General features: G+C 62.7%; 106 protein-coding genes, 4 tRNA genes, 1 pseudogene and 1 riboswitch (1 of these 112 only partly in view). Of the genes and pseudogenes, 42 read left to right on the forward strand and 69 right to left on the reverse strand.

The window, feature by feature from the left end:
* The 8 genes from IGS60_RS09840 to IGS60_RS09875 all read right to left on the reverse strand — a co-directional run.
* Positions 1-419 (reverse strand): GTP-binding protein (locus IGS60_RS09840; RefSeq protein ID WP_230504087.1); only part of this gene is annotated, 419 nt, incomplete at its 3' end.
* An 88-nt stretch (positions 420-507) separates the two neighbouring features.
* A tRNA-Thr gene (locus IGS60_RS09845) sits at positions 508-582 on the reverse strand.
* Positions 583-625: 43 nt separating this feature from the next.
* Positions 626-699 (reverse strand) — tRNA-Gly (locus IGS60_RS09850).
* 63 nt (positions 700-762) lie between these two features.
* Positions 763-847 (reverse strand) — tRNA-Tyr (locus IGS60_RS09855).
* Between the two features lie 232 nt (positions 848-1,079).
* Positions 1,080-2,726: a tetratricopeptide repeat-containing response regulator gene (locus IGS60_RS09860; RefSeq protein ID WP_230504090.1), complete on the reverse strand. Its 1,647-nt coding sequence runs from the start codon at positions 2,724-2,726 to the stop codon at positions 1,080-1,082.
* A gap of 133 nt (positions 2,727-2,859) precedes the next feature.
* Positions 2,860-4,455, reverse strand: coding sequence for a DUF3369 domain-containing protein (locus IGS60_RS09865; protein ID WP_070220797.1), 1,596 nt, complete (start codon positions 4,453-4,455; stop codon positions 2,860-2,862).
* A gap of 63 nt (positions 4,456-4,518) precedes the next feature.
* On the reverse strand, positions 4,519-5,604 hold the full coding sequence (locus IGS60_RS09870; protein WP_230504092.1) for a J domain-containing protein: 1,086 nt from the start codon (positions 5,602-5,604) through the stop codon (positions 4,519-4,521).
* A gap of 149 nt (positions 5,605-5,753) precedes the next feature.
* The gene (locus tag IGS60_RS09875) at positions 5,754-6,905 is read right to left on the reverse strand and encodes a class I SAM-dependent methyltransferase (RefSeq protein WP_230504094.1); all 1,152 of its coding nucleotides are present in this window, start codon (positions 6,903-6,905) and stop codon (positions 5,754-5,756) included.
* Between the two features lie 74 nt (positions 6,906-6,979).
* Between IGS60_RS09875 and IGS60_RS09880 the strand changes: the two genes are divergently transcribed.
* The 4 genes from IGS60_RS09880 to pepF all read left to right on the forward strand — a co-directional run bounded on the left by IGS60_RS09880 (position 6,980) and on the right by pepF (position 11,256).
* On the forward strand, positions 6,980-7,768 hold the full coding sequence (locus IGS60_RS09880) for an SDR family oxidoreductase (RefSeq protein WP_070220803.1): 789 nt from the start codon (positions 6,980-6,982) through the stop codon (positions 7,766-7,768).
* A 52-nt stretch (positions 7,769-7,820) separates the two neighbouring features.
* Positions 7,821-8,219 (forward strand): dihydroneopterin aldolase, encoded by a 399-nt coding sequence (locus tag IGS60_RS09885; protein WP_070220805.1) that lies wholly within the window; start codon positions 7,821-7,823, stop codon positions 8,217-8,219.
* Entirely contained in the window at positions 8,216-9,187 is a 972-nt protein-coding gene (gene ttcA, locus IGS60_RS09890) for a tRNA 2-thiocytidine(32) synthetase TtcA (protein WP_083287425.1), read from the forward strand. The genes IGS60_RS09885 and ttcA overlap by 4 nt, the downstream gene beginning before the upstream one ends.
* Before the next feature lie 179 nt (positions 9,188-9,366).
* On the forward strand, positions 9,367-11,256 hold the full coding sequence (gene pepF / locus IGS60_RS09895; protein ID WP_230504096.1) for an oligoendopeptidase F: 1,890 nt from the start codon (positions 9,367-9,369) through the stop codon (positions 11,254-11,256).
* A gap of 104 nt (positions 11,257-11,360) precedes the next feature.
* Here pepF and kefC read toward each other — a convergent pair whose 3' ends face one another.
* From kefC to hppD, 11 genes are all read right to left on the reverse strand, one after another.
* A complete protein-coding gene (kefC, locus tag IGS60_RS09900) occupies positions 11,361-13,175 on the reverse strand; it encodes a glutathione-regulated potassium-efflux system protein KefC (protein WP_230504098.1) in 1,815 nt (604 codons plus the stop codon).
* An 84-nt stretch (positions 13,176-13,259) separates the two neighbouring features.
* Positions 13,260-13,844, reverse strand: a complete 585-nt coding sequence (locus IGS60_RS09905; protein ID WP_230504100.1) for an SRPBCC family protein — start codon at positions 13,842-13,844, stop codon at positions 13,260-13,262.
* Complete coding sequence (locus IGS60_RS09910; protein WP_070220812.1) at positions 13,841-14,425, reverse strand: dual specificity protein phosphatase family protein; 585 nt, start codon at positions 14,423-14,425, stop codon at positions 13,841-13,843. Before IGS60_RS09910 ends, IGS60_RS09905 begins: the two co-directional genes overlap by 4 nt.
* The gene (locus IGS60_RS09915; protein ID WP_230504102.1) at positions 14,422-14,892 is read right to left on the reverse strand and encodes a hypothetical protein; all 471 of its coding nucleotides are present in this window, start codon (positions 14,890-14,892) and stop codon (positions 14,422-14,424) included. The genes IGS60_RS09910 and IGS60_RS09915 overlap by 4 nt, the downstream gene beginning before the upstream one ends.
* Before the next feature lie 8 nt (positions 14,893-14,900).
* Positions 14,901-16,052, reverse strand: a complete 1,152-nt coding sequence (locus IGS60_RS09920; RefSeq protein ID WP_230504104.1) for a glycosyltransferase — start codon at positions 16,050-16,052, stop codon at positions 14,901-14,903.
* A 109-nt stretch (positions 16,053-16,161) separates the two neighbouring features.
* Complete coding sequence (locus IGS60_RS09925) at positions 16,162-17,307, reverse strand: ankyrin repeat domain-containing protein (protein ID WP_230504106.1); 1,146 nt, start codon at positions 17,305-17,307, stop codon at positions 16,162-16,164.
* Between the two features lie 61 nt (positions 17,308-17,368).
* Positions 17,369-19,189: a M14 family metallopeptidase gene (locus tag IGS60_RS09930; protein ID WP_230504108.1), complete on the reverse strand. Its 1,821-nt coding sequence runs from the start codon at positions 19,187-19,189 to the stop codon at positions 17,369-17,371.
* A 194-nt stretch (positions 19,190-19,383) separates the two neighbouring features.
* Positions 19,384-22,107, reverse strand: a complete 2,724-nt coding sequence (locus IGS60_RS09935; protein ID WP_230504110.1) for a TonB-dependent siderophore receptor — start codon at positions 22,105-22,107, stop codon at positions 19,384-19,386.
* Positions 22,108-22,273: 166 nt separating this feature from the next.
* A complete protein-coding gene (locus IGS60_RS09940) occupies positions 22,274-23,773 on the reverse strand; it encodes a S41 family peptidase (protein WP_230504112.1) in 1,500 nt (499 codons plus the stop codon).
* 124 nt (positions 23,774-23,897) lie between these two features.
* On the reverse strand, positions 23,898-27,494 hold the full coding sequence (locus IGS60_RS09945) for an indolepyruvate ferredoxin oxidoreductase family protein (protein WP_230504114.1): 3,597 nt from the start codon (positions 27,492-27,494) through the stop codon (positions 23,898-23,900).
* A 361-nt stretch (positions 27,495-27,855) separates the two neighbouring features.
* Positions 27,856-28,983 carry a 4-hydroxyphenylpyruvate dioxygenase gene (hppD, locus tag IGS60_RS09950; protein WP_070220827.1) on the reverse strand — a complete coding sequence of 376 codons (1,128 nt, stop codon included), beginning with the start codon at positions 28,981-28,983 and terminating at the stop codon, positions 27,856-27,858.
* A gap of 125 nt (positions 28,984-29,108) precedes the next feature.
* Here hppD and IGS60_RS09955 point away from each other — a divergent pair, with 125 nt between their 5' ends.
* Entirely contained in the window at positions 29,109-29,633 is a 525-nt protein-coding gene (locus tag IGS60_RS09955) for an Lrp/AsnC family transcriptional regulator (protein WP_070220829.1), read from the forward strand.
* Here the strand turns inward: IGS60_RS09955 and IGS60_RS09960 are convergent.
* From IGS60_RS09960 to IGS60_RS09975, 4 genes are all read right to left on the reverse strand, one after another.
* Positions 29,625-30,329 carry a GNAT family N-acetyltransferase gene (locus tag IGS60_RS09960; RefSeq protein ID WP_070220830.1) on the reverse strand — a complete coding sequence of 235 codons (705 nt, stop codon included), beginning with the start codon at positions 30,327-30,329 and terminating at the stop codon, positions 29,625-29,627. The genes IGS60_RS09955 and IGS60_RS09960 overlap by 9 nt on opposite strands.
* A gap of 87 nt (positions 30,330-30,416) precedes the next feature.
* Positions 30,417-31,514, reverse strand: coding sequence for a multifunctional CCA addition/repair protein (locus IGS60_RS09965; RefSeq protein ID WP_230504116.1), 1,098 nt, complete (start codon positions 31,512-31,514; stop codon positions 30,417-30,419).
* Between the two features lie 12 nt (positions 31,515-31,526).
* Entirely contained in the window at positions 31,527-32,243 is a 717-nt protein-coding gene (locus IGS60_RS09970; protein ID WP_070220832.1) for a glutathione S-transferase family protein, read from the reverse strand.
* 12 nt (positions 32,244-32,255) lie between these two features.
* A complete protein-coding gene (locus tag IGS60_RS09975; protein WP_230504118.1) occupies positions 32,256-34,211 on the reverse strand; it encodes a lytic transglycosylase domain-containing protein in 1,956 nt (651 codons plus the stop codon).
* Between the two features lie 137 nt (positions 34,212-34,348).
* Here IGS60_RS09975 and IGS60_RS09980 point away from each other — a divergent pair, with 137 nt between their 5' ends.
* Positions 34,349-34,876, forward strand: coding sequence for a 5-formyltetrahydrofolate cyclo-ligase (locus IGS60_RS09980; RefSeq protein WP_230504120.1), 528 nt, complete (start codon positions 34,349-34,351; stop codon positions 34,874-34,876).
* Between the two features lie 14 nt (positions 34,877-34,890).
* Here IGS60_RS09980 and metF read toward each other — a convergent pair whose 3' ends face one another.
* The 4 genes from metF to metK all read right to left on the reverse strand — a co-directional run bounded on the left by metF (position 34,891) and on the right by metK (position 38,952).
* On the reverse strand, positions 34,891-35,721 hold the full coding sequence (gene metF / locus IGS60_RS09985) for a methylenetetrahydrofolate reductase [NAD(P)H] (RefSeq protein WP_070220836.1): 831 nt from the start codon (positions 35,719-35,721) through the stop codon (positions 34,891-34,893).
* Positions 35,708-36,064 (reverse strand): phage holin family protein, encoded by a 357-nt coding sequence (locus tag IGS60_RS09990; protein ID WP_034783534.1) that lies wholly within the window; start codon positions 36,062-36,064, stop codon positions 35,708-35,710. Before IGS60_RS09990 ends, metF begins: the two co-directional genes overlap by 14 nt.
* 81 nt (positions 36,065-36,145) lie before the next feature.
* Positions 36,146-37,570, reverse strand: a complete 1,425-nt coding sequence (gene ahcY, locus IGS60_RS09995) for an adenosylhomocysteinase (protein ID WP_070220838.1) — start codon at positions 37,568-37,570, stop codon at positions 36,146-36,148.
* A gap of 24 nt (positions 37,571-37,594) precedes the next feature.
* Positions 37,595-37,663, reverse strand: a riboswitch (S-adenosyl-L-homocysteine riboswitch).
* 122 nt (positions 37,664-37,785) lie between these two features.
* Complete coding sequence (metK, locus tag IGS60_RS10000) at positions 37,786-38,952, reverse strand: methionine adenosyltransferase (protein WP_099408029.1); 1,167 nt, start codon at positions 38,950-38,952, stop codon at positions 37,786-37,788.
* A gap of 188 nt (positions 38,953-39,140) precedes the next feature.
* Here metK and IGS60_RS10005 point away from each other — a divergent pair, with 188 nt between their 5' ends.
* The 3 genes from IGS60_RS10005 to dapF are packed head-to-tail and all read left to right on the forward strand — an operon-like array spanning position 39,141 to position 41,757.
* On the forward strand, positions 39,141-40,010 hold the full coding sequence (locus IGS60_RS10005; RefSeq protein ID WP_121670881.1) for a lysophospholipid acyltransferase family protein: 870 nt from the start codon (positions 39,141-39,143) through the stop codon (positions 40,008-40,010).
* Positions 40,007-40,882: a lipid A biosynthesis acyltransferase gene (locus IGS60_RS10010; RefSeq protein WP_070220844.1), complete on the forward strand. Its 876-nt coding sequence runs from the start codon at positions 40,007-40,009 to the stop codon at positions 40,880-40,882. Before IGS60_RS10005 ends, IGS60_RS10010 begins: the two co-directional genes overlap by 4 nt.
* A gap of 11 nt (positions 40,883-40,893) precedes the next feature.
* A complete protein-coding gene (dapF, locus tag IGS60_RS10015) occupies positions 40,894-41,757 on the forward strand; it encodes a diaminopimelate epimerase (protein ID WP_070289493.1) in 864 nt (287 codons plus the stop codon).
* Between the two features lie 24 nt (positions 41,758-41,781).
* Here dapF and IGS60_RS10020 read toward each other — a convergent pair whose 3' ends face one another.
* Positions 41,782-43,284 (reverse strand): hypothetical protein, encoded by a 1,503-nt coding sequence (locus IGS60_RS10020; RefSeq protein WP_230504123.1) that lies wholly within the window; start codon positions 43,282-43,284, stop codon positions 41,782-41,784.
* A gap of 416 nt (positions 43,285-43,700) precedes the next feature.
* Here IGS60_RS10020 and IGS60_RS10025 point away from each other — a divergent pair, with 416 nt between their 5' ends.
* The 8 genes from IGS60_RS10025 to IGS60_RS10060 all read left to right on the forward strand — a co-directional run bounded on the left by IGS60_RS10025 (position 43,701) and on the right by IGS60_RS10060 (position 51,119).
* Positions 43,701-44,789: a porin gene (locus tag IGS60_RS10025; RefSeq protein WP_070289491.1), complete on the forward strand. Its 1,089-nt coding sequence runs from the start codon at positions 43,701-43,703 to the stop codon at positions 44,787-44,789.
* Positions 44,790-44,952: 163 nt separating this feature from the next.
* Positions 44,953-45,630, forward strand: coding sequence for a DUF484 family protein (locus IGS60_RS10030; protein WP_070220852.1), 678 nt, complete (start codon positions 44,953-44,955; stop codon positions 45,628-45,630).
* A gap of 7 nt (positions 45,631-45,637) precedes the next feature.
* Positions 45,638-46,585 (forward strand): tyrosine recombinase XerC, encoded by a 948-nt coding sequence (locus IGS60_RS10035; RefSeq protein WP_230504125.1) that lies wholly within the window; start codon positions 45,638-45,640, stop codon positions 46,583-46,585.
* A gap of 136 nt (positions 46,586-46,721) precedes the next feature.
* On the forward strand, positions 46,722-47,828 hold the full coding sequence (locus IGS60_RS10040; protein WP_070220856.1) for a GTP-binding protein: 1,107 nt from the start codon (positions 46,722-46,724) through the stop codon (positions 47,826-47,828).
* A gap of 481 nt (positions 47,829-48,309) precedes the next feature.
* Entirely contained in the window at positions 48,310-48,762 is a 453-nt protein-coding gene (gene dksA / locus IGS60_RS10045; RefSeq protein WP_034753066.1) for an RNA polymerase-binding protein DksA, read from the forward strand.
* 221 nt (positions 48,763-48,983) lie between these two features.
* Positions 48,984-49,520: an ATP-dependent protease subunit HslV gene (hslV, locus tag IGS60_RS10050; protein WP_010394217.1), complete on the forward strand. Its 537-nt coding sequence runs from the start codon at positions 48,984-48,986 to the stop codon at positions 49,518-49,520.
* A 37-nt stretch (positions 49,521-49,557) separates the two neighbouring features.
* Positions 49,558-50,910, forward strand: coding sequence for an ATP-dependent protease ATPase subunit HslU (hslU, locus tag IGS60_RS10055; protein WP_070220905.1), 1,353 nt, complete (start codon positions 49,558-49,560; stop codon positions 50,908-50,910).
* Between the two features lie 14 nt (positions 50,911-50,924).
* Positions 50,925-51,119, forward strand: a complete 195-nt coding sequence (locus IGS60_RS10060) for a hypothetical protein (RefSeq protein ID WP_230504127.1) — start codon at positions 50,925-50,927, stop codon at positions 51,117-51,119.
* A gap of 63 nt (positions 51,120-51,182) precedes the next feature.
* On the opposite strand, the gene IGS60_RS10065 is transcribed toward IGS60_RS10060, so the two are convergent.
* Positions 51,183-51,797 (reverse strand): outer membrane protein, encoded by a 615-nt coding sequence (locus IGS60_RS10065; RefSeq protein ID WP_070220860.1) that lies wholly within the window; start codon positions 51,795-51,797, stop codon positions 51,183-51,185.
* A gap of 168 nt (positions 51,798-51,965) precedes the next feature.
* Between IGS60_RS10065 and IGS60_RS10070 the strand changes: the two genes are divergently transcribed.
* A complete protein-coding gene (locus IGS60_RS10070; RefSeq protein ID WP_070220862.1) occupies positions 51,966-52,751 on the forward strand; it encodes a helix-turn-helix transcriptional regulator in 786 nt (261 codons plus the stop codon).
* Here the strand turns inward: IGS60_RS10070 and IGS60_RS10075 are convergent.
* The 17 genes from IGS60_RS10075 to gpmA all read right to left on the reverse strand — a co-directional run bounded on the left by IGS60_RS10075 (position 52,724) and on the right by gpmA (position 70,710).
* Positions 52,724-54,979: a patatin-like phospholipase family protein gene (locus tag IGS60_RS10075; protein WP_230504129.1), complete on the reverse strand. Its 2,256-nt coding sequence runs from the start codon at positions 54,977-54,979 to the stop codon at positions 52,724-52,726. The genes IGS60_RS10070 and IGS60_RS10075 overlap by 28 nt on opposite strands.
* A 68-nt stretch (positions 54,980-55,047) precedes the next feature.
* Entirely contained in the window at positions 55,048-55,614 is a 567-nt protein-coding gene (locus IGS60_RS10080) for a type II secretion system protein N (RefSeq protein WP_099408037.1), read from the reverse strand.
* A gap of 16 nt (positions 55,615-55,630) precedes the next feature.
* Entirely contained in the window at positions 55,631-56,851 is a 1,221-nt protein-coding gene (gene gspF, locus IGS60_RS10085; RefSeq protein ID WP_070289485.1) for a type II secretion system inner membrane protein GspF, read from the reverse strand.
* A gap of 10 nt (positions 56,852-56,861) precedes the next feature.
* The gene (gene gspE / locus IGS60_RS10090; RefSeq protein ID WP_099408039.1) at positions 56,862-58,283 is read right to left on the reverse strand and encodes a type II secretion system ATPase GspE; all 1,422 of its coding nucleotides are present in this window, start codon (positions 58,281-58,283) and stop codon (positions 56,862-56,864) included.
* Between the two features lie 10 nt (positions 58,284-58,293).
* Positions 58,294-60,525 (reverse strand): type II secretion system secretin GspD, encoded by a 2,232-nt coding sequence (gspD, locus tag IGS60_RS10095; RefSeq protein WP_070289483.1) that lies wholly within the window; start codon positions 60,523-60,525, stop codon positions 58,294-58,296.
* A complete protein-coding gene (locus tag IGS60_RS10100) occupies positions 60,522-61,298 on the reverse strand; it encodes a type II secretion system protein N (protein ID WP_034753051.1) in 777 nt (258 codons plus the stop codon). Before IGS60_RS10100 ends, gspD begins: the two co-directional genes overlap by 4 nt.
* A complete protein-coding gene (gene gspM, locus IGS60_RS10105; RefSeq protein ID WP_230504131.1) occupies positions 61,295-61,843 on the reverse strand; it encodes a type II secretion system protein GspM in 549 nt (182 codons plus the stop codon). The genes IGS60_RS10100 and gspM overlap by 4 nt, the downstream gene beginning before the upstream one ends.
* Positions 61,840-63,069 (reverse strand): type II secretion system protein GspL, encoded by a 1,230-nt coding sequence (gene gspL / locus IGS60_RS10110; RefSeq protein ID WP_230504132.1) that lies wholly within the window; start codon positions 63,067-63,069, stop codon positions 61,840-61,842. The genes gspM and gspL overlap by 4 nt, the downstream gene beginning before the upstream one ends.
* Before the next feature lie 19 nt (positions 63,070-63,088).
* The gene (gene gspK, locus IGS60_RS10115; protein WP_230504134.1) at positions 63,089-64,063 is read right to left on the reverse strand and encodes a type II secretion system minor pseudopilin GspK; all 975 of its coding nucleotides are present in this window, start codon (positions 64,061-64,063) and stop codon (positions 63,089-63,091) included.
* Positions 64,060-64,683: a type II secretion system protein J gene (locus IGS60_RS10120; RefSeq protein ID WP_230504136.1), complete on the reverse strand. Its 624-nt coding sequence runs from the start codon at positions 64,681-64,683 to the stop codon at positions 64,060-64,062. Before IGS60_RS10120 ends, gspK begins: the two co-directional genes overlap by 4 nt.
* Positions 64,683-65,060, reverse strand: coding sequence for a type II secretion system minor pseudopilin GspI (gspI, locus tag IGS60_RS10125; protein ID WP_070220883.1), 378 nt, complete (start codon positions 65,058-65,060; stop codon positions 64,683-64,685). Before gspI ends, IGS60_RS10120 begins: the two co-directional genes overlap by 1 nt.
* On the reverse strand, positions 65,060-65,554 hold the full coding sequence (locus IGS60_RS10130) for a GspH/FimT family pseudopilin (protein ID WP_046681998.1): 495 nt from the start codon (positions 65,552-65,554) through the stop codon (positions 65,060-65,062). Before IGS60_RS10130 ends, gspI begins: the two co-directional genes overlap by 1 nt.
* A gap of 12 nt (positions 65,555-65,566) precedes the next feature.
* Complete coding sequence (gene gspG, locus IGS60_RS10135) at positions 65,567-66,019, reverse strand: type II secretion system major pseudopilin GspG (protein ID WP_070220887.1); 453 nt, start codon at positions 66,017-66,019, stop codon at positions 65,567-65,569.
* A 93-nt stretch (positions 66,020-66,112) separates the two neighbouring features.
* Positions 66,113-66,874, reverse strand: a complete 762-nt coding sequence (locus IGS60_RS10140) for a molybdopterin-synthase adenylyltransferase MoeB (protein WP_070289477.1) — start codon at positions 66,872-66,874, stop codon at positions 66,113-66,115.
* A gap of 8 nt (positions 66,875-66,882) precedes the next feature.
* Positions 66,883-68,376 (reverse strand): S41 family peptidase, encoded by a 1,494-nt coding sequence (locus IGS60_RS10145; protein WP_230504138.1) that lies wholly within the window; start codon positions 68,374-68,376, stop codon positions 66,883-66,885.
* 47 nt (positions 68,377-68,423) lie between these two features.
* Complete coding sequence (locus tag IGS60_RS10150) at positions 68,424-69,887, reverse strand: peptidoglycan DD-metalloendopeptidase family protein (protein ID WP_230504499.1); 1,464 nt, start codon at positions 69,885-69,887, stop codon at positions 68,424-68,426.
* Between the two features lie 76 nt (positions 69,888-69,963).
* Positions 69,964-70,710: a 2,3-diphosphoglycerate-dependent phosphoglycerate mutase gene (gpmA, locus tag IGS60_RS10155; RefSeq protein ID WP_070220895.1), complete on the reverse strand. Its 747-nt coding sequence runs from the start codon at positions 70,708-70,710 to the stop codon at positions 69,964-69,966.
* 106 nt (positions 70,711-70,816) lie between these two features.
* On the opposite strand from gpmA, the gene IGS60_RS10160 reads away from it, so the two are divergent.
* The 5 genes from IGS60_RS10160 (at position 70,817) to IGS60_RS10180 (ending at position 73,814) form a co-directional block, all read left to right on the forward strand.
* Positions 70,817-71,233, forward strand: a complete 417-nt coding sequence (locus tag IGS60_RS10160) for a rhodanese-like domain-containing protein (RefSeq protein ID WP_070220898.1) — start codon at positions 70,817-70,819, stop codon at positions 71,231-71,233.
* Between the two features lie 27 nt (positions 71,234-71,260).
* Positions 71,261-71,527, forward strand: a complete 267-nt coding sequence (grxC, locus tag IGS60_RS10165) for a glutaredoxin 3 (RefSeq protein WP_070220900.1) — start codon at positions 71,261-71,263, stop codon at positions 71,525-71,527.
* Between the two features lie 160 nt (positions 71,528-71,687).
* Positions 71,688-72,161 (forward strand): protein-export chaperone SecB, encoded by a 474-nt coding sequence (secB, locus tag IGS60_RS10170; RefSeq protein WP_010394167.1) that lies wholly within the window; start codon positions 71,688-71,690, stop codon positions 72,159-72,161.
* An 82-nt stretch (positions 72,162-72,243) separates the two neighbouring features.
* Entirely contained in the window at positions 72,244-72,705 is a 462-nt protein-coding gene (locus IGS60_RS10175) for an SH3 domain-containing protein (RefSeq protein ID WP_070289474.1), read from the forward strand.
* A 68-nt stretch (positions 72,706-72,773) separates the two neighbouring features.
* Positions 72,774-73,814, forward strand: coding sequence for an NAD(P)H-dependent glycerol-3-phosphate dehydrogenase (locus IGS60_RS10180; RefSeq protein WP_230504140.1), 1,041 nt, complete (start codon positions 72,774-72,776; stop codon positions 73,812-73,814).
* Positions 73,815-73,829: 15 nt separating this feature from the next.
* Here the strand turns inward: IGS60_RS10180 and IGS60_RS10185 are convergent, their stop codons facing one another.
* The 4 genes from IGS60_RS10185 to mscL are packed head-to-tail and all read right to left on the reverse strand — an operon-like array spanning position 73,830 to position 76,555.
* Entirely contained in the window at positions 73,830-74,174 is a 345-nt protein-coding gene (locus IGS60_RS10185) for a cupin domain-containing protein (protein ID WP_230504142.1), read from the reverse strand.
* Between the two features lie 15 nt (positions 74,175-74,189).
* Complete coding sequence (locus IGS60_RS10190) at positions 74,190-74,882, reverse strand: DUF2461 domain-containing protein (RefSeq protein WP_070223756.1); 693 nt, start codon at positions 74,880-74,882, stop codon at positions 74,190-74,192.
* Positions 74,883-74,903: 21 nt separating this feature from the next.
* Complete coding sequence (locus IGS60_RS10195) at positions 74,904-76,064, reverse strand: Do family serine endopeptidase (RefSeq protein WP_099408048.1); 1,161 nt, start codon at positions 76,062-76,064, stop codon at positions 74,904-74,906.
* 41 nt (positions 76,065-76,105) lie between these two features.
* Positions 76,106-76,555 (reverse strand): large conductance mechanosensitive channel protein MscL, encoded by a 450-nt coding sequence (gene mscL / locus IGS60_RS10200; RefSeq protein ID WP_070223752.1) that lies wholly within the window; start codon positions 76,553-76,555, stop codon positions 76,106-76,108.
* 413 nt (positions 76,556-76,968) lie between these two features.
* On the opposite strand from mscL, the gene petA reads away from it, so the two are divergent.
* The 9 genes from petA (at position 76,969) to IGS60_RS10245 (ending at position 83,090) form a co-directional block, all read left to right on the forward strand.
* A complete protein-coding gene (petA, locus tag IGS60_RS10205) occupies positions 76,969-77,577 on the forward strand; it encodes a ubiquinol-cytochrome c reductase iron-sulfur subunit (protein ID WP_070313043.1) in 609 nt (202 codons plus the stop codon).
* Between the two features lie 2 nt (positions 77,578-77,579).
* Positions 77,580-78,992: a cytochrome bc complex cytochrome b subunit gene (locus IGS60_RS10210; RefSeq protein ID WP_121671266.1), complete on the forward strand. Its 1,413-nt coding sequence runs from the start codon at positions 77,580-77,582 to the stop codon at positions 78,990-78,992.
* 36 nt (positions 78,993-79,028) lie between these two features.
* Positions 79,029-79,793: a cytochrome c1 gene (locus tag IGS60_RS10215; RefSeq protein ID WP_070223750.1), complete on the forward strand. Its 765-nt coding sequence runs from the start codon at positions 79,029-79,031 to the stop codon at positions 79,791-79,793.
* 120 nt (positions 79,794-79,913) lie between these two features.
* Positions 79,914-80,525 carry a glutathione S-transferase N-terminal domain-containing protein gene (locus tag IGS60_RS10220; RefSeq protein ID WP_010394154.1) on the forward strand — a complete coding sequence of 204 codons (612 nt, stop codon included), beginning with the start codon at positions 79,914-79,916 and terminating at the stop codon, positions 80,523-80,525.
* A gap of 225 nt (positions 80,526-80,750) precedes the next feature.
* The gene (locus tag IGS60_RS10225) at positions 80,751-81,263 is read left to right on the forward strand and encodes a ClpXP protease specificity-enhancing factor (protein ID WP_070223748.1); all 513 of its coding nucleotides are present in this window, start codon (positions 80,751-80,753) and stop codon (positions 81,261-81,263) included.
* A 26-nt stretch (positions 81,264-81,289) separates the two neighbouring features.
* Positions 81,290-81,365, forward strand: a tRNA-Thr gene (locus IGS60_RS10230).
* Positions 81,366-81,498: 133 nt separating this feature from the next.
* Entirely contained in the window at positions 81,499-81,804 is a 306-nt protein-coding gene (locus IGS60_RS10235; RefSeq protein ID WP_230504143.1) for a colicin E3/pyocin S6 family cytotoxin, read from the forward strand.
* Positions 81,797-82,123 carry a hypothetical protein gene (locus tag IGS60_RS10240; protein WP_230504145.1) on the forward strand — a complete coding sequence of 109 codons (327 nt, stop codon included), beginning with the start codon at positions 81,797-81,799 and terminating at the stop codon, positions 82,121-82,123. The genes IGS60_RS10235 and IGS60_RS10240 overlap by 8 nt, the downstream gene beginning before the upstream one ends.
* Complete coding sequence (locus tag IGS60_RS10245; protein WP_230504147.1) at positions 82,116-83,090, forward strand: ImmA/IrrE family metallo-endopeptidase; 975 nt, start codon at positions 82,116-82,118, stop codon at positions 83,088-83,090. The genes IGS60_RS10240 and IGS60_RS10245 overlap by 8 nt, the downstream gene beginning before the upstream one ends.
* Positions 83,091-83,104: 14 nt before the next feature.
* Here IGS60_RS10245 and IGS60_RS10250 read toward each other — a convergent pair.
* Positions 83,105-83,684, reverse strand: a pseudogene (locus tag IGS60_RS10250) (recombinase family protein).
* 327 nt (positions 83,685-84,011) lie between these two features.
* Between IGS60_RS10250 and IGS60_RS10255 the strand changes: the two are divergent.
* From IGS60_RS10255 to IGS60_RS10265, 3 genes are all read left to right on the forward strand, one after another.
* Complete coding sequence (locus IGS60_RS10255) at positions 84,012-84,782, forward strand: KilA-N domain-containing protein (protein WP_230504149.1); 771 nt, start codon at positions 84,012-84,014, stop codon at positions 84,780-84,782.
* Positions 84,783-85,293: 511 nt separating this feature from the next.
* Positions 85,294-85,920, forward strand: coding sequence for an NYN domain-containing protein (locus tag IGS60_RS10260; RefSeq protein WP_230504151.1), 627 nt, complete (start codon positions 85,294-85,296; stop codon positions 85,918-85,920).
* Between the two features lie 509 nt (positions 85,921-86,429).
* Positions 86,430-86,636: a dodecin gene (locus IGS60_RS10265; RefSeq protein ID WP_034753599.1), complete on the forward strand. Its 207-nt coding sequence runs from the start codon at positions 86,430-86,432 to the stop codon at positions 86,634-86,636.
* Between the two features lie 15 nt (positions 86,637-86,651).
* Here the strand turns inward: IGS60_RS10265 and IGS60_RS10270 are convergent, their stop codons facing one another.
* Complete coding sequence (locus tag IGS60_RS10270; protein ID WP_070289468.1) at positions 86,652-86,963, reverse strand: hypothetical protein; 312 nt, start codon at positions 86,961-86,963, stop codon at positions 86,652-86,654.
* Positions 86,964-87,113: 150 nt separating this feature from the next.
* Here IGS60_RS10270 and IGS60_RS10275 point away from each other — a divergent pair, with 150 nt between their 5' ends.
* Positions 87,114-87,488, forward strand: a complete 375-nt coding sequence (locus IGS60_RS10275; protein WP_070289467.1) for a hypothetical protein — start codon at positions 87,114-87,116, stop codon at positions 87,486-87,488.
* 199 nt (positions 87,489-87,687) lie between these two features.
* Positions 87,688-88,674, forward strand: coding sequence for an EDSAP-1 family PEP-CTERM protein (locus IGS60_RS10280; protein WP_230504154.1), 987 nt, complete (start codon positions 87,688-87,690; stop codon positions 88,672-88,674).
* Between the two features lie 70 nt (positions 88,675-88,744).
* Here IGS60_RS10280 and IGS60_RS10285 read toward each other — a convergent pair whose 3' ends face one another.
* From IGS60_RS10285 to IGS60_RS10350, 14 genes are all read right to left on the reverse strand, one after another.
* Complete coding sequence (locus IGS60_RS10285; RefSeq protein WP_070219075.1) at positions 88,745-89,815, reverse strand: LytR C-terminal domain-containing protein; 1,071 nt, start codon at positions 89,813-89,815, stop codon at positions 88,745-88,747.
* Positions 89,816-89,828: 13 nt separating this feature from the next.
* Positions 89,829-90,767 carry a type II secretion system F family protein gene (locus IGS60_RS10290; RefSeq protein WP_070289464.1) on the reverse strand — a complete coding sequence of 313 codons (939 nt, stop codon included), beginning with the start codon at positions 90,765-90,767 and terminating at the stop codon, positions 89,829-89,831.
* A gap of 120 nt (positions 90,768-90,887) precedes the next feature.
* Positions 90,888-91,865, reverse strand: a complete 978-nt coding sequence (locus tag IGS60_RS10295; protein WP_070219073.1) for a type II secretion system F family protein — start codon at positions 91,863-91,865, stop codon at positions 90,888-90,890.
* 12 nt (positions 91,866-91,877) lie between these two features.
* Positions 91,878-93,224 (reverse strand): CpaF family protein, encoded by a 1,347-nt coding sequence (locus IGS60_RS10300; protein ID WP_083287262.1) that lies wholly within the window; start codon positions 93,222-93,224, stop codon positions 91,878-91,880.
* A gap of 50 nt (positions 93,225-93,274) precedes the next feature.
* Positions 93,275-94,444 (reverse strand): AAA family ATPase, encoded by a 1,170-nt coding sequence (locus IGS60_RS10305; RefSeq protein ID WP_070219071.1) that lies wholly within the window; start codon positions 94,442-94,444, stop codon positions 93,275-93,277.
* Between the two features lie 55 nt (positions 94,445-94,499).
* Positions 94,500-95,108, reverse strand: a complete 609-nt coding sequence (locus IGS60_RS10310; protein ID WP_070219070.1) for a TadE/TadG family type IV pilus assembly protein — start codon at positions 95,106-95,108, stop codon at positions 94,500-94,502.
* Positions 95,098-95,580, reverse strand: coding sequence for a TadE/TadG family type IV pilus assembly protein (locus tag IGS60_RS10315; protein ID WP_070313047.1), 483 nt, complete (start codon positions 95,578-95,580; stop codon positions 95,098-95,100). Before IGS60_RS10315 ends, IGS60_RS10310 begins: the two co-directional genes overlap by 11 nt.
* The gene (locus IGS60_RS10320) at positions 95,577-97,004 is read right to left on the reverse strand and encodes a pilus assembly protein TadG-related protein (RefSeq protein WP_230504156.1); all 1,428 of its coding nucleotides are present in this window, start codon (positions 97,002-97,004) and stop codon (positions 95,577-95,579) included. Before IGS60_RS10320 ends, IGS60_RS10315 begins: the two co-directional genes overlap by 4 nt.
* Entirely contained in the window at positions 96,994-97,302 is a 309-nt protein-coding gene (locus IGS60_RS10325; protein WP_230504157.1) for a hypothetical protein, read from the reverse strand. Before IGS60_RS10325 ends, IGS60_RS10320 begins: the two co-directional genes overlap by 11 nt.
* 16 nt (positions 97,303-97,318) lie before the next feature.
* Positions 97,319-98,767: a type II and III secretion system protein family protein gene (locus tag IGS60_RS10330; RefSeq protein WP_230504158.1), complete on the reverse strand. Its 1,449-nt coding sequence runs from the start codon at positions 98,765-98,767 to the stop codon at positions 97,319-97,321.
* 20 nt (positions 98,768-98,787) lie between these two features.
* Positions 98,788-99,642, reverse strand: coding sequence for a Flp pilus assembly protein CpaB (gene cpaB / locus IGS60_RS10335; protein WP_070289459.1), 855 nt, complete (start codon positions 99,640-99,642; stop codon positions 98,788-98,790).
* Positions 99,639-101,012 (reverse strand): ATP-binding protein, encoded by a 1,374-nt coding sequence (locus IGS60_RS10340; protein WP_230504160.1) that lies wholly within the window; start codon positions 101,010-101,012, stop codon positions 99,639-99,641. The genes cpaB and IGS60_RS10340 overlap by 4 nt, the downstream gene beginning before the upstream one ends.
* A gap of 93 nt (positions 101,013-101,105) precedes the next feature.
* Positions 101,106-101,639, reverse strand: coding sequence for a prepilin peptidase (locus tag IGS60_RS10345; RefSeq protein WP_070219065.1), 534 nt, complete (start codon positions 101,637-101,639; stop codon positions 101,106-101,108).
* A 52-nt stretch (positions 101,640-101,691) separates the two neighbouring features.
* A complete protein-coding gene (locus IGS60_RS10350; protein WP_034752975.1) occupies positions 101,692-101,874 on the reverse strand; it encodes a Flp family type IVb pilin in 183 nt (60 codons plus the stop codon).
* A 481-nt stretch (positions 101,875-102,355) separates the two neighbouring features.
* On the opposite strand from IGS60_RS10350, the gene IGS60_RS10355 reads away from it, so the two are divergent.
* Positions 102,356-103,402: a GGDEF domain-containing protein gene (locus tag IGS60_RS10355; RefSeq protein ID WP_070219064.1), complete on the forward strand. Its 1,047-nt coding sequence runs from the start codon at positions 102,356-102,358 to the stop codon at positions 103,400-103,402.
* Positions 103,403-103,523: 121 nt separating this feature from the next.
* Here the strand turns inward: IGS60_RS10355 and IGS60_RS10360 are convergent, their stop codons facing one another.
* Entirely contained in the window at positions 103,524-104,750 is a 1,227-nt protein-coding gene (locus IGS60_RS10360) for an HD-GYP domain-containing protein (protein WP_268994017.1), read from the reverse strand.
* A 138-nt stretch (positions 104,751-104,888) separates the two neighbouring features.
* Between IGS60_RS10360 and IGS60_RS10365 the strand changes: the two genes are divergently transcribed.
* Complete coding sequence (locus IGS60_RS10365) at positions 104,889-105,830, forward strand: LysR substrate-binding domain-containing protein (protein WP_230504501.1); 942 nt, start codon at positions 104,889-104,891, stop codon at positions 105,828-105,830.
* A 194-nt stretch (positions 105,831-106,024) separates the two neighbouring features.
* Positions 106,025-109,621 (forward strand): indolepyruvate ferredoxin oxidoreductase family protein, encoded by a 3,597-nt coding sequence (locus IGS60_RS10370; RefSeq protein WP_230504164.1) that lies wholly within the window; start codon positions 106,025-106,027, stop codon positions 109,619-109,621.
* Positions 109,622-109,652: 31 nt separating this feature from the next.
* Here the strand turns inward: IGS60_RS10370 and IGS60_RS10375 are convergent, their stop codons facing one another.
* A complete protein-coding gene (locus IGS60_RS10375; protein WP_230504166.1) occupies positions 109,653-110,663 on the reverse strand; it encodes a substrate-binding domain-containing protein in 1,011 nt (336 codons plus the stop codon).
* 435 nt (positions 110,664-111,098) lie between these two features.
* Here IGS60_RS10375 and IGS60_RS10380 point away from each other — a divergent pair, with 435 nt between their 5' ends.
* Positions 111,099-111,431, forward strand: a complete 333-nt coding sequence (locus tag IGS60_RS10380) for a hypothetical protein (RefSeq protein ID WP_070219120.1) — start codon at positions 111,099-111,101, stop codon at positions 111,429-111,431.
* Positions 111,432-111,437: 6 nt separating this feature from the next.
* On the opposite strand, the gene IGS60_RS10385 is transcribed toward IGS60_RS10380, so the two are convergent.
* Complete coding sequence (locus IGS60_RS10385; protein ID WP_230504168.1) at positions 111,438-112,481, reverse strand: MBL fold metallo-hydrolase; 1,044 nt, start codon at positions 112,479-112,481, stop codon at positions 111,438-111,440.
* Between the two features lie 151 nt (positions 112,482-112,632).
* Between IGS60_RS10385 and IGS60_RS10390 the strand changes: the two genes are divergently transcribed.
* Positions 112,633-113,007, forward strand: the 5' portion of a protein-coding gene (locus IGS60_RS10390) for a TetR/AcrR family transcriptional regulator (protein ID WP_070219059.1). It continues 249 nt past the right edge of the window; only the first 375 of its 624 coding nucleotides appear in the window; its start codon is at positions 112,633-112,635; its stop codon lies off the right edge, out of view.

Consider the following 113,007-nt stretch of genomic DNA (forward strand, 5'->3'; position numbering starts at 1 on the left):
AGGTCGCACTTGTTCAGGAACACGATGATGTATGGAACGCCAACTTGGCGGGCCAGCAGGATGTGTTCGCGGGTCTGCGGCATTGGGCCGTCAGCTGCGGAGCACACCAGGATCGCGCCGTCCATCTGGGCTGCACCGGTAATCATGTTTTTGATGTAATCGGCGTGGCCTGGGCAGTCAACGTGCGCGTAGTGACGCGTTTCCGTTTCGTACTCGACGTGGGCGGTGTTAATCGTGATACCGCGCGCTTTTTCTTCTGGTGCTGCATCGATCTGGTCGTATGCTTTAGCTTCGCCGCCGAATTTCTTCGACAGAACCGTTGCGATTGCAGCGGTCAGCGTGGTTTTACCGTGGTCGACGTGGCCGATGGTGCCGACGTTGACGTGCGGCTTGGTCCGTTCGAATTTACCTTTTGCCATTTTGAACTCCTAATGATTTGATTAGATTGCTCAGGCACACGCCCGACGGTCTGGTTTGAATTGCTTCTGTGCTGCCTGCTGCGAATTCTGGTGCCCTTGACGTGGATCGAACACGTGGCCTCTCCCTTACCAAGGGAGTGCTCTACCACTGAGCTACAAGGGCTGTAATTTGTTGCATGCGATGCATCAAGCATCTGAACGGAAACTGGAGCGGGTGAAGGGAATCGAACCCTCGTCGTAAGCTTGGAAGGCTTCTGCTCTACCATTGAGCTACACCCGCGAGGTATCGTTCACTTTATCTTCACTTGCTTTTTGCTACTACCCAGTTTTCCTTGCAAAAACTTGGTGGAGGGGGCTGGATTCGAACCAGCGTACTCATAGAGAACAGATTTACAGTCTGTCGCCTTTAACCACTCGGCCACCCCTCCGCGGGAACCGCAGAGTATGAAGCATCTACTCACAACTGTCAACCTTATTTACTGATGCCTGACTGCTGCATTTGCGTATAAAGAAGAAGTTGGCTGCTTCGGGGCGTGATTATAAGCTCCCGATTTGAGAATGTGCAAGGGTTGGCGCGAAAAAGTCAGCTTTTTTCGTATTTTTTTTATCGCCCCTGCCGGCAAGCCGCATTTTTTCGTCATTTGCCCCGCATTTCCCCGCTTACCTTGCGTCAGGCGGATGCATCCAGGCATTGCCCAAGGGCTTGTATTTACGCAACAACTGCTGATGCAGGCCCGACAGCACGGGCAATTTGGGATTGCGCGGGTCCAGGCGGCGCACGCCGGCGATAAAAGTCAGCGCCTGCTGCCCCATGCGCTCATCCCAGCCCTCGTGCTCCAGGCATTTCAGCACGGCCACGGCCGCATTGAAGACCACCTGCGGATTGTCGGGCAGGCGCGTGACGGCCTCGCCCATCAGATCGACGGCGCCGCGGAAATCGCCCTCGCCCGCACGGGCTGCCCCGGCAGCCACCATGTCGGCCACTTCCTGGCGGCTTTGCCGCGCCAATGCCTTGGCCAGTTCCTCGCGCCCCGCCTGTTCGAACACGGCCATGGCGCGCGTCATGGCCGCGCTGTCGGGCGCATTGCGCATGACTTCGCGCATCACCTCGGCCGCGCCATCCTCGCGCCCGTGCGCCAGGCAGTGGCGCGCCAGCTCCGTTTTCAGCGTATTCGAGCTGCCCACGCTGTGACGGTTGGCGGCCAGGGCCGCGTCGAGCGATTGCTGCAGGCGCTCCTCGTTGCCCGTATGCGCATGCAGCATGGCGCTGCACAGGGCGCTGCACAGTTCCGCATTCTTTTGCCCGCCCATCGATTTGTCGAGGTCGCGGATCACGGCGCCCGCCTGCAAGGGATCTCCCTTGCGCACCAGGGTCTGCACCAGGCGCACATGGTCTTCCGGATCGCGGAATTCCGAATATTTGGCCTTGCTGACCACCAGTTTCAGGGATTTTTCCGCCATGTCGATATCGTCGGCCGCCAGGGCCGCCTCGCCCAGGCGGCGCAAGCGGCGCACGGCATGCGGCGACAGGGCCACCGCTTCGCTCAAGGCCGCCTGCGCCAGTTCCGGCTTGCCTTGCGCCATATGTGTGCGCGCCAGCCAGTCATAGGCGTCGAGAAAACGCTTGTTGTTTTCCAGCAGCCCTTCCAGGGTGCCCTGCGCCGCTTCGTACTCGCCCAGCAGGAACTGCGTCTTGGCCTGCCCCAGGCGCGCCCAGCCGATGGACTTGCTTTCGTATAAGGCTGTGTAGATCGGTTCGGCATCGGCCGCCTCGCCCAGCAGCAAATGCAGCTCCGCGCGCAGGCGCAGGAAATCCGTGGCGTAACGGGGGTACAGGCTGGCGCCCTCGGTGCAGGCGGCGATCGCCGCGCGCTCATTGCCCACGTCGATCAGTTCGTACACGGGCACGAAGGCATTGCGCTTGTCGAGCGCGCGGGCTATGCGCTCGAGCATGTTGTCAGCGGTAAATGGCTTGAGGATGTAATCGGTGGGCAACAGCTCGACGGCGCTGACCACCTTGGCGAAGCTGCCTTCGCCCGTGACCATGAAGAACATGGTCGACGCGTGCATCAATTTATGGTGGCGCAAGTCTTCCAGCATCTGCTGGCCATCCTGCCCGCCGCCGAGGTCGTATTCGCACAGGATCAGATCATACGATTTGCTGCCCAGCATGCGGATCGCCTGGCCCGAGCTGGCCGCGTCGTCGATCTTCGCCAGACCGCACAGGTTGAGCATATTGTGCAGGCTGGCGCGCATGCCCGGATGCGGCTCGATGATCAGTGCGCTAAGGCCCTTGAGTTCTTTCATGTCGTGATGTCCGAAAACTCCGCGGCGCGCCACACCGGTGCGTGGCGCCGGCCAGCATGAGGCTGCCGAGTATATGACGGCGCCGCGCGCAAGGGAATGGGGCCGTGCCGAAAAACGCCAACGAAGTTGCTGCTCAAGCGGTGGCGCGCTCCGGATGCCACAGTTGCGGCTCGTTGTCGATCAGATCCAGCAGCGCCGCCACCACTTCCGGATCGAACTGGCTGCCGCTGCGCTGTTCGATGTATTCGCGCACCTGCGGATACGGCCACGGCTCCTTGTACGGCCGCTCATGCAGCAAGGCATCGAAGACGTCGACCACGGCAACGATGCGCGCGGCCAAGGGAATGTCGCGTCCCTTCAGGCCGTTCGGATAGCCGGCGCCGTCGAAATGTTCATGGTGGCCGCCCGCAATCTGCGCGCCATACGTGAGGTAGCTGACGCCGTCGACCATGTTGGCGGCACGCTCGAGGATGGTGCGCCCGACGCTGGCGTGCAGCTGCATCTGCACCCGCTCCTCGTCCGTATGCCGGCCCGGCTTGAGCAGCACGGCGTCCGGCGTGGCCACCTTGCCCACGTCGTGCAGGATGCTGGCCAGGCCGATCATGTCGAGCAGCTGCGGCGTGAGCTCGTCGGCATACACCCCGCGCTGCTGGATGCGCAGGGCGATGGCGTCGGACAGCTGCTGCACGCGCCGCACGTGGCCGCCCGTGTCGCTGTCGCGGAACTCGGCCAGGTCGGCCAGCGCCACGACGGTCGCTTCCTGCGCCTTGCGCAGCTGGCCGAACATGTACAGGTTGTCGAAGGCGGCCGCGATACGCTGGCAAAACACTTCCAGCAGATCGCGCTGGATCTGCGCCAGCGGCCACGGCGGCGTGACGGAAATGGCCAGCTCGCGGTTGCCTTCCGTGTGGATGAACAGCACATTGGCCGGATGCTCGAACTGGCTGCGTTTTTCCGCGAACGCCTTGTCGATGGTGGGCGTGAGCGCGTGGTCGGCCGGCATGGCTTCCGCCTCGGCCAGCACGGCATAGGTGCCCGTGGCGGCGACCACCTCGGGCCGCCCCGCGCCGCCCTGCATCAGGCACAGCACGCCGTCGGCGCCCACGTCGAGGATGGCGCTAACCTGGTTGAGCACGCCGGAAGCGAATTCGCGCAAGGAATGGATCTGGTACAGATTGGTGGCGCCGGCGAGGATCTTGCCCAGGCCGATGCGACTGCGCTCGAGCATCATCAGGCTCTCGTAGGCGCGCAAGGCCGAGATAACGGTCGTAAACAGCTTTTGCGTCGTCAGCTCCGTCTTGGCCTTGTAATCGTTGATATCGTATTCGATGATGACGCGTTGCTCGGGCGCCTGGCCCGGCTGCCCCGTGCGCAGCACGACGCGCACGATGGAGTTGTTCAGGTCGGCGCGGATGCGCTTGGCGAGGATCAGGCCGGCGTCATCCGTTTCCATCACCACGTCGAGCAGCACCAGCGCGATATCGGGCGTGTCGCGCAGGATCTCGTACCCCTCGCGGCCGCTGTAGGCGGAAAACAGTTCCAGTTCGCGGCCCTTGAAGCTGACATTGCGCAGCGCCAGCCGCGTGACCGCATGCACATCGACGTCGTCATCGACGATCAGCACACGCCACAGGCGCTGGTCGGGCGCGGCCAACCCGGCTGGACTGGCCACCGGCTCATCTTCGTCGAGCAGCCAGTTATCATCTGCATCGGCTTTGAGGTCGGTCATGAATACTCCTAAGGGATAAGTTCGATGTGGACGCTGCGTTGACGCATATCAAGCATAATCAGATTAGATGCTGCTTACAACAGGATTCTGCGTACCACCCTCTCCCGCGGCAGGCGCCGGTATCGAGGCGCCGCTGCGCGTAGTACCGCCGCAATTGTCCTGGCCTGGCCCGACGGCCTGGTAGCGCACTTCGTATTTGCCCGCGCTGAGCTGCTCCACGGTCAGCTTGTCATTGGCCAGGATATACAGGTAGCGCACATTCGAGCGCCGCTCCTGGTCATACAGCTTGACGAAGACGGGCGCCGTATTGCTGCTGTTATCGATGGTTAAACTCAGTTCATCGCCCTTGTTGCCGATCGGGAAGCCATCGACATAGCCGGACCGCGCCGGCCAAGGCTCGCCATTCGGCGCCACCAGCCCCGCCGACTCGGCCTGGCTGGCGCCATCGCAGGCGGGCCGGCTGGCTTTCAGACTCAGCTGCGCCACGGCCAGCACGCGGATCTCGGGCGCCTTCGCTTGCGCGGGCTCGGCCGCATACGGCTTGCCCACGGCCCAGCTATCGATAGCCACCGCCTCGTTTTTTGCCGGCGGCGTAGCTGCGCTCTCCGCCGTTGCCGTGTCCGGGTGCACCCTGGCGCCATCGCGGGCCAGCCCGCTCCAGGCCGACGCCAGCGCGGCAGGCACGGGCGGCGAGGTATCGAGCATCAGCAAGGCGCCCAGCCAGCCCAGCAGCAGGCAGACAAGCAAACTCAGCCACCAGCGCCAGTTGCGCCAGATGGGCAGCGCCCCACTCCGCGGCTTGCCCTTCGGCGGCGGCACATCCTGCGCCCAGGTGTGCTCATGCGATTGGGCATGGCCTTTCGCGCGGCCATCGCGGCTCTTGCCTTCTTCGTGGTGGGTGCTTTCCAGCCATTCGATTTCCCACTCCTCGGCGGCGATCCATTCGTCGTGTTCCTTGCGGCGTTGCGGATCGGACAAGGTGCCATAGGCGCTGTTGAGGATGGCCATGATGCGGGCGGCCTTTTCGTCGCCGGGATTCTTGTCGGGGTGGTATTTCTGGCTGAGGGCTTTATACGCGGCACGTATGACTTCCTGCGGCGCCAGGCGCGCCACTTTCAGGTTGTCATAGTGTGTATGTATCTTTCCCATCGTTCTATCTTGAAATCGGTGCGCGGCGACGGGTTCTTGCAGGATGGAACCGTGCTGTGTCGGTCATCATATACGATATGACAAGATAATAACCACCGGCGGACCGGAAATTACAGGGCGGTACGGCCCTGCCTTGATATTGACCGCGCTTACAGGCGGTGACTGCGGTCACTGGACAACAGCGCTTCCGGCAACGCCACCTGGTGCCCCACCGCCAGCACCTTGAACAATTCGCCCATCTCGGCCGGCGACACCAGCTTTTGCACGGCGCTGGCCTGCGGCAGGTAGGTCTTGACCTGCTCGGGGTCGGTGCGCAGCAGCAAGTCGCCGATACCGGAGCCCAGCAGGAAGGACGCCTGGTTCATGTATGCGAGCACATCGAGGCCCGCATCCTGCGCCGCCACCGCCATGGCCGTAAAATCCACGTGAGCCGTGATGTCCTGCAAACCGGGCAGATAAAACGGTTCCGCGTGGGCATGGTGGCGGTAATGGCACATCAGGGTGCCCGTGGCGCGCAAGTCCAGATAATACTCGTGCGCAGGAAAACCGTAATCGAACAGCACGGCCGCGCCGCCCTTGCCATTGGTCAGCATGCGCGCCAGCGAGCGCATGAAGCCGCAGGCCACGCCATGAATTTCTGTGACATAGCCGACCGGCAAGTCATCGGCGTCCGGCACCTGGGCGGCGATCTGCGCGGCCACGTCGGCGCCGGCAGGGCGTTCGACAAACACGAACTGGCCGTCGGCAATGCTGACGTCGAGTTCGCACCAGCCGGCGGGTGTCTTGCTGATCAGGTTGACGGGCATGGCGTCGAGCACTTCATTGCCGAACACGGCGCCTTCAAAACTGTCGGGAAAGCCGTCGAGCCACACCACCTGCGGGAAGCCGGCCAGCGCCAGCTCCTGGCGCGCGCGCAATTCGCCGGACAATTCGACGATCGCATACTGTTCGATAGCGATGCCGGCATTCGCCGCTTCCGTCAGGATATCGAAAGCCAGCTTGCCCGTGCCGGCGCCGAATTCGAGGATGCGCGGGGCCGTTTGCGCCATAATAGCGGCTGCCACATGGGCCAGCGTGGCGCCGAACAGGGGCGAAATCTCCGGCGCGGTTGTAAAATCGCCATCTTTGCCCAGCTTGGCGGCGCCGCCGCTGTAATAGCCGAGGTCAGGCGCGTACAGCGCCAGCTCCATGAAGCGGACAAAAGGAATGGCGCCGTCATTGCGCGCGATTTCGGCGGCAATCTGGTGCTGCAAGGCATGGGACGCGGCCAGCGCGTCGCTATCGGGTGCGGGAAGAGACATTCCCGCATTGTAGCGAATCGGCGGCGCATGCCGCCAGTGTGGCGTCCACCGAATATCTCAACCATAGCAAAGACATGACTGAAGCAACGACAACGCCCTTCGACAGCATTCCCCGCGTCGCCCTTGTCACGGGCGCGGCGCGCCGCATCGGCCGCGCCATCGCGCTGGGCCTGGCGCGCGACGGCTGGGATATCGCCGTCCACTACCGCGACTCGCGCGATGAAGCGCTCAGCCTGGTGGCGGACATCACGGCGCTGGGCCGCCGCGCGCAAGCATTCCCTTGCGACCTGGCGCAGGAAGACGCCGTGCGCCAGCTGCTGCCGCAGGCACAGGCGGCGCTGGGACCCGTCACTTGCGTAGTCAACAACGCATCGTTGTTTGAATACGACAATGCGGGCGATTTTTCCTTCGCCGCCCTGGACGCCCACATGCACGCCAACCTGGCCGCCCCCATCCTGCTGGCGCAAGCGCTGTACCATGCCACCCCGGCAGGCGGGCAAGCCGTGGTCATCAACTTGCTGGACCAAAAACTGTACAATCTCAATCCTGATTTTTTGTCGTACACCCTGTCCAAGGCGGCGCTGCTGTCGGCGACCACCATGCTGGCCCAGGCGCTGGCGCCGAAAGTGCGCGTGGTGGGTATTGCCCCCGGCATCACCATGGTCTCCGGCGAGCAGACGGCAGCGAACTTTGCCAAGGCGCATGAAAACACGCCGCTAGGACGCTCCAGCACGCCCGAAGATGTGGCCGACAGCGTCTGTTACGTGGCCGGCGCGCGCGCGCTGACGGGCACGACCCTGCTGGTCGATGGCGGCCAGCATTTGATCGGCTTGCCGCGCGACGTCATGTTTTTGACCAAATAATCAGCAGCCCTGCCAAACAACCCGCATTCAGCATTCCCGAAAAGGTAAAACTATGTCGTCCGCCCTGTCCCACCCTCGCCTGCTTGATTGCCGCCGGCTGTTCCTGCGCAATTACGAAGTCCTCATCAACATCGGCGTCTACGACTTCGAAAAAAAGGGCGAGCAGCGCGTCCTCATCAACGTCGACCTGTACATTCCCCTGGCCCTGTCGACGCCCAAGGATGACCAGCTGGAAGAGGTGGTCGATTACGACTTCATGCGCGAAACCATCGCCAGGCGCATGGCGCAAGGCCACGTGCAGCTGCAGGAAAGCCTGGTCGACGACGTGCTCGCCGCCATGCTGGCCCACCCGCGCGTGCGCGCCGCGCGCGTGTCGAGCATGAAACCGGACGTGTATCCCGACTGCGAAGGCGTGGGCGTGGAAGTATTCAAGATCAAGGATGAAGCATGAACAACATGAGCAACACCGCCGTGCTGGAAACGACGACGACGGCCGTGGAATTCCCGGCCAATGTGGAAGCGCAGAAACTGGCGCGCAAGAAGGCGGAAAAGATCGCCCTGGAAAACAACAAGCTGCACAAGCGCCTGTGCCGCCTGGTCGGCCAGGCCATCGGCGACTTCAACATGATCGAAGACGGCGACAAGGTAATGGTGTGCCTGTCGGGCGGCAAGGATAGCTATGCCCTGCTGGACATCCTGATGACCTTGCGCGAGCGTGCGCCGATTCACTTCGATATCGTCGCCGTCAACCTGGATCAGAAGCAGCCGAACTTCCCGCCGGAAATCCTGCCCGCCTACCTGACGGAACTGGGCGTGGCCTTCCATATCGAAAACCAGGATACCTACAGCATCGTCAAACGCCTGATCCCGGAAGGCAAGACGACTTGCTCGCTGTGCTCGCGCCTGCGCCGCGGCATCCTGTACCGCGTGGCCGACGAGCTGGGCGCCAACAAGATCGCCCTGGGCCACCACCGCGATGATATTTTGGAAACGTTCTTCCTGAATATGTTCTTCGGCGGCAAACTGAAAGGCATGCCGGCCAAGCTGCAATCGGACGACGGCAAGCACATCGTCATCCGCCCGATGGCGTATGTGAAGGAAGAAGACACGCAGCGCTATGCGGAAGTCAAGGGCTTCCCCATCATTCCATGCGATTTGTGCGGTTCGCAGGAAAACCTGCAGCGCAAGCAGATCAAGGGCTTGATGCGCGAATGGGACAAGAAATTCCCGGGCCGCGTGGAAAGCATCTTCTCGGCCCTGTCGAACGTGGCGCCATCGCACCTGATGGATCCGAAGCTGTTCGGCTTCAAGGACTTGAAGGCGGACGGCGTGGCCAACCCCATGGGCGACATCGCCTTCGACGAAGAGCCGTGCTCGACGCCGACCACGTTCGGCACGATTCCGCTGCAAGCGCTGTAATCGGCTGTTCTCAGCCCGTGTTGTTTCGCCGCCACCGCCCAGGTGGCGGCGCCCCGCCTCTTTCCCCCTCCCCTCATTTGCTGTACCGTAGGTAACTCTGCCGGTACGCGGTGTGTCACGCGCACGTCCCTGCCCGGCGGTCAGCACGCATTCTTCCGACAACCTCACTGGAATGAACCATGACGCCATCCGCACTCAAGCGCCCCCTGCTGTTCTCCCTGCTGGCCCTCAGCCTCGCCACCGCCTCTGCCGCTCCTGCGCCAGCCCCCGCTCAGACCGACAAACAGGCCGACCGCTGGGATTTGACGGCGCTGTATCAAAACGACGCCGCATTCGACGCCGACGCGAAAAAACTGTCGGCCCAGCTGCAGCAACTGGGCGGCTGCAAGGGGCAGCTGGGAGGCTCGCCGGCCCGCCTGAAAAGCTGCCTGGACCTGTACGCCGATGCGCGCAAGCGCGTCAACACGCTGTATACCTATGCGGCGCAGTATTACGACCAGGATACGGGCGACAGCAAGGGCAACCAGCTGAACCAGCGCGCCGCCCTGCTGGGCAACGAGTTCACCCAGGCGGCGACCTTTTTACAGCCGGAAATCCTCGCCCTGGGCAGCAAGCGCATCGATGCCATGCTGGCGAAAGACAAGGGCTTGCAGCTGTACCGCTTTCAATTGAGTAACATGCTGCGCAGCGCGCCGCACACGCTCGACGCGGCCGGCGAACAGCTGGTGGCGCAGTTCGGCCTGGCAACAAGCTCGGCCGCCAGCGTCTACCGCACCCTGGCCAACGCGGAAATCCCGTGGCCGACCGTCACACTGTCGGACGGCAAGCAAGTGCGCCTCGACCAGGCGGCGTACACGAAATACCGGGGCGATGACAACCGCGCCGACCGCAAGCGGGTGTTCGACGCCTTCTTCGGCAAGTGGAAAGAGTACGAACGCACGTTCGGCGAAACCCTGTACGGCCAGCTGAAAACGGATGCCGCGTATGCCAAGGTGCGCCGTTACGCCGATTCGCAAAGCGCCGCGCTCGATGCCGACAACTTGCCGCCGGCCGTCTACCAGACCCTGATCGCGCAAACCAACGCCAACCTGCCCACCCTGCACCGCTACTTCAAGCTGCGCGCGCGCATGCTGGGCATCAAGGACCTGGCGTACTACGACGTGTATGCGCCGCTGCTGAAAAGCGAGCGCACCTTCCCGCTGCCCGAAGGCAAGCAGATGATGCTCGCTTCCGCCGCGCCGCTGGGCCCCGACTACGTCAAGGCGCTCACTGCCGCCGTGGACGCGCGCTGGATGGATGTGTATCCGCGTCCGCGCAAGGTGGCGGGCGCCTACATGAATGGCGACGCGTATGACGTGCATCCGTTCGTGCTGCTCAATTACACGGACAATTATGAAGCCGTCAGCACCCTGACGCACGAATGGGGCCACGCCATGCACTCGGTGCTGGCCAACAAGGCGCAGCCGTCGATCTATGCGCCGTACAGCATCTTTGTCGCGGAAATCGCCTCGACCACGAACGAGGCGCTGCTGCTCGACGCGCGCCTGAAGCAGGCCAAGGATGACGACGAGCGCCTGCTGTACCTGGGCGCGGCGCTGGAAAACCTGCGCGGCACCTTCTTCCGCCAATCCATGTTCGCCGAATTCGAGGCGGCCATCCACGGCAAGGTGGACAAGGGAGCGTCGCTGACGGGCGAAGAAATCACGGCCATCTATGCCGATATCCTCAAGCGCTACCACGGCGAAGCGCAGGGCGTCATGACCATCGACCCCGCCTACGCGCTGGAATGGGCGTATGTGCCGCATTTCTATCACGGCTTCTATGTGTTCCAGTACGCCACCTCGATCGCGGCGGCGCAGGATTTCGCACAGCGCATCCTCGACAAGGAACCGGGCGCGCTGGCCGCCTACCTGAAGATGCTCAGTGCGGGCGGCTCGGCCTACCCCTACGATCTGGTGAAGGCGGCCGGCGTCGACCTGGCCTCGCCGAAACCGTACCAGGCGCTGGCGGCGCGCATGAACGGCATCATGGACCAGATCGAGGCGATTGAAGCGAAGCGGGGGAAGTAAGCCGGGACGAGGCGTAGGAGGCGTAGGTCGGCTTAGCGCAAAGCGCGTAAGCCGACACCACCACGTTCAGCGCCAACAATGTTGTCGGATTACGCGCTTGCGCGCTAATCCGACCTACCATTTTCTGCTTGCTCCGAGGCAAACGCGGCCGCATCGCTCTCGAACATGTCTTCCAGCTCCTCGCGCGCCTGGCGCGTGAGGGACATGACTTTTTGCTGGTCCTGGAAGTGCGGCGCCACTTCCAGCAAAGTTTTCAGGTTATGCCGGCCGAAGATGCCGGCCGCGCGCTGCGCCCGCTCGGCGCTGAAGCCCACCTGCTGCAAGGTCTGCTCGCCCAGCAACAGGGCCGCGGCAAACGTCTCGCGCTCGATCAGGGTCACGCCCCGCTTCATCAATTCATAGTAATGCGTGACGTTGCGCGCGCGCGCCAGGATCGTCAGCTCGGGCAGGCGCAGGCGCACGGCGTCGACCAGGGCCAGGCTGTCGTCCACATTGTCGATGGCGATCACCAGCGCCTTCGCCTTCTCGATGCCGGCCGCCACCAGCAGGTCCACGCGCGTGGCGTCGCCATAAAACACCTTGAAGCCGAACTTGCGCAGCAGTTCGATCTGATCCGGGTCGTGGTCGAGCACCGTCACGCCGATCTTGTTGGCCGCCAGCAGGCGGCCGATGATCTGGCCGAAGCGGCCGAAGCCGGCGATGACGATGGGGTTGTCCTGCGCCTCGATATGGTCGTCGGGACGGCGCTTCTTCTCGCTTTGCAGGCGCGGCGCGACGAATTTGTCGTGCGCCAGCAGCAGCAAGGGCGTGGCCACCATCGACAGGGTCACCACCACGACCAGCAGCGCGGCCGTCTGCGGCGCAAACACATGCGCGGCCTCGGCGGCGGCAAACACGACGAAAGCGAATTCGCCCCCCTGCGACAGCAGCAGCGCAAAAAACAGCTGCTGGCCGCGGGGAATGTCGAAAAACTTCGACAACACATACAGCAAGCCGATCTTGACTACCAGCAGCCCCGCCACCAGGGCCAGGATCAGCAGCGGCTGGGCGCGCAGCACGCCGAAATCGACGGACATGCCCACGGCGATGAAGAACAGGCCCAGCAGCAAACCCTTGAACGGTTCCAGGTCGGAAATGAGTTCATGCCGGTATTCGGAATCGGCCAGCAGCACGCCCGCCATGAAGGTGCCCAGCGCCATCGACAAGCCCACCGATTCCATCAGCACGCAGATGGCGATCACCAGCAGCAGGGCAAAGGCCGTGAAGATTTCGCGCAAGTCCGTTTTGGCGATGAAGCGCAGGATGGGGTTCACCAGGAAGCGCCCGCCGATCACCAGGGCGGCCAGCACGGCGGCCAGCTTGGCCACGCGCAGCCAGCCCGGTTCGCCGCTATGCGTGACCAGGCCGCCCAAGAGCGGCACCAGCGCGATCATGGGAATGGCGGCGATATCCTGGAACAGCAAGATGGAAAAGCCGGCGGAACCGGCCGGCGTACTCATCAGCTTGCGTTCGCCCAGGGTGGCCAGCACGATGGCCGTCGACGACAGCGACAGCCCCAGCGCACCGACCAGCGCCGTGCGCCAGTCCACGCCGAAGGCCATGGCCACGGCGCACAAGCCCGCGCTGACGACGCCCACCTGCGCCCCGCCCCAGCCGAAGATGGGCCGGCGCAGCAGCCACAATCGCCTGGGCTCGAGCTCCAGTCCGATCAAAAACAGCAGCAGCACCACGCCGAACTCGGAAAAGCTGAGAATCACCTCGACATTCTTGATCAGGCCCAGGCCCCACGGTCCGATGACGACGCCGGCCACCAGATAACCGAGCACGGCGCCCATGCCCAGACGCTTGGCCAGCGGCACCATGATGATGGCGGCGACCAGGTAAAACAGTATGTTGATGAGAAAGCTGTGGTGTTCCATGCGGATTCCGGGCGGATGTGTGGATGAAACGACATCATGCCTGAAGTGGCGCGCCCGCGTGAAGTGGCTGCTCCGCCACGCCGGCTATTTGCGCGCGGCCACCCGCGCCCGCAGCGCGTCGAACATTTTCGGGATGCTGTCGCGGCTCATGCTGTCGACGATCCAGCCCAGGCCCATCGGCACCGGGCCCGGATCCGTGTACACCTGGTACCTGACGGCGGCAGCGCCCGCATCGAGCGGATCCGGCGACAGCTGCCAGTAGCCGCTGGTGTCGGCGATGGTGTCCTCCACCTTCAGTCCCTCCATCGGCACCAGCTTCCAGGCCAGGCTGCAGCTGGCGTCGAGCACCTTGGGCGTCATTCTCAGGCGGTATTGCTTGATTTTTCCCATCGGCAGCTTGAGCGTGACGTCGACCAGCGAGGCGCCGCCGCCGGCGGCCGTCACCTTGATCTTGTCCACGTTCGGCATGAACTGCGGATAGCCGGCGAAATCCTGGATGGCCGCGCAGACGGTGGCCACGCTGGCCGGCATGCTGGTCGTGGCGGCAAAGGTCTTGCCGGGCATGCCGGCTTTGCTGACATCGCGCACATCGAGCGCAGGCGTGGCCGCCAGGGTGGCCAGCGGATAACAGGCGGAACAGGCGGCCAGTGCGAACAGCAGGGTCTTCATGGTTTTTCCTGTTCGATCTGTGCGCGCAGCGCCGCCACGTCGACGCGCTTGAGGTAGCTTTCGATATTTTTCCACACGGCGTGATAGCCGTAACCGCCATTTTTCAACTCGTCGATCGCCTTCGCGCGCGGCCAGCCCTGGTACAGCATGCGGTACATGGCGGCCATCAGGCCCGTGCGGTCGGCGCCGTGCAGGCAGTGCAGCAGCACGGGTCCCTGCTGTTCGGCGGCGCGGATGCTGCGCATGGTCTCGATCACATGCTTGTCGCGGATGGCCCAGGTATTGATGGGAATGCGGACGGCGCGGATGCCGCTGCCATCGAGCACCTGCGTGTCGGAGTGGAAGGAGCGCAGGCTGATCACCGTCTTCACGCCCAGCGTCTGCAGCTGGGCCACGTCGGCGCTGTCGAGCTTTGCGCTGCGGTACAGGACGGGGGTGACCTGGTGCAGGTTCGACACGTGCGGCAGCGGCGTCGCCCACTCGGCATTGCGCTCGGGCGCCCCGGGCGCTTGCGCGCCGGCGGAACCGGCCGCCAGGGCCAGGAATAGCAGCAAAAGATGCGGCAAGGGCGATAAGGTCATGACTTCCTCTTGTATGAAAACCACAGCAGCACGCCAGCCAGCAGCAGCGATACCCAGTAGTCGGTCGGCGCCCACCACAGCCAGTGCTTGTGCCAGGCGATGTGGGCCGGATTGAAGTGCGCCACGCCATAGGCGGGATTGAGCACGAACCACAGATAATCCTCGATGATCCAGAACAGCATGATGCAGCCGATGGCGCGGCACTCGAGGCGCGGCGACCATTGCGCCAGAAAGAGCATGGGGAAATGGAAGAACAGGGCAATGAAGGGAAACACCCAGGCATGGTAGCCCGTCATCGGCCGCCCGCCCCAGAAGATATCGAGCAGCCAATGGCTTTCGATGCGCCAGGTGGGCAGGTTCGCGGCCCAGCCGGCCGCCCCTTCGATCTGGATTTCCACCTGCGCGAAGAATAGTCCCAGCAGGGCCACCCAGGCCAGCGTCAGGGCGATCTGCCAGGGTTTTGCCACGGCGCCCGTCACGCCGGCTCCGGCGTCACGCTCGGCGCCAGCACCTGCGCCAGCACGTCGATGGCGGCGCGCGGACGGCCCAGGGCCAGCGCTTTTGCGCGCATCGCTTGCAACTGCTCCGGATGATCGAGCAACAGGCGCACGCGGTATTCGAGGGTGACGGCATCGAATGCCTTCAGGGCCACGCCCTGCTCCAGCAGATAGTCGGCATTGCGCTCTTCCTGCCCGGGAATCGACGAGTTGACGATCATGGGCAAGCCCAGGGCCAGGCATTCGGACGTGGTCAACCCGCCCGGCTTGGTGATCACCAGATCGGCGCACGCCATCAGGCGCTCGACTTCGCTGGTAAAGCCTTGCGCCAGCAGACGGCCCGGATACTGGCCGGCCAGCGCCTGCAGCGCCGCCAGTGCGGCCGCGTTTTTCCCTGCCAGCACGATCAGCTGGAAGTCGCCCGGCAAGGCCAGCAGGCGCGCGGCGACCGTTTCAAGGCTGCCCAGTCCCGCTCCGCCGCCCATCAGCAGAATCGTCGTGCGCCGCGGGTCGAGGCCAAACGCCTGCGCGCACTGCGCACGACCGGGCGCCTGCGCAAAGGCGGGCATGATGGGGATGCCCGTCACGTGGATGCGCTCGGCGGGGATGCCTTCGTGGCGCATGCGGAACGCCACTTCGTCGGTGGCGGCAAAATAGCCCTGCATTTGCTCATGCACCCACATGCGGTGCAAGTCGAAATCGGTGACCTGTACCCACACCGGGCAGGCCAGTTGCTGCTGGCGCAGCGCGCGCGACAGCAGTTCGGCCGGCAGGAAATGCGTGCAGATGATCGCATCGGGCTGGAAGGCGGCGATCTGCGCCATCAGCGCGCGCGTGTTGAGGCGCTCGACGGCGCGACGCAATCGCTGCATCGAGCTGTCGCGCGGCGCGTCGTGGGTGGCATGGTACAGATAGCCCCACAGCGCGGGCGCCTTGTTGACCAGCTTGATATAAAAATCCGTATACAGCTTGCGGAATGCGGGCGTGACGAAATCCATCACGTCGAGATGGCTGGCGACGGTGTGCTGCTCCAGGCCGGCATATGCCTCGATGGCTTGCGCCGCGCGCAGGTGGCCGGCGCCGGCCGAAACGCTCAACAAGAGAATTTTTTTCTGTTTTTTTTCTGTCATGGGGAAACCGGTGAATGGAACAGCTGGCCGCTGGCGCGGAAGATCGAAAGAATAACATTTCCCCAATTGAATCTGATTGATCGTGCGCATCTCGTTACTGCCGTGCGCGCTAGCGTGGGATGGCAAACGGCAAGGCCGACACTTTCCAGCTGCCTTTGAGCTTGCGCTCCATCAAGGCCGGCAAGGTGCTGGCGCCGGGCGCGCCTTTCTTTGTGTACGCCACCGGCACCAGCAGATAGATGGTGACCTTGTCATCGTCGGCAACGTCGTCTTCCTCCGGCTCGGGGTTCCAGCGCTTGTCGATGGCCAGCAGCGCATCGACGCCGTCCGGCCACGCCAGGTCCGCCAGATAAGGATCGTCGCGCCGCAGCAGCTCGCCCGCCGCCAGGCTGGCCTGGTCGAGCGTGCGCCGTCCCAGGCGTGCCAGCAGCGCCACGGGAAAGCGCCATGGGCTGTGCTCCGCGAAGCCGTGTACGGTCAGCGGCCAGCGCGTCGGCAGGCAGACGGCCAGTTCGGTCATCGGCGATTGCTGGAACAGGCCAACCGTAAACAACAGCTTGAATTCGCGCTTGCCGCCGATGCAGCTGATCCCCAGCGAAAAGCGCGCGTCGCCGCTGTCCGGGCTGAACACCGCTGGCAATACCCAGCCGGCGCTATGGTGCATGAAGGTGCGGATGACATCCTGCGGCGAGGCGGCCGCTTGCTGCGGCACGTCGAGTATGCTGACGCCGCCGGCGGTGGCGAGCATCTGGACGATAGCGGGAAAGCCCCAGCCGGCGGCGATATCGACCGGCGCCTGGTTCCAGCGCGTATGCAGGCGGTTCGGATTGGCGCCCCGCTGCAGCAGCAGGGCAACCACGTCCTGATGGCCGTCCACACAGGCGCTGTCCAGCGGCGACAAGATATTGTCCGGCAAGCCATCGACGGCGGCGCCATGGTCGAGCAGCCAGCGGCAGGTGTCGACGTGGCCATGGCCGGCCGCCTCGCTCAGCGGCGTATGGTTGCGGTAACCGGGCAACGGCAAATCGATGTCCATGCCCAGCGACACGAGCAGGGCGCAGACCTCGCGGCTGCCGCTGGCCGCGGCCAGATGCAGCAACGATTCGCCGTCATCCATGTTGTAGCGGCGCAAGGTCGAGAGCAGCGGCGTGGCCTCGAGCAGGCTGCGCACCTGCTCCACCTGATTCTCGCCCACGGCGTCGCAGACGCGAAAAAACGCTTCCCGGTGCTGGTTGTACAGTGTGCTGTGACCCATTCTTCGTCTCTGCTCGTGGTGGCGGCGCCCTCATCGTGCGGAGAATAGCATTTTCTTTCGATTAATCTACGCGATTTGACAACTTCGGTGTGCGCGCAGGCGGCGATGCCATGCCGGCCGGCGCGACATCCGTGCGCAGCACCGGATACAGGTTCAGACGCTCATCCCAGGAAGCATGGCGGCGGGCGAAGAACTCCAGGCGCGCGGCCGGGCTTTTTGCAAACGCGGGGTCGCTGGCCAGCTTTTCGTGGAACTGCGCCGCCAGCGCCGGATCGGCCGCCAGCTGCGCACGGGCCACATCTTCGGCCACGTATTCTTCCATGTATTCCTTGCGCTCGAAGGCCGTATTGAAACTGCCCCAGGCCAGCAGCGAGTCGGGCGCGCGCGGCTCGAGCAGGGCCACGACCAGGCGCGCCTTGGCCTGGTTGACGGGCACGTACAGCGCACCTGCACCGACCGGACGCTCCTCTTTCTGCCACTCGCCCTGCACGGCCGCCGTCTGGCGCCCCTCGAACGACTGCGCGCCGAATTTCACCTGCGTGGCGCGGAAGGTTTCGACGGGCAGCGTGCCGGGCGCGGTGGCCAGCACCTGGTACGACACGCCATGCTGGCGCAGCTTGGCCGCCACCATCTGCGCCTGCGCGGCGGGCACGAGGTAGCCGGCCTTGGGCGCAGCCTGCTGCAGGTCGGGCACGATCTCGTCGCGCAGGGGCACGTTCCAGATCTGCGGCGTGGTTTCATCGTAGCGCGTCATCAGCGCGCCCGACACCTCGGATGGCGTGCGCGTGTAGGCGTAGCCGCGAAACGCGATCATGCGGCTCTTGTCCGTCGTTTTATACGTGAGCGGCAAGGTGGCGCCGGCCAGCTGCGCGGCGCGCGCGTCCGCCTCGAGCGCCGTTTGCCGCCACTGCGCGCCATGCTGCGCCACTTGCGACAGCAGCGAAACGATGGTGTTGCGCGTGATGCGCACGCGGGTCGGATAGTCCTTCCACGAATGGGTTTCCACCAGCATGCCGAAGCGGTTGCGCAGCTGGAAATAGCCATGCGAGAAGCGCGGATTCGGCGCCGAATCGACAAAGCCCGATTGCGGATTGTCGTTCTCGGCAAACGAAATATAGAACGGTTTCGGGTCCGAGCCCTGCCTGGCCAGGTCGGCCAGGACCTGATCGCGCAAGGCCGTGCCGGCCACGCGCAGGGCCGCGTCGCCCGCATGCACGGGTTCGACCTGGATCGAGATATCGGGTTCGAACTGCGCGCCATCGGTGACGTGCAAGTCGACATAGGCCAGCGGATCCCAGGCGTTCACCAGCGCCAGCATGTGCTGCATCTCGGGCGTATCGGCCTTCATGTATTCGCGGTTCAGATTGTAGTTTTGCGCCGTGCTGCGCCAGCCCATTTCCACGGGGCCGCGCTGGTTCGGACGGTTCCACGCACCGAAGCGCTCATGGCCGTCGACATTGAAGACGGGCACGAACAGCAGCACTTGTTTATCCAGCGCGCCGGGCGCCGCCTTGCCCTCCAAGACTTCGCGCAAGGCCAGGAAACCGGCATCCTTGCCATCGATTTCGCCCGCATGGATGCCGCCCTGCACCAGCAGCACGGGCAGCTTGCGGCGCGCCGCCTCGGCCGGCGTCAGCGCGCCCGTGTTGGAGACGGCCAGCGCCAGCATGGGGCGGTTTTCCGGCGTGCGGCCAAATTCCACGCAGCGCACCTGCTTCGGATAGCGCGCCTGGAACTGGCGGCACAGGGCTTCCACTTCCGCATAGCGGCCGGTGCTGACAAAGCCCGAGCGTTCGGCCACCGTGGTCAACGGCGCGCCGGCTTGGGCGGGAGAGGCAAAGACGGACAATATGGCGGCGGACAGCAGGGCGAGGCGTAGCATGGGGGAGGCTCCAGCGGGCAGATGGGAAGCGGGGGATTATATGGCTAAATAAGCGAAAAAAATAAAAGCCAGGATAGCAATATGCGCTCCCGGCTTTTCTATTTACCTCCAACACCGCAAAGGCTGGGGTCAGACCCTCAATGCCGCTGACTCAGAGACTTGCGCCAACGTTCGCGGGGGTCTGACCCCGGGTTTCAGCTACCGAAGTGGTAATTGAATTCGACCCATCCCTGGCGTCCCTGCGGGCTGTAGCTGCCCACCGGATAGTACGGCCAGCCGCCGCTGTCGTCGCGCTTGATCTTGTCGAATACGTTGTTGACGATCAGCGACAACGTGGCGCGGTCGTTGATGCGGTACACGGTGCTGATATTGGCCAGCGCCGTCGGCGTCAGATAGGCCTTGCCGGCGGCGTTCGGGATCTTGCTGTAGCGGCTGACCAGCAAGGTGTTCGACCAGTCGCCAGCGCTCCAGTTCACGCTCAGGTTGAGCTTATCGCGCCAGTCCGAATTGTTCAGCGATTTGAGCTCGTCGATCTCTTCGTCGCCGACGAATTGCTGCGATTTATTGCTCAGCACCTTGGCGTAGTTGGCCTTGAAGGCAAAGCGGCCATAGTCCGTCGTGCGCAGCAAATACTTGACGCTGATGTCGATGCCGCTGCTGCTCTGCTTGGCCGCGTTGATCGGATTGACGGTGATGGTCTTGATCTCGCCGGCACGGTTCAGCGCATTGGCGGCAAAGCGCTCGACGCGGCCCAGGGTATCGACGCAGGTCGGCGAGTTGATGTCGGTCTTGCCCAGGCGGCAATCGGCTTCATCGCGCAGTATCTTGTCGGAGCTCAGGTTGGTTACCAGGTCGTCGATCTTGATATTCCAGTAGTCGACCGAGACGTCGAAATTGGATGTCGGCGACCAGACGGCGCCCACGCCGAACGACTTGCCCTTCTCCGACTGCAGATCCTTGCTGCCGTTCTGCACATAGTCGGCGCCCGGCGATTTGTTCGCGTAGTCGCAATCATCGATGGCCTGCCCGGCGACGCCGCAGCGGTAATAGTCGGTGGTGCTCGAGTAGTAACCGGTGCCGCGCGCCTTGTAGATGTAGTTCATGTCCGGCGCGCGGAAGCTGGTGGCGTAGTTGGCGCGGAACAGCAGCTCCGGCGCGGGACGCAGTTCCAGGCCGCCGTTATAGGTGAACTTGCCGTCATGGCGGCCGGCAAAGCTGTAGCGGTCGTAGCGGCCGGCCAGGGTGCCGGTCAGCTTTTCATGCAGCGGCAGGTTCACTTCCGCCCCCAGCGCATAGCGGGTGCGCGTGCCGGCCGTGATGTCGGACTTGGTGGCGACGTTGAAGTAACCTTCGTTCAGGCGCGCGTCGGGCACGTTGCTGAAGCCCTGCTTGCCCACTTCGGCGATGGTGGCGATCTTCGCCACGCCAGCGGGAAGCTGGAACAGGTCGCCGTTGGTAGCCAGGCTCAGGGTATTCGTCCAGGCCTTGTCGTCGCTGTCGGAATTGCCCGTGATGCTGTCGAATTCGGCCGCCGTCACCCGGCGCGACAGGCGGGCCGGATCCGGCGCGTAGACCGGCACGCCGGCGGCATCGGTGCCCAGTTTCGGACCCAGGAAGAAGCTGTCGATATTGGCCAGCGCGCGCGGCGTGTGGCTTTCGCTCTTGTACACAGAGGCATTGTAATTGGCTTCGTATTGCCAGCTGCTGGTGCCCGGCACGCGGCCCTTGGCACCCAGCGAGATGGCCGTGGCCAGGTCGTCCCACTTGCGGTTGTAGCGCTCCACGCCGCCCATTTCCTCGGGCGAGATATAACGCGTCCACGCTTCGTAGCGATCGGTATTCTGGTTGCGGAAATAGCTGCTGCCCGTCGACGACGACGTCCACGTAGGGCCGCGCGTGTTGTTCTCGGTCGAGTTCTTGCCGATCAGGAAGTCGGCGAACAAGGTCGTTTCCGGCGACAGCTCATAGTTGGCGCTGCCGAACACGTTCTGACTGCGGTTCTTGGTTTGCGTGGTCCAGTAAGTGGGGCCCACTTTCGGGCTGGCGCAATAGCTGCCGTTCTTCGCCTGATACTTGACGGTGCTGCCGCCGAACAGGTCGCCGAACTGCGTGCAGGTGTCGCCCAGGTCCACATAGGTGCCGGAAGACCCCGCCTTTACCACGCGACGCGACGCGATATTCGTCGGCGTGCCCGAGCGGGTGGCCATGAAGTCGCGCTGCAGGCTCGACAGCGGATCGCGCTGGCTCAGCTCCACACTGAACAAGGTATGCAGCTTGTCGAAATTGCCGCCGCCCGTCAGCTGCACGCGCTGGTTGCCGGCGCCGCCGCGCGTGGTGCCGCCCGCCTTGACGTTGATATCGAAACCTTCCGTCTGCTTTTTCAGGATGACGTTGACCACGCCGGCGATCGCGTCGGAACCATAGATGGCCGAGGCGCCGCCGTTGAGGATCTCGATGCGGTCGACAATGCTCGACGGGATATTCGCCAGGTTGGTGAAGTTGACCGTGCCTTCGTAGGCGACGGGGAAGTCGGCCAGGCGGCGGCCATTGAGCAGGATCAGGGTGTGGTTCGGACCGAGGCCGCGCAAGCTGATGGTATTGGCTGACGGCGTAAACGTGTTGCCGAAGTCCTCGCCTTGCGTAAAGCCGCTGTTCTGTACCTGATTGGTCAGCGCATCGAAGACGTTCTTGTACCCTTGCTTGGTGATTTCATCGCCCGTCAGGATGGTGACGGACGATGGTCCCTCCAGGCTGGCGCGGGGAATCCGCGAACCGGTGACCACGACGGCTGGCGGGGTGGCCGCCGGCTGCTGATCCGCTGCGGGCGCTTGCGTCTGCGCGTGCGCCTGCCATGCGGAACCGCCAAGGATGGCCAGTACGGCTACGGTGAGCGGTGGTAACTTGAATTGTATAGGCATCTTTGCGCTTCTCAAGGTTAGGGAGAAGGCAAAAGATATCAAGATGCCAGCAATTACAGAACGAATGGATTCGTCTTTCTATATATCATAATTGTTATATAGAAATATTTATGAGAAGAAAGATGCCCCACCCTCATCCAGGAAGGGGGGCAACATGGGGGTTTTATCATTTCAATATAGCAATTTCCTTGTAGGGCGGGCGCAGCAGCCGTGCCGCCGTGTCGGCCGGACTCGCCGTCGAACTCAACAGTCTGATCGCGCCCGTGGCCGGGGTACAGCTGCCGCTGCCGCGGTAGCGCAACGCCGCCGCCAGCATGGCTTCGGCAGGATCGCCCAGCGCGTGCTGGTAATCGTCCGTCACGTCGCACGTTGGCGCCATGCCATCGGCAAAGTCTCCAAAGCCCTTGGCGTTGACACCCTGGAACTGCACGGCGAAATACGTGGTGCCACAATTCGGCGTGGGATAGAAACCATAGGGCTTGCCGCACGTCGTGCCGCCGATCAGGTTGACCTGCACGTCGACGCCGCGCAAGCCGTTGATGATGGCTTCGCTGGCCGAACAGGTATTGCCCGTCGTCAGCAAGGTCACGCGCTTGAGGCCCAGCGAAGGCAAAGGCGTGCCCTTGGGCAAGGGATTCGGCCCGGCAAAGCCCTGGCTTTGCGTGTGGAATGGCACGGGCGCTTCCGGCCGCGTCTTGTCATTGGCCAGCACCTGCTCGAAGGTCTTGCCGGTGGTGACTTGCGGACCGGCAATCATGTAGGCGAGCTCGCTGGCGACATCGAGATAGCCGCCGCCGTTGTAGCGCACGTCAAGCACCAGGTCGCTGATGCCGGCCGCCTGGAAGCGGCGCATGGTCTCGACCAGCTGGCGTTCGGCCACGTTGTTGTGGGTGTTGAAGGTCAGGTAGCCCACCTTGCCCGTGGGCGTGTCGATGATGCGCTCGTTTTGCACGGCGCTCGTGCTCACTTCCACCGCCTGCAGGTTCGCCGAGAGGGGCGAGCCATTGCGGCTGAACGCCAGCGTGTGCGTGCCTTGCGCTGCAGGGAACAGGCCGGCGTTAATGATCTTCACGCTGGCAGCGTCGGGGGCATTGACGAAATCGGTGCCATCGACGGTTTGCAGCTCATCGCCGCGGCGCAAGCCCGCCAGGTCGGCCGGCGAGCCTGGCTCGACGATCGAGATCACGGCCTTGCGCGGCGGCGTGGTGCGCGTCAGCGCCAGCAACATGCCGTAACCGAGCTCCACGCCGTTGAGCGAGGCTTCCCATTCGGCCGTCGTATACGTGAAATGGAACTGGTCCTTCGGCTTGCCGGACGCCGTCGTGGCCGTTGTTTTGAGCACATCGAAATACGCCTTGGCCGTGGAAAAGCTTTGCGGCAGGTAGGTGGTCGGCACTTCGCGGTACCACAGATACGTTTCATCGATCCAGCTGCGCACCCACGTCTGCTCATCGAGCAAGCTGCCCGGCTTGTCGATGCTGCTGCCGCTGCGCGGCGCCTCGCAACGGTTCGCCACCGTGGAGGAGGCAACCAGCGCCGTCGGCCCTGTCGGTGTCACGGGCGGGACGACGGGCGCGCTGTCGCTGCTGCCGCCTCCGCCCCCGCCGCAGGCACTCAACACACATACGAGGGAAACAGCGAGGGAGCCAAGTCGCAGGGAATGCATGAGAAACTTTCCATAAAGAAATTATCGAAAAATTATAATGCGTTTCGCCAGCAAGCGTTGCTTTCTTTGATACAAAAAAAATGGCGCCCGCAGGCGCCATTGCTACAGCGAGGAACTCACCCCATCACGCCACAGTGGCCGCCACGGGTGCTGCCACGACGGGCGGCAGCGGCGTCGGCGCATTGAAGGCGATCAAGAGACTCGCTTCTTTCTCTTTCGCCGCCTTCAAATGACGCTCCTTCACGTGGCCATAGCCGCGGATGTCTTCCGGAATGCTGGCGATCGCCACGGCTTGCGCCAGCTTGGCCGTCGTCAGCTTCGGCAGCAAGCCGCCCACCGTCGCGCGGTATTCCGCGATCAGCGCACGCTCCATCTTGCGCTCGGCCGTATGGCCGAACACGTCGAAGGCCGTGCCGCGCAAGCCCTTGAACTTGGCCAGCACGCCGAAGGCCTTCAGCATCCACGGGCCATATTCCTTCTTGATCAGATGACCCTGGGCATCCGTTTTCGCCATGATCGGCGGCGCCAGGTGGAACTTGAGCTTGATGTCGCCTTCGAACATGGACGCGATCTTCGCCTGGAAGGCGCCGTCCGTGTACAGACGCGCCACTTCGTACTCGTCCTTGTAGGCCATCAGCTTGTAGAAGTAACGGGCCACGGCTTCCGTCAGGCGCAAGTGCGGACCGTTCAGTGCGCTTTCGGCGGCGCGCACCTGGCCGACGAAGTCCAGATACTGCTGCGCATACGCGCGGTCCTGGTAAGCCGTCAGCAGGGCCACGCGCTTTTCAATGATGTCGTCGAGCGTGTCGATGCGCTTGAATTCCACCACCTTCGCTGGCGTGGTCATGCGCACCAGGCTGGCCGCATCGTGGGCGCCCGCGCGGCCCCAGTTGAAGGCCGCCTTGTTGAATGCCACCGAGACGTTGTTCAAGTCGATGGCCTTCATGATGGCAGCTTCCGACAGCGGCACCTTGCCCTTTTGCCAGGCGTAACCGAGCATGAACATGTTCGTCGCAATCGAGTCGCCCATCAGCGCCGTGGCGATCTGGCCCGCGTCGATGAAGTCGACGTGGTCGCTGCCGCAGGCCTTTTCGATTTCCATGCGCGCCGAAGCGCCGGGGAATTGCCAGTCCGGATTCTTCACGAAGGCGGCCGTCGACGAGCTGGTCGAGTTGATCATGGCCCAGCTGCGCCCCTCTCCCATGCGCGACAGGGCGTCGCGGCTGGCCGTGACGATCAAATCGCAGCCGATCACCAGGTCGGCCGCACCCGTGCCGACGCGCGTCGAGTGGATATCCTCCTGGCGGTCCGCCAGACGCACGTGCGACATCACGGGGCCGCCCTTTTGCGCCAGGCCGCTCATGTCCAGCACGGAACAGCCCTTGCCTTCTACGTGGGCCGCCATGGCCAGGATCTGGCCGACGGTGACGACACCCGTGCCGCCGATGCCGGTGACCAGAATGCCGAACGGCTCGGCCGTCGATGGAATGCTTGGCGTCGGCAAGGCCGGCACGGCTGGCGCATCCTTGTCGGCGGCAGCCGCCTTTTTCGGCTTTTTCAGGCCGCCGCCTTCCACCGTGACGAAACTGGGGCAGAAACCCGTCGTGCACAAGAAATCCTTGTTGCACGACGACTGGTTGATCTGGCGCTTGCGCCCCAGTTCCGTTTCCAGCGGTTCCACCGACAGGCAGTTCGATTGCACGGAGCAGTCGCCGCAGCCTTCGCAGACGGCTTCGTTGATGACGGCGCGCTTGGCCGGGTCCGGGTATTCATTGCGTTTCCGGCGGCGGCGTTTTTCCGAGGCGCAGGTCTGGTCGTAGATCATGGCCGACACGCCGGGCATGTCGCGCAGCTCGCGCTGCACGTCCATCAGTTCGGAACGGTGGCGCACGGTGACGCCTTCGGCCCAGGCGTAATCGTCCGGGTATTTTTCCGGTTCGTCCGTGACGACGATGATGGGGCCCACGCCTTCGGCGGCGATCTGGCGCGAAATGATGGCCGGAGACAGGGGGCCGTCGAATTCCTGGCCGCCCGTCATCGCCACCGCATCGTTGAACAGAATCTTGTAGGTGATGTTGACCTTGGCCGAAACGGCCGCGCGGATGGCCAGGATGCCTGAGTGGAAATACGTGCCGTCGCCGAGGTTGGTAAACACGTGCTTTTCATTCGTGAACGGCGCCTGCCCCACCCAGGTGACGCCTTCGGCGCCCATGTGGGTAAAGGTCGACGTTTCGCGGTCCATCCACAGCACCATGTAATGGCAGCCGATGCCGGCCAGCGCGCGCGAGCCTTCCGGCACCTTGGTCGAGCTGTTGTGCGGGCAGCCGGAGCAGAAGAACGGCGTGCGGTCCTTTTGCGGATCGGGTTTTACGCTGATGGCCTTGAGGACGTTTTCCTTCGCTTCCAGGTAGGCGATGCGTTCCTTCACGCGCTGCTCGACGGGGTGGCCCGCGTAGTAGCGCGAAATGCGGCTGGCGATCGCGCGGGCGATCATCGCCGGGTTCAGTTCATACGTGGCCGGCAGCAGCCAGTCGCCGTGCCCCGTGCCCTTCTGGTTGCTCCACTCGCCCGTGTCGTCGAACTTGCCGACCACGCGCGGACGCTCGCCGTCTTTGAGGTTGTACAGCTCTTCCTTCAGCGCGTATTCGAGGATTTGCCGCTTTTCTTCCACCACGAGGATTTCGTCGAGGCCCTTGGCGAATTCATGCACGCCGTCCGCTTCCAGCGGCCAGGTCATGCCGATCTTGTACAGGCGGATGCCGATGTCGGACGCCGTCTGCTCGTCGATGCCGAGATCCGCCAGCGCCTGGCGCGTGTCCAGATACGATTTGCCGGCCGTGATGATGCCGATGCGCGCCTTCGGGCTGTCCCAGATGATCTTGTTGAGCTTGTTGGCACGCGCATACGCCAGCGCCGCATACCATTTGTAGCTGTTCATGCGAACTTCTTGTTCCAGCACCGTGTCGGGCCAGCGGATGTTCAGGCCGCCGGCCGGCATCTCGAAGTCCGTCGGCAGGGTGATCTGCACGCGGTCCGGGTCGAAATCGACGGCGGCGCCCGACTCGATGATGTCGGTCACGCATTTCATCGAGACCCACAGGCCCGTATAGCGGCTCATGGCCCACGCATGCAAGCCGTAGTCGATGTATTCCTGCACCGACGACGGGTACAGCACGGGGATGCCGCAAGCGTTCAGGATATGGTCGGACTGGTGCGCCGTGGACGAGGATTTGGCCGCGTGGTCGTCGCCGGCCAGCACCAGCACGCCGCCATGCTTGGCGGAACCGGCGTTATTCGCGTGCTTGAAGACGTCGCCGCAGCGGTCGACGCCGGGGCCCTTGCCGTACCACATGCCGAACACGCCATCGTACTTCGCGTCTTCGAACAGATTCGTCTGCTGCGTGCCCCAGACGGCCGTGGCGGCCAGGTCTTCGTTCAGGCCCGGGTGGAACTTGACGTGGTGTTCATCGAGGTACTTTTTTGCCTTGATCGCCGTCATGTCGACGGACGTCACAGGCGAACCGCGGTAACCGGTGATGTAGCCGGCCGTATTCAGGCCAGCTTTTACATCGCGCTCGCGCTGCAGCATGGGCAGGCGGATCAGCGCTTGCGTGCCCGTCATGAAGGCGCGGCCACGCTCGAGCGTGTATTTGTCGTTCAGGGAAATTTCGGACGCGTGCGCGCCCGGCTCAAGACTCGAGCCCTTGATTGGTGCATTCATTACTTGTCTCCATTATTCTCTGTGCTACGCGTGCAGGTCGGTTGAACTCACACGTACCGGCCGCGCTTTATGAGCAATGCCGGTGCGGAAAAATGACTTGTTTGTCGTAGACTACCACAGGAAGGCGCGCAGTTCTTTGCTGCGCTGCACTCCCGTGTTCTTGCCTTTTTGCTGCTTCTTTTTCTGGCAATGTCGGCAATGTCGGATGACGCTGCGCTCATCCGACCTACAGATATTGGCCGCTTGCTGGCAATGTCGGATGACGCTGCGCCTCGGCGGCCCCGCTCATCCGGCCTACCGGGCCATTCGTGTAGGTCGGCTTAGCCGGAACGGCGTAAGCCGACAAACAGCAGCCCCCAGCTTAGGCCGCGCTCGTATCTTTCAGCACGCCGCGCTTGATCTGGTCCAGCTCGATCGACTCGAACAGCGCGCGGAAGTTGCCTTCGCCGAAGCCCTGGTCGCCCTTGCGCTGGATGATCTCGAAGAAGATCGGGCCGATCACCGTCTGCGTGAAGATCTGCAGCAGCAGTTCGCGTTCGTTTTCCGTGCTGTGGCCATCGATCAGGATGCGCAGGCGGCGCAGTTCTTCCAGCTGCTCGCCGTGGTTCGGCAGGCGGCGGTTGACCAGCTCATAGTACGTTTCAATCGTGTCCTGGAAATCGATACCCGTATCGCGCATGCCTTGCACGGAGGCATAGATATTGTCCGTGCCCAGGGCGATGTGCTGGATGCCTTCGCCATGGTACTGGTCCAGGTATTCGGCGATCTGCGACTTGTCGTCCGACGATTCGTTGATCGGGATGCGGATCTTGCCGCACGGCGAGGTCATGGCCTTCGATTTGAGGCCCGTCAGCTTGCCTTCGATGTCGAAGTAGCGCACTTCGCGGAAGTTGAACAGGTTTTCATAGAAGCTTGCCCATTCCTTCATGCGGCCACGGTGCACATTGTGCGTCAGGTGGTCGATATAGGTCAGGCCATGGCCGACGGGGTTGGCGACGGCGCCGGGAATGGCGACGAAATCGACGTCATAGATACTGATGTCGCCGATGCCGCCCGGTGCGGCCGCGTCCGGCTTGTCGGCGCCCTTGCCGCGCCAGCGGTCGACGAAGTACAGCAGCGAATCGCCCACGCCCTTGATGGCGGGGATATTCAGCTCCATCGGACCCGTTTTGTTATCGAAACCCCAGGCGCCCAGTTCCAGCGCGCGGCGATACACGAAGGCCGCGTCGTCGACACGGATGGCGATGGCGCACACGGACGGGCCGTGATGGCGGGCAAAACGCTGCGCGAACGAATCTTGTTCGGCATTGATGATGAAATTGATGTCGCCCTGACGGTACAGGGTGACATCCTTGTGGCGGTGGCGCGCGATGGCCGTGAATCCCATGTTCTCGAACAGCTTGCCCAATGCTTTTGGGTCTGGTGCTGCATACTCGACGAACTCGAAACCATCGGTACCCATCGGGTTATCCCAAGGCTGAAATTGCATGATGTCTCCTCCAAGAAGTAGCGCACAGTATAGGCGTGGGTCACGGGCATTAAATGCCAAAGATCTCCCGAACAATCATGATTTGCGCAATAATATTGCGTGAAATACGAACCACCGGAGGAAGCATGAGCAAAATTACGCTGGATAAAACGGATCGCAAGATCCTCGCCGTCCTGCAGGCCGATGGCCGCCTGTCGAATCAGGACGTGGCCGAGCAGGTCAGCCTGTCGCCGTCGCCATGCTTGCGCCGCGTCAAACGGCTGGAAGAAGCGGGCGTGATCCGCCAGTACGTGGCCCTGCTGGACCCGGAAAAGATCGGCCTGGGCTTGCTGGCCTACGTGAACGTGCGGCTGGAAAAGCACAGCGACGCCACGGCCCACAGCACGGCCCGCGTGCTGGCGCCGAATCTGGTGACGAATACCTCGCCGCGCGCCGACTTCGCCGTGGCCGTGGCGCATTGGCCGGAAGTGGTGGCCTGCTATGCGATGACGGGCGAAATGGATTATCTGTTGCGCGTGCACGTGGAAGATATGGAGCACTTTTCGCGCTTCATGATGGCCACCTTGCTGCGCCACCCGGCCGTGCTGGACGTGAAATCGAGCTTTGCCTTGCAGCGCATCAAGGATACGACGGCCCTGCCCTTATTGTGATGGCGGCCCGGGCTGCTTCTTGCGCCCCGGCAAGCGTTCGAACAGTTTGCTGGCGGCGCGCGCATTTGCCTTGAAGGTGTAATCGAACATGGCGAACTGCTCCTGCACGGCTTCCTGCAGCATGCTCGTCGGGTTCGGCGGCAACAGTTTCAAATAAGCATCAGCTTCGCCATAGTCGCGCTGGATTTCCATGCCCGCCTTCTTGGCGATATGCATCATCGTCTTGTTCGACGACAAACAATGCATGTACAGGGTATCGACATCGTTGTTGCGGCAGTGAATTGCCGCCCGCTCGAACAGTTTCGAACCGACGCCCATGCCGCGCATCGATTTCGACACGGATACGCCAAACTCGGCCACCTGCTCCTTGTCCGTCACCACGCTTTTCGCCGGCGACTGGTCCTTCGGCGCGAACGCCAGATGGCCCACGCCCACCAGCTTGAACAGGCTGTTGTAGACGCCGTAGATCATGTCGCGCGAGAAATCCATCTTTTGCACGTACTGCGCGACGAGTTCATCGGGCAAGGCGCTGCCGAAGCGCAGCAAACGGTCGCTTTTCTCGAGCGACAGGAAATGCTTCATCATGCGGCGCCGGTCGCGCTCATGCAACTGCTTGACGAGCACGGTCGGGCGCCCGCCGCCGCTACGGCTGAGCCAGCGGCGAAACGGGTTTTGAAACAGCTTGGGTAAGGTCACGTCGACTCCTGGGGGCGGTGCTGCGGCACGTCAGGCCGTTATTGTGCAGTGCAACATCATGGCGCCATTGTAGCCTATTCCCGCCGTTCAAGCCTGGGCCAGGAAGGCCGCCACGGCCGCCACCCGCGCCGCATGGATGACTTCGGGAATGCGTTTCGGCTCCGTACAGCCTTGCGCCAGCGCACCCGCATTCACGCCGCGCGCCGCGTCCAGCCCGCCCTGCAGCCGCGCCGCCTGGGGAAAGTCGCCGGTGACCAGTCCGTCGCAAGCCACGGCCTGCAGCAGTTGCACGAAGCGCTGCGGCTTGCGCAAGCCGTCGCAGCGTTCGCACAGACTGACGATGGCCTCGGCGCCCAAGTCCAGCGCGCCGTTGATATTGTCCCGCTCGCGCGCTGCCATGACGGCCAGTTCGCGGCACTCGTTGGGCACGCGCAGGCGCTCGCTCAGCTGCTCGATGGCATCCTTGCTCAAATGCAGCATCAAGGCGGCAAAGCGCACGGGCAAGTCATGACCTTGCGCGGCCGCGTGATCGACGACCTGCAGCAAGCGCTCGCTGATGGTAATTTCGCCCATGATGCGCGCCAGGGCGCCGCACTCGTGCAGCACCGTCAGCATGCGCGCAGGATGGCTTTCCATCAGTCCCTTGGCCACTTCCTGCCACACGCGCTCGGCCACCAGGGCATCGACTTCGCCATCAGCCACCATCTGGCGCATCAGCGCCATGGTGGCCGGTGCGACAGTGAAAGTATGAAAACGGGCAGCAAAGCGGGCCAGACGCAAGATGCGCACGGGGTCTTCGCCGAACGCGTCGGAGACGTGGCGGAAGATCTTGTTCCCGATATCCTCGACGCCGCCGAACGGGTCGGTCAACGTCCCGTCCTCGGCTTGCGCGATGGCGTTGATGGTCAGATCGCGCCGCACCAGATCGTCTTCCAGGGTGACGTCGGGCGCCGTGTGGAAGACGAAACCCCGGTAGCCGGGGGCCGTCTTGCGTTCCGTGCGGGCCAGCGCGTATTCTTCCTGCGTCTTCGGGTGCAGGAAGACGGGAAAATCCTTGCCGACGGGCCGGAAACCCTGGCGCAGCATGTCTTCCGGCGTGGCGCCCACGACGACGTGGTCGTGGTCTTTCACGGGCAAGCCCAGCAGTTGGTCGCGCACCGCGCCACCGACCGTGTAAATCTTCATGGTCACTTTTCTTTAATCGGGGAGTTCCGCGTCGTGCTTGGGCGCCGTTTCCGTTTCCGCCAGCGCTTCCGCGATCCAGCGGGCCACGGCCGGGTGCGCCTGCACGCGCTCGCAGTAGGCGTTCAGGGCCGGTGCCAGCGACACGCCATACGTGCGGAAACGCATGACGACAGGGGCGAAATACGCGTCGGCGATGGAAAACTCGCCAAACAGGAACTGGTGGTGGCCAAAGCGCGACAGGCACTCTTCCCAGATTTCGCTGATGCGGCCGATGTCGGCCTGCGCGGCGGCCGTGCGGCCACGGCCCGGCAACTTCGCCTTGATATTCATCGACATATCCGTGCGCAAGCCGGTAAAGCCCGAATGCATTTCCGCACAGACACAACGCGCCATGGCGCGCGCGGCCACATCCTGCGGCCACAGGTGTTTATCTGGAAACTGCTCGGCCAGGTATTCGCAGATGGCCAGGCTGTCCCAGATCGTGATCTCGCCCGCCAGCAGCACGGGCACCCGGCCGCAAGCCGAATATTCGGCAATTTTGGTGGCCGTGTCGCTCTGGTCGAGCAGCACGCGTACTTCATGGAACGGAATACCGAAGGCCGTCATGGCCACCCACGGGCGCATCGACCACGACGAGTAATTCTTGTTGCCGATGATGAGGGTCAGGCCCGGCTCGCGGGCAGCGGCCAGGGTTTGCGTCAGGCTGGGATCAAGGATGGTCGTTTGCATGGTCGGCTAGCTTTAGTTGGATGATGGCAAATCGGCAGAAACGGCGCTATTCTTCGGCCCCACGGTGCCCAGGCGCGCTTTCAGCGACTGCGGGCTTTTTTCGAACAGGGCCGCGTAATACGTGGCGTTGGCCATCACGTTTTTCACATAGCCGCGCGTTTCCGTGTAGGGAATGATCTCGGCAAAGATGGCGCCTTCCAGCGGACGCGTCATGGTGGCGCGCCAGATGCGCAAGCGCCCCGGCCCCGCGTTGTAGGCGGCGCTGGCCAGCACTTGCGAACCGTCCAGGCCACCGAGCACCATGTTCAGGTAATTCGTGCCCAGCAAGACGTTGGTGCGCACATCGCTCAAGGTTTCCGTGACGAAATCGGTCAGGCCGATCTTCTTGGCGACATACCGTGCCGTCGACGGCATGACCTGCATCAAACCGGACGCGCCCACGTGCGACTGCGCATCCATGATGAAGCGCGATTCCTGGCGGATCAAGCCGTACACCCAGGCCTTGTCCAGGCCCAGGGTTTGCGTGGCCGGATGCATGACGTCGTCGTGCGGCGTCGGATAGCGTTGCGTATAGTCCACTTCCAGGCGCGTGCGGTCGGAAGTATTGACCATGCGGTCGAGCACATTGTTCTGGCGCGCAAACTCCGCGGCGGCCAGATGTTGCCTGTCCGTCATCGAACGCAATTCCCAGTTCCACTCGCGCGTGCCCTCGAAGCGCAAGCGCATATTGAAGAATTTCAAGGCGCGCTGCAGCCCCGGATTGGCGGCCATGGCGGCGATTTCCGCCGGCGTGACGGGCTGGCCCGGCGGCGGCAAGACCAGGTGGTTGCCCAGCTCTTCATTGGCCAGCAAGCCGTAGAAATTCGATTGATCGCTGATCGTGCGGTACAGGGCATCGGCCTGCGCATTCGGGCGGCCCGGCGTTTCCGCCTGCTGCGCGCGCGCCAGCCAGTAGACCCAGGTCGGGTCCGTGCGCAGCGAGGCCGGCATGGCCTGGATCGCCGCCTTCACCTGGGGCCAGTTGCCTTCACGCAAGGCGATACGCGCCTTCCATTGCATCTGCTCCTGGGTCAACGGTGCGCCATTGGTTTTTTGCCAATATTCGAATGCTTCCGGCGCCAGCGAATACGACGCCTGCAGGGCCAGGCTGGCCCAGCCGATGGCCTGTTCCTGCGGCGTCAGCTGCGCACTGGCCTTTTGCAGCGCCACCACGCCCAGTTTCAAGGTGCTTTTCGCCATGCGGCCGACGGCCACCAGGTACATCTCGTGGTCGGCACGGCTGGCGCCCGGCCCCTTGGCCAGCACCAGCGCGGGCAAGTCGATCGCTTGCGCCATCTTCGCGTCGGAGGCGCCCAGCAGCAGCGCGATGCGGCGCGCCGGGCCCGTGGCGTTGGTCTGGCCCGCCAGGCGGATCTGCGCCCACAGGTCGTTCGCGTCGAACTGGCCATTTTGCGCCAATGCCGCGATCAGGCTGCCGCACGCTTCGCCATAGCCCGGTGGCGAGACGAGCAGGTTGCGCGCCTCGGACGCCACGTTCTGGCCCTTGGCGGCGCGCGACATCAGCGCATAGCACTTGAGCTGGGTATCGTCGTCGAGGGCGAATTGCGGATATTGTTCATCGAACACGACCCAGTCGCGCTTGCGGCCCAGTTCCAGCAGCCAGTCGTTGCGGAAACGGTCGGCGATGGCGCTGCCCTTGTAGCGGTTCAGGTAATCGCGAAATTGCGCCTCGGTCAGCAGTTTGATGCGCGGTTTCAGCCGATAATAGTCAACATACGAGGGAATCTGGTAATTCGTCAGGCGCCCCGCATAAAAGTCGGCTTTTTCGACGTCATCCTTGCGCGCGGCATCGCGCAACAGCAGGAAGGCATCGTCCTCGCTGCGCGTGTCGGGGGCGGCTGGGGGGGCGGTGGTCGATACCTGGGCCAGGGCGGCCAGGGGAGACAAGGCCGATGCAACACACAGCATCGTGCCGGCAATCCATTTCAGTGGGGAAATCAATGTACGACTCTCAATCTTAACTTGATGGTGATATGAATAGCGACCCTAGAATAACATGCGATCCGGCTACACGGCCACCCATTGCGCCACAGGAAAAAGCCAGCTTGCGCAAAGCCTTGCTGGCGGCCAGGCGCGCCCTGCCCGAGACCACGCGAGCAAGGTGGGATGCGGCCATCGCGCAGCGCCTGCTCGACTGGTGCGCGCAAGAAAACGTCAAGGAACTGGGCGTGTACTGGCCCCTGCACGGCGAGCCGGACTTGCACGAGGCATATGCGCAGCTGGCCGCGCGCGGCGTGCAATTAAGCTTGCCGGTGGTGCTGGAAAAACATGCGCCGCTGGCATTTTCCGACTGGACGCCGGGCGAGCCCATGGTCAAGGATGGCATGGGCGTGGCCGTGCCCGAGCAATTGCGCCTCCACCCGGCACCCGCCACCCTGCTCGTGCCCTGCCTGGGTTTTAACCAGGAACGCTTTCGCCTCGGCTATGGCGGCGGCTATTACGACCGCACCCTGGCGGCCACGCCCCGTCCGCGCACCCTCGGTATCGCCTATGCCTGCCTGGCGGCAAATTTTCCCAACGGCGAATACGACATCGCCCTCGATCACATCGTGACCGAGGGCGATCTGTTCTGACAAGTCAGGACGGTTTATTTCACCAGGCGCTGCCACAAGGCCGTCGTGGGCGCCGCCTGGTTCATGCTATAGAAATGCAAGCCTGGCGCGCCGCCTTCCAGCAAACGCTCGCACAGGCCCGTCACCACGTCCAGGCCAAAAGCCTTGATGGACGCGCTGTCGTCGCCGAAGCTGGCCAGTTTCAGACGCACCCAGCGTGGAATTTCCGCGCCGCACATGTCCGAAAAGCGCATCAGCTGCGTGTAGTTCGTGATCGGCATGATACCGGCCACGATAGGCACGTTGATGCCCATCTTCTGCGTCTGCTCGACAAACTGGAAATACGCGTCGGCATTGTAGAAGTACTGGGTGATGGCGGCATTGGCGCCGGCCTGCACCTTGCGCGCGAACGCGTTCAGGTCATCCTGCGGCGAACGGGCTTGCGGATGCACTTCCGGATAGGCGGCCACTTCGATATGAAAATGGTCGCCCGTCTCGGCGCGGATGAATTCCACCAGCTCGTTGGCGTAGCGGAACTCGCCCGAGGCGCCGTAGCCGCTCGGCAAGTCGCCGCGCAAGGCCACGATACGCTTCACGCCGGCCGCCTTGAAGTCGGCCAGCACGGCGCGGATCGATGCACGCGAACCGCCGACGCAAGACAGGTGCGGCGCGGCCTGTTCGCCGGCCGCCAGGATCTCGCGCACGGTGTCCAGCGTGCCCTGCTGCGTGGTGCCGCCCGCGCCGAACGTCACCGAGAAATACTTCGGATGCAATTCGGACAACTTGACACGCGTGGCGCGCAGCTTTTCCGCCCCTTCCAGGGTTTTCGGCGGGAAAAACTCAATACTGAAATTATGCTTTTCCATCGTCATTACTCAAAAGTAAGGTCGACAGGGCCCAGGAAATGATGCTGTACAGAATGGCACCGCCCACGGCAGACCAGAAACTGGCGACATGGAAACCATCGATCACCTGCGCCACCAGCCAGAACAGGAAGCCGTTGATAATCAAAATAAACAGGCCCAGCGACAGGAACGTCACGGGCAGGGTCAGCAGGATCAGCAAAGGGCGGATCAGCGCATTGACCAGCCCCAGCACGGCAGCGGCCAGCAGCGCGGTCCAGCCGCTGCTCATCGTCACCGAGTGCATCAGGTAGGGGACGGCAAACAGGGCTGCCGCATTGATAAACCAAATCAGTAGCAAGCGCATTTCTCTAGCCTGTCAAAAGTAGGGTCAGGCCGGCGGCATGCGCCGGCCTTCAGAGGGTGGGTTACAGCCCCGGACTACCGATTAGTAACGGTAGTGCTCAGGCTTGTAGGGGCCTTCTTGACGCACGCCAATGTAGTCGGCTTGCTCTTGCGTCAGTTCCGTCAGCTGCGCATTCAACTTTTTGAGTTGCAAACGGGCGACTTTTTCATCGAGGTGTTTTGGCAGGGTGTACACGCCGACCGGGTAGTTGGCCGTGTTCGCGTACAGCTCGATCTGGGCGATCGTCTGGTTGGCGAACGACGAGCTCATCACGTACGACGGGTGGCCCGTGCCGCAACCGAGGTTGACCAGACGGCCTTCGGCCAGCAGGATGATGCGGCGGCCCGACGGGAAGATGATGTGGTCGACTTGCGGCTTGATGTTTTCCCACTCGTATTGTTTCAACGAAGCGACGTCGATTTCATTGTCGAAGTGACCAATGTTGCAGACGATGGCCTGGTCTTTCATGCGCGTCAGGTGATCGTGCGTCAGGATGTGATAGTTGCCGGTGCAAGTGACGAAGATGTCGCCGTGTTCGCACGCGTAATCCATCGTCACCACGCGGTAGCCTTCCATCGCCGCCTGCAGTGCGCAGATCGGGTCGACTTCCGTCACCCATACTTGCGCCGACAGGGCGCGCATGGCTTGCGCCGAACCTTTACCGACATCACCGTAGCCGGCGATGACGGCCACTTTACCGGCGATCATCACGTCGGTGGCGCGCTTGATGCCGTCGACCAGGGACTCGCGGCAGCCATACAGGTTGTCGAATTTCGATTTCGTGACGGAATCGTTGACGTTGATCGCAGGGAAAGCCAGCTTGCCTTCCTTGTGCATCTGGTACAAACGGTGCACGCCGGTCGTCGTTTCTTCCGTCACGCCCAAGATTTCCGGCAGGCGCTTCGAGTACCAGGTCGGATCGGCCAGCAAGTGCTTCTTGATCGAGTTGAACAGGCAGATTTCTTCGTCCGAACCGGGGTTGGCCAGCACCGACAGGTCGGTTTCCGCGCGCACGCCCAGGTGCAGCAGCAGGGTAGCATCGCCGCCATCGTCGAGGATCATGTTCGAGTAGACAGCCTTGCCGTCCGCATCCGGCCATTCGAAGATGCGGTGCGTGTATTCCCAGTAGTCGTCCAGCGACTCGCCCTTGACGGCGAACACCGGCGTGCCGGCGGCAGCGATGGCGGCGGCAGCGTGATCTTGCGTGGAGTAAATGTTGCACGATGCCCAACGCACTTGCGCGCCCAGTGCTTCCAGGGTCTGGATCAGCACGGCGGTCTGGATGGTCATGTGGATGGAACCGGTGATGCGCGCGCCTTTCAGAGGCTGCGCTGCCGCGAATTCTTCGCGGATGGCCATCAGGCCAGGCATTTCCGTTTCAGCAATCTTGATTTCTTTGTCGCCCCATGCGGCCAAGGTGATATCGGCGATGGTGTAGTCGTGTTGCGATTTGAGTACGGCGTTCATCACGCCCTCCTTTCAGTTGAAAAAGGTACGTGAGCGCGGTTGCAGGATATTCCGAGCCTGGCGAATTTCTTCGTCGCAACGCTCCTCGGACGGTGGATTTTAACATCGTCAATGCCGGCGCGCCAGCTTGTTCGCCATGCATTGCCAACTAACAACATATAAAAAAAGCGCCCGCGGCCAGCTGGCCGGGGCGCTTCTTTTGCAAGCGGGCTAGATTACTTCAGGCCGGCAGCGTCGCGCAGCAGGGCGACCTTGTCCGTGCGCTCCCACGTGAATTCCGGCTCTTCGCGGCCGAAATGGCCGTAGGCGGCGCTCTTCTGGTAGATCGGGCGCAGCAGGTCGAGCATTTGCACGATGCCTTTTGGACGCAAATCAAAGTGCGCCAGCACCAGCTTGGCGATTTCCGCGTCGGGAATCACGCCCGTGCCTTCCGTGTAGACGGTGATGTTGATCGGCTTGGCCACGCCGATGGCGTAGCTGACCTGCACCTGGCATTGGCGCGCCAGGCCGGCCGCGACGATGTTTTTCGCCACGTAGCGGGCCGCATACGCTGCCGAACGGTCGACTTTCGATGGGTCCTTGCCCGAGAACGCGCCGCCGCCGTGCGGGGCCGCGCCACCGTAGGTGTCGACGATGATCTTGCGCCCGGTCAAGCCGCAATCGCCTTGCGGACCGCCGATGACGAAACGGCCCGTCGGGTTGACGAGGAATTTGGTCTCCGTCAGCCATTCGCGCGGCAGGATGGGCTTGATGATTTCTTCGATGACGGCTTCTTCGATCTGCTTGTGCGAGATTTCCGGCGCATGCTGGGTCGACAGCACCACCGTGTGCACGCCGACGGGGCGGCCATCGACGTAGCGCAGGGTCACTTGCGATTTCGCATCCGGACGCAGCCATGGCAGACGGCCATCCTTGCGCAGTTGCGACTGGCGCTCGACCAGGCGGTGCGCGTAGTGGATGGCGGCAGGCATCAGCTCGGCCGTTTCATCGCAGGCGTAGCCGAACATCAGGCCCTGATCGCCGGCGCCTTGATCCAGGTCAATGCCCGCACCTTCATCGACGCCTTGCGCGATGTCCGGCGACTGCTTGTCGTAGGCCACCAGCACGGCGCAACCCTTGTAGTCGATACCGTATTCCGTGTTGTCGTAGCCGATGCGTTTGATGGTTTCGCGCGCAACTTGAATATAATCAACATTGGCGTGCGTGGTAATCTCGCCAGCCAGTACCACCAGACCCGTGTTGCACAGGGTTTCGGCGGCCACGCGGGCGGCTGGATCCTGGGCCAGGATGGCGTCAAGGATGGCGTCGGAAATTTGATCGGCAACCTTGTCGGGATGGCCTTCCGAAACGGATTCGGAAGTGAAGAGATAGTCGTTTGACATTGCAAGCTCCTGATTACTATGTGAATGTTCTGTCGCAGTAAAGAGGATTTTGCCTGCGACGCTTTAGCGATATTTATATTCCGCTTCGCAAGTTGTCTATTAACTCAGCGGTTACTGCATACGTGGTATTTTACGCTTCTTAAAAAATTTTGGCACGGCAACACGCCATTCTTGGAAACAGCTTATACATGTTAGTCCCAATTTTCCGCTTCTTGTCCGTCTTTCCCCTGCCCGTCCTGCATGGCCTTGGCGCTGTGCTGGGCTGGGTGATTTACGCCATTTCCCCGTCCTACCGCCGCCGCATGCGCGAGAACATGCAAGGTGCGGGGTTTTCGCAACACTTGCACACGGCCGTGGCCGAAGCGGGCAAGAGCGTGCTGGAACTGCCCTTCATCTGGTGCGCCCCCGCCGAGCGCGTGGCGCGCCATGCGACGGTGGAAAACTGGGAACTGGTGGAAAAAGCGCTGCAGCATGGCCGCGGCATTGTCTTCCTGACACCACACCTGGGCTGCTTTGAAATCGTCGCCCAGCAGATCGCGCTGCGCACGCCGCTCACCGTGATGTACCGCCCGCCCAAGCGCGCCGCCCTGAAACCGCTGATCGAAGGGGCGCGCGCGCGCGAAAACCTGATGCTGGCGCCGGCGAACATGTCGGGCGTGCGCATCTTCGCCAAATGCCTGAAAAAGGGACAACCGATCGGCCTGCTGCCCGACCAGGTGCCGCAGGAAGGCGAAGGCGTATGGGCCGATTTCTTCGGCCGCCCCGCCTACACCATGACCCTGCCCGCCAAGCTGGCGCAGATGGGCGGCGCCGAAGTCATCATCACCTACGCGGAACGCCTGCCGGGCGGGCGCGGCTATGTCGTGCATTTCGTGCCGTTTACCGAGTCGCTCGACAGCAGCTCGGCCGAACAGGCGCGCACCATCAATGCGGCCATGGAGCAATTGATCGCGCGCAGCCCGGCGCAATACCTGTGGAGCTACAACCGCTATAAAGTGCCGCGCGGCGCGCCGCCGCCCACGCCTGCCACGACCGCTGCCACCGGGGAGCAGGCATGAGACTGCTGATCGCCTTCATGTGGCTGCTGCACTGGCTGCCTCTGCCCATCCTCGGCCGCTTCGGCGTGGCCGTCGGCAGCGTGCTCTTCATCGCCATGCCCACGCGGCGCAGGATCGCCCTGACGAATCTGCGCCTGTGCATGCCGGAACTGACGGAAGCCCAGCGCGTGGCGCTGGCGCGCCAGCATTTCCAGGCCTATTCGCGCAGCGTGTGGGAACGCAGCATCCTGTGGTGGTCATCGGAAGCGCGATTGAACCGCCTGATCAAAAAGGTACCCGCCTTCCCGGGCCAGCAGATCGCCGCCAAGCCCACCATCTTGCTGTGCCCGCACTTCGTCTGCCTCGACGTGGCCGGCGCCGCCACGGCCATGGAAATTTCCGCCTCGTCGATGTACGTGCAGCAAAAGAATGCCGCCTTCGACCAGGCCTTGCGCAACGGCCGTTCGCGCTTCAAGCCGCCCAAGCTGTTTACGCGCCAGGACGGCATCAAGACGATTTTGCGCGCGCTGCGCGACGGCTTGCCCTACTTTATGTTGCCGGATATGGATTTCGGCGAAAAGGATGCGGAATTCGTGCCCTTCTTCGGCGTGCCAGCCGCCACCCTGACGGCCACGGCGCGCCTGGCGCTGGCCGCCAAGGCGCAGGTGATTCCCGTCATCGCCACTTTTTTACCCAATTACCAGGGCTGGCAAGTGACCTATTACCCGGCCTGGGACGATTATCCGGGCGACGACATCACGGCCGCCACGCGCCGCATGAACGAATTCATCGAAGAGCGCGTGCGCGAAGCGCCGGCCGAGTATTTCTGGACGCACAAACGCTTCAAGACGCGTCCGGAAGGCGAAGCCTCGTTCTATAACCAGCACAAGTGATACGGCAGAACATGAAACTCCACTTTACCAAGATGCACGGCGCGGGCAATGACTTCATCGTCATCGACGCCATCAATCAGGACATCGACTTCACGCCGGCCCAATGGCAGCGCCTGGCCGACCGCCGTTTCGGCATCGGCGCCGACCAGATCCTCGTGGTGGAAAAGCCGCGCCTGCCCGGCTGCGACTTCCGCTACCGCATCTATAACAACGATGGCGGCGAAGTGGAACAATGCGGCAACGGCGCGCGCGCCTTCGTCAAGTTCGTCAGCGAAAAAGGCTTGTCCAGCAAGGCCAGCATCCGCGTGGAAACCATGGCCGGCGTCATCGCGCCGCGCCTGGAACTCGACGGCAGCATCACGGTCGACATGGGCGCGCCCGTGCTCGAGCCACAGCTGGTACCGTTCGATGCGGCCGGCCTCGCCGGTGTAGCGCAAGGCAACGACACCTTATGGCCGCTGGACCTGGCCTTGCCGGGCCACGCAGCTTCCGTGCTGGTATCCGTCGTCTCGATGGGCAATCCGCATGCCGTGCAAGTGGTCGACGATGTTGATGCGCAAGACCTGGAAGTGACGGGCCCGCTGATCGAGCACCACCCGCGCTTTCCCCGCCGGGTCAACGCCGGCTATATGCAGATCGTCGACCGCCAGCACGTGAAACTGCGCGTGTTCGAGCGGGGCGCGGGAGAAACCCTCGCGTGCGGCACGGGCGCCTGCGCCGCTGCCGTGGCCGGCATCCGTCGCGGCCTGCTCGATTCCCCCGTGCGCATCAGCGCGCGCGGCGGCGAACTGTCGATCGCCTGGCAAGGCCCCGGCCAGCCCGTCCTGATGACGGGCCCGGCAGTGACCGTGTTCGAGGGCACGATCGAGCTGTAGACGGGTGAAGGTCAGAAGTAAAAGTCAGGCGGCCAGGAACTGCTGTTCCTGTACCACATCGAGTTCCGCCAGATAGCACTTCAGGCGATACAGGCGCTGCCGGTAATTGCCTTCCGGCCCCGCCACGCCGCAATCGACGCGCTCGAACAGGCGCACTACCTGATCGAGCAGCTGGCGCTCCTGCGCCGTGCGGACCAGCACGAGGCGCCGCTTGCCGCGGCCATGCGTGGCGCTGATATCGATCAACAGACAATGGCCCTGGTCGGCCGCGTGGATGTCGAGCAGCAAGGCCTCGGCACGCGACAGATGAAAGCAGCGCGCCAGTTCCAGGCGCGCCGCCAGCAGGGGGTGGTTCTGGCCCAGCTGGCGCCCATGCCCGTCGGCGTGCATGGCGGCGCACTGGCCCCAGTCGCCGGGCTCGCCTCGAGGCGCGATTTTCGCCAGCGCCGCCTCCGCTTCACGGCTGCCTTGCGCCTGCGCCTGCAGCAGCCAATACGCGGCGCGCACATCGTTGTTGACGCCATCGCGGCGGTTACGCCAGGCATGCATGCCGCACTCGAGCTGCGCCGGCCCATGCCCCAGGTCGGCCGCGCGCTCCAGGCAGAAATGCGCTTCGACGACATTGCGCTGGGAAAATTCCGGTTTCGTATAGATGCGCGACAGCACGAACCAGGCTTCGGCCAGTCCCTGCTCGCCCGCCTGCGTCAGCCAGCGCACGGCACGCTTGAAATTGGCGGCGCCGTTGCGCGTGGCCAGGCGCTGGCCATGCGCATCCATGCGCGCATAGCCGAGTCCCAGCTCCAGCTGCGCCGTGCGGTCGCCGCCATGCGCGGCCAGCTCGCAGCACTGCCAGCCCTCGGCATCGCCGCCCGGCGCCAATGCCTGGGCGCAACGCGACAGCAACAGCACCTGCTGAGCGTCGAGGGCGATCGTGCGCGCCCCGGCGGCGGCCTGGCGCTGCAGCAGCTCGCGCGCCAGCGGCAAGCCTTGCGACAGAAAACCCGCATGGTTGCCCTGGCGCCAAGCCTGCTCCAGCCAGGCGTGCAGCGGCGCGTCGCCATCGAAGGCCTGCTCGCCAGCCACGCTGGTGGCCGGCCCCGGTGTTGCCGATGATTTTTCTTGTAGCGACAACAACCACTGCGCATCGGGCAAGCCGGCGCGTACGGCAGCGTCCAGCGCCACGCGCGCCTTGGCGCGCAAGGCTTCACAGTGACTGGCGGCGTTGCCCAGCACCAGTTGCGCCAGTACCAGGCCCGCCTGCACCAGGCCCGCATCGAACGCTTGCGCGTAATACGGAATCAGTGCCTTGGCTGCCGGTTGCGCGACTTCAAAAGGCACGTGGGTGCCAATCAGCCGGCACGCTTCCTCGCTATCCTCCTGGGCCGCCCGCGCCAGCCAGTGCAAGGCCGTCGGCAAGCTTTGCGGCACACCGTGTCCAAACAGATACACGCGTCCCAACGCCAGTTGGCAAGCCACATCGCCCGCACGTGCCCCCTTGATCAATCCTAATGTTTCGCGATTTGCCATCGATTCTCGATATTGAGTCAATGATTCTAATAATAGTGAGTCGTCTCCAGGCCCATCAGTGCAGGCCGTCCCTTAGTGTAACGTCCTTGTGTCGTAAATCCGCCAAAGCGACCGCAAGAACTTGATTCAACGCAACAATCCCTCGGCCTGGACATGCCAAGATTGCAATGCGCCGCTACGGTGGCGATGGGAGAACCTTGTCCATCGGCGCAGGACGGGCAGAAATCGCGCGTTACAAAAATACAACAGGGGCATGCAGTTATGCCGCTTTTCACCAATCTTTTCACGCATATTTGACCAATCCCGCGCGTCTTGCGCGCCGACGAATTAAGGTTCATTCATCGAAACGCGACAATCAGCGCATTTCAATCTGCTCGGATCTCGGACGGAACTCACTTTTAAATAGGGAAGAAGACATGAAAAAATCACTCGTTGCCCTCGCACTCTTCGGCGCCTTTGCCGCAACCGCACAAGCGCAGTCGTCCGTCCAAATCTACGGCACGATCGATGCAGGCCTGGGCAAAGCGACTGGTTCGACCACCGCTGTCACGAAGCGCGACAACAACAAACTGGGCTTCAAGGGTACGGAAGATCTGGGCAATGGCTTGAAAGCTATTTTCCAACTGGAAATTCGCTATGAGTCCGACACCGGCACCATTGAAAACACGTCGGGCAACAACTCGCGTCCACTCTTCCAGGGTCAAAGCCGCGTCGGCCTGCAAGGCGACTTCGGTACCGTACGCCTGGGCCGTGGCCTGACCGCATACCAGGAAGTGAGCACCTCGTTCGAACCATGGTCGGGCATGCCTACGCCAGCCGGTTTTCAGACCGACCTGACCGTCGCCGGCTACACCAGCGATCCGCTGAGCGCACCAGGCAACTCGCGTAACCGCTTCTCGAACGCCGTGTTCTACAACACGCCAGTGTTCAATGGCTTCCAGCTCAACGCCACCGTTGCTGCCAAGGAAGCTAATAACAACAGCGCAGTGCCAGCGCGCGCGCCGGGCAACTCGGTAACATTTGCTTCGGGCAACCGTGCCGTGGCAGCCAACGTGGCGCCGACGTCGACCCCGTACTCGATCTCCGCAACGTACACCTCGACTGGATTTGCTGCCATGGCTGCCTACGAGCGCAATGGCTTGCAAGCCAAGCTGTGGTCGGTTGCCGCCTCGGTCAATCCTATTCCTGAGCTGAAAGTCATGCTGTCGATCCAGCACCAGAAAGATGATGACTTCAAAATCATCAATACCGGCACCAAATCGTGGGTACTGGGCGCCAACTACGACGTAGGCCCAGGCAAGATCCGCGCCGGCTATGGCCAGAAAACGCCCGATGGCGTCGTCAAAACCAAGCAAGCATCGCTGGGCTATGACTACAATCTGTCGAAGCGCACCTACGTCTATGCAGATATCTCGAACAAAAAAGCCGCTGTTGCTGACAGCATCAACTACAACGTTGCGAAAAGCGTCAACTACGTCGGCATCGGCGTACATCACAACTTCTAATGGCATCGCGCGTCTCCCGCGACGGGTGACGTGACTCGCCAGACGGAGCAAGGCGGCATGGGCAACCATGCCGCTTTTTTCATGGGCGCGCGCTTTTGCTCCATATTGCGGCGCACTCTCGGTTAGAATCAAGTGTTCATCCTTCTCTCTTCTGACACTATCAATGACCGCCACACTCGATTCCAGCACCGTCGCCCAGTACCTGAGCGAGCATCCGACGTTCTTCGAAGAGCATACCGCGCTGCTCGGCGAGGTCAAGCTGAGCAGCCCGCTGACGGGACGCACCATCTCGCTGCAGGAGCGGCAGATGGAAGTGATGCGCGACAAGTACAAGGCGCTCGAGCTGCGCATGTCCAAGCTGAGCCGCCTGGCCGAGGAAAATGGCGATATCGCCAGCAAGTTCCACGGCTGGAACCAGGCCATGCTGCAAGTGCGCAACGATGCGGACATGCCGCGCGTGCTGGTCGATGCCTTGCAAAGCAATTTCGACGTGCCCTACGTCAGCCTGCGCCTGTGGCAAGTGCTGCCGGAACACGCCGACGGCTGGTTCACGGAAGATGTGACGGCCGACGTGCGCATGTTCGCCAACAGCCTGCAAACGCCGTACTGCGGCAGCAACCGCGATTTCGAAGCCGTGCACTGGCTGCAGGCGGACAAGATCGAATCGACCGTCATGATCGCCCTGCGCGCCCCGAACACCACGGGCACCTTCGGCTTGCTGGTGCTCGGCTCGCCCGACAGCGAACGCTTTACCTCGAGCATGGGCACGGATTTCCTCGTGCATATCGGCGCCACGGCCGGCGCCGCCCTGGCCGCGCTGCGCGCCGGCTCGCCTGCCTGAGTCAGCCATGCATGCGGCGCGCGGCAAGGCCGAGTGGCTCGATGCCTACCTGGCGCAGCTGGCCACGCAGCGCAAGCTGTCGCCGCATACCTTGGACGCTTACGGGCGCGACTTGCGCGCCCTGCTGGAACTGAGCGGCAATACGCCGTGGACGGCACTGGCGCACAACGACGTGCGCCGCTACACGGCCAAGCTGCATGCCGGCGGCCTGGACCCGCGCTCGATCGCCCGCAAGCTGTCGTCGTGGCGCGGCTTTTACAACTGGCTCAGCGGTGAAACGGCGCTCGACGCCAATCCCGTCGACGGCATCCGCGCGCCCAAGCGGGCCAAAACGTTACCGAAAGCCCTGTCGGTGGACGACGCCGTGCGCCTCGTGGCGCCCGCGCAACACCAGCAAGGCGCTGCCGAGCCGGAGCAACTGTGCAACCGCGCCATGTTCGAGCTGCTGTATTCGAGCGGCTTGCGCGTATCCGAACTGACCAGCCTGGACACCCATTACTGCAAGGCCGAGAACGGCCGGGAGGCCTCGCTGGGCTGGCTCGACATGGCCAGCTTCGAAGTCATCGTCACAGGCAAGGGCAACAAGATGCGCAAGGTGCCCGTCGGCAAGGCGGCCCTCGTGGCCCTGACGGCCTGGCTGGCCGTGCGCCCGCCAGCGGCCGATGGCAGCGCTGCCTTGTTTTTAAGCACGCGCGGCACGCGCATCTCGCCGCGTGTGCTGCAGCTGCGCCTGAAGGCGCACGCGCTGGCGACCGACATTCCCGCGAATGTGCACCCGCATGTGCTGCGCCACTCGTTCGCTTCGCACGTGCTGCAATCGTCGGGCGACTTGCGCGCCGTGCAGGAAATGCTGGGCCATTCCAGCATCACCTCGACCCAGGTCTACACGGCCCTCGATTTCCAGCACCTGGCGCACGTATACGACCAGGCGCACCCGCGCGCCAAGGTGAAGTAAGCCGTGCTCGTTGGCCAGCCTGATCCATATCAAGCGGATCGGCGCGTATTTGCAAGCTTTTGCAAAATTCCGGCATAATCGTCCGCATTCTTCCGCTTGCGCGGCGGCACCACCGATTACAGCATAGGCATCCTTCATGGCATTGATTCCAACCACCATCCTCACCGGCTTCCTGGGCGCAGGCAAAACCACCTTGCTCAACCGCATACTGCAGGAAGACCATGGCATGCGCATCGCCGTGATCGAAAACGAGTTTGGCCAGGAAAACATCGACAATGACATCCTGGTGCAGGATAGCAACGAACACATCATCGAGATGAACAACGGCTGCATCTGCTGCACCGTGCGCGGCGACCTGATCGTGGGCTTGACGGAACTGGCGCGCAAGCGCGACGCCGGCCTGCTGGCGTTCGACCGCGTCGTCATCGAAACGACGGGCCTGGCCAATCCCGGCCCCGTGGCGCAGACCTTCTTTGTCGACGAAGAAGTGGGCAGCCACTACATGCTCGACGCCATCATCACGGTGGTCGATGCGCGTCATGCGATGAAGCAACTCGATGAATACGAGGAAGCCCAGCGGCAAGTGGGCTTTGCCGACAAGCTGCTGCTGTCGAAAACCGACCTCGTCAGTGAAGACGACGTGGCCGCCCTGACGCGCCGTTTGAAACGCATCAATCCCCGCGCGCCCATCGCCAGGGTCGATTTCGGCCGCGCGCCGCTGGCCGAAGTACTCGACATTCGCGGTTTCAACCTGAATGAAAAGCTGGAACTGGACCCGGATTTCCTGGAGACAGAGACGGCGCACGTCCACGATCACGACCATGCGCACGACCACGAGCACGCACATGAACACGGCAATGCGCACGGCCATGAGCACGCGCATGAGCACAGCGACGCCTGCGCCACCGATTGCGGTCATGCCGACCACCACCATGCGCAGCACAGCGACGACATCGCCGCCTTTGTTTTCAAGAGCACGCAACCGTTCGACAGCGCCAAGCTCGACGAGTTCCTCGGCGGCCTGGTGCAAGTGTATGGCCCGCGCATGCTGCGCTACAAGGGCGTGCTGCTGATGCAGGGCGCCGAACGCAAGGTGGTCTTCCAGGGCGTGCACCAGCTGATGGGCAGCGACCTGGGCGCCAAATGGGGCGAACACGAAGTGCGTGGCAGCAAAATGGTCTTTATTGGCAAAAATCTACCAAAAGACATTTTTATTCGCGGACTCGAACAATGTTTGGTATAAACTAGCCGGGTTTTGCAAAGTATCCTTTGCAAAGCAGAAACAAAAGGGAAAGTTAAGCACGCTTTCCCGCTGCCCGACACCGATCTTGCTGGCATAAACCAACAAGTAGCCGTCCCTGATCGGCTAGTCAACAAATCGGGATGGCAATATAAGGCAAAGCGTGCCAAAATCAGCGACGAAAACGGCCCATGTCGTTAGCCTGTCATGAAATGCTGGCAAACTGCCGCTGGCCGCATGCCAGGCATGCAAGCGATCCACCCAACACGCCCGTTGTCGCGCACAGAGCGCGATTGGCATAGAGCGGTAAAAAGTTATCAACATGGCACCATGGCCGGCCGGTAGTCCTGGCTTTCGCCGGCAAGCCAAGGTCGCACGCAGTACAGCGGGACAGCAATGCCAAGCGGAACCTGTACAGTTGCTCGGTATCGCCGCATCAACTGATCAATTTGAAAACTCTGTCGTATCGAAGGTAAGCGAAGTTATGACCAAAACTAATAAATCGACCCCGGCCGCCAACCAAGACATCCCTCTCATCAGCGAAGACCAAATTCGCGCCATGAGCGAAGATGACTACATGAATCCGGCACAACTGGCATTCTTCAAGGCGCGCCTGCAGCAGCTCGAGAAAGACCTGCTGAAAAACGCCGGCGAAACCACGGAACACTTGCGTGAAACCGTGCTCGTACCGGACCCTGCCGACCGCGCCACCATCGAGGAAGAGCATGCGCTGGAACTGCGCACGCGCGACCGCGAACGCAAATTGCTGAAGAAAGTACAGCAATCGATCGCCAGCATCGATGCCGGCGACTATGGCTGGTGCGAAGAAACGGGCGAGCCTATCGGCATCCCGCGCCTGATCGCCCGTCCGACCGCCACCCTGTCGCTGGAAGCCCAGCAACGGCGCGAACTGAAGCAAAAGCTGTACGGCGACTGATCACCCCTCCCCTTGCGCGGCCGCCCCGGCGGTCCCGCGCTGGCGATAAAAAGCACACGACTCCGGTTGCGTGCTTTTTTTTCGTCCCGCGCCGACTACACTGAAGCAAGCACGACAGCGGCACATGCCGCTTGCAATTGCCTTTTCCATCCCCACGTTTGAACCATGGGCGCGCAATCGCATGGCCTTGCACGCATCGGCACGAATCTTTTGAGGTCACTATGGAACAATTTCACGGCACCACCATCCTCTGCGTCCGGCGCGGCAAGCAAGTCGCCCTGGGTGGCGACGGCCAGGTAACGCTCGGCAACATCGTCATGAAGGGCACGGCCCGCAAAGTGCGTAAGTTGTATCAGGGCAAGGTCCTGGTCGGCTTTGCCGGCGGCACCGCCGACGCTTTTACCCTGCTCGACCGATTTGAAGGCAAGCTGGAAAAACACCAGGGCAATTTGCTGCGCGCCTCCGTCGAACTGGCCAAGGACTGGCGCACCGACCGCGTGCTGCGCCGCCTGGAAGCGATGCTGCTGGTGGCCGACAGCGAGTCGACCCTGGTCATCACGGGCAATGGCGACGTGCTGGAACCGGAAGACGGCATCGGCGCCATCGGCTCGGGCGGCACCTACGCCCAGTCCGCCGCCAAGGCGCTGCAGGAAAACACGGATTTGTCGCCGGCCGAGGTGGTCAAGAAATCGCTGACCATCGCCGCCGAGCTGTGCATTTATACGAATATGTCGCACATCATCGAGACGCTCGACTAAGCGTCCGCGAGCAAAGAATAGAAAGCCAACTATGATCATGAACATGACCCCGTCGGAAATCGTCACCGAACTCGACAAGCACGTGGTGGGCCAGGCCAAGGCCAAGCGCGCAGTCGCCATCGCCCTGCGCAACCGCTGGCGCCGCCAGCAGGTGGCCGAGCCTCTGCGCCATGAAATCACGCCCAAGAATATCCTCATGATCGGCCCCACGGGCGTCGGCAAGACGGAAATCGCGCGCCGCCTGGCCAAGCTGGCCGAGGCGCCCTTCATCAAGATCGAAGCGACCAAATTTACGGAAGTCGGTTATGTGGGCCGCGACGTCGACACCATCATCCGCGACCTGATCGACATCGGCATCAAGCAGACGCGCGCGCTGGAAATGAAAAAAGTGCGCGCGCGCGCCGAAGATGCGGCCGAAGACCGCGTGATCGACATTCTCGTGCCGCCGGCGCGCGACTTCGGCTTCACGCCGAATACGGCAGCGGCCGTGGACACGGGCAGCGGCGACAGCACGCGCCAGACCTTCCGCAAGCGCTTGCGCCAGGGCGAGCTCGATGACAAGGAAATCGAGATCGAGCTGGCCGAGGCGGGTCCGCAGATGGAAATCATGGCGCCGCCGGGCATGGAGGAAATGACGGAGCAGATCAAGTCCATGTTTTCGGGCGTGGGCGGGCAGCGCAAGAAGGCGCGCAAGGTCAAGATCAAGGAAGCGCTCAAATTGCTGGTCGAGGAAGAGGCGGCCAAGCTGCTCAACGAAGATGAGCTGAAACAGAAGGCCATCCAGAACGTCGAGCAGAACGGCATCGTGTTTTTGGACGAAATCGACAAGATCGCCTCGCGTTCGGAATCGGGCGGCGCCGACGTCTCGCGCGCCGGCGTGCAGCGCGACCTGCTGCCGCTGGTCGAGGGCACGACCGTCAACACGAAATATGGCATGATCCGCACGGACCACATCCTGTTCATCGCCTCGGGCGCCTTCCATTTGTCGAAGCCGTCGGACCTGATTCCCGAGCTGCAGGGGCGCTTCCCCATCCGCGTGGAGCTGGAATCGCTGTCGATTGCGGACTTCGAGCGCATTTTGACGAGCACCGACGCCTGCCTGACGATGCAGTACGAAGCCTTGCTGGCGACGGAAAACCTGAAACTGCAATTCGCGCCGGAAGGCATCACGCGCCTGGCGGAAATCGCCTATTCGGTCAACGAGCGCACGGAAAACATCGGCGCGCGCCGGCTGCACACGGTGATGGAAAAACTGCTGGAAGAAGTGTCGTTTACGGCCAGCGAAGGCAGCAGCAGTACGGAAAACCTGCTGGTGATCGATGCCGCCTACGTCAACGAACGCCTGGAAGCGCTGTCGGTCAACGAGGACCTGTCGCGCTACGTGCTGTAATCAAGGAGGGACCGATGGCAAACAAGGCCTTGGCGACGCGGCAGAAAATGCAGTTCCGCGTCGAAGCCTCGCAAAAACCGCGCAACCCCGTCGCCACGGCCGCCCTGCAGCGCACCGCCGGGGCGCACGTAAAGACCGTGTCCGGCCAGCGCCAGCAGGAAAAACGCCTGCTGGCGAAATTGCTGTTGAAAGTCGAGACGGACAAATAGGCCGCCCGCGGACACCCCCGTTGGGGCGTCCGCCATCAGGCCATCATTGCCGACCGCCTGCCGTCAGAAACGGTAGGACGCGCCCAGCGAAAACATGTCGACCTTGGTCGTTTGCTTGCTGCTGTATTTGACCGGCACGCGGTCCCAGTCGAGGTGCAGCGACCAGTTCTGGTTCAGCGCATACGCCGCGCCGATGCCGTAAGTCAGGCCGATCTTGTCCTTCTTGTCCGAACCGCCGCCCAGATAATCGACCTTGCCCTGCGTGTACGCCGCGCCGGCGCGCCCGCTCAGGGTAAAGGCGTCGAACTGGTAGCCGAGCACGCCCTGGATGCCGAGGCCCGTGAACTTGCCGCGGCCAGCGCGCTTGCCGGCGTCCGTATCGAAGCCGGACTTGACCTCGCCGCCCATGTACCCCACCAGCTCAACCGAAGGCAAGGCCACGCCGCCCTGAAACGGCAACGCGTCGAAACTGTAACCCAGGTAGGCCTTGCCATTGCGCTTGCTGCTTTTGTCGCAATCGCTTTGTCCGGCGATGCAATCGAGGCCTGTGCTGGCGCGAAAGCCGTAGCTGGCGCCCGCATAGAAGGGACCCGGCGCCGGTTCGGCGGCGGCGGCGTGCAAGGGAGCGATGGCGGCCAGCGCCAGCAGCGCTGCGGGGAAACGGAAAGATGGGAACATGGATAACCTCTACAAGTGGATGGATTGCCTGGTTGTAGCGCGCTGCGCGAGCCACAAGCGGGAGTGTCATCGCTTTTGCCGAAAAGTACTATCACCTTGTGCAAAGTTCCATTAAGGGCTACATTCGGTACCGCCACCCGCTACCAAACTTACCAAAAAGGATATTCCGTGAGTTCACCTGAACTGGTTTTGCGCGTGCTGCGCACCCAACTGCGTGCCGCCGGCATCACGTACAAGGTATTGGCCGAACGCATCGGCATGAGCGAGTCGAGCGTCAAGCGCATGTTTGGCCAGCACGACATGTCGCTGTCGCGCCTGGCCCTGATCTGCAAGGCATCGGGCATCGCCATGGAAGACGTGCTGCGCGGCGCGGCCGACATCACGCCGCATGCCGACACGCTCACCCTGGTGCAGGAAAAGTCGCTGGTGGCGCATCCGCGTCTGCTGCTGGTGGCGATCTGCTGCCTCGGCCACTGGAGCCTGGAGCAGGTGGTGGAAACGTATGCGCTGACGCAGGCCGAATGCATCGGCTGTCTGGCCGAACTGGACCGGTTGGGCTTGATCGAACTCAAGCCGCTGAACCGTTACAGCCTGCGCGTCTCGAACGCCTTCCACTGGCTGGCCGACGGCCCGGTGCAGCAGTACTTCCGCGAATATGTGGTGGCCGATTATTTCAGCGGGCATTTTGACGGCGCCGGTGAAACCCTGATGTGCATCCCGGCGCGCCTGTCGCTGTCGAGCGCACAGGAGCTGGTACAGAAGATCCGCCAGCTGGCCGAGGAACTGGCGCGCCTGCATCAGAACGACCGCCGCCTGCCGCCGCAGGAACGCGACGGCTTTACCCTGCTGCTGGGCTTTCGCTCATGGGAATTTGCCGCCTTCACGGCCCTGCGCCGCAGCTCGGCGTCCGCCGCCCCGGCGGCGCCTTACCAGACCGGTCCCAGGAACAGGTAAAGCGTGCTCTCGCCGCCCTTCGATGCGCCCGAGGCCACATACACGGGACCGAAGCGCGTATCGACCGAGATGAAGGCGCTGCTGGCCTGCGTGAACTTGGTGGCTTTCCAGCGCTCGCTCTGATCGAAGCCGCCGCCCATTTCCAGCGAAAAGCCGGCCCGCACGGCGCCACCCAGGGTGCTGGGCAGGGAACCGATGCGGCGCGCCATCACGAAGCGCGCCAGGGCCACGCTGCGCCCCGTCACCGACTCGAACTGCGTGCCGGACAGGCGCAGGAAGCCGCCCAGGCTGAGCGGCGCCTCGCCCCGTTGCGCGCGCGCCCATTCGCCATACACATGGCCGGCCCAATTGCCGCTGCCAAACGCCTTCAGGCCCGTGATGGCGGAGCGCCCCAGGCCCGACTCGCCCGTACCGGTGGTCGCGGAGCGCGTCCAGGTGGCGTCGAACAGCACGCCGCGCGTAGGGAAACCGGGCGAATCGAGCGTATCGACGCGGAACTGGACGAACTGGTTGGTGCCCAGCGCCCGCTCCTTGGGGTAGCTCGGGTCGGCGGGGATGCTGATGTCCGCCTTGACTTCGCTGCGCGTGACGCCGAACTGCAGATCGCCCCAGAAACCGAACTGGCGCCCCAGCACCAGGCTGGCGCCCTGGCCGCTGTAGGCGACGCGCGCATTGCGCCGTCCCTTGTCGAACAGGTCGACCGCCTGGGAAGTATACTGGATCGACGGCGCGATATACCACGGGTTGCCGGCGCCGAGCGGCTGCCAGTACTGCACCCCGAAATTGCGCGCCGTGCCGATCTGCACCATGCTGCGCAATTCGCCGCCCCAGCTGTTCAAGTTCGAGCGCACATGCAGCAGCTTCAGGGCAAAGGTATTGCTGTCCCTGAAATCGCTGGCCATTTCCAGACCCACGCGCAAGCGGCTGCTGGCCCACGGCGCTTCGACCGCCTTGATGGTGACGGCGCGCTGCTCGCCTGCGTCGACCACTTCCGTCTCCACGCGCGCCACGTCGCCGCGGCCATACAACCTGGCCGCCGCCTTGAGCACATCTTCCTGGCTGACGGCCTGCCCTTCCACCAGGCCCGATTGCGCCTGCAGGATGCGCGGATTGATATCGCCTTCGCTTTCCACGGCCAGGCGCGTGAGCGGCAAGGCCACGTCCAGCAGGGCCGGCGCCGCCAGGCGCAGCTGCTCGCGCGCCGCATACTGTTCCGGCGACAGCGCCAGCGGCGCCAGGCGGGCGGCCAGTGCCTGCGCCGCCTGTTCGCCGGCGCGCATGGCGCGCGCATAATTCTCGAAGTCGAGGAAACTGACCCCCGTCAGGTCGGGCGCCACCAGGATGTCCTGCGGCTGCAGCTCCTTGAGCGAGCGCTGCACGTTCTGCTCCGTGAGGATCTGCAGCATCTGCTGCGCCACGCCGATGGCGCTGCCCAGCTCTTTTTCCGGCGCCAGCGGCGTGCCCACGTTGACGGCGATGATGATGTCGGCGCCCATGGCGCGCGCCATGTCGACGGGCAGGTTGCGCACCAGGCCGCCGTCGACCACCAGGCGGTTGTTCACGCGCACGGGAGCAAACACGCCCGGCACGGCCAGCGAGGCGCGCATCGACAGGAACAGGGGCGTATCGACCAGCTCCACCAGCTCGCCATTGACCAGGTCCGACGCCACCGAGCGGAAAGGCAGCGGTAGCTGGCTGGCGGGACGGTCGCGCATGCCGGCCGGCAGCAGCCGGTTCAAGGCCATTTCCAGGGCCGCATTACTGGCCGCCGCCGGCGGCGTGGAAATGCCGTTGCGGCTGGTGCCGAACTCGATGCGCGACGGCAGCAATAAATCTTCCTCCCGGCGGCGGAACGCCAGTTCGTCGCGCGGCGGCCGGTCGGCCACCACGCGCGCCCAATTCGTCTCGCGCGCCATCTTTTCCAGGTCCGCCACGGAAGCGCCGGCCGCATACGCGCCGCCCACCACGCCGCCCATGCTGGTGCCCACCACCATGTCGATCGGCACGTGCAGCTCCTGCAGCACTTTCAATACGCCGATATGCGCGAGACCGCGCGCGCCGCCGCCCGACAGCACGAGGGCGATGCGCGGACGCGCCGGTGCCGGCGCAGAAACGGCCAGTGCGGGAGCGGAGGAAGCGGCGGCAGCGGGGACGTCGGCGGCGGCGGCTTGCGGCAAGACGCACAGCGCCGCCACGCAGCCCGCCAGGACGGCACGGATCGAGAACATGAAGACTCCTGTCGCGACGGCGGCATGGCGCCATCGGCAAAATACGATAAGAACAGCGTTAATTAGCGTTAATTCGACGGCGGCGGCGTACTGGTCGTCACCTGCGGCGGCGCCGGCATCACGGTCGCCGGACGCTGCTGTTCCATCGGCAGCGGCGGCGGCACCAGGTTCGTTGCCGGCGCGGGGGCTGGTGCCGGCGCGGGGGTGGCGGACACTGGCCCCGGCAGGGCCAGCGCCTTGTCGTCGGCCACCAGGTCGATGCGTTTGCTTACGCCGCCATCGCGCAGCAGCACGTGGCGCGCATGCACTTCCAGCACCGTCACGCCGGGCACCACCTCGGCGCCTTCCGGCAAGGCCACGGACGGCTTGCCATCGGTCGAGATGATGGCCACGCTGCCGCGGCCATTGCCGGCGGCGACCACGCCCTTGAGCTGGTAATTGCTGGCCGTGGCCACGCTGACCTGGCCGCCGAACAGCGAGGCGCCCGCCTCCACGCTGGCATCCTGCACCACCGGTACGGCCGGTGGATTGATGGGGCGCTGCGGCGCCTTGAACAGCTGCATGGCCCAGTAGGCCAGCGACACGGACAGCGCCACGACGGCGAGCAAACTTGTAAATTGAGGCAAACGCTTCATGGCTTCCTTGGTTTTCTTATCTGACGAGCTGATTGATTTCGATAATCGGCATCAGCACGGCCAGCACGATCAGCAGCACCACCACGCCCATGGCCAGGATCAGGGCCGGCTCCAGCAGGCCCGCAATGGTGAGCGTGCGGCGCTCCAGGTCCTGCTCCTGCGCGCTGGCCGCGCGTTCCAGCATGGCCGGCAGCTCGCCCGTGATTTCGCCCGCGCGTATCATGTGGATCAGCATGGGCGGAAAATGCTTTTGCGCCGACAGCGCGCGCGCCAGGCTCACGCCTTCGCGCACGGCGCCGCTGGCATCGCTCACCAGTTCCTGCATCGCCACGTTGGTCAAGGTGTCGCGGCTGGTGTCGAGCGCGCGCAGGATAGGCACGCCGGAACCCGTGGTGATGGCCAGGGTGCTGGCAAAGCGCGCCGTATTCAGGCTGCGTTCGAACTTGCCGTACAAAGGCGCCGTCAGCAGCCAGGTATGCCAGCGCCGTTTCAATGCCGGCTGCTGCAGCGCGCGGCGCCAGGCGAACCAGGCGCCGGCAAGGGCGATCGCCACGACGATGCCGTAATTGCGCACGAAGTCCGACAGCGCCAGCATGATCACGGTGAGCATGGGCAGCTTTTGCTTGGTATTGGCGAACACGGAGACGATCTGCGGCACCACGTAGGTGAGCAGGAAAATGACGATGGAAAACGCCACCACCGTGACGATGGCCGGATACGTGAACGCCAGCTTGACCTTCTGCACCAGTGCATTGCGCCGTTCGATATAGTCGGCCAGGCGCGAGAGCACGCGCGACAAATGGCCGATCTGCTCGCCCGACGCCACCAGCGCCCGGTAAATTTCCGCGAAATCGCGCGGATGGCGGGCCAGCACGTCGGAAAACGCGGCGCCGCCGATGACTTCGGAGCGGATCGAGGCGATCAGGTCGCGCAGATACGGCCGCTCGGCCTGTTCCAGCAGCGCGGAAAACGCCTGCTCCAGCGGCAGGCCGGCTTCCAGCAAACTGGCCAGCTGGCGCGTAAACAAGGCCAGCTCGGTGCTGGACAGGCGCTCGCCGAAGCCGCGCCGCCTGGTGACGCCGGCAGCATCGACCTGCGCGGCGATCGGTTCGACGGCCAGCGGCACCAGGCCTTGCACGCGCAGCTCGGCGCGCGCGGAACGGGGACTGTCGGCATTGAGCACGCCCTTGCGGGTGGCGCCCTGGGCGTCGACGGCTTCATAACGGAATGCGGGCATGGTGGCGGGCCTAGTCTTTGGTCACGCGCAGCAATTCGGCCTGCGTGGTGGTGCCGTCGCGCAGCCAGCGTTCGCCGTCGTCGCGCATGCTCGTCATGCCGTCCTGCAGGGCGACGGCGCGCACTTCCGCTTCCGAAGCGCGGTTGTGGATCTGCGCGCGGATCTGCTCCGTCGTGCGCAGCAATTCATACACGCCCACGCGGCCCTGGTAGCCGGTCTGGCCGCAATGTTCGCAGCCGACCGCCTGCCAGTACTGGCCATCGAAGGTCTTGCACGCGCCGCACAGTTTGCGCACCAGCCGCTGCGCCAGCACGCCCAAGAGAGACGACGACAGCAGGAACGGTTCGATGCCCATGTCGAGCAAGCGCGTGACGGCCGCCGACGCGTCGTTCGTGTGCAGGGTCGCCAGCACCAAGTGGCCCGTCAGCGACGCCTGCACGGCGATCTGCGCCGTTTCCAGGTCGCGGATCTCGCCGATCATGATCACATCGGGATCTTGCCGCAAAATCGCCCGCAGCGCCTTGGCAAAGGTCATGTCGATGCGCGGATTGACTTGCGTCTGGCCCACGCCGGCCAGGTCGTACTCGATCGGGTCTTCCACCGTCAGGATATTCGTCGTCGTGGCGTTGAGCATCGACAGCGCCGCATACAAGGTCGTCGTCTTGCCCGAGCCGGTGGGACCGGTGACGAGCACGATGCCGTGCGGCTGCGTGATCAGGCCATCGAACTGCGCCAGCATGGGCGCGCTCATGCCCAGGTGCTGCAGGTCGAGGCGGCCCGCTTCCTTGTCCAGCAAGCGCAATACGGCCCGTTCGCCATGCCCCGTGGGCAGGGTCGAGACGCGCACGTCGACGGGCTTGCCGCCCACGCGCAGGGTGATGCGGCCGTCCTGCGGCAGGCGTTTTTCCGCGATGTCGAGCTGCGCCATGATCTTGATACGCGAGATCAGCGAGCCGTGGATGGCTTTGCGCGGACGCACTACGTCGCGCAGGCTGCCGTCGATGCGGAAGCGCACGACGGACGTTTGCTCGAACGGCTCGATGTGGATATCGGACGCGCCTTCGCGCAGCGCCTGCGTCAGCAGCGCGTTGATCATGCGGATGACGGGCGCGTCGTCGGACGATTCGAGCAAATCCTCGATGGCCGGCACGTCCTGCAGCAGCTTGGTGAGATCGAGGTCGGCATCGAATTCATCGGCCATCTGCGAGGCGTCGCCGCCGCCGCCCGCGTAGGCGCCGGCAATGGCCGCATCGAGCTCGCCGCGCGGCAGCACCGTCAATTGAATCTGGCCGAAACGGCGCGACACTTCGGCAATCGCTGCCGGCGCCGTCGATGCGGCCACCAGTACCTCGACGGGGGCGCCGTCCTGCGCGCCGGGCCGCGCCAGCAAGCCGAAATCGCGCGCGTAGGCGTAGGGAAGCAGATTGCTCATGACTGCCCCATCACTTCTGCGGCTGTTGCTGATACTGCTGCAGCAGCGGCTGCGGCGGCGTAGCGGCATTGGCCGGCGCGCCTGGCGGCGGCGTCGGTGCCGGCGGCACGGGGCGCGTCACCATGTTGCCGCCCACGGGCTGGCCATCCTGCAGGGCCGGCAGCACGGGCGTACCGAGGTCTTTCAGCATCAGGTTGCCCGTGGCCGGCACGGCGGCCGTCTCGGCCGAGCGCATGTAATCGTAGCGGTCGGCCGCCAGGCTGCCGCTCTGCTCCTTGTTGCGCACGATGACGGGGCGCAGGAAGATCATCAGATTGGTTTTCTTGCGCTCGCGCGTCTGGTACTTGAACAGGTTGCCCAGCACGGGAATGTCGCCCAGGCCGCGCACCTTCTCGGCATTGTCGCCCGTGCTGTCCTCGATCAGGCCGCCGAGCACGATGATCTGGCCATCGTCGGCCAGCACATTGTTTTCGATCACGCGGTTGTTGATGGTGATGCCGCTGACGGCCGACGCCGTGGATTTGTCCACGCTCGACGTCTCGTGATAGATGCCCAGCTTGATCGTGCCGCCTTCGGAAATCTGCGGACGCACCTTCAGGGTCAGGCCCACTTCCTTGCGGTCGATGGTCTGGAACGGATTCGTGTTGGTGCCGGCCGTGCTCGTGTACTGGCCCGTCAGGATAGGCACGTTCTGGCCCACCTTGATGGTCGCCAGCTCGTTGTCCAGGGTGATCAGGTTCGGCGTCGACAGGATATTGGCGTTGCCGTCCGATTCCAGCGCATGCGCCACGGCGCCCAGGCCCAGCGCGCCGTTGATCTGCTTGAAGATGCCCAGGGTCAGGCCGCCCGTCGGCAAGACCTTGCCGCCGCCCGTGGCGATGGCGCCGATGTTGTTGGTGGTGCCCGAAGCGAACGACTGCAGCGCGCCCACGCGGTAGTTGCTGGTGCTGTCGCCGGAAAGCCCCAGCCACTGCACGCCGAATTCGGACGCCTTGGCCGACGTCACTTCGACGATCAGCGCCTCGATGTAGACCTGGGCGCGACGCACGTCGAGCTGGTCGATCACGGCGCGCAGGTTGCGGTAGACGGCTTCGTTGCAGGTCAGGATCAGGGTGTTGGTGGAAGCATCGGCCTGGATGAAACCGGCCGCCCCGCCCGACGACAGCTGCTGCGGCCCGTTGCTCAGCGATGCGCCGCCCGTGGTGCCGCTTTGCGTATTGCCGCCCAGGCCAGTGCTGTTCATGCCGCTGTTGTTCTGGCTGATCTGGTTATTCGTATTCTGGTTGCCGACGCCCTGCTGCGCCGTGGCGGCCGTGCCGTCCGACGTCACCACCGAGCGCAGGGTCTGCGCCAGCTTGGTGGCGTCCGCATTTTTCAGGTACACCACGTGCACGTTGCCCAGCTGCGTGGTGGGCTGGTCCAGCTTCGAGATCAGCGACTTGGCCAGGTTGGCGCGCGCCGCCGACGGCGCGCGCAGCACCAGCGAATTGGTGCGCGGGTCGGCCAGCACGGAGACCTTGCCCGCGTCTGCTCCTGCGGCGGCGCCCGCATTCCCGCCTTCCATCAGTTTGTTCACCATCGAGGCCAGGTCGGATGCGATGGCATAGCGCACGGGGATCACGTCCAGGTCCGTCGAGGCGGGCACGTCGAGCGCGGCGATGATCTTCGCCAGGCGCTTGAGGTTATCGGCGTAATCGGTGATCACCAGCGAGTTGTTGCCCGGGTTGGCGTTGATCGTGTTGTTCGGCGAAATCAGGGGGCGCAGCACGGCCAGCAGGTTGGCCGACGATTCGTAGTTCAGGTAAAACACCTGGGTAGCGATCTGGTCGCCCTTCACCTGGCTGCTGCCGTTGCCCACCTGGGTCGGCACCGATTGCAGCTTGGCGTCCGCTTCGGGCACCACCTTCGCATAGCCGTCGCCGGAGACCACCGCGTAGCCCTGCAGGCGCAGCGCGGAAGCGAGCAGCCCGAAGGCCTGCGACTTGCTGATCGATTTTTCCGACACCAGGGTGATCGTGCCCTTGACGCGCGGGTCGATGACGAAATTGATGTTGGTGTAATGGCCCACCGCCTTGATCACCGATTCGATGTCGGCGCCGACGAAATTGAGCGCCGCCTCATCGCCGGGCGCGGCCCAGACGGGCGCCGGCATGCCGGCCACGGAACAGCACAGCAAGGCGGCGGCCGACAGGCGGCGCAGCGAGAAGGAGGAGGTAATTGGGCTCACGGATGGTTTTTTCATTGTCTGAACTCTAAGGCGATGATGTTTTTTTCGCTATTGCTACGGCGCTGTCCCAGCAAATTCAACAAACTCGCCAAGGTCTCTTCATATCCTGCTGCGGCCTGGGCCTGGCCGGAAAACTGCATGCGCCCCTGTTGCAGGCTGCCGCTGCCGTCAAGCAGCAGCGGTCCCTTGATGGAGCGCAAGGTCAACGTCGCCTGCTGCCCCTGCCAATCGAAATCGAGCTCGTAGCTGCCCAGCGGACGCAAGGACGACAGGCGCGACGCCATGTCCGTCATCTGCAGGGTGGTGCGGCCGACGGCGGAAAACTGCCGCTGCTCAAGGGCCAGCTGCAAGGTGCTCCACGACAGGCGCATGCTGCCCGTCGGCGCCACGGTATTTAACGGTGCTCCGAGACCGCCGAGGCCGTCGGCCGGCAGCAGCAGGGCCGCCGGGCTGACTTGCCAGTGCGACCACGAGCCGCGCAGGTTCACCGGCTGCGACAGCGCCTGCGGATTCTGCAGTTCCACGTCCGCCGATCCCCACAGCACCGAGGGAGAAATGCGCCAGCTGAAACGCCCCGGCAGCAGGGGCGTCACGGCGCCGTTCGCACTGGCCGCCCCGCCGATAAAGGCCGAGCCGCGCCACAGGGTACCTTGCGCGTCGCCCAAGGTCAAACGTCCGCCCGTCTGCTTTTCCACGATGCCAGCGACCCAGCTGGCCGGGAAAAACACCAGCAGGGTGACGCAGACGCTGACGATGATGGCCAGCAGCCAGCCAAGCAGGCGCATCATCGTGCCGCGCCCGGGCTCTGGTGCAGGGTCAGGCTGGCGTCGACCAGGCCCGCCACCGCCTTGTCCTGCACCGTCTGCGCCGTGATCTTCGCTTCCTGCACGGCGATGCGGCCTTCGCGGCGCAAGCCGTCCAGCCACAGCATGACGCTGGCGAACGGCACGCCGTTCAACTGCACGCGCGCATACTCTCCCGTCAGCGACAGCGATTGCGGCGCCAGACCGCGCGCCTTGAGCGAGGCGTCGAGGCTTTCGCGGCTCATGGGTGCCACCTGCACGGGCGCCTGGCGCGCCAGCTCGCCCGCTTCACGCGCCAGCGCCTGCAGCTGGGCCGCGTTCTGGCGCAGCTCGGGCAAGCTCTTTTGCAAGGCGATGCGGCCCGTCCAGGCCGGCTCGAAAAACACGGCATAGACGAGGGCCAGCCCCGCCACCACGCCGCCGATGCTCAAGAGCTTGCGCTCCTGCTGCGTGCGCTCGGCCCAGAAGGCCTGCACGGCCTGCTGCTTGACCATCCACGCGGCGCGCGCCTTGTTCACTGCTGCACTCATGCTTTTGCTCCCGTGGCCGGCGTGATTTTCCACACGCCAGGCGCCGTTTCATTCAAGGCCAGCTTGCGCGCGGCCAGGCCGTCGCGCACCTGCGCCTGGGCGCTGGCGTCGACCATGTCCGGCTTCAGCTTGACGATCAGGCTGCGCTCGCGGTATTCCAGCGAGGCCACCACGCCGCGCCCGGCCAAGCCGCCCAGCGCCTCGCCCAGGGCCGCGCTCATGCTGGTGAAGTCATCCATGCTTGCCTGCCCGCTTTGCAGGCGGGCGGCGGCGATATTGCGTCGCATCTGCTCCGCTTCCAGCCCATACACGGGCGCTTCGTTCGGATACGCAGCCTTGAAGGTTTGCTGCATCGAGGTGCGCACGGTGGCGGCCTCGCGCTTCAAACGCATCCATTCGATATTCATGCCGGCCAGGTTGACGACCACGGCCAGCAGCGCCAGACGGATGGGCCAGCGCCAGCGGCGCCACTCGGTGGCCGATCCCGTCGCCGTGCCCAGCGCAGGCGCCAGGTCCAGTCCCGCGCCCCTGGCGCCGGCGATCCAGTGCGCCCAGTGGTCGGATTCCACCGTCACGCCATCCATGCCGGCGGCCAGCTGTTGATACTGCGCCAACTCGGCCTGCGCCACATAGACCGTCAGGGGCACGTCGCCGGCAAACGCGCGCGTCGTCAGCAGCGCCTGCTGCGGCTGGGCCGACAAGACCAGGCCCAGGCCCTCTTGCGGCGCCTGGCGCAAGGCCAGTTCCAGGCCGTCGCCGGCCGCGTGCAAGGATGCCGTCACGCTGCCCGGCTGCAAGGGCAGGCACAGCTGCGAAGGCAGCAGCGCCACCTTGCGCGCGCCCTGCGCCAGCAAGGCTTTCACGAGTACCTCGGCCCAGGCGCGCTGCGCCACGGCCACCGTGCGCATGCCGGCAGCGTCGGGCGCGCCGGCGGCCAGCAGGCAATCCTGGGCGTCGCCGAGGATGTGTTCTTCCACCAGTCCCGGCAAGGCCGCGCGCAAACGGGCGCCGGCCAGCGGCGGGGCTTTCAGGCGCAGCAGGGTCACATCGGCCGCCGCCAGCAGCAGCACCACCTGCTTCGCGCCGGCGATCAGCTGGCCCAGGCTGCCCAGCGGCGCGCTGCCCTGCTGCAGCAAGGCGCCGCCGTCGCCGGCCAGCACGAAGGAGCAGGCGGGCGCGCTGTCGGTGGACGCCTTGGCCGGGTGACGGATATACAATATTGTCAAAGTGACTCGCTTTCAGCTGTTAATTTTCCCGCAGCCAGACCAGGCTGGTGGTGCGTTGCGGATCCGTTTTTCGATTGACGAGCGCCACGGCATCGAGGGCGGCACGGTCCAGCCGCACGCGGATGACGGTAAGGAAGTAGCGGCTCTTCACGTCAAGCTCGACGCCCTCAATCAGTGCAGCATTAATATTATTCTGGAAATTTAACTTATCGACAAACTTTTTACGCGGATTGCTCAAGGTCAGGGCACTGGCCTCGGACAAGGACATCATCGTCACGGCCGCCAGCACCTCGGCCGGCGCCGTATTCACGTTCACGGGCGTGAGCTCCGGCAGGACGATGACGAAGTCGCGCAGCTTCTCGATGGCCTGCGGCGTATAGCCGGGCACGGCCAGCAAATCCTCGACCTGCGTGAACGCCACCGGCTCGCTGCCGCCGCCCGTGGCCGGCTTGGCGGCGGGCGTCTTGCCGTCGGCGCCGCTGTCGGCGGTGCGTGGTTTCGGCCGCGCGCGCAGCACGGCATCTGCCGTCGCCTGCGCCAGGGAACTATCGAGCTGCAAGTTAGCCAGCAAGCGCTGGTACGCCTGCACGTTGGGCTGGCTGACGATGCCCGTCGCGGTGGCCAGGTTGGTGATATTGAAACGCGCCTGCGCATCGAGCGCGCGGCCCGAGACGGTGGCATCGAATTTTTCCGTGTCGACCTTTTCGCGGTCCACGTAATCGTCGAGCCGCGCTTCCTCGATGGGCGTGGCCCAGACGCCATCGAGCGCCGTCAGCATGGGATTGTCCTGGCGCAGCCAGAAGCGGGCGAAGTCGACCATGCCGCGCATGGCCCACTGCGTCTGCAGGCGCAGGCGCTGGTTTTCCATCGAGCGCACCTGCACCTGTTGCTGCCAGAACAGGCTGGCGACGACGGTGATGGCCAGCGCCGTCAGCAGCAAGGCCGTGATGACGGCCACGCCGCGCTGGCGCACCGGGAGAATGAACGGCGTCATCCCGGCCCCAATAAAAAGACTTTGGACAGGCCCGCGTCCTGGCCCGGCATCTGCAAGGTCACTTCCAGGCCCGGCACTTGCGTGGAGATGGTGGCGCCCGCCGTCAGCACGTTCCAGGCGCCATTGTTCCAGCCCCGCATGACCATGCTGTCGACGCCGCGCATCAGGGTCACGTCGGTGCTGGAGGTATCGGTATCGTCGCGCGCCGCCTGCCACAGGGTGTCGAGCACGGCCAGGTCGCGCGTGCCGTTCGACTCGCGCCGCGTCAGCACGCCGCCGCGCAGGCGGTAAGTGACCACTTGCAACTGCTGCGGCTCCTGTTCCGACGCGGCCAGGCGCACCAGGGTCAGGCGGTCGGTCTCGGCTGTCAGGTTGGTGCGGCCATTCAGCAGATTGTTGTTCTGGCCGGCGCCGGCCAGGTGGTCGCAATCGCTCTGCATCTGGGCAAACGCCAGCTGCATGCCGCGCGCCTGCTCAAGCTGGCTGGTCAGCACTTCGCGCGAGCGCATGATGCTGTCCAGGCCGCGCCAGCCCAGCACGGCGACCATGGCCAGGATGCCGATCGCCACGAGCAGCTCGATCAGCGTGAAACCGTCAGCAGGAACAGGGCGGCGCGCCATCAGTCGTTAAAGGAAAGCAAGACCAGGCGCACGATGCGCCGGGCCGGGTATTGCACGTCATATACGTTGACGCGCACCTGGCGGATGCGGGGATTCGGCGTGGCCACCACTTCTTCCTCGCAGATGAGTTTTAAGTCGCCCTGCGGGCAGTCGACCGTGCGCTTGCCCGTCTGCGGGAACGTCTTCGCCAGGCGCAAGCGCACCAGGTGGTTTTCCGCCGACCAGGTGGCCATCATGGCGCTGCGCAAGCCGTCGCTGTTCTGCGTCAGGCTGCCGACGGCGCGCAAGGAGGCGCCCAGGGCCGTGCCGACGATGACGAGGGCGACCAGTACTTCCAGCAAGGTGAAGCCGCGCTGGCGGCGAAACGCGCGCCGCATCATTGCTCGACCGTGAAGTGGCCGATACCATCGGCGCGGATGGCCACGCTGCGCTCGCCGCTGGCCAGGGTCAGCACGAAAGGCTTGTCGACCGGTTCGCGGCCGAAGATGATGCGCAGCGGCTGGGCCACGCTATTCGACGGCTGCACGCTGAGCAGCATGGGGGTATTCGCAAACGCGCGCTCGCGCAGCAAATCGTCCTGCGTCACGGGTTGCCACAGCTTTTCATTGAGGACCAGGAAACGGTATTGATTTTCGTCCGCCTCGAACGCCACTTGCCGGCTGCGCACGATGGCTTCATCGCGCGCCAGCTGCAGCAGCAGGGCGATGCGCTCGGCTTCCTTTTGCAGCGCCTGCTGGCCGTTCGGCATCGCATTCAGCGACACCAGGCCCAGGGTGACGCCGATGATGACCATCACCACCAGCAGCTCGATCAGCGTGAAGCCGCTGGCGCGTGGCCGGGGCAGTGCGCGACCGGTGGTCATGGCAGGCATGCAATGGAAAACTTACAGTTCCCAGGAACCGATATCGGCATCGTCCCCGCTACCGCCAGGCTGGCCGTCGGCGCCCAGCGAGATCAGGTCAACTTCGCCCTTCACGCCCGGCGACAGGTACTGGTAAGGATTGCCCCATGGATCTTTCGGCATCTTTTCCAGATAGCCGCCCGCTTTCCAGCCATTCGCGGCCGGTCCCGTGGTCGGTTTTTCGATCAGCGCCTGCAAGCCCTGCTCGGTGGTCGGGTAGCGCTGGTTATCCAGGCGATACAGTTTCAAGGCTTGCATCACGGTGGCGATGTCGACTTTCGCCGCCGCCACTTTCGACTCGCCCGTGCGGGCGATCAGCTTGGGCACCACCAGCGAGGCGAGGATGCCCATGATCACCACCACGACCATGATTTCGATCAAAGTGAAGCCGCGCGCGCGGCGCTGGCGTATCGGATGGTTTGCTGCGTTTTGCATATGAAAGAGAGAAGAAGGTGAGTAATGAGAGCAGAGTATAAAGCGGAAATATGACAAAGCCTGTCATATGGGGAAAAATTTGTGCGGCGGCCGTCAGGCGGGCAAGACCACTTCGCCGCAAACGGCGCAGCCGGGGTCGCGCGCGACGCGCATGCTGCTCCATTCCATGTGCAAGCCGTCGAGCAGCAGCAGGCGTCCGGCCAGCGATTCGCCCACGCCCATGATGAGTTTCAAGGCCTCGGCCGCCTGCATGGCGCCCACCACGCCCACCAGCGGCGCGAACACGCCCATGGTCGAGCACGCCTCGTCCGTGAACTGCTGCTCCTGCGGAAACAGGCAGGAATAACAGGGTTGCGTGCCCGTGCGCGGGTCGAACACGCTCACTTGCCCGTCGAAACGGATCACGGCGCCCGACACCAGCGGCACCTTGTGCGCCACGCAGGCGCGGTTGACGGCGTGGCGCGTGGCGAAGTTGTCGGTACAGTCGAGCACCACCGTGCTGGAGCAGACCAGTTCGGCCAGGCGTGCGCCGTCCAGACGCTCCTGCAAGGCGATGATGGCTATCTCGGGATTGATGCCGGTCAAGGTTTCGCGCGCCGACAGCACTTTCGGCTGGCCCACGCGGGCCGTCGTGTGGGCGATCTGGCGCTGCAGATTGGTCAGGTCGACCGTATCGTCATCGACCAGGGTCAGCTTGCCGACGCCGCTGGCGGCCAGGTACATGGCCGCCGGCGAGCCGAGCCCGCCCGCGCCGATCACCAGCACATGCGCGTCGAGCAAGGCTTGCTGGCCTTCGATGCCGATCTCGTCTAACAGGATGTGGCGCGAATAGCGCAGCAGTTGGGCGTCGTTCATGGCGGCGACTACGGTTTGCGCACGGGAATCTTCTTGTCGTCCGCCTTGATGTCGGAAGCGATTTCCGGCTTGGCGCCGATCTTCTCCACCTTCGGGTCCACCTTGGCCAGCTGCACCGGCAAGCCCTGGAAGTGGTTCAGGGCTTGTTGCAGCTGGAAATCATCCTTGGCGCCGTATTCGAGCGGCTTGCGCTTTTTCGCCGTGGCGATCAGGCGCTGCTCTTCTTCCAATTGATCCTGCATGCCTTCCATGGTCGGCTTGGCCGCTTCCGGCTTGCCATCGTCGCTGCTCAGGTGTTTTTCCAGGTCCGCCTCGCGCACGCGCAGGCTGTTCCAGCCGTCGCCTTCGGCCGTTTCATCGACCAGCAAGTCGGGCACGATGCCGCGCGCCTGGATGGCCCGGCCTTTCGGCGTGTAGTAGCGGGCCGTCGTCAGCTTGACGGCCGTGTCGGCCGTGATCTGACGCAAGGTTTGCACGGAACCCTTGCCGAACGTCTGCGTGCCGATGACGGTAGCGCGATGGTAATCCTGCAAGGCGCCGGCGACGATTTCCGAGGCGGACGCGGAACCGGCATTGACCAGCACCACCAGAGGCACGGTTTTCAGCGCGGCCGGCAGCTTGGCCAGCGGGTCGGCCTTGGCGCCCGGCGGCGCATAAAATTCGCGGCGACCATAAAACACCTGTTTCGATTCCGGCAACTGCCCCTTGGTCGAGACGATCACGGAATTCCCCGGAAGAAATGCCGTCGCCACGCCGATCGCACCCGGCACGACGCCGCCGGGATCGTTGCGCAAGTCCAGCACCAAGCCCTTGAGCTTGGGGTCTTGCGCATACAGCGCGTTGATCTTTTTGACCATGTCATCGACGGTCGGTTCCTGGAACTGGGCGATGCGCAGCCAGGCATAGCCGGGCGCGACCATCTTGGCCTTCACGCTCTGCACGCGGATTTCCTCGCGCACGATGGGGAAGACCAGCGGCTTGCTTTCGCCCTTGCGCGACATTGTCAGCACCAGCTTGCTGCCCGGCTGGCCGCGCATCTTCTTGATGACCTCTTCCAGCTGCATGCCCTTCAGCGGCAGATTGTCGAGGCGGGTGATGAAATCGCCCGCCAGGATGCCGGCCTTGGCGGCGGGGCTGTCTTCGATGGGCGAGACGACTTTCACATAGCCGTCTTCCATGCTCACTTCGATGCCGATGCCGACAAACTTGCCCTGCACGCTTTCGCGCATTTCCTTGAAGGCATTCTTATCGAGATAGACGGAATGCGGGTCCAGCGAGGACACCATACCGGAAATGGCTTCCGTCAAGAGTTTCTTGTCTTCCACCTTCTCGACGTAATCGGTCTTGATCAGGCCGAAGACGTCGGACAGCTGGCGCAGCTCGTCGAGCGGCAGCGGGGCATTCGTGATTTTCTGCGCCACGGCCGGGAACTGCAGCGACATGCCGATGCCGGCCAGTACGCCCAGACCGATCAGGCCGATACTTTTGACTTTGATACCCATGTATTCTTCGCAATCTACAATTTTGCTGCCGCAGCAATGGTGGGAACTTAAAACTTCACCCAGGTGGCGGGGTCGAAGGCGCGGCCCTGATGACGCAATTCAAAGTATAGCCCTGATTCCTCGTTGCCGCCGCTGTTGCCCGCGCTGGCAATGGCGTCGCCGCCTTTGACGGCATCGCCCACGCGTTTCAGCAAGGATTGGTTATTGCCATAAATACTCATGTACTGGCCGCCATGGTCGACGATGATCAAATTGCCGAAACCGCGCAGCCAGTCGGAAAACACGACGCGGCCCCCGGCGATGGCGTGGATTTCGCTGCCTTCGCCCGTGCGGATGAACACGCCCTTCCAGCTGGGGCCGTCACCGCGCTTGCTGCCGAAGCGGGCGGCGATCTTGCCCGCCACGGGCGCGCGCAGCTGCCCTTTCATGCTGGCAAAGGCACCGGCCGGCGCGGCCGGGCCCAGGCTTGGGCGTTCCGGCTCCGGTTCCGGCTTCGGCTCGGGTTTCGGCGCCACCTTGGCCACTTGCGGCGGCTCGTCGTCGTCGATCGGTTCGAGCTTCACGGGCGGCGGTGGCGGCGTCTGCGGCTTGATCTTGCCCGATTTGTTTTGTTGCTCTTTCGCAATGCGTTCGCGTTCAGCCTGCGCCTGGGCAGCCTTGGCGCGCGCGGCCAGCAGGCGTTCGCGTTTTTCCGCGGCAATCCTGGCATCAGCGGCGGCCTTGGCGGCGGCGCGCTGCTCGGCCAGCAATTGCTGGCGTTTCTTTTCGGCCGCGGCGGCTGCGGCCTGCTCTTCGATCAGTTTCGCCAGCTTGTCGACCAGGTTGCCCATGCGCTGTTCGTCGCGCTCGACATTACCCACTTCCTTGCGCTGCGCCACCAGGCGCTGCGACAGGCTCGTCAGCAAGGCGGCGCGGCGCGCCTTCTCCTGCACCAGCAAGGCCTTCTGGTCGCGCTCTTCCTGCGCGATTTCTTCCAGCTCATCCTTGGCGTTCTGCACGTCCGCCTGGTTTTTCTCCACGGCCAGCAAGTTGGCGCGCAAGGCTTCCAGCAGGCGCGCCTGCGCCTGCGACACATACGCCATCAGTTGCAGGTCGCGGTTGATGCGGTTCGGGTTATCGCCCGACAAGAGCAGCTTGATGCGGTCTTCGTTGCCGGCGACATATTGTTCACGCAGCAACTTTGACAGCTGCGTCTTTTGTTTCTCGACGGTGGCCGTCAGCTGCTGGTGCTCCTGCCCCAGCGCCGTCAGCTTCACGCCCGTCTCGCTTTGTTCCTGCGCCAGGTCGCGCAAGGCGCGGTTGGCGTTGGAAATGGCCTCTTCCGACTCGGCCAGGGTATCGGCCGCATCATCCTTGGCGCTTTCCGTGCGGCTGATGTCGCGCTTGAGCGCCGTCAGCTTTTGTTGCAATCCAGCACGTTGTGCTTCCGCGGCCGCTTTCTGCTTGCTGCGTTCGGTGGGCTTGGCACCCTGCGCGGCACCGCTCGACAAGAGCAGCGCTGCGCACAGCATGGCGCCGGCGCGCCACGCCGGCAGGGGTCGTTCAGCAGAGGGGGCGATCGCTGTGCCGCGGAAGAAAGACAACAAGTTACTTGGCCTTCCCTTGGTTCGCCACGGCAGCTTGCGCTGCCGCAATCGCTGCCGGGTCGCCCAGGTAGTAATGACGGATCGGTTTCAGGTCGGCATCCAGTTCATACACGAGCGGCTGGCCGTTCGGGATGTTCAGGCCGACGATGTCGCTGTCGCTGATGCCATCGAGCATCTTGATCAGGGCGCGCAGGCTGTTGCCGTGGGCCGAAATGATGATTTTCTTGCCGGCGCGGATGGCCGGGGCGATTTCCTCATCCCAGGCCGGCATCACGCGCGCCACGGTGTCTTTCAGGCATTCGGTCAGCGGAATCGACGCTTTCGGCAAGCCGGCATAGCGCGGATCGTTGTACGAGGCACGGTCGTCGTTCGCTTCCAGCGGCGGCGGCGGCGTGTCGTAGCTGCGGCGCCACACCAGTACTTGCTCGTCGCCATACTTGGCGGCTGTCTCGCCTTTGTCCAGGCCTTGCAGGGCGCCGTAGTGACGCTCGTTCAGGCGCCAGTCGTTCTTGATCGGCAAATACATCATGTCCATCTCGTCGAGCGCCAGCCACAGGGTGCGGATGGCGCGCTTCAGGACGGAAGTGTAGGCCACGTCGAACGTAAAACCTTCCTGCTTGAGGATCTGGCCGGCGGCCTTGGCTTCGTTGACGCCCTTTTCCGTCAGATCGACGTCGGTCCAGCCGGTGAAGCGGTTATCGAGGTTCCAGGTGGACTCGCCGTGACGCATGAAAACGATTTTGTACATAGTTCTATCTTCTCAAGGGGTTCAAATCAAAAAAGCAAAACGTAAAAAGACCTCGTCCAGCTTCTATTTTATAATGCGCGGATTGACTTAAACCATTGGACCCTACGTGAAATTCATTATCGACCACATTTTTCTGTTTGCCATCGTCATTATTTCCGGCGGCGCCCTCCTCTGGCCACTGCTGTCGATGCGCGGCAAGCGCGCGACCGTGCTGGAAGTCACGCAACTGATCAACCGTGGCAAGACCATCATCGTCGACGTGCGCAGCGCGGAAGAATTCGCCACAGGCCACTTGCCTGACGCAAAAAATATTCCGCTGCCGGAACTGGCAAAACGCATGGGCGAGCTGGAAAAATTCAAAACGCGCCCCATTGTAGTGGTTTGCCAGAAAGGTTCGCGTTCGGCAACCGCCGTCGGCCTGCTGGGCAAAGCCGGTTTCGCTGAGGCAACAAGCCTGGAAGGCGGCCTCGACGAATGGAAAAAGCAGGGTTTGCCATTGAAAACCCTGTCGCTGGCGAAGTAAGCCGGCATTTAACTAGAAGGAATCATCATGACCGTCCCCGTAATTGTGTATAGCACCGCCGTGTGCCCGTATTGCGTGCGCGCCGAGCGCCTGTTGGAAGCCAAGGGCGTCGCCGTGCAAAAGATCCGCGTCGACCTCGACCCGGAAGAACGCATCAAGATGATGGAACGCACGGGCCGCCGCACGGTGCCGCAAATCTATGTGGGCGACACCCACGTGGGCGGATTCGACGATTTGTATGCGCTCGATCAAGCTGGCAAGCTCGACCCCTTGTTAAATGGCACGGCAGCCTGATATAAAGCGGGTTCGAGAAATTGCTTGGTTTTTTGTCGTATTGTTTTGATACAATTGCCCTCGCACCTGATCTGGCCGCGCCTATCCGGCGCGGTTTGAATACTGCAAGCACCATATTTGAACGGTGTGCCGTTCTTGTCCTTTACAACGAAAGCGTTCCATGTCTGACGAAAACCTGCAACCAGTCTTCCAAATCCAACGCGTCTACCTGAAAGACATGTCGCTGGAACAACCAAATTCCCCAGCTATTTTCCTGGAACAAGAAGCGCCAGCGATCGAAGTAGCTCTGGACGTGGGCGCTGCACCTCTGGCCGACGGCATCTTCGAAGCCACCGTGACCATCACCGTCACCGCCAAAGTCGGCGATAAAGTCGCTTTCCTGGTCGAAGGCAAGCAAGCCGGTATCTTCGAAGCACGCAATATTCCTGCCGATCAACTCGATCCGCTGCTGGGAATCGGCTGCCCGAACATCATCTACCCTTACCTGCGCGCCAACATCGCCGACGTGATCACCCGTGCCGGCTTCCCGCCAGTGCACCTGGCCGAGATCAACTTCGAAGTGTTCTACCAACAACGTCTGCAAGCTATTGCTGACGCCGCTGCAGCAGCACCAGCAGCCAGCGAAACGCACTAAGCTCTTGCAAGACCCCGCCGGCCGTCAAGGCTGGCCTGACACGGCGGCCTGGCCGCCGTGTTTCGTTAAGGTTCAAAATATCATGTTGAAAAGTGCGCTCTTGAGCAAGTTCCGCTGGATGGCCGGCGCCGTACTGTTGCTGGCGACCGCCGCCAGCCACGCCGTCGATTTCAAGACGGTGGGAGCCAACCCCGTGATCCTGTATGACGCGCCGTCCTCAAAGGGCGGCAAGCTGTACGTGGCGCCGCGCGGCATGCCGCTGGAAGTCGTGCTCAGCTACGGCGACTGGGTCAAGGTGCGCGACGCCAGCGGCGAAATGGCCTGGACGGAAGCCAAGGGCTTGTCGGCCAAGCGCAACGTCGTGGCGCGCGCCGCGAACCTCAAGGTGCGCGCCAGCCCCGACGACACCGCCTCCGCCATCATCCTCGTCGACAAGGGCGTGCTGCTGGAAATGAGCGAGCAACCGAGCTCCGGCTGGGTCAAGGTGCGCCACAAGGATGGCCAGAGCGGCTACGTCAAGACCAGCGAGGTGTGGGGCCTGTAAGGCCCGCCCTGCGCACCGGGCGACCGGCCCGGGCGCCGCACCCGTTTCTTCCGCCCCACTGAGGTTGCATGCAAGTTTCTCCAGATACATCTCCCGCCGCCAAGGCCCTGCCCCGCAAGATCACCATCCTCGGCGCCGGCGCCTGGGGCACGGCCGTGGCCATGGCCCTGGCCGGCCGCCACGACGTGCTGCTGTGGGGCCGCAACGGCGAGGCCATGGCCGCCATGGCCGCCAGCGGCGAAAACAGTTATTTACCGGGCTTCCCTTTGCCGCCGCAGCTGCGCATCAGCGCCGATTTCGACGCTGCCGTCGCGCATGCCGGCGGCGAGCATGGCCTCCTGATCGCCGCCTGTCCCGTGGCGGGCTTGCGGCCCATGTTGCATCAGCTGAAAGACAAGGCCATCGGCAGCCTGGTGTGGCTATGCAAGGGGTTTGAAGGCGGTACGGGCTTGCTGCCGCACCAGATCGTGCAAGAAGTGCTGGGCGACAATATCCCCGGCGGCGCCCTGTCCGGTCCCTCGTTCGCGCAGGAAGTGGCGCGCGGCTTGCCATGCGCGCTGACCATCGCTTCGCACAGCGCGCCATTGCGCGGCGCCGTCGTCTCGGCCTTGCATGGCGGCACCATCCGCGTGTATGCGAGCGAAGACCTGGTGGGCGTGGAAGTGGGCGGCGCCGTCAAGAACGTGCTGGCCATTGCCACGGGCGTGGCCGACGGCCTGGGCCTGGGTTTGAATGCGCGCGCCGCGCTGATCACGCGTGGGCTGGCGGAAATCACGCGCCTGGGCACGGCCCTGGGTGGTCAGGCGGAAACGTTCATGGGCTTGACGGGCATGGGCGACTTGATTCTCACCTGCACGGGCGACCTGTCGCGCAACCGCCGGGTCGGCCTGGGCCTGGCGCAAGGCAAAGCCCTCGATACCATCGTGGCCGAACTCGGTCACGTGGCCGAAGGCGTGCCGTGCGCCAAGGCCGTACGCGAACTGGCGCGCCGCATGGGCGTCGACATGCCGATCACCAACGCGGTGGCCGGCGTGCTGTTCGATGGCGATTTGCCGCACGTGATGGTGCAGCAGTTGCTGTCGCGCGATCCGCGCGCCGAGGCGGCCTGAGCCACTAGGGGGAAGCTAGCGCCCCGCCTTGTGCATGAGTATGGTCAGCAATAATAGACTGTCTGCGCGCGCTTCCAGCGCGTGCGCCTGGCCGCCGAGCAGGTACAGCATCTGCCCCGGCCCCAGCAGGTGCTCGCCGCCATGCGCCGTCACCGCCACCTGCCCTTGCAGGCACAGCAAGGTGATTTCACCGAGCACATGATGCTCGGGCATGGTCTTGCCCTTGGGCATGCACATGCGGATCAATTCCAGTTCATCCGTCCTGGCCAGCGCGATGGCGGAAAACTGCGACAGGTCGTCGCCATCCCGGCGCAGCACCTCGATCACCTGTCCTGAACTTGCGTGCTCCAGTGCCATCATGTGCTCCTTCGGCAATTACTCGGTGACTTCCTCCGGCTCTTTCGCGCCGCGCATCCACTCGACCAGCGGCCACGCATCCTTCAAGCCCTCCGCCAGGGTCGGCAGCAGTTTCTCGGGTGCGTTGACGGGCAGCGGCACTTCGGTCCAGACAAAAAAGCTCTTCAGCTTGATGAATTCGATATGTTCGGCGTCCGCCTCGAAGCCCTTGGGCGGGCGCTGCAACTTGCCCTCGTTCTGGATGGTGCCGAAACGGGCCTTCAAGCGCTTATTTTTCAGCACTTTGGAAAAACCTGGCGCGTCGTTGACCATGTGCTCGCGCAGCGCCTTCAGGCGGCCCGGTGGCGGCATGTATTCGCCGGCGCCGAACAGCAGATTGCCCTGGCCGTCGATCTGCAGATAATACGTGGGTCCGCCCGCCTTGCTGGGACGGCGCATGTCGTTCGGCGCGATGGCGGCCGAAAAGCGCGTTTTATACGGGCTCTTGTCGTGCGCGAAACGCACGTCGCGGTTGATGCGGAACAAGGCCTTCTTCGGATTGCAGTATTTCACGGCCGGATCGAACTTGCCCAGCTCACCGATCAGCGACGTCACCAAGGCGAGGAATTCCTCGCGCAGGATGTCGTAGCGGGGCTTGTTCATGACAAACCAGGGACGGTTGTTGTTGTCGCTCAGTTCACGTAAAAATTGGGTCAAATCACGCACATGCATGTGTCAAATTCCGATCAGCAACTATTTGGAAAGCTCTTTCGGGATGGGGCGCTTGCCCACCATCACGTCGAGTGCCGCTTCGCGATTCTTGCGCAGCACCGTCATTTTAGCTTTTTCGCCGGGCGGCAGTTGGGCGATCAGGTTGAGCATTTCCGTCGTGTCGCCGACAGGCTTGCCTTGCACCGTCAGCAGGATGTCGCCGGGCACGATGCCCGCCTTGTCGGCCGGGCCGTTGCGCACCACGCCGGCGATGATGGCGCCGCTCGACCGCTGCAGGTTGAAGCTTTGCGCCAGCTCGGGCGTGATGTCCTGCGTTTCCACGCCGATCCAGCCGCGCACCACGTGACCATCCTTGATGATGGCTTCCATCACCGTCTTGGCCGTCGAGACGGGAATGGCGAAGCCGATGCCGACGGAGCCGCCGCTTTGCGAGTAAATCGCCGTATTGATGCCGATCAAGTTGCCGCGCGTATCGACCAGGGCGCCGCCCGAATTGCCGAAGTTAATCGCCGCATCCGTCTGGATGAAGTTTTCAAAGCTGTTGATGTGCAGGTTGTTGCGGCCCAGGGCGGAGATGATGCCCATGGTCACCGTCTGGCCCACGCCGAACGGATTGCCGATGGCCAGCACCACGTCGCCCACGCGCGCCAGTTCCGACTGGCCCAGCACGATGACGGGCAGCTTGTCGAGGTTGATCTTGATGACGGCCAGGTCCGTTTCCGGGTCCAGGCCCACCACCTTGGCGGGCGCCTTGCGGCCGTCGGTGAGCACCACTTCGATTTCGTCGGCGCCTTCGACCACGTGGTTGTTGGTCAGCACATAGCCTTCATGGCTGACGATGACGCCCGAGCCGAGGCTGTTTTTCAAGTCCTCGTCATCCTCGCCGTCCGGGTCGCGGTCGCCGAAGAAACGTTTAAAGAAGGGATCGCGCGCCAGAGGATGGGCGCCGCGCTTGGGCACTTGCAGGGTGAGGATGTTGACGACGGCGGGCATGGCGCGCGCCGCCGCGTCGCGGTAGGAACCGGGCGCCAGGCTGCTCGACGCCGTTTCCACCACGGGCACCGGCTTGGCGGGAGAGCCCAGCTGCTGTACCCGGCTGGCCGGGCGCAGCGCGCCGTACACAAAGTACAACGCCAACGCGATCGTCACGGTTTGCGCAAACAATAACCAGAATCGTCGCATACAGTTCTCTGCCCAGGTCAGCCGGCCGGTGCCGGAACGGCTTATTTTGCCAGATTGTTGCTGTTGCGTGCGTTCTGCTGCAGGGAGTCGCGGATTTCACGCAGCAGCACGATGTCTTCCGGCGTGGCCGGTGCCGGGGCCGGCGCGACCGGTTCGCTGCGGCGGGCCTTGTTCATCAGGCGCACCATCTGGAAGATGATAAAAGCCAGAATGATGAAGTTGAGCAAAATGGTGAGGAAGTTACCGTAGGCCAGCACGGCGCCCGCTTTTTTCGCTTCCACCAGGGTCATCGTCGTCGCCTGGCCATTCAGGGGCAGATAGTAATTGGCGAAATCGAGGCCGCCGAAAATACGGCCGATAGGCGGCATGATCACGTCTTGCACCAAGGAATCGACAATCTTGCCGAAGGCGCCGCCGATAATGACACCAACCGCCAGATCGACGACGTTGCCTTTCATTGCAAATTCTTTAAATTCCTTCATCATTGCCATGAATTTCTCCTTCGGATATGTATAAAAAACATGCCGATCATACTATTGATTCCTGGGGATACCAACTTGTGGTTGCCGGCAGGACCAATTCGTGCACAGCCGCGCGCATCTAGTTCGAAAGAACTAGCCACCTCCTGCAAAAGTATATAAATTATGGTACAAGCAACGTTTTTGTTTTATTCGTTGTTTGCTTCACTTATAATTTGCGGTTGCCAGAAGTGGCTTTTTCACTTCCGGATAATCAACAAGAAACTGGCACGGGCTGCGCCATAGTCCGAAGTTCCGCAGGGATGTTGCCACTTTACCGTACAAAGATGCGGGTTGCGGCAATCAGTGGGATAGAGCTTCGGCGACGGGTTTTTCGCGGCTGCCACTCATAATAAAGATTCGCATTTTGACTGATTGGGGTTTGCATGAGTAACGAAAAGCAGGTCGATTCAGGCCGTCGCGGCTTGCTCGTCGCCACGTGCGCGGCGGGCAGTGTAGTTGGATTGGCAACCGCGGGAGCCTTGGTAAGCACCTTCCAGCCGTCGGAGCGCGCGAAAGCGGCTGGCGCGCCGGTCGAAGTAGACATCACCACCTTGCAACCCGGCGAAATGCGCACCGTCGAATGGCGCGGCAAGCCGGTCTGGATCCTCAAGCGCACGCCGGAAATGGTCGCGTCGCTGAAAAAGACCGACGGCAAGGTCGCCGACGCCAATTCCCAGCGCAACCCCGCCGAATTCACGCCGTCGTATTGCATGAACGAATGGCGCTCGATCAAGCCTGAAATTCTCGTTGCCGTCGGCATCTGCACCCATCTGGGCTGCTCCCCTTCCTCGAAATTTGCCCCCGGCCCGCAACCGTCGCTGCCCGATGACTGGGAAGGCGGCTTCCTGTGCCCTTGCCACGGCTCCACCTTCGACATGGCAGGCCGCGTGTTCAAGAACAAGCCGGCGCCGGACAACCTGCAAGTGCCGCGCCATATGTACCTGAGCGACACCAAATTGCTGATAGGTAAAGACGAGAAAGGCGAGGCTTGATCATGGCTGCTTTCAAAGAAACGAAGTTCCCGGCAGACGCTCCCGCCGCCGAAAAAGCGCTGGGCTGGGTCGATGACCGCTTTCCCCTGACCAAGCTGTGGAACGACCAATGGGGCAAGTACTACGCTCCGAAAAACTTCAATTTCTGGTACATCTTCGGCTCGCTGGCCATGCTGGTGCTGGTCTTGCAGATCGTCACCGGCATCTTCCTGACCATGCACTACAAACCGGATGCGGCCCTGGCCTTCAATTCCGTCGAGTACATCATGCGCGAAGTGCCGTGGGGCTGGCTGGTGCGCTACATGCATTCGACGGGCGCCTCGGCCTTCTTCATCATCGTCTACCTGCACATGACGCGCGGCCTGCTGTACGGTTCGTACCGCAAGCCACGTGAACTGATCTGGCTGTTCGGTTTCGCCATCTTCCTGTGCCTGATGGCCGAAGCGTTCTTCGGCTACCTGCTGCCATGGGGCCAGATGTCGTACTGGGGCGCGCAAGTGATCGTCAACCTGTTCGGCGCCATCCCGTTCATCGGCCCTGACCTGTCGTTGTGGATCCGCGGCGACTACGTGGTGTCCGACGCCACCCTGAACCGCTTCTTCGCCTTCCACGTGATCGCCATCCCGCTGGTACTGCTGGGCTTGGTTGCAGCGCACTTGATCGCCCTGCATGAAGTCGGCTCGAGCAATCCGGACGGCATCGAAGTGAAGGAAAACCTGGGCGCCGATGGCCACCCCGTCGATTCGATCCCTTCGCATCCTTACTACACCGTGCACGACCTGTTCGGCGTCTCGATCTTCCTCGTCATTTTCAGCGCCGTCGTCTTCTTCGCGCCGGAAATGGGCGGTTACTTCCTGGAATACAACAATTTCCTGCCGGGCGACTCGCTGAAAACCCCGCTGCACATCGCGCCAACCTGGTACTTCACGCCGTTCTACTCGGTGCTGCGTGCCACCACGGCCGACTTCATGTACGTGCTGATGGGTGCCGTGGCCGCCTACGTGGTGTTCATCTGGCTCAAGTCGCGCCTGTCGACGACGGTCAAGTCCATCATCGCCGGCATCGCCATCGTCGCCATCATCGGCATGCTGCCGCAGGTGCTCGATGCGAAATTCTGGGGCGTGGTGTTCTTCGGCGGTTCCGTCGTGATCCTGGCGTTCCTGCCATGGCTCGACCATTCGCCCGTGAAATCGATCCGCTACCGTCCGACCTGGCACAAATATGTGTACGCCATCTTCGGCCTGTCGTTCCTGATCCTCGGCTACCTCGGTACCCAGCCGCCAACGGACTTCAGAACCATCGTGTCGCAAGTGTGCACCCTGATTTACTTCAGCTTCTTCCTGCTGATGCCATGGTGGAGTGCCATGGGCAAGTTCAAGACCGTGCCGTCGCGTGTGACGTTTCACCCGCACTAAGCCGCTCTCACGCCACGCTCAAAGGACATACATCATATGAAGATTGCAAAAAAACTGCTCGCCATCCTGGCACTCGTGCCCGCCATGGCTCTCGCCAGCGAAGGCGGCTTTCCGCTGGACAAGGCGCCTGACCGCCAGACCAACATGGCAGCGCTGCAACATGGCGCCAAATTGTTCGTCAATTATTGCCTGAATTGCCACGCTGCCGTGTCGATGCGCTACAACCGCCTGCGCGACCTGGGCTTGACGGAAGACCAGATCAAGCAGAATCTGTTGTTCTCCGGTGATAAAGTCGGCGACTTGATGACGACCAGCCTGGCGCCGCAGGATGCCAAGGCCTTCTTTGGCGTCGTACCGCCGGATTTGTCGGTAATTTCGCGCGCGAAATCATCTTCCGCTGGCACAGGCGGCGACTACCTGTATACTTACCTGCGTACGTTCTATAAAGACGACACTCGTCCGACCGGCTGGAACAATATGGTCGTGCCGAATGTTGCCATGCCGCATGTATTATGGGAATTGCAAGGTGTCCAGACTGCCAAGTTCGTGGAAGAGAACGATCCGCACGAAGCTGGCAAGAAGATCCACAAATTTACCGGCTTCGAGCAGGTCAAGCCAGGTACGTTGAACAAGATCGAGTACGACAATGCGGTAGCCGACCTGGTCGGCTACATGGAGTGGATGGCCGAACCGGCACAGCAGACACGCAAGCGCCTGGGCGTTTGGGTACTGCTGTTCCTGTCGGTCTTTGCTCTGCTGGCATGGCGCCTTAACGCGTCGTTCTGGAAGGAAGTCAAATAAGTGAGGCGCCGGCCTTAGGCCGGTTTATGCCTGTTTCTGCGTTGTCCGCATGAGTGGACAAGCGACCTGGGGTGAGCCGTTCGCGGCTTCACCCCCTTTGTTTCTAAGGAACTATAAAAAATGATGGTTCTCTATTCGGGTACAACCTGCCCATTTTCGCAACGCTGCCGCCTGGTCCTGTTTGAAAAAGGCATGGACTTCGAAGTGCGCGACGTCGACCTGTTCAACAAACCGGAAGACATCTCGACCATGAATCCGTATGGCCAGGTGCCCATCCTGGTCGAACGCGAACTGATCCTGTATGAATCGAACATCATCAACGAGTACATCGATGAGCGCTTCCCGCATCCGCAACTGATGCCGGCCGATCCGCTGATGCGTGCCCGCGCGCGCCTGATGCTGTTCAATTTCGAGAAAGAACTGTTCGTGCACGTGCACGTGCTGGAAAGCGAACGCGCCAAGAGCAACGACAAGGCCCACGACAAGGCACGCGCGGAAATCCGCGACCGCCTGACGACCCTGGCGCCACTGTTCCTGAAAAACAAGTACATGCTGGGCGACGAATTCTCGATGCTCGACGTGGCCGTCGCGCCGCTGCTGTGGCGCCTGGACCACTACGGCATCGAACTGTCGAAGACGGCTGCACCGCTGATGAAATACGCCGAACGCATCTTCTCGCGTCCTGCCTACATCGAAGCGCTGACGCCATCCGAAAAAGTCATGCGCCGCTAAAAGATATCCCCATAAAGCTGCTGCGCAGCCCGCTCTCGACTAGGCGTTACCCGCCGTACTGAAGTACGGCTGCGTTACTCAAGCCGATATCGGGCTTGCTCGCGACGCTTTCTGGGGCATCTTGGGCCACGTGTTAAAGTTGTTTTTTGCGCTGTCCCAGTCTTTTGAACTACCGGTGCGCCCGCCTCATGCTGACGGGGGCGCTCCCGCCTCACAGTGCCTATCATGTCTGAAATCTCAACCAAACCTTATATGCTGCGCGCCATCTACGAATGGTGCACCGACAGCGGCTACACGCCTTATCTCGCGGTCAAAGTCGATTCGCGCACCACGGTACCGATGGAATACGTGAAAAAGGGCGAAATCGTGCTCAACATCAGCTTCGGCGCCACCAGCGGCCTGAAGATGGACAACGACGCCATCCGCTTCCACGCCCGCTTTGGCGGCGTCTCGCGCGAAATCTACGTGCCGGTCGACAACGTGATGGCCATCTACGCCAACGAAAACGGCCAGGGCATGGCCTTCGAGCCCGTGCTGGGCAACGATGACCCCGACGCGCAACCGACGGACAGCCCCGCTTCCGCCGACGTGCCGCCGCCCGTGCTCGCCCCCGCCGCCAGCGGCCCGACCCTGTCGTCCGTGCCGGCCAGCTCCCCCGAACAACGCGACAACGCCACGCCCGGCGACGACGAGCCACCAAAAAAAGGCGGCCGCCCGACCCTGACACGCATTAAATAGCGTATAATTCGCAACGCGCAGTTTTTGCCGACTTAGCTCATTTGGTAGAGCAGTTGATTTGTAATCATCAGGTGGCCAGTTCGAAACCGGCAGTCGGCACCAGAATTCAGTAGGAAATCAAAGGGTTACATGCTTCTGCTTGTAGCCCTTTGTCATTTTTCTTTGGCATACCATAGATTGCGTAGGCGCCATGTAGGCATTTTCCGTCGTTACGGTACGCGGATGTCGGATTGACTTGTTTACCTTGCAAGTTAATCGCGATAGAATATATTTCAGCTTACAACTGGGCGCCCTTGAGCGCGTTTTAATGGTACAAATCCCTAAACCAGTACCATCATTTCTCGACAGTTGCGACAAGATCAAAGTTCAAGGGGCCCAACAAGTATGGGCTAGCAAAGACAGAAACAACTACTACACCTGGGACTCTCTCCACGGAGAAATCGAAGGTTTCGATAAGCGCGGCCGCCATCTGGGCGCATTCCATGCTCAATCTGGCGAACAAACAAAAGAAGCAGTTAAAGGGAGGAAGATAAATGTCTAACATGTCATTCATTGACCGCTGCGTTCGTGGTACCGCGTTGCCAGACCAGATTGATGACTACGTAGAGCAGTGGCACGAAGGTCAGATTGGCCAAGATTTGGAACTCCGCGAGTTGCTCGGGATGAATAAACACGAGTATGCAGTGTGGATGCGGGATGCAAACGCAATATATGGCATTGTTGCGGCCAAACGAACTAAGCGTCCTATAGAGGACTTCACTGAAGATTACTTTTCCATGCCCCTAGCTGCTCGTGCTGGGAGTACAGACGACGCTAAGAGAGTAACAGATTGGCTAAGAAAGTTGGGCAAGCTTGATTGACCGCTGGCCTGAAGTTGCGATTGCCCGGCTAATTGCAGAGCGGCATGGATTTACGCCAGGTGAAAGCTTACTTGATTTGGTTTCAGTCTATGCAGATGTCGACTTCTTGCCAATTCCTGTTCAGCAAGTCGACGGAGTATCGCTTCACCTGAAGGCAAAATTGCGACGACCATCGATAATTGTAAATTCACAAATCGCTGCCACTAGAGCTAAATTTACTTTAGCCCATGAGTTCGGTCACGTCCTGATCCCTTGGCATTCCGGTACAATTTTCTCCTATAGTGACTCGGTGAAGCACACAGAAGATGCCGATCACGCTTATTGGGAGATGGAGGCTGAGGCAAATCGATTCGCTGCAGAATTATTAATGCCGCGAGATTGGCTTCGCGACCAAATTCTTACTCAAAAAGACCCGACGAGCGTTATCAGGATGACCCTCGACCTATGCGGTACATCGATGGCCGCCGCAACTATCGCACTGAACAATGCTCTTCCTCCTGGCTATGTTTACGCTCGCACAAATGACGAAGGGTTCGTGGCTACCTCAATAAGTTCGCAAGGCACCTTAGTTAGGCCTTTCGCACAGGGTGAGAAATTCGCTGGCTCGATACGAGTTGAGGAGAGCTCAGCTTGCTACAGTATGGATTTCAAGGGGACGCACCATTGGCTGTATTTTGGCGAAGAAAACGTTCCTGACCAGATTGCGGATGAACGTCCTTGGAGGGAAATATTCGATGAAATTATTCAAGATACTGATGCCATTGCAATTCAAGAGAACATAAAACATAGCGTTAACGCAATTATCTCGGCTTGTAATAAGAAGGATACTTCCGCTGCACTCTTCTTTACCAATGTGCGTCATCGAATGGCCGGACGCACTGAGGTTTATGACAAGATTCTTATGCATCCACTCTTCAACGTTTTCTTGCAAAAGAAGGTTTCAGACTTAATTTCTCGTCGTGCATGAAAAGCTAAGCTAATTCAAGCTGGTTTTACCACCCACAAAATATTAGCGCGCGATATCTCGTACATCCGTGCCAGTGCACTAACGCTCTCACCCTGCTCGTACTTGGCGACAATCTCGGTGCGCTGCTCAGCTGTCGTCTTCGATGGCAGCCCCAGCGTCTTGCCTTCGCTCTTTGCCAGGGCCAGACCTGACTGTGTACGCTCCACAAGCAAATCCCTCTCCATCTCTGCCACCGCAGCCAGCATAGTCAACATCATCTTGCCTGCGGCGGATGCCAGGTCCAGTTTGCCGAGCTGTAGCACGATAACCGAAATTTTCCGGGCGGCCAGGATAATTCCCCAACAGCTTGACGGTGGCACCGACGTCCTGCGCGTCGCGGCCCAAGCGGTCGAGCTTTGACACCACCAGCATTTCCCGGTTGCGAATCTGGGCCAACAGCGTAGCGAACTGCGGACGCTGGGTGGCGCTGGTCTTGCCACTGATGATGTCGGAGAACCAGTAATCGACTTGGTGGCCTGCACCCTCTATTTCGAGACGCTGATTGTCAGCGGTCTGTTCTTTGGTGCTGACGCGGCCGCATACGAAGGTTGCCATAATGATTTCCCGGCAAGTGGTGTTAGAAAAGACTGTTAGAATATCCCTGCCTGTTAGAAATTGTAATCGCTATATTTCCAACATGGATAATCGTTGACTTTGATAGATGTTGAAAAACGGTCGTTTTGTAACAGACAAAAGCAAGTATTGTAGACGGAGTGATATTCCGAGAGAATTTCCTAGTTGCATCACTATATTATGTAGTCGTTATGGAAGATGCTGCTATAGATTTTAAGCCTACGGCAAACACAAGCCAAATTGCAGACACTGAAATAATGTTTTTATATCAATAAAATGCGATTACGTTACCTATACTGAAAGTATTACATGTCGAACCAACTTGCACTTGCACTTATCCCTCACGAAGCCGACGGGTCTATAATTGACCAGCGCGCTGTCGATGGGTACATCAACGCAACTGCCTTATGTAAGGCAAGTCAAAAAAACTGGAGCGATTACAGGCGCAATAGCAATACGATAGCGTTTTTAGTTGAGTTAGAAGCTGACCTAAAAATTCCCGCAGCGCTCCTCATACATACGAACACTGGCGGTGATGTACGCACTCAAGGCACATGGGTCCATCCACAGGTTGCTATCAATCTTGGTCAGTGGCTTTCCGCGAAGTTTGCAGTTCAGGTTACAAAATGGGTATATGAGTGGATGTCTGGCGGCGTTCGTGCTGGGACGCCCAATAGCATGCCAGTTCATCTACAACGCTACATGGCAAATCGCGCGGAAATCCCAGCAACCCATTTCTCGATGCTGAACGAACTGATTTTCGGATTAATCGCCCCCTTGGAAACGGAGGGATATACATTGCCCGAAGGTATGGTTCCAGACATTTCGGAGGGCAAGATGTTTTCGGCGTGGATAAGAAAGGAAAAAGGGGTCAATCCCTCTGACTTCCCTTCGTATCAACACAAATATACCGATGGGCGAGTTGTTAGTGCCAGGCTGTACCCGAATGAATATTTAGCTGATTTTCGAGCCCATTTTAACAACGTGTGGTTACCGCAAAAGGCCACCCAATATTTCGCAGAACGAGATGTGCAGGCGTTGTCTTATTTGCCTAAATTGCTGTCTAGCCCTAAACATTAAATGTTTAAAGTAAGAATCGCAGTTCGCGCGGCACAAAGCGCCAGCGGCATGTGAAAGCGACACAAGATTTCTGGTGTCTGTCTAGATGACAATCCGCTCAAAACTGAGCAGGTCGCCGTAGTTACAGTTGACCAACGCCAGCAACTGGCAATCCACGAAGGCGCTCATTTTCCCCCGAAGATACTCATATAATTCACTAAGCACCTTCGGAATTTTTTGAGCACCATCGGAAATTCGCCTCCCACAGTCGCCAAGCCCAGCCTTCTTCATACCTCCTTTGATTGCCGCCTATAAGTAACAACCTCCGTATAACAGAATGTTGCAACAAAGTAAAATTTCACTCGTAAATAGTTCCCCCTTTTAGGGGACTCTGTTGAGAGATACGAGCAATTTTTTTATCTTTATTTCGGAATTTTACTCGCCACAGCAGATACTTAGAATAGTCAAAAAAATTCAACAATTACGCATGCATAAATAAAAAATACTATATTTATAAATTAATAGGAAAAACATGAGCCAAAAAGTAATTGGTTTTGTAGATGGTGAGAATATGATTTTTAGATTTCAAGACATGGTTAAAGATGGTGCTATAAAAAATAAAGACGTTGTCCACGAAGAAAACCTACTTGTCTGGCATCCAAAAATAACAGAAGAATTTTTCGCTGACTTCGCAAGGATTTCTTACTATCAAACCTTCGTGGGAGATCATAATGCTCTGGATAATGCACGAAAAAAGATATGCGAAACATCTTATACATATGCAGAAAGTGACAAAATTAAAGGGACCGGGTATCTCCAACCTAGAGTATTCAAAAAAGAAGGCAGAACGGCAAAATCAAAAAGTGTTGATATTAATCTTACTGTAGATATGATGCGACACTCATACGATAGAAACTTCGATACCCTATTAATAATTGGTGGTGACGGTGATTACTTACCTCTAATAGAAGAAGTTGCTCGACATGGAAAACAAGTCTGGCTCGCCGCATTTTCTAAAGGGTTAAGCCCATTATTAAAATATTCCGCCGATCAATTTATCGATCTGGATAAAATATTCTTCCGTCAGCCAGCAAAACCTAGAGTGTTAAGGAAACCTGTTGCTCCATCGAAAAACAATGTTGCCATATCTAAGGAATGAAATTTCCACATAAATTAACTACCATTTAAGTTATCATGAAAATAGCATAGTTTTGTTCGCATCTTCTTTAGCCACTTTGAAATCCTGCTAATTTCTCGGCAAGACTATCAAAGCCAAAGCATTGACATTAGATAATTCGGCTAGTACTAGCTACCACTGAACTTCTAGCTAACTTGTAGACGTGACAAACAGGCTACCAATTCCCCGAGAACATCGCTTTGGCATCCCACTTAATGTAGAATGTTCAATCATCAAGTACCAATTCGAAACCGCTAGTCGGCACCAGAATTCAGTAGGAAATCAAGGGGTACAGGCCTATGCTTGTAGCCCTTTTTTCTTTTCTCCCGCCGGGGAGACACTCCCGGAATCCTTGAAACCCATCGAGGCAAGCCGCCCGCATGACGCATGCTGCACCGCGCAATGACTATCAGCACGTTTAGGCGCAAGATGAGCACGTGCTTGCGCAAAGCAGGCTCCCGATGTCTGGCTTGCCTACCTGGGGAAATATCATGTCCGCACACACTTACAAGCTGATCGAACTGGTCGGCACGTCGACCGAGAGCAGCGATCAGGCGATACGCGATGCCATTGCCAAGGCGGCGCTGACGGTCAAGCATATGGACTGGTATGAAGTGACGGAATCGCGCGGCCATATCGTCGATGGCAAGGTGGCGCACTTCCAGGTCACGCTGAAGGTCGGCTTCCGGCTCGAATAGCGTACTGCGGCGCATTCACCGCCGCCCGGCTACTGCCCGGCTCTCCAGCCACTCCCGGCCGCCGGCCTCCAGCGCGGCCTCGATAACCTTTTCCGGCAAGCTGTAGACGGTCGCCCAGCTGGCGCGGCCGTCCTGCGTATTCGCGGGGAAGCTGTGCGTTTCAATCGGCCAGTGGTATTTGCGTTTCAGCGCTTTCACGATGGCGGCCAGCGAGACGCGGCCTTGCAGCGGTTCGGCGCCGGACTGGTCGCGGTTCGACAGCAGCACGGCCAGGACCTGGCCGCGGCCCGTGCGTGCGCCGGGGAAGGTGGGGGTTTTGTTTGCCATGGCCTATTTTACCGGGCAAGCCATGATGTGCCGCACCTTTGATCTGGCGCAAGCGCCGCAGCGGCGTTGCGGCCACGATGAGCATTTCGCCAGGCGTGCCGGCGCCCCTCCGGCAGCCTGGGCTAGCGACAAGGGGCACAGGAGAACATCATGCACAGCCTGAACATCCACGCCATGCAATGGCAGCCCGTCGCCGATATTTCCGCCGTCGATCCGCTGCTGCCCGACGACCTGGCGTGTTTTCGCGAACTGCGCGACGTGCTGCAGCGCTATGGCGCGCTCGACCGCTTCGGCATTTCCCTGATCCACCGCCATTTCGACATCGCCGACGACGAGGAGCTGATGGAGTACACGGATGCGGCCGCCCGCACGTTGACGGTGAAGCCTGTCAAGAAAAGCGACATCGACTGGCAGCACACGACGATTACCAACTGGAAATTGACGGAAGGCGAGGAAGTGGCGCGCATCGGCTGCGGCTGCGCGCGCAATTCGGGTGGCCACCTGGGTTATCACCGGGGCACCTGAAAGCGGCGTCGGCCTTTCTTACACTTTGCTTCCACCGGCTCAGTCTGCTTTACGCAAGCACTTGATTCCATGTGCTTTTTTTGTGTGGCATACAAGCTGCTTATCACTGTCTACGAGATGAATTCAGACAAGTCATTCTGGACATTCTGGATTCTTTCTCCCCCGGATTTCCCGAGACTGACTACGATAAGAGGCTGCGATGAACGTCGATCACACACGAAACAAGACCCTGGGTTGGCTGGGCGCACTGGCGGCGGCAAGTCTGCTGGCCAGTGGTCAGGCGCAGGCAGGTGCCTACGGCCTGGCCGTCAACGAGTTGAACAATTTCCGTATCACCACCAGCGCTGGCGCGCTGTCGCTGGCTGGCGCCAACCGCAATGCCAGCGACAGCGCCTTTTTCCAGGGCGGCGTGGCCGTCAATCCGCGCGCCGTCAATACGGGTCCGGCTGCCAACGCCGACGTGCTGCAAGTGTGCTCCGGCACCGGCTGCAGCGCCTCGCCGCAAAACCACTACGCGCCCACCGCTGCACTGGAGTTCGCGCGCGGCGATGCGCATTCCTTCGGCAATATGCTCACTGCCGCCGGCTCCACCGTCAGCGCCGTGTCAGAAGCGCAGCGCAACACGGTGGGGGCGGCGTCCTCCACGGCCGGCGACACGCTGACCGGCTCCGTCAACCTGACCCTGTCGAGCGCCGGCTTCATCACCTTCAGCTTCATGGGCCGACGCGACCTGCGCACCAGCGTGACGACCATGGGCGACAAGTCGAACGTGTCGATCATGGATATCTTCAATATCTCGTGCAATGCCGCCAGTCCCGTCGGCTGCCTGTCGCATGCGAATGCCGACGGCGTGATCTTCCAGTTCGCGCCTGATGGCGATGCCAGCAATGGCAGCGACATCAACGGCAACCATACGGTCGGTAGCCTGGACCCGTTCAGCCTGAACATGACGGCCGGCACCAACGACCCGGCCACCGGGCGCGCCTTCACGAATGGCTTCGCGATGTTTTCCCTGACCTCGAATTTCGCCCTGCCCGCCGGCAGCTACACCTTGAATTTTTCCAAGTCCACGCGCACCGACATCGTCGTCATCGATCCCTTGCAAGTGCCGGAGCCAGGCACCCTGTTCCTGCTGGGGACGGGATTGGCCGTCCTCGCCTTTACGCGCCGCCGCCAGGCTAAATAAGCACTGGCACGCTCAAAAGCACGCGGCGCCCGCAAAAGGCGCCGCGTTTTTTTATGCCAGCCGATGCGTGTTAACCGAGCCGTGCCAGCGCCTGGCGCGCCAGCTGCAATTGCTGCAGATAATAGCGGTGCAGCATGGCGGGGTCGCTCAAGTCGCGCCCCAGTACCAGACGCAGCTCGCTGGCGGGGCAATCGGCGGCCTGGGTCTGCACCTGGGTCTGCACCTGCGTACCCAACTGGCGGGCCAGCTGGCGCGCCGCCTGTTCCTGCGCGGGCCGGTACTCGACGCGCGTGCGCGCCACCTGGAAGCTGGCTTCATTGGCCAGGCGCACCACCTGCACGGGCGCTCCTGCCAGACTGCGCGCCAGCGCGGCGGCCAGGCCCGGCACGCCGTTGCCGTTGACAATTTCCAGGCGCGGACGCGGCGTGCCAGCCACAGGCGCAGCCGGCACCAATGGGCTAACGGTCAGGCTGCGCACCGCCGCCGGCACGCGTCTCAGGCGGGCCATGCCATCGCTCTGCGTGATCTCCACGCGCGCCATGGCGGGCGCATCGGGCACCGGCGCGGGCACGCCCTGCGGCGGCGCCTCGCCGCGCAACAAGGCCAGATCGCGCCGCACATCGTGTTCCTGCAAGCTGGCCGCCTGGCGCCGCATGACGGCGGCGCGCTCGTGCTGTCCCAGCCGTTCCAGTACCTGCGCCAGGTGCTGCCAGGCCAGCGCATTGAGCGGATCGAGCAGGCATGCCTGTTCCAGCACGGGCAAGGCTTGCGCGTCGCGGCCGCTTAAATAATAGGCGTGGCCGAGATTGCTGAACAGATAGGCCTGCTGCGGCTGCCGTGTACCCGCCTCCTGCGTCAAGGCCAGCCAATGGGCGATCGCCGCGTCATGCTCGCCCCGCTGCGCGTGCAGCACGGCCAGTCCGTTGCGCGCGTTCACGTGGCGCGGCGCATGGCGCAGGGCTTGTTCATAGGCCGCTTGCGCCGCGGGCAGGTCGCCCCGCTCGACATGCTGGCGCCCCGCCGCATAGGCGGCATCGGCGTCAGGCCACTGCGGCGCCGGTGCATGGGCCAGCTGCGTGGTACAGGCGGCCAGGCCCAGACAGGCGCACGCGGCGGCCAGGCGGGATATCGTCAAGCGCATGGTGAGACTCCTTTCAGCGGCTGGCCATGGCCGGCACGAGCACGCGATAGACTTCGATCACGGCCGGCCCCATCAGCACCAGCATCAGGGTGGGAAAGACGCAAAAAATCAGCGGGAACAGCAGCTTTAACGCGATCTTCGCCGCCGCCTCCTCGGCCAGCAGGCTGCGCTTGCCGCGCAGGTTTTCCGAATGCACGCGCAGCGAATCGCCCATGCTGGTGCCGAAGCGTTCCGATTGAATCAGCATGGCGACCAGGGTATCGACGTCTTCCACGCCGCTGCGCAAGGCCAGGTTGCGCAGCGCCTTTTCCTTGGAAAAACCGGCGCGCATTTCCATCAGCACCAGTTGCAATTCCTGCGCCAGTACCACGCTTTTGATGTGGATCTCGCCCGACACCTTTACCAGCGCGCGCTCCAAGCTCAGGCCCGCTTCCACGCACACGGTCAGCAAGTCGAGCGCATCGGGGATGTTTTCGAAAATGTCGCGCTGGCGCCGCTTGGCCGTGCTGGCCAGCACCAGGTTGGGCAGGTAATAGCCGATGGTGGCGCTGACGCACAGCAGCAACAGCAGCACGCTGCGCAACTGCGCCGCCATGGCGCTGGCCGCATACAGGCCCAGCACGGTGGGAAACAGCAGGGCCAGCACGCTTTTCGCCGCAAAGTACAGGGCCGGCGCGCTCGCCTGGCGCCAGCCCGCGTTCATGAAACGCGTGCGCAGCGGCGAGCGTTCCCAGCCCTCTTCCGGCAGCGACAGCTTGCTGAACGGCTGCGCCACGCGCACCACCCGCTCGACCCAGCCAGTATCGGCCACCGCCTCGCTGGCGGCCGACGCCGTGGCGCCGAACAGACGCTGGCGCAAGGTACCGGGAAAGAAGATCAGCCACGCCAGCAGGGCCAGCGCCACCACCACGGCAAAGACGATCAACAAGAACAGCAGTTGTGCACCGGTCATGAAGTATTCCTCCTCTGATCGACTGAAAAAACGTTCAGGGCTAGGCGCGTCGCCGAAGACAGTACGGGCGTACGGCGAGGCGACGCAACAACGCCATGGACTTTTTTTCAGGCGCGCCCTTCAAATACGGATGCGGATGACGTTACGCATCCAGACGACACCCAGCGCCACCATGCCAGCCGCGTACCACAGCAGTTTGATGCCGCTGGGATCGGTCCACAGCAGGCGGATGTATTGCGGGTTGACCAGGGCCATGACGCCGATCATCACCACCGGCATCAGGCCCAGCACCCAGGCCGACATGCGCCCCTCGGCCGACAGCACGCGCACCTGTCCCAGCAACTTCAAGCGGGCGCGGATGATGCGCGCGATGCTGACCAGCACCTCGGCCAGGTTGCCGCCCGATTCGCGCTGCACCAGCACGGCGATGACGAGGTAGCGCAAGTCCGTCAGCGGGATGCGCGCAGCCAGGTTTTGCAGCGCCTCGTTCATCGGCACGCCGTAATTGATCTCTTCGTGCGCCGTCTTGAATTCGCCGCTGATCGGCTCATTGAGTTCGTCTCCCACCATCTGCAGCACGTTCGAAAACGAGTGCCCGGCGCGCAGCGCGCGGGCCAGGAAATCGGCCGCTTCCGGCAGTTGCGCCTCGATCTTTTTCAGCCGCGCGGCGCGCGCGCGCAGCACGAACAAACACGGTGCGCTCACGGCGCAGGACAGCAGCAGCAAGGCGCCGGGCAAGGGCATGGACCAGGCCGCCAACAGCAGCAAGGCCGCCAGCAGCAAGGCGCCGCTGCCGCCCAGGAATTGCGCCACCGACCAGGACAAGCCCGATTGCAGCAGCAAATGATCCAGCCGCGCCGCCTGCGGCATGCGCCGCAGCAGCCGCTCCAGGCCGGGCGAACGCGCATAGCGGCGCTGCTTGAGGATGGAGACGCGCTCGCCGCCCGCCTCGCCGCGCGCCGCCATCAGCCGCAGGCGCCGGTTGATGCGCCGCGCCGCGCTGCCATGCGTGCCCGACCACCACAGCCAGGCCCCTTCCACCATCAGAATGCAGGCGGCGAACAGCAGCACGGCAAAGCCGTAGAACACCAGGTCCATGATCCCTCCCCCTTACTCATAAATTCGGTCCGGGTCGAACACCGTGTCCGGCACCGGCGCGCCGAACATGCGCAAGCGCTCCGTAAAGCGGGGCCGCACGCCCGTGGCGCAAAAGTGGCCCTGCACCTTGCCATCGGCATCGACGCCCGTCTGCTCGAAGCGGAAGATTTCATGCATGGCGATGATGTCGCCTTCCATCCCCGTCACTTCCTGCAGGCTGACCAGCTTGCGCGCGCCATCCGTCAGGCGCGACACTTGCATCACCACCGTCACGGCCGAACAGATCTGCTGGCGCGTGGCGCGCGGCGTCAGGTTCACGTTGGCCATGCCGACCATGTTTTCCAGCCGCGCCAGCGCATCGCGCGCCGTGTTCGAATGGATGGTCGCCAGCGACCCTTCATGGCCCGTGTTCATCGCCTGCAGCATGTCGAGCGCCTCGGCGCCGCGCACCTCGCCCAGGATGATGCGGTCGGGCCGCATGCGCAGCGCATTGCGCACCAGCGCGCGCTGGCTTACTTCGCCCTTGCCTTCGATATTCGGCGGGCGCGTTTCCAGCCGTACCACGTGCGGCTGGCGCAGCGCCAGTTCGGCCGCATCCTCGATGGTGACGATGCGCTCGCTGCCGGGAATGAAGCCGGACAGCACGTTGAGCAGGGTCGTCTTGCCGCTGCCAGTGCCGCCCGAGATCAGGATATTGATCTTCGCCTGGCCCAGCGCCTGCAGCACCTGCACCATGGGCGGCGTCAGGCTTTTGTAGTCGAGCAGGTTGGCGATGCTCAAAGGCTGCACGGCAAAGCGCCGGATGGACAGGATCGGGCCATCGACGGCCAGCGGCGGAATGATGGCATTCACGCGCGAGCCGTCCGGCAGGCGCGCGTCGACCATCGGGCTCGATTCATCGACGCGCCGTCCCACGCGCGAGACGATCTTTTCGATGATCTTCATCAGGTGCGCATTGTCGTGGAAGGTCACGTCCGTCAGCTGCAGCCGCCCGCCCCGCTCCACATACACCTTGTCGCAGGTATTGACGAGGATGTCGGACACGCTGGCATCGGCCAGCAGGGGTTCGAGCGGACCAAAGCCCAGCATCTCGTGCTGGATGTCGAGCACCAGGCTATGCCGCTCGTGCTGATTGAGGACGATGCGCTCTTCCTCGATCACGCGCTGCACCAGCAGCGCCAGCTCATGCTTGAACTGCTCGGCAGTCAGGCGTTTCAGGCGTTCCAGGTCGATACGGTCGAGTATCGTCTGGTGCATGGTTTTTTTCAGTTCCTGGTAGGCGTGCAGCGCCAGCGCGCCTTGTCCATTGCTGGCGGGGCGCACCGTTTCATTTGCCGCCAGGCGTTCGCGTAAAGTCATCTCGGCTCCCATGATGGCCCCCGGCGGGAGCCTTGACATATGTTTCTGTCCTAAACCTCGCTGCGGCTGAACAGGCGGTCGAACAGGCCGCGGCTTTCCGTCACGCGGCGCGCTGTCACCAGCTCCACCAGCTCGGCCAGGCTGCGCGCCACGGCGCTGGTGCGCGACAGCTGCAGCAGCGGGATGCCCTGGTTGACGGAATCGGTGGCGGCGATGTAATCGTTGGGCACCGTGTGCACCACTTCCGCGCCCAGCGCCTGCTCCAGGTCCGCCAGGCGCAGGCGCCCGCCCTTCTCATAACGGTTGACGATCAGGCGCAGGCGCTCGCCCGGATAGCCGAGCGAACGAAAAATGTCGAGCAGGCGCCGCCCGTCGCGGATGTCGGGCAAGGCCAGCTGCAGCACCGGATAGATGGCGTCGGCGTTGTCGAGCGCGCGCAGCGACAGCGCATCGATCTGGCGTCCCACGTCGAGCACGATGTAGTCGTAGTGCTGGCGCGCCACGGCCAGGATGCGGTCCATGTGCTCGGGCTGCATGTCGACCTTGTGCGCGGGGTCGTCGGCCGCCGCCAGCACGCCGAAGTTCGGCGTCACGTGCACCAGGCACGAGGCGAGGAAGGCGCCGTCCATGCGCGCGATCTGGGCACAGATGTCGGACAGTGTCATCGCCGGCTTCTGGTCCGAGACATACAGGGTGGCGTCGCCGAACTGGCCATGCAGGTCGATCAGCAGCACCTTGCAGCCGGCCAGGCTGGCCAGCGCGTAGGAAAAATTCGTCGATAGAAAAGTGGCGCCGCTGCCGCCCTTGCACGAGATGAAGGCGAGGACTTTACCGTCGCGCATCTGCGTCACGCCGGCCTGGATATCGACCCGATCCATCGCCTCGTGAAAGGCCTTGTGCACCAGCGGCAGCTGCAGCACTTCGCGCATGCCGGCGCGCATGGCGCGGATCAGCACATCCTGCTGCTGTCCGCGCGTGAGCAGCATCAGCACCGCCAGCGGATACTGGCGCGCCAGGCGCTCGAGCAGGTCGGCTTCGTCGGCATCGATACCGCTGGCGTCGACGATCACCAGTTCCGGCGCTTCCGGCAGCATGCGCTCGACGGCGTCGCGCAGGCCGCTGCGCCGTTCCAGCAGCCGCAGCACGGGCATGCGGGCCGCCCCCTGCGCGGCAATTTCATCGTGCAAGCTGGCATCGCGGCTAATCATCAGGGCTTTCATCGCACTTCCTCGCTTCTTTCAGGTCTACACAGTCGGCTGCGCCGCCAAGTGGCGCTCAAGGACAAAAACCGGGATTGTCCGGATAACCCAGCGACTCGGCCACGGCCATGGTGGCGCCGTTGGGCAGGCGCACGGCGCCTGCGCCGGAAGGAAACATCACTGCCAGCAGCGGCAGGATGGGCCGGTACGGCACGCTCTCGCAGCGTCCGCCATCGCCGGGCACGCACAGGCGCGCGCGCACGAAACGGATGCAGCTGGCGCCATGCGGATCGTCCAGGCAATTGATGCGGTTACGCTGCGGACAACCGGGCATCACCGTCACCGGCAATGCCGCCAGCGCGGCGCCGCCGCTGGACTGCGACAGGTAATCGATGCGCACATACGCGTCGCTGATGCCGCCGCCCAGCGGCAGCACGCCAGGCGCGGCGCGCAGCACCGCTTGCGCGCGCACGGCCTGCAGCGCACTTGCATTGCTGAAATCGGTAACGGCGGCGCCGCGCGCGGCACGCCGGGTAATCTCGTGCACCATATTCCATAGATACACGGCGCGCGCCACTTCCAGCATTGCGAACAGGAAGAGAAAAAACAGCAGCGCCAGCATGGCGAACTCGACGGCGAAGACGCCGCCCTGGCGCTGCCGGCGGGGGCGCAGGTTAATTAACATAGCGTACTGTCGCATTGGCGCGCAGCGGGATCGGCGCCAGCTGTGGCAGCCACTTGCGGGTCAGTTCGGGCAGGAAATCCACAGGCATGTCGACGGACAACTTGATGCGCACCTGCAGCGGCGCCGCCGCATAAGTGCCGCAGCTGTAGGAATCGTCGGCATACACGCATTCCACGCTGATCAGGTATGGCTGCATGGCCGGCCAGCTTTCCGCCATGGCATCGACCACCATCTGCCGGGCAAACACGGCACCCTGGTTCGCCGTGTCGCCCCTGGCCATCTGCGACAGCGGCATGGTGGCCAGGTAGCGCGCCGCATCGTGCGTACTTTTTTGCAGGGCCGTGTACACCAGCAGCGCGCGGCCGAACAGCAGCACGAAAGGCAGCAGCGCCATGAAAAACAGCAGGATCAGCGCCAGCTCGATGGCGGCGACACCCTCCTGGCGGCGTCGCGCGCGGCAGGGCGGCCTCATTGCAGCAGCTCCGCAGGACCCGCCAGCGCGCCCTCGGCCACGAGGCCGTCAAATTCGGCGCTCAACACGCCATTGCTGGCCGGCGCCGTCATGAAGAAGCGGCCGATGCCCCGCACCTGCGCCAGCACATCGCTGCCGGCCGGCACCGGGCAGGCCAGCAGGGCAATATGCAGCAGGCGCCGCTGCGCCACGCCCGTATTGCCGGTCGGCGCCGTCTGGTAAGCCAGCGTCTGGTATGGCGGCGTGGCAGGGTAGCCGGGCTTGGCGGCCGGCGCGGCAGGGCTAGCCGGATACAGCTTGGCCCAGTCACTGGTGGCGAACGGCACGTAGCCGCCGGCCGGCTTCACACTGCTGTACTTGACCGCCTTGCCAAACGACCACAGCGGGCCGTAACTGCCAACGGCAGGCGGCGTCGCGTTCGATTCCGGATCGGCCACGGACAGCAGCGGATTGCCGGTGCTCAGGGCGCTCGGCGCGTCGGGCGTGTTCGTCATCCACCAGTTCGTGGCCGTATTCGGATAGGCGCGGATATTCGTGTCGGGCGGCGCCGTGACGGGATGACAGCCGCTGCCCGCATGCAGGTTGAAGCGCGCGTTGAAGGCCGGCCACAAGGCGGCGGGAAACGGCCGGTGCACATGCACTTGCGCGCTGCCGATGCGCGGGTACAGCACCGTGCCGCTGCACACAAACGGCAGCACGCTGGACTCGCCGACCTGCAGCGACGAGCCCACCACGCCCGGCTGGCCCAGGGGATTGAGCACGAAATGTTCGGCCGCCGGACCGTGCGGATTGAGTTTCAACAGGTTATACGCCACGCCGCGGCGAAAACCATATTCCAGCAGCTCGACGGCCGGCAGCAGCGCCGCATTCGTGCGCGGGCTGGCCGCGCTGGCCGACAGCGCGCACACGGCCAGCGGCGTCAGGTTCAGGCTGGTACGTCCTGCCACGGCGCGCCCCCCCGTGTCCAAGGTGCGCAGCGCCGGCGACAAGGCGCCCAGGAACGCCGTCGCCACCCGCCCCAGCGACGGTGCATTGGCCTGCGTATCGACGCGCACGAACAGCGCCGTGGCGGCGTCGGGCACGGCGCCCGCCGCATGCCATTCGCTGGCGGGCGCGCCGGGCGCGCTGGCGAAGCGGATGCTGGCGTCCGACAGGATCGCGCCCTGCATGCGGCGCCGCCACGCGCTCTTGTCGGCCGCACTCTGCTTGGCCTTGTCCACGGCAGCGAGCAAGCCTTCGGGCGTGCCCACCAGTTCGGCGGCCGCCGCCAGCGCCGCGTTGTCGGCCAGGTTCTGCAATTCCGTCTTGCGGCCGATGACCTGTCCCACGTCGAGCGCCAGGCCGATAAAGCCCAGCACCAGGATAAGCAGGATGGAAAAGGCGATCAGCATCGCCCCGCGCTCGCGCCGGCGTCTATTTGCCATTGGCGCCTCCCAGCATGAACTGCACCGGCTGCGGCGCCTGGCCGTTCGGTTCGGCGAACGAGGCGCGGTAGCGCTGCATGACGGCGTGCGCGCTGGGGCCGTCAAGCCCGTCGGCAGGCTGGCGATTGTCCGCGCTGGCCGGATCGCGCACCTGCTGCGCCATGGCCAGACGCACGGCGTCGCCGAAGCGCGGGTCCAGCTGCGGCGTGCTACTACTGCTGTGCGCACAGGCTGCCAGCTGCAGCGCCAGGGTCAGCGCGCCCAGGCGCCGCAGCCCTATCAGGAGCGAATTCGGCATGGCGTGTCTCCCCGTCTCATTTCAACTCGAAGCCGTTGGCCGCGCGCGGCGGCGGCACGGACGGCGGCGCTGGCGGCACGGTGGCTTCCATCTTGCCGCGCAACATCAATTCCGTGCGCGAAGGCGACGCCAGCTGCGCCGTCGGCAGCACGACATCGGCCGGCAAGGGTTTCACCAGGTGCGCGGTAATGACGAATAACAATTCCGTGCGGTCATGCTGGAAGTCCGTGCTGCGAAACAGCGCGCCGAGGATGGGCAGTTCGCTCAGCCACGGCACGCCCGCGATGTTGCTCACCTGGTTGTTCTTGATCAAGCCGCCGATGGCGTAGCTCTGGCCGTCATACAGCTGCACCGTGGTCGAAGCGCGCCGCGTGGTGATGACGGGCAAAATAGAACGTCCGCTGACGCCGGCGGCGGAAATGCCCACCCCTTCGCGCGACAGTTCCGACACTTCCGGCGCCACCTTCAAATTGATGCGCCCGCCCGACAGCACGGTGGGGGTAAATCGCAGGCCGACGCCATACTCGCGCTCTTCCAGCGTGATCTTGTTGTTGTCCTGGCCGACGGGAATGAATATTTTGCCGCCGGCCAGAAAACTGCCCTCCTGTCCGCTGATCGCCATCACCGTCGGTTCGGCCAGGATGCGCACCAGGCCATCCTGTTTCTGCGCCTCGATGGTCAGCTGCTGGCCATTCGACTTGCGCACGTCGAGCAAGCCGTTGGCCGTGCCGCTCAAGAAATTCGACAGCAAGGTGGTGGCCCAGCTGCCGGAGGCGAAGCGCAGGGTGGCGCCCACTTCCAGCCGCTCCAGCAGCGACTTCGACACTTCGGCGATCTGCACGGCCAGCATCACCTGCTGCGGCGCGCTGACGTCGAGCATATTGATGACGCGGCTGTTCGCGCTGCCCGCGCCGCCGGGTGCAGCGGCCGCGAGCGGCAAGGCGGCGCCATCGGCTGGCTTGGGCAGCGCCAGCGGTGCGGTGGCGCGGCGCACATACGCATGCGCCAGCTCGACGGCGCGCAGCACGGCGCCCGCATCCTGCACCGTGCCCGACAGCACCAGGGTATCGGCCACGGCCGTCACGCGGATGGCTTTTTCTTCCGGCATCAGGGCCGCCAGGGTCGTTTGCAGGCCGGACGGGTCCATGCTGACACTGACGTTCACCACGCTGCACACGCCGCTCCTGCCCTGAATGATCATATTCGTGCTGCCCACGTCGACACCGACCACATACAAGGTGTCGGGTGCGACCAGCATGGCTTGCAGCATGGCCGGATTGCCGACGCTGCGGGCCAGCACCGCCTCGGGCAAGTGCAACATGCTCGACTTGCCCACCTGCAGCTGCAAGTTGCCGGGCGTCGCCGCTTCGCCGCCGCAGCGGGGGCCAGGATCGGCTGCCGCGCCGGCAAGCGGCAACAGCAGGCAGCACAGTGTCAGCAGGGCGCGGTTCATGAGCGTGTCCATGGTTGATCAAGGCAACAAGGCTAAAAACATTCGCGCGACTGGCGCGTCCCATCGATGACGCCGCTGCACTGGCGCTTGGGCTCCGGCGGCGCCTTGGCCACGCGCACGGGACGCGGCGCCACGGCCGGCACGGGCGCGGCGGCGGGAGCAGGCTCGGCTTCATGCGGTCCGCCCAGCAGGGTCAGCTTGGTGGCACCCGCCGTCACGCCCGGCTGCGGGTCGACTTGGTTGCGCAGCACCAGCGACAGGCTGCCCACGCTGCGCGCCAGATCCAGGTTTTCCGCCTGTTCCGGCGTCACTTCCAGGGTCACGGCATTGACCACGCGCGGCTTGGTCTCGTCGCGTCCCACTTCCTGCGCCACGGCCAGCACGAGGATGCGTTCGAGCACGATCTTGGAAATGTTGCGGCTTTGCGGAAACGCGCGGTCGCCGGCATCCTGCTGGGTACTGACGATGATGTCGACATAATTGCCCGGCAAGGCAAAACCGGCCACGCCGATCACGTCGTTGACGCGCACGGTGATGGCGCGCCGCCCTTCCGTGATCAGGGCCGACAGGCCGCCCAACGTCCCCACGGGCGCCAGCTTGGCTTCGCTCAGCGGCTCGCCGCGCAGCACGCTGGTTTTCAGCACCCGTCCCGCCAGTTTCGCCGGGTCTTGCAGCGCGCCTTGCGGCAAGCTTTCCGCCGGCCATTCGGCCAGGCGCAGCATCTCTGGCGTCAGGCGCTGGCCCAGGTTGACATCGCTGGAGGCGACGACGATCTTGCCCTTGCCGGCCGGCGTCTGACGCAGCAGCCAGTGCGAGGCCAGCAGCACGGCCAGCAGACCCAGCACCACGGCCAGGCCCATCATCAGCAGGGCGCGCCGGTTTTTCATGCGATGCGCTCGCACAGGCCGGCGGCCGGCATGTCGCAACTGGCAAACAGGCTGCTCCAGGCCTGCTCCAGGGCGCCCACCGTCAGGCGCGCCTCGCTGCCGGCAAAGCCGGCGAAGTCGCCTATGCGCGCCAGCAATTCCTGCGGATAGCTGGCCAGCAGGGGCCGTCCCTGCGCGCCATGCAGCTGCAGCAGATGGTTCAGGGCCAGCTCGTCGATGGTCATGCCGGCCAGGCGGCATTGCTGGCGGAACAGGGCGCGATAGGCGTTCTCGGCCAGCGGCCCCACCTGCACCTTGTAGCCGATGCGGCGCAGCAAGGCAGGATCGAACAGCTCGCCCGGCGGCACATTCGTGGCCAGCACGAGGGCGTTATCGAAGGGCACGCTGATCTGCACGCCGCCGGGCAGGCCCAGCTGATCGCTGCCCCGCGCCAGCGGCTGCATCAGCCGCGTCAGCAGTTCTTGCGCGCCCAGGCGCTGGCGGCCCAGGTCGTCGATGATCAGCATGCCATTGTTGGCCCGCACATGGGGCGGCGCCTGGTAGCAGCCGCCGCTGGCGTCAAGGCGCAGCTCCAGCGTGCCGGCGTCGAGCTCGGCGCCCACGTGGATCACGGGACGCTGGCACAGCACCCAGCGGATATCCGTGCTGCGCCGCTCCAGCGCCTGGCGCGCATGGCTGACGTGCTGCGGCGCGGGCGGCAGGTGCTGGGCCGGATCGTACAACTGGATGATGTCGTGGCCGACGACGATGGCGTAGGGCACGGCGACCAGCCCGTGCAGCAATTGCCCCAGCTGCAGCGCCAGGGTCGACTTGCCGCTGCCGGGCGGACCGTACAGCAGCAGCGAGCGCCCCGAATGCAGGGCCGCGCCCACCACGTCGAGCATGCCCGGCCCCGCATGGGCGCCGCCCAGCACGGCGGCCAGGTCATCGCTGCCGACACGCTGTTCCTGTGCCAGCCACGACTGGCGCGCCACCATGGCGCGGTACGCTTCCAGGGTGACGGGAGCGGCGCCGATATACGCGCAGCGTTCAAGAAAAGCGCTGGCGCGCTGCTTGCCGGCGCCCGTCAGCTGGTACTGCACGTCGATGTCGGACTCGCCGCGCCAGGCCACTTCGGCCATCTGCTCCGTCACCATGAAATCGAGCACTTCGCGCAAGACATTGATCGACAGACGCAAGCGCGTCGTCAGCGCGGACAGATGCGTCTTGCCGCCCACAAACATCAGCTTGGCAATCAGTTCGACGACCAGCGGCCGCTCCAGCCCCGTTTCACGCAAGCTCTTCGGCTGCGGCGGCAAGGGCGGCATCAGGTTCGCGTCGGCGGGGCGCGGAACGCTGTCGGTGCTCATGGAATAGTCGACCTCGGTCATGCTGCGTCTCCTAGCCGGTTAAGACTGCATTGAACAGAATTCATTCTAGCGAGCGGGCACTGGCGCCCATTGATTCAGAGCAATGAATGCCAATCAGAAATAATGCTGCCCTTGCACCACCAGGCAGCCCAAGGCAATGGCCAGTCCGTACGGCATGTTGCCCACGCTGGCATGGCTGCCCAGTGCGGTCGGCGCCAGGGGAATGCCAGCCATGCGCGCGATCATCGGCCACAGCAGCTGGCGCAGATTGCCGAGGCAGGCGCGCCACTTGCCCTGGTACGTGATCATCAGCACGGCCATCAGGCCGCCCAGGACAAACGTGGCGAAACAGATCTGCAGCACGGGCCAGGGACCGGCAAAGGTGCCCACCATGGCGATCAGCTTGACGTCGCCGGCGGCCATGCCGCGCAGCACATACAGAGGCAGGAACAGGAAGAAGCCCGTCGCCATGCCGCCCAGCACCAGCTGCGGCACGCGGTGCGGCCACAACCACAAATGCAGCGCCAGCGCGGCGAGCATGCCGGCCAGCACCAGCCAATTCGGAATCTTGCGTTGGATCAGATCACTGACGGCGGCCCCCGTCACGAAGCACAGCAACAGCAGGTCGCACAAGGCAGTTGCAGGCATGGCACACCTCCCGAAAAAACCCGCTGCCGGCCGGCCAGCAGCGGGCACCCGCTTAGGGCGTCAACACCAGGTTCGACGAAATGTCGGTGAGGACGGCCAGCAAGTTGGTCTTGATCAGCAAGAATCCGGCCGTGATGGCGGTGGCCATCAAGGCCGCAATCAGGCCGTATTCGATTGCCGTAATGCCATCCTCATCCTTGACAAACTGCTGTACTGCCGACAGGAAGGTATGCATGACAAGCTCCCAAAAGTGAATCACAAGTCCCTGGCGCAATCGGGTGTGAAACATTGCCCTTTCCTGCTAATATGTTTCCTGCCGTAAATTTCTGCGCCATTGCATTGACTATAAAGCGTCCACGTTTTGGCAAATTGACGCGCCACAAGTTTCCATATGGAAATTATCAAACCTTGTCGACATGGCGGCTGGCGCAAACAAATGTTGCGATCCGGATTGAAAGCCTTCGTCAGGGCAAGTTTTTTGCAATGTAGTGCATGAATCTCATGTATTTACATGAAATATTGCATACGTTAATTGCCTATTAGGCAAAAAGACATTATCCTGCTTAGCTCTTCTTTGGAAAGGCCTCTCGCCCGGCGGTACAGAGCGTCATGCCACCAAATAAATCTTGGCTTCTTGTAGACGGACGCGAACATGCTCTTGCTTGATGCAATGCTGGTATGACGACACTTGTGTGACTACTTTCCAGAGAACGACAATGGATTCCCTACTGAAACACATGGTGGACATGACCGGGCACCGCGACCACACGATGCTCGACATTTCCGTGATCTCGGCAGTGCAGGAACTCGCTGCCGCGTCGCAGACCCGTGTGCTGGCCCTGACCACCGTGCGTGGCCAGGTGTTCGTGCGGTCGCGGGCCATCATCGTGGCGGGCAGCGTGGCCCGCATGGAAGAGCATACCGACCCTACCCTGCCAGGCGAACCGTTGTCCGACTACCCGGCCCTGGCCGCCTGCATCAAGCGCCATGAAGCGAGCGCCGACACCCTGTGCGCCGACGGCCGCCACCTGCTGTGGCTGCCCATCTGGATCGGCGACCAGGTCACCACCTGCCTGGAAATCACCAACCCCACGCCCTACACGGGCGCCACCATCCAGGTGATCGGCGGCATCGTCAGCGTGTACCGCAATTTCCAGAACCTGCTCGACTACAGCGAACGCGATTCGCTCACCGGCCTGTTGAACCGCAAGACCTTCGACGACCAGCTGGCGAAAATCCTGCACAGCCGCGGCGAACCGGAAGCGGACAAGCCGCGTCCCGTCGATGAAGAACGGCGCCACCATACGGACACGGAACGGCAATGGCTGGCCGTGATCGACGTCGATCATTTCAAACTGGTCAACGATAAGTTTGGCCACCTGTATGGCGATGAAGTGCTGATCCTGATCGCCAACCAGCTGCAATCGTCGTTCCGCTCGCAAGACCGCATCTTCCGCTTCGGCGGCGAGGAATTCGTCGTGCTGCTGCGCTCGATCACCCTGGAAAATGCGCAGAAAATCATCGACCGCTTCCGCACCAATGTCGAGGCGCACGACTTCCCGCAAGTGGGCAAAGTCACCGTCAGCGTGGGCTTCGTCAGCATCAACGCCTACGAGGCGCCCGTCATCATCCTCGGCCGCGCCGACCAGGCCTTGTATTACGCCAAGAGCCATGGCCGCAACCTGGCTTGCCATTACGATGAGCTGGTCGCCAAGGGCTTGCTTACCACCATTGCCTCGAACGATACGGCGGAATTTTTCTGATCACCTGACAAAACGTCCATCGCGGCGTTGCCGGCGCTCGCCGTACTCGTCGTACTGTCTTCGCGCCAGCGCCTTGCCCTGAACGTTTTTCAGGCGCTCTTTTTCAAAGAACACACACCGTTCATGCATCCGCCAGCGAGATAAAACGCATGGGATCGACCTGCCACTTGGCCGCCGACTCATGGCCGACGATCTTGTCGGCGCCGCCAAAACCGAAGCCGCGCGACAGGTCGACCGTCTCGGGCTTGATGTAGGTCTTGCTCTTCGTACTGAAAAACACATTCACTTTCGGCGCCAGCAGATTGCTTTCGTGCGCCTCGACGACGACGGCCAGGCGGCCCGATTCCAGCATCACCATGGTGCCCACCGGATAGATGCCCACGCAGCGCATGAAATCCTGCGCAAACACGGGGTTGAAATGGAATTTGCTCCATTCATAAATCTTGCGCAGGGCTTCGGCGGCGGGAATGCCCTTGTGATAGCTGCGGTCCGACGTCAGCGCGTCGTACACGTCGACGATGGCGGCCATCTGCGCCAGCTCGCTGATGGCGTCGCCGGCCAGCTGGTCAGGATAGCCGCTGCCGTCGCGCCGCTCGTGGTGATGCAAGGCGATGTCGAGCGGAATGGCGCCCAAGTCGGGCGACTGCAGCAGGATCTCGTAGCCATCGCGCGGATGGCGCTTGATCAGGGCAAATTCCTCGGACGTGAGGGGCCCCGGCTTGTTCAGCACGCTATCGGGCACCAGCGCCTTGCCCGTGTCGTGCAGCAAGCCACCGAGGCCCGCCTGGTGCGTGGTGGCCGCATCGATGCCGCGCGAGCGGCAAAACGCCACCAGCAGCGCGCACACGCTGACGGAATGCAGGAAGGTGTAGTCATCCTTGGTCTTGATGCGCAACAAGCCGACGAGGGCGGCGGGATTGCGCAGGATCGATTCGGTAATATCTTGCACCGTGTGCTGCACGCGGTCGAGCTCGACCGCCTTGCCCAGGCGCACGTCGGCCATCACCGTACGTACCAGGCTCGCCGCCTGGCGCCGCACCTGCGCGGCGCGCGCCAGTTCCATGCCCAACGACACGCGCGTGACCACCTGCGGCGCCGCGGCGATCTGCACCAGTTCGCGCTCGGTCTCGGCGCGCGCCTGCGCCACGGTGGGCGCATCCTGCACGTCGAGGCCCTTGCCGCTGTCGATCACCACGTCGTGGATGCCGGCCTGCACGATCTTGCGGATTTCATCGTCGCTGCGCAACAGAAAACGGTTGCGCACGAACGGATGCGTCATCCAGTCACAACTGAGGTCATGAATGTACATGCCCACTTTTAATTGAGACGAATCAACTTTCTTGAGCATGCTGTCATCCCACAAATACGCGGCTGGAGCACCGAAGGCGCTAGAATGAGTATAACAAAATTGTTATTCTGCTGGCCGCGTTCGGCGCTGCGGCGCAACACCCTGTTTTTTCCGCTCACCGCACCGCTATTGGGACCCATGGAACTGCGCCAATTACGCTACTTTGTCGCCATCGTCGACCACGGCTCGCTGTCGCGCGCGGCCCTGATCCTGCACGTGGCGCAGCCGGCCCTGACGCAGCAGCTGCGCCAGCTGGAAGAGGAACTGGGCGTGCAGCTGCTGCACCGCTCGGCCCAGGGCGTGCTCAGCACGGATGCGGGCAAGGTGTTTTACGAACATGCGCAGGCGATCCTGAAACAGGTGGCGGACGCCCGCTCGGCCGTTACGCAAAGCGCCACGCGGCCGTCCGGCAATGTCACCCTGGGCTTGCCGCACAGTATCTCCGGCGCCCTGGCCCTGCCCCTGCTGCTGGCCGCGCGCGAACGCTATCCCGAGATCACCCTGCAACTGACGGAAGAAATCACGGGCAACCTCAATGCACAGCTCAAATCGGGCCGCATCAATCTGGCCGTGCTGTTCGACGATGGTCAGCTGACGCCGTTTTCCTGCTGCCCCCTGGTGGAGGAAGAAATGCGTTTTATCTGCCGCAGCGATTCGCCGTTCGCGCCCCCGGGCACGGCGCTGTCATTCGCGCAGGCATTGAGCGCCACCCTGATCCTGCCGGGCCTGCAGCATGGCGTGCGCCCCCGCATCGACAGCCGCGCGCGCGAACTGGCACTGGAGACGGCGAACGTGATCGAGATCAACTCGATCGCCATCCTGAAATCGGCCATCCTGGCCGGCATGGGCGCCACCATCCTGCCCGCCGCGCCCCTGCTGGCCGAACTGGACAGCGGCGCCATGCGCAGCTACGCCATCCACAGCCCCGTGCTGTCGCGCACGGTGGCCCTGTGCGCCTCGAAAAACATTCCCCTCACCAATGCAGGCAACGCCGTGAAAAACCTCGTGCTGCAAGTGGCCGCCGAACTGTGCGGCAGCGGACGCTGGGTGGGGGCAAACGTGCTCTCGCCTATGGCATAAGTATTTCTTATACCCCCATCGTCAAAGCGTATTTGCCCCTTCCTCACGGTCGTTCTACACTGACCACATTAACTATTTTAAATTTAAACTAGTTATGTGCCGCCCACACGCGGCCATCCCGTCTGCACAGCGCGCGCCTTACCGGGCGCGTCCCTGGTACAGCCGATATCTGAAACACCCTTTTGGAGACAGCCATGTCCGTGACCACGGAAAACGGCTCCGCAGCGTTCGCTAGAAACGCCGGTGCCGCGCCATCTACGCCCCCCGACACTTCCCGTTTGACCACCGTCAGCCTCGACGACAAATACACGGCCACATCCGGCGCCATCTTTCTGTCCGGCATCCAGGCCCTCGTGCGCCTGCCCATGATGCAGCGCTTGCGCGACCAGGCTGCCGGCCTGAACACGGCCGGTTTCATTTCCGGCTACCGCGGCTCACCGCTGGGCGGCCTCGACGAAAACCTGTGGAAAGCGAAAAAGCAGCTGGAAGCGCACCACGTGCAGTTCGTGCCCGGCGTCAACGAAGACTTGGCGGCCACGGCCGTCTGGGGTTCGCAGCAGGTCGACCTGATCGGCCCGGCCAAGTACGACGGCGTGTTCGCCATGTGGTACGGCAAGGGTCCGGGCGTGGACCGCTGCGGCGATGTCTTCAAGCACATGAACCATGCGGGCACATCCAAACTGGGCGGCGTGCTGCTGGTGGCCGGCGACGACCATGGCGCATACTCATCGACCCTGCCGCACCAGTCCGACCATCTGTTCTCCGCCTCGATGATCCCCGTCCTGTATCCATGCAATGTGCAGGAATACCTGGACCTGGGCATCCACGGCTGGGCCATGTCGCGCTTTTCCGGCTGCACGGTGGCCTTCAAGGCCCTGGCCGACACGGTCGAATCGTCGGCCTCCATCGACGCCGACCCGTTCCGCGTGGAAGTCAAGATTCCGCAGGACTTCGTCATGCCCGAAGGCGGCCTGAACGCGCGCCTGTCGAGCATCCCGCTGGGCCAGCAGGCGCGCAACCAGGAAGCGCTGATGCAGGATTACAAGATCTATGCGGCGCTGGCCTATGCGCGCGAAAACAAGCTCAACCATACGACCATCGACAGTCCGAACGCCAAGCTGGGCATCATCGCCTCCGGCAAATCCTACCTGGACGTGCTCGAAGCGCTGGAAGAGCTGGGCATCGACGAGCAGATGGCGGCCAATGTCGGCATGCGCCTGTTCAAGGTGGCCATGCCGTGGCCGCTGGAACCGGATAGCGTGCGCGAATTTGCGCAAGGTCTCGATGAAATTCTCGTCGTCGAAGAGAAGCGGCAAATCGTCGAATACCAGCTCAAGGAACAGCTGTACAACTGGCGCGACGACGTGCGCCCTAGAGTCATCGGCAAGTTCGACGAAAAAGGCGAATGGGTGGCGCCGCGCGGCGAATGGCTGCTGACCTCGAAGGCGGATTTTTCCGTCTCGCAAGTGGCGCGTGTCATCGCCAGCCGCATCGCGCGCCTGATTTCCGATCCCGTCACCTGCGACCTGATCAAGGCGAGACTCAGCTTCCTCGACGCCAAGGATGCGGTATTGAAAAAGGCCGTGAATACGCCGTTCCGCCCCGCGTTCTACTGCTCCGGCTGCCCGCACAATACCTCGACCAAGGTGCCGGACGGCAGCCTGGCGCTGGCCGGCATCGGCTGCCACGTGATGGCGACCTCGATCTATCCGGAAATGAACAAGCTGACCACGCACATGGGCGGCGAAGGCGCGCCGTGGATCGGCCAGGCCGCGTTCTCGGAATTGCCGCACGTGTTCCAGAACCTCGGTGACGGCACCTACTTTCATTCCGGCTACCTGGCCATCCGCGCCGCACAGGCGGCCAAGGTCAACATCACCTACAAGATTCTGTACAACGACGCCGTCGCCATGACGGGCGGCCAGCCCGTGGACGGCCTCATCACCGTACCCATGATGGCGCAGCAGGTGGCGGCCGAAGGCATCGCCCGCATCGCGCTGGTCACGGAGGATTTGAGCCGCTACAGCGACCGCAGCAACCTGCCCGCCCACCTCACCTTGCACGACCGCAAGGACATGGATGCCGTGCAGCGCGAATTGCGCGAAGTACCCGGCGTGTCCGTGCTGATCTACGACCAGACCTGCGCGGCCGAGAAACGCCGTCGCCGTAAAAAAGGAGAGTATCCCGATTTGCCGAAACGCATGGTCATCAACGACGCCGTCTGCGAAGGCTGCGGCGACTGCGGCGTGCAGTCGAACTGCGTGTCGATCTTGCCGAAGGAAACAGAATTTGGCCGCAAGCGCACCATCGACCAATCCTCGTGCAACAAGGATTACTCGTGCGCCAAGGGTTTCTGCCCCAGCTTCGTCACCGTCGAAGGCGGCAGCCTGAAGAAAACCAAGACGGGTGCCAGTAAAGCGGGCGAGACGGACAACTTCGGTCCGCTGCCGGAACCTGTATTACCCGATTGCGACGCGCCGTACAACATCCTGATCAATGGCATCGGCGGCACGGGCGTCATCACCGTGGGCGCGCTAATGGGCATGGCCGCCCACCTGGAAGGCAAGGGCGCGTCCGTGCTGGACATGACGGGCATGTCGCAAAAGAACGGTTCCGTCACCTCGCACGTGAAGATCGCCAAGTCCCCGGCGCACATCCGCGCGCAGCGCATCGCCACGGGCGAAGCGGACCTGATCCTGGGCTGCGACATGCTGACGGCCGGCGCGCAGGATGCCGTGTCGAAAATGCGTCCTGGCCGCAGCCTGGCCGTCGTCAACCTGCACGAGCAACCGCCGGGCACGTTTGCGCAAAATGCGGACTGGCAATATCCAGCGGCGGAAGTGCGCCAGCTGATCGAGGAATCCGTGGGCGGCGCGGACGCGGCCGACTTCATCGACGCGACGAAATTGGCCACCGCGCTGATGGGCGACTCGATCGCCGCCAACCTGTTCATGCTCGGCTACGCCTGGCAAAAGGGCCGCATTCCGTTGACGGAGGCGGCCCTGCTGCGCGCCATCGAATTGAACGGCGTGGGGATCGAATCGAACAAGAAAAGCTTTTTGTGGGGCCGCCGCGCCGCCGTCGACGTGCGCCGTGTCACGCAAATCGCCACGCCGGCGCAAGCGATCATCGTGCAAATGCCGCAAAGCCTCGATAGCGTGATCAAAAAGCGCGTGGAGTTTCTCACCGCGTATCAAAACGCCGCGTATGCGGATGGTTACTTGACCCTGGTGAAACAGGTGCGCGACCGCGAAAATACCCTGGGGCTGGGCCAGAAGCTGTCGACGGCCGTCGCCAGGAGCTATTTCAAGTTGCTGGCCTACAAGGACGAGTATGAAGTGGCGCGTTTGTACACGGATGGCCGTTTCGTCGAGCAGTTGCAGCAGCAGTTCGAGGGCAACTTCTCCGTGAAATTCAACCTGGCGCCGCCGCTGTTTGCCAAGAAAGATGCGAAGGGGCATCTGGTGAAAGCGGAGTTCGGTTCCTGGATGTGGCGCGCCTTCCAGCTGCTGGCCAAAGCAAAAGGCTTGCGCGGCGGCACCTTCGACGTCTTCGGTTATACGGCCGAGCGCAAGATGGAACGCGCGCTGATCGTCGAATACCGCGAACTGCTGGCCGGACTGCTGGTGAACCTGACGGCGGACAACCTTGGTACCTGTGTGGAACTGGCATCCTTGCCCGAGAAAATCCGCGGCTTCGGCCACGTCAAGGAAGCGGCCGTCGATACTTACCGCAAGGACAAGGCGAGGTTGCTGGCCGTGCTGGCGGATGGAAGCAAGCACGCGGCATAAAAGACAACGCAGAGCCTCGGCTCTGCGTTTTTTATTCCGGACAGCGCCCCACGGTCGCCCCCGGCAACAGCACCGGTTGCCAGATTTCCTGCAGCCGTTCCGGCGGCGTGCCGGCCAGCAAAGATTGCAGCATCTCGACCATCTTGGCGCCGGCGCGGCGCAGGTCGGGCTGGTCGATGGTGGTGACGTTGATGCCGATCAAAGTATCTTCCACATTGCCCCAGACGATGACGGAGATCTCCTTGCCGATCTCGATGCCCGCATCCATCAGCGCGCGCACCACGCCCACGCCGGACAGGTGGTTGTCGACGATGACGGCCGTGGGACGGGGCGAGCAGGCCAGCAATTGCTGCATGGCCTGATAACCGCTGCGGCGATCAAAAGTATTGTTGAGCAGATAGGTGGGATCGACCGGCAGGCCCGCCTGCGCCATGCAGCGGATAAAGCTTTCCTTGCGCTCGTAAGCAAAGTGCAAGTCCAGCGGCGCGCTCAGCAAGGCGATGCGCTGGTGGCCATGCGCCGCCAGGAAAGACACGGCCAGGTCGATGCCCGTGTCGTTGTCGTAGTCAAAATACGCATACGGCGCGTCGATGCGCGTGCGGCCGTTCGCGACAAAGGGAAAGCCGACTTTCGTCAAATACGCGATGCGTTCGTCGACCACCTTGGTGCGGCCCACCACGAGGCCATCGACCTGGCGCCCGCGCACCATGTTTTCATATGACGGCTGTTCGTTCTGCGGCGACACGGGGGCGATGATCAAGCTCATCTTCGACGCTTCGACGGCGTCCGACATGCCATTCACGACGGAAAGGAAGACGCTGTCGCCCAGGTCGCTGGGCAGCAGCGGATAGATCATGCCGAGCACATTCGTGCGGCCGACGGCCAGGCTGCGCGCCAGGGGGTTGGGCCGGTAGCCAACTTTCTTGGCGGCGGCCAGGACGATTTCACGGGTGCGGGAATTGACTTCCGGATAGCCGTTCAACGCCCTGCTGACTGTCGTTTTCGACATGCCGAGGGCAATTGCGAGGCTCTTGAGATTCATGTTAACTACCTGTCTGTATGGCAAAAGAAACCAACTCTGACCGTCCATTATAGCCCAGAGCGCCAAACAGGCGGCACATGACCGTGCGCCAACATGGTAGAAAAACAACAACTTATTGGATTTTTAAAAATTGTCTTTTGAAAAACAAGCGTGTTTACCGCGTCAGCAGCATGGCATGATGAATGGCACACAAACAATTGCTGTTATCGATAGCGTGTACTTACTTTATTCTCTATCGCGCCACGTGCGGCATGCCGCTTCGGCACGGCATAGCGCGCACGATAAGATTATCAAGAAAACATAATTCACTGGAACTGTGCGAGAATTTATCCTACTCTTGACTAAGGTAAAGATTGCCTGCAGACATGCCGCAGCCCCTGGCCTGCATTCTTCCTCTTGTGTACACGCCTGGGCATACTTTCAAAGGTGAACAATGTGGTATCGCTAACGTCCGTCAACAATCTGCAAGCCTCGCTGGCCACGGCGCAGCGCCGGGTCGAACAAGGCCAGAACCAGGTACAGCGCGACAGCGAACAGCTGGCGCAAAGCCGCCAGTTGCTGGCGCGGGAGCAGGAATCGCTGAGCCAGACCCAGCGCAGCAGCCAGCAAGCGCAGGCCGATGCCCCGGCCGCCATCAAGGCGCCGCAGCTGGACCAGGCGATCAAGGTAGCCGTGCCGCAACAAGCAGCCCCCGCCGCACCGAAAAGCACGCCCCAGCTGAACGGCTATGGCCAGACCCTGGGACGTCTGATCGATGTGACGGCTTGAGCCAGCTTACTTCGCCATCTCCTCTTCCAGCATCGCCAGCCACCACTTTTCCCCCTTCTTCGGCTGCGCCAGGTCGACCGCCTCGCCCATCTGCGGCGTGGCCAGGTTGACGCCCTGCCTGGCCGCCAGTCCCGTGATGCGGTCGAACGGTTCGTGCCAGGCGTGCAGGCCCAGGTCGAAGGTGCCGTTGTGCACGGGCATGAGCCACTTGCCGCGCAAGTCCAGGTGCGCTTGCAGGGTTTCCTCCGGCTGCATGTGCACGTCCGGCCACAGCTTGTCGTAGGCACCCGTCTCGATCATGGTCACGTCGAACGGGCCGTACTTGTCGCCGATCTGCTTGAAACCGTCGAAATAGCCGGAGTCGCCGCTGAAAAACACGCGCACCTCGGGCGCGTCGATGACCCACGACGCCCACAGGGTTTGATTGCTGTCAAACAAGCCCCGTCCCGAGAAATGCTGCGACGGCGTGGCGACGAGTTTCACGCCCGCAATCGTCGTCCCCTGCCACCAGTCGAACTGCTGCACCTTGTCCTTCGGCACGCCCCATTCGACCAAGGTGTCGCCCACGCCCAGCGGCGCGACGAAGTGTTCGGTCTTGGCGGCCAGTTGCAGCACGGCGGCATGGTCGAGGTGGTCGTAATGGTTATGCGACAGGATGATGGCCTTGATCGGCGGCAAGTCGGCGATGCTGATGGGCGGCTGGTGGAAACGTTTGGGTCCCGCCCACTGCACCGGCGAGGCGCGCTCGGAAAACACGGGGTCGGTAAGGAAGAATTCGTTATTCAGTTTCAGCAGCAGGGTCGAATGGCCGAGGCGAAACAGGCTATTGTCCGGCGCGGCCAGCAGTTGCGCCCGGGTCAGCGCTTGCACGGGCACGGCCGCAGCCGGTACCGTGCTGTCGGGCTTATCAAAGAGAAATGTCCACATCAGCTTGAGCGTTGCCGCCGTGCCCAGCTTGTGCATTTGCACGGGATTGCGGAACTTGCCTTCGATGCGTTGCGGTGATTCGGTCGGCGCGACGGGCGCGGCGCGCAAGGTGCAAGAACTCATGATGATCAGAACTCCCAAGAATAAGATGCGGTACATATGCAGCCCGGTCAATAAAATACAAGGATTAAATTACACTACACAGTGTAGTTCCTATTTCTGGCAAAGTAAACCAGGAGGTGTAAAATATTGTTTTCAAAGGAGATTTTCAGCCATGGCCGCACCGCAACGCCTCACCGACCGCAAGCGCGTCGCCATCGTCGATGCCGCCATCGCCGAGTTCCGCGAGCACGGTTTCGATGCGACCAGCATGGACAAGATCGCCGCCACGGCCGCCGTGTCCAAGCGCACCGTGTACAACCATTTCCCCAGCAAGGACGAGCTGTTCGCGGAAATCCTGCAGCGCATGTGGGAAAGCAGCATGGCCCAGCCCGCCGTGCCCTATGTGGCCGACCAGCCGCTGCGCCCGCAAGTGCTGGCCCTGGTCGAGCAGAAGATGGCCTTGCTGTGCGATCCGGCCTTCATCGACCTGGCGCGCGTGATCTTTGGCGAAACCATCCACTCGCCCGAGCGCGCGCAAGCGATGGTG

Source organism: Janthinobacterium sp. FW305-128 (genome assembly GCF_020858135.1).
In the GTDB taxonomy this organism is placed as follows: Bacteria; Pseudomonadota; Gammaproteobacteria; order Burkholderiales; family Burkholderiaceae_D; genus Janthinobacterium.

Coding starts and splice junctions, on each gene's coding strand:
- IGS60_RS10195 (WP_099408048.1), bottom strand. CDS start 76,064: ATGCGACGATTCTGGTTATTGTTTGCGCAAACCGTGACGATCGCGTTG.
- IGS60_RS10240 (WP_230504145.1), top strand. CDS start 81,797: ATGTCTAACATGTCATTCATTGACCGCTGCGTTCGTGGTACCGCGTTG.
- IGS60_RS09910 (WP_070220812.1), bottom strand. CDS start 14,425: ATGACCTTATCGCCCTTGCCGCATCTTTTGCTGCTATTCCTGGCCCTG.
- IGS60_RS09905 (WP_230504100.1), bottom strand. CDS start 13,844: ATGAAGACCCTGCTGTTCGCACTGGCCGCCTGTTCCGCCTGTTATCCG.
- IGS60_RS10385 (WP_230504168.1), bottom strand. CDS start 112,481: ATGAGTTCTTGCACCTTGCGCGCCGCGCCCGTCGCGCCGACCGAATCA.
- IGS60_RS10365 (WP_230504501.1), top strand. CDS start 104,889: ATGGAACTGCGCCAATTACGCTACTTTGTCGCCATCGTCGACCACGGC.
- pepF (WP_230504096.1), top strand. CDS start 9,367: ATGACGCCATCCGCACTCAAGCGCCCCCTGCTGTTCTCCCTGCTGGCC.
- IGS60_RS10325 (WP_230504157.1), bottom strand. CDS start 97,302: ATGCCGAATTCGCTCCTGATAGGGCTGCGGCGCCTGGGCGCGCTGACC.
- mscL (WP_070223752.1), bottom strand. CDS start 76,555: ATGGCAATGATGAAGGAATTTAAAGAATTTGCAATGAAAGGCAACGTC.
- IGS60_RS10290 (WP_070289464.1), bottom strand. CDS start 90,767: ATGACCGGTGCACAACTGCTGTTCTTGTTGATCGTCTTTGCCGTGGTG.
- IGS60_RS10310 (WP_070219070.1), bottom strand. CDS start 95,108: ATGTTAATTAACCTGCGCCCCCGCCGGCAGCGCCAGGGCGGCGTCTTC.
- IGS60_RS10180 (WP_230504140.1), top strand. CDS start 72,774: ATGCAAGTTTCTCCAGATACATCTCCCGCCGCCAAGGCCCTGCCCCGC.
- IGS60_RS10305 (WP_070219071.1), bottom strand. CDS start 94,444: ATGAAAGCCCTGATGATTAGCCGCGATGCCAGCTTGCACGATGAAATT.
- secB (WP_010394167.1), top strand. CDS start 71,688: ATGTCTGACGAAAACCTGCAACCAGTCTTCCAAATCCAACGCGTCTAC.
- metK (WP_099408029.1), bottom strand. CDS start 38,952: ATGTCAAACGACTATCTCTTCACTTCCGAATCCGTTTCGGAAGGCCAT.
- hslU (WP_070220905.1), top strand. CDS start 49,558: ATGAACATGACCCCGTCGGAAATCGTCACCGAACTCGACAAGCACGTG.
- IGS60_RS10330 (WP_230504158.1), bottom strand. CDS start 98,767: ATGGACACGCTCATGAACCGCGCCCTGCTGACACTGTGCTGCCTGCTG.
- IGS60_RS10315 (WP_070313047.1), bottom strand. CDS start 95,580: ATGAGGCCGCCCTGCCGCGCGCGACGCCGCCAGGAGGGTGTCGCCGCC.
- IGS60_RS10175 (WP_070289474.1), top strand. CDS start 72,244: ATGTTGAAAAGTGCGCTCTTGAGCAAGTTCCGCTGGATGGCCGGCGCC.
- IGS60_RS09865 (WP_070220797.1), bottom strand. CDS start 4,455: ATGACCGACCTCAAAGCCGATGCAGATGATAACTGGCTGCTCGACGAA.
- IGS60_RS10370 (WP_230504164.1), top strand. CDS start 106,025: ATGTCCGTGACCACGGAAAACGGCTCCGCAGCGTTCGCTAGAAACGCC.
- IGS60_RS10120 (WP_230504136.1), bottom strand. CDS start 64,683: ATGGCGCGCCGCCCTGTTCCTGCTGACGGTTTCACGCTGATCGAGCTG.
- IGS60_RS10285 (WP_070219075.1), bottom strand. CDS start 89,815: ATGCGCTTGACGATATCCCGCCTGGCCGCCGCGTGCGCCTGTCTGGGC.
- IGS60_RS10080 (WP_099408037.1), bottom strand. CDS start 55,614: ATGAAGCGTTTGCCTCAATTTACAAGTTTGCTCGCCGTCGTGGCGCTG.
- IGS60_RS10275 (WP_070289467.1), top strand. CDS start 87,114: ATGCACAGCCTGAACATCCACGCCATGCAATGGCAGCCCGTCGCCGAT.
- ttcA (WP_083287425.1), top strand. CDS start 8,216: ATGAACAACATGAGCAACACCGCCGTGCTGGAAACGACGACGACGGCC.
- gspD (WP_070289483.1), bottom strand. CDS start 60,525: ATGAAAAAACCATCCGTGAGCCCAATTACCTCCTCCTTCTCGCTGCGC.
- IGS60_RS10060 (WP_230504127.1), top strand. CDS start 50,925: ATGGCAAACAAGGCCTTGGCGACGCGGCAGAAAATGCAGTTCCGCGTC.
- IGS60_RS10280 (WP_230504154.1), top strand. CDS start 87,688: ATGAACGTCGATCACACACGAAACAAGACCCTGGGTTGGCTGGGCGCA.
- IGS60_RS09935 (WP_230504110.1), bottom strand. CDS start 22,107: ATGCCTATACAATTCAAGTTACCACCGCTCACCGTAGCCGTACTGGCC.
- IGS60_RS09975 (WP_230504118.1), bottom strand. CDS start 34,211: ATGCTGTGTGTTGCATCGGCCTTGTCTCCCCTGGCCGCCCTGGCCCAG.
- cpaB (WP_070289459.1), bottom strand. CDS start 99,642: ATGAAAAACCGGCGCGCCCTGCTGATGATGGGCCTGGCCGTGGTGCTG.
- IGS60_RS09875 (WP_230504094.1), bottom strand. CDS start 6,905: ATGTCTCTTCCCGCACCCGATAGCGACGCGCTGGCCGCGTCCCATGCC.
- IGS60_RS10295 (WP_070219073.1), bottom strand. CDS start 91,865: ATGGACCTGGTGTTCTACGGCTTTGCCGTGCTGCTGTTCGCCGCCTGC.
- IGS60_RS10260 (WP_230504151.1), top strand. CDS start 85,294: ATGAGCCAAAAAGTAATTGGTTTTGTAGATGGTGAGAATATGATTTTT.
- IGS60_RS10375 (WP_230504166.1), bottom strand. CDS start 110,663: ATGAATCTCAAGAGCCTCGCAATTGCCCTCGGCATGTCGAAAACGACA.
- IGS60_RS10255 (WP_230504149.1), top strand. CDS start 84,012: ATGTCGAACCAACTTGCACTTGCACTTATCCCTCACGAAGCCGACGGG.
- IGS60_RS10185 (WP_230504142.1), bottom strand. CDS start 74,174: ATGATGGCACTGGAGCACGCAAGTTCAGGACAGGTGATCGAGGTGCTG.
- dksA (WP_034753066.1), top strand. CDS start 48,310: ATGACCAAAACTAATAAATCGACCCCGGCCGCCAACCAAGACATCCCT.
- IGS60_RS10020 (WP_230504123.1), bottom strand. CDS start 43,284: ATGGCAAATCGCGAAACATTAGGATTGATCAAGGGGGCACGTGCGGGC.
- IGS60_RS10300 (WP_083287262.1), bottom strand. CDS start 93,224: ATGACTTTACGCGAACGCCTGGCGGCAAATGAAACGGTGCGCCCCGCC.
- IGS60_RS09945 (WP_230504114.1), bottom strand. CDS start 27,494: ATGAATGCACCAATCAAGGGCTCGAGTCTTGAGCCGGGCGCGCACGCG.
- gspI (WP_070220883.1), bottom strand. CDS start 65,060: ATGCGGCGCGCGTTTCGCCGCCAGCGCGGCTTCACCTTGCTGGAAGTA.
- IGS60_RS10145 (WP_230504138.1), bottom strand. CDS start 68,376: ATGGGTATCAAAGTCAAAAGTATCGGCCTGATCGGTCTGGGCGTACTG.
- IGS60_RS10215 (WP_070223750.1), top strand. CDS start 79,029: ATGAAGATTGCAAAAAAACTGCTCGCCATCCTGGCACTCGTGCCCGCC.
- IGS60_RS09955 (WP_070220829.1), top strand. CDS start 29,109: ATGAGCAAAATTACGCTGGATAAAACGGATCGCAAGATCCTCGCCGTC.
- gspM (WP_230504131.1), bottom strand. CDS start 61,843: ATGAGTGCAGCAGTGAACAAGGCGCGCGCCGCGTGGATGGTCAAGCAG.
- IGS60_RS09970 (WP_070220832.1), bottom strand. CDS start 32,243: ATGCAAACGACCATCCTTGATCCCAGCCTGACGCAAACCCTGGCCGCT.
- IGS60_RS10100 (WP_034753051.1), bottom strand. CDS start 61,298: ATGATGCGCCTGCTTGGCTGGCTGCTGGCCATCATCGTCAGCGTCTGC.
- IGS60_RS10210 (WP_121671266.1), top strand. CDS start 77,580: ATGGCTGCTTTCAAAGAAACGAAGTTCCCGGCAGACGCTCCCGCCGCC.
- IGS60_RS10035 (WP_230504125.1), top strand. CDS start 45,638: ATGCATGCGGCGCGCGGCAAGGCCGAGTGGCTCGATGCCTACCTGGCG.
- IGS60_RS09860 (WP_230504090.1), bottom strand. CDS start 2,726: ATGAAAGAACTCAAGGGCCTTAGCGCACTGATCATCGAGCCGCATCCG.
- IGS60_RS10140 (WP_070289477.1), bottom strand. CDS start 66,874: ATGAACGACGCCCAACTGCTGCGCTATTCGCGCCACATCCTGTTAGAC.
- IGS60_RS10265 (WP_034753599.1), top strand. CDS start 86,430: ATGTCCGCACACACTTACAAGCTGATCGAACTGGTCGGCACGTCGACC.
- metF (WP_070220836.1), bottom strand. CDS start 35,721: ATGGAAAAGCATAATTTCAGTATTGAGTTTTTCCCGCCGAAAACCCTG.
- IGS60_RS10010 (WP_070220844.1), top strand. CDS start 40,007: ATGAGACTGCTGATCGCCTTCATGTGGCTGCTGCACTGGCTGCCTCTG.
- IGS60_RS10005 (WP_121670881.1), top strand. CDS start 39,141: ATGTTAGTCCCAATTTTCCGCTTCTTGTCCGTCTTTCCCCTGCCCGTC.
- IGS60_RS10130 (WP_046681998.1), bottom strand. CDS start 65,554: ATGCCTGCCATGACCACCGGTCGCGCACTGCCCCGGCCACGCGCCAGC.
- IGS60_RS10320 (WP_230504156.1), bottom strand. CDS start 97,004: ATGGCAAATAGACGCCGGCGCGAGCGCGGGGCGATGCTGATCGCCTTT.
- kefC (WP_230504098.1), bottom strand. CDS start 13,175: ATGGAACACCACAGCTTTCTCATCAACATACTGTTTTACCTGGTCGCC.
- hppD (WP_070220827.1), bottom strand. CDS start 28,983: ATGCAATTTCAGCCTTGGGATAACCCGATGGGTACCGATGGTTTCGAG.
- IGS60_RS10065 (WP_070220860.1), bottom strand. CDS start 51,797: ATGTTCCCATCTTTCCGTTTCCCCGCAGCGCTGCTGGCGCTGGCCGCC.
- IGS60_RS09925 (WP_230504106.1), bottom strand. CDS start 17,307: ATGGGTCACAGCACACTGTACAACCAGCACCGGGAAGCGTTTTTTCGC.
- IGS60_RS10025 (WP_070289491.1), top strand. CDS start 43,701: ATGAAAAAATCACTCGTTGCCCTCGCACTCTTCGGCGCCTTTGCCGCA.
- IGS60_RS09885 (WP_070220805.1), top strand. CDS start 7,821: ATGTCGTCCGCCCTGTCCCACCCTCGCCTGCTTGATTGCCGCCGGCTG.
- IGS60_RS10225 (WP_070223748.1), top strand. CDS start 80,751: ATGTCTGAAATCTCAACCAAACCTTATATGCTGCGCGCCATCTACGAA.
- IGS60_RS10350 (WP_034752975.1), bottom strand. CDS start 101,874: ATGCATACCTTCCTGTCGGCAGTACAGCAGTTTGTCAAGGATGAGGAT.
- IGS60_RS09940 (WP_230504112.1), bottom strand. CDS start 23,773: ATGCATTCCCTGCGACTTGGCTCCCTCGCTGTTTCCCTCGTATGTGTG.
- IGS60_RS09990 (WP_034783534.1), bottom strand. CDS start 36,064: ATGCGCTTGCTACTGATTTGGTTTATCAATGCGGCAGCCCTGTTTGCC.
- gspG (WP_070220887.1), bottom strand. CDS start 66,019: ATGCAAAACGCAGCAAACCATCCGATACGCCAGCGCCGCGCGCGCGGC.
- IGS60_RS10345 (WP_070219065.1), bottom strand. CDS start 101,639: ATGCCTGCAACTGCCTTGTGCGACCTGCTGTTGCTGTGCTTCGTGACG.
- gspF (WP_070289485.1), bottom strand. CDS start 56,851: ATGCCCGCATTCCGTTATGAAGCCGTCGACGCCCAGGGCGCCACCCGC.
- hslV (WP_010394217.1), top strand. CDS start 48,984: ATGGAACAATTTCACGGCACCACCATCCTCTGCGTCCGGCGCGGCAAG.
- IGS60_RS09930 (WP_230504108.1), bottom strand. CDS start 19,189: ATGCTACGCCTCGCCCTGCTGTCCGCCGCCATATTGTCCGTCTTTGCC.
- ahcY (WP_070220838.1), bottom strand. CDS start 37,570: ATGAACGCCGTACTCAAATCGCAACACGACTACACCATCGCCGATATC.
- IGS60_RS10270 (WP_070289468.1), bottom strand. CDS start 86,963: ATGGCAAACAAAACCCCCACCTTCCCCGGCGCACGCACGGGCCGCGGC.
- IGS60_RS09920 (WP_230504104.1), bottom strand. CDS start 16,052: ATGACAGAAAAAAAACAGAAAAAAATTCTCTTGTTGAGCGTTTCGGCC.
- IGS60_RS10030 (WP_070220852.1), top strand. CDS start 44,953: ATGACCGCCACACTCGATTCCAGCACCGTCGCCCAGTACCTGAGCGAG.
- IGS60_RS09880 (WP_070220803.1), top strand. CDS start 6,980: ATGACTGAAGCAACGACAACGCCCTTCGACAGCATTCCCCGCGTCGCC.
- IGS60_RS10220 (WP_010394154.1), top strand. CDS start 79,914: ATGATGGTTCTCTATTCGGGTACAACCTGCCCATTTTCGCAACGCTGC.
- gspE (WP_099408039.1), bottom strand. CDS start 58,283: ATGAGCAATCTGCTTCCCTACGCCTACGCGCGCGATTTCGGCTTGCTG.
- IGS60_RS10150 (WP_230504499.1), bottom strand. CDS start 69,887: ATGCTGTGCGCAGCGCTGCTCTTGTCGAGCGGTGCCGCGCAGGGTGCC.
- gpmA (WP_070220895.1), bottom strand. CDS start 70,710: ATGTACAAAATCGTTTTCATGCGTCACGGCGAGTCCACCTGGAACCTC.
- IGS60_RS10355 (WP_070219064.1), top strand. CDS start 102,356: ATGGATTCCCTACTGAAACACATGGTGGACATGACCGGGCACCGCGAC.
- IGS60_RS10040 (WP_070220856.1), top strand. CDS start 46,722: ATGGCATTGATTCCAACCACCATCCTCACCGGCTTCCTGGGCGCAGGC.
- IGS60_RS10075 (WP_230504129.1), bottom strand. CDS start 54,979: ATGTTCTCGATCCGTGCCGTCCTGGCGGGCTGCGTGGCGGCGCTGTGC.
- IGS60_RS10340 (WP_230504160.1), bottom strand. CDS start 101,012: ATGACCGAGGTCGACTATTCCATGAGCACCGACAGCGTTCCGCGCCCC.
- grxC (WP_070220900.1), top strand. CDS start 71,261: ATGACCGTCCCCGTAATTGTGTATAGCACCGCCGTGTGCCCGTATTGC.
- dapF (WP_070289493.1), top strand. CDS start 40,894: ATGAAACTCCACTTTACCAAGATGCACGGCGCGGGCAATGACTTCATC.
- gspK (WP_230504134.1), bottom strand. CDS start 64,063: ATGACGCCGTTCATTCTCCCGGTGCGCCAGCGCGGCGTGGCCGTCATC.
- petA (WP_070313043.1), top strand. CDS start 76,969: ATGAGTAACGAAAAGCAGGTCGATTCAGGCCGTCGCGGCTTGCTCGTC.
- IGS60_RS10190 (WP_070223756.1), bottom strand. CDS start 74,882: ATGCATGTGCGTGATTTGACCCAATTTTTACGTGAACTGAGCGACAAC.
- IGS60_RS09965 (WP_230504116.1), bottom strand. CDS start 31,514: ATGAAGATTTACACGGTCGGTGGCGCGGTGCGCGACCAACTGCTGGGC.
- IGS60_RS09870 (WP_230504092.1), bottom strand. CDS start 5,604: ATGGGAAAGATACATACACACTATGACAACCTGAAAGTGGCGCGCCTG.
- IGS60_RS10360 (WP_268994017.1), bottom strand. CDS start 104,750: ATGCTCAAGAAAGTTGATTCGTCTCAATTAAAAGTGGGCATGTACATT.